The sequence below is a fragment of the Parabacteroides hominis genome (genome assembly GCF_014287585.1).
GTDB classification, from domain to species: domain Bacteria; phylum Bacteroidota; class Bacteroidia; order Bacteroidales; family Tannerellaceae; genus Parabacteroides; species Parabacteroides hominis.
Map to the genome: position 1 here is coordinate 1 of NZ_JACOOJ010000015.1, position 104334 is coordinate 104334.

The window sequence follows — 104334 nt, forward strand, 5'->3', positions numbered from 1 at the left end:
CGGGATGATTGGGAGCTATCTTTTCCGATAAACTAACCGGAAAAAGTACATTTTGGTTGGATGTTAACTCTTTAAATACTATCTTAGCCATTGCTATAATGTTTGTTTTTTTGCAACGGTAAGATACTACTTTTTACCGAAATAAACAATAGCAAAAGGGGCTGTCACACTTTTTGGACAGCCCCTTTTGGCGTTTTATACCCGCCCTTTCCTATACTTATTATCCATTTTAAGTGATAAACTCTTTTCTATTTTTCATTATCAACCCACTCTGCTTTAAGCTTCGCATAAATTACATCATCCACCCATTCCCCGCGCAGATAATAACTTTCTTTGAAATGAGCCTCCTTTCTAAACCCCAACCGTTCTATTAATCGGATAGAACCTGTATTTCTCGGATCTACCGAGGCTATAATCCGATGTTTATTTAACGTTCCAAACAGAAAGCGAACCATTCCCTTCAATGCTTCTGTAGCATAGCCTTGCCCTTGGTAATCTTTGTTTAGTGTACATCCGATTTCAGCCTGCATATTGTCATGATTAGTAAAAATGATTCCCATATCGCCAATCAACCTTTTCTCACATACAAGGAAAATAGCAAACTGAAAACATATATCGTTAATATCCAATACTTTTGGCATATTAGTAATATAATCACGAACTTCTTCGACAGAATCAGGGAACCATCCTTGATACTTATTTTCAACAAAATCAGAACGATAAGAGAAAATGCTTTCCGCATCTTTTGGTTCAGCAAGGCGTATGACAAGCCTTTCGGTTTCAATGAGGTGTTCCATATTGTACTGTTTTACAAGAGACAAATTTAGCATATATCTGTATGCCAGCAAAGCTGTCGCTTAATTCCTTTGTGTTTAATCTTGTTACAGGGCTTATGATTGCCCTTTTGTTTACAGGAACACCGGAATATTTTCTTTTTATTGCCGGCAAGCCGGAAGGGTACAGATCCAGACATCCCCAAGAGCAAGCAAAGGAAACATATTTGTCCCCATAAATGCAGGATGAGCCTTGATTCTGGCAGTTCCAGAATCAAAAAAAGCCTTTGATTCGCAATGAACCAAAGGCTTTTTTGTTTCTGGCGGTCCGGACGGGACTCGAACCCGCGACCCCATGCGTGACAGGCATGTATTCTAACCAACTGAACTACCGAACCAGAACTTTTGTCTTACAATCTCTTTCGATTGCGGTGCAAAGGTAGATATTATTTTGAATCTTGCAATAGTTTCGTGGCAAAAATTTACGTCGGATGGATTATTTTTCTACTTTTGCCCTTCATATAAACAATAACAATCATGAAGAATACTCCGGTAGATTATCAGACAGCCAGAAAAATTATAGATGGCTACGGACTTCCCGATTTCGGGAAAGCGACGATCCGCGAGGTCGTTGCCATATCCACACAACTCGAACAAGAGACTAAAACAGAATTTATCCACATGGAAATGGGCGTTCCCGGACTGAAAGCGGCCCAAGTCGGTGTCGATGCCGAAATCAAAGCCCTTCAGGATGGCGTTGCTTCCATCTATCCGAATATCAATGGCACACCCGATGTAAAAGCGGAAGCATCCCGTTTCATCAAGGCATTTATCGATATCGATGTAGCGCCGGAAGGCTGCGTCCCCGTAACAGGCTCCATGCAGGGAACATACGCTTCATTCCTCGTCTGCGGACAATGTACGCCGGGAAAGGACACGATTCTCTTTATCGATCCGGGCTTCCCTGTCCAGAAGCAGCAGATCACGGTCATGGGCTATAAATACGAATCGTTCGACGTGTACGAATACCGGGGTGAAAAGCTTCGGGACGTGTTGGAAAAGTATCTTTCCCAAGGCAACATTGCCGCCATGATCTACTCCAACCCCAACAATCCGGCCTGGTTCTGCCTGACGGAAGAAGAGTTGAGAATCATTGGAGAGACGGCAAACAAATACGATACGATCGTGATCGAAGACCTGGCATATTTCGCTATGGACTTCCGCAAACCGTTGGGAAAACCGTTTGAAGCGCCTTTCCAGGCAACCGTTGCCCGCTATACGGATAATTACATCTTACAGATTTCAGGTTCAAAAGCATTCAGCTATGCCGGACAGCGCATCGGCGTCACGGCAATCTCCGACAAACTATATCACCGGGCCTATCCCGGACTGACACAACGTTACGGAGGCGGAACGTTCGGAACCGTGTACATTCACCGCGTACTGTATGCCCTGTCGTCCGGCACAAGCCATTCGGCACAGTTCGCATTGGCAGCCATGTTCAAAGCTGCGGCAGACGGGACGTTCGATTTTATTTCGGAAGTAAAAGAGTACGGACGCCGGGCGGAAAAACTGAAAAAGATCTTTACCGATTATGGCTTCCGGATCGTCTACGACCATGACCTGGACGAACCGATCGCGGACGGATTTTATTTCACGATCACTTATCCGGGAATGACAGGAGGAGAGCTGATGGAAGAACTCATTTATTACGGCGTAAGCGCCATTTCATTGAGTACGACAGGCAGCAACCAGGAAGGCCTACGCGCTTGTACTTCTTTTATCAAACCGCATCAATATGCCCTTCTCGAAGAACGCCTGAAGCTGTTCAAAGAGAATCACACTGCATAATTAACATAGGCCGGACTTTTATTTATGGTTCATTAACATGAAAGTCCGGCTTTTCGTTTGTTTCTTTAAACCAAAAGCTATATATTGTCGCAGTTTTATTAACCAGCAAGTATTACTCTGTCATGGCAATGTATAACAATATATTCAAAATAACTCATAATGACGTACTTCCGGCTCAGGGAAGCATCCTGATATCAGAACCTTTTTTACAAGATGCCTACTTCCAACGTTCCGTCGTACTATTGGTAGAACACACGCAAGAAGGCTCGATGGGCTTTGTATTAAACAAGAAAACAGAGCTATCGGTCAACACTTTCTTTGCCGATTTGCAAGGATTTCCGAAAATGCCGATCTACATAGGCGGTCCGGTCAGTGCAAACCGTTTGTTTTTTATCCATTCCTTGGGAGACCTGATTATTCCGAACTCCCTTAAGATAAACGATCATCTTTATTTCGACGGTGATTTCAGCGCATTGATACGTTATATCCAAAACGGGCATCCTATCGACGGGAAAGTAAAATTCTTCTTAGGTTACTCCGGGTGGCAGAAAGGGCAACTGCACAATGAAATAGACAAAAACTCATGGGTCGTAAGCCATGCCTCCAACCGGAACGTGTTGCTTGCCGAAGGTGAAGACTTCTGGAAAAAATCGCTCGAATCGCTCGGCAGCCAATATGAGGCATGGACTAAATATCCGAAAGAGCCATCGCTTAATTGAGAATTAATAATTAAAAATTAAAAAATGAGAGTCGAGTATTATTTTTTAATTCTTAATTCTTAATTTAACCATTAATTCTCTGCATCGTCAAGACATCCGAATAACCGTCTTTAGTCGTTATCCAGTCTGTCAGTATGCCTGTCACGGTAAAACCGCAACGGGTAAAGAGGGCTTTACTGGGTTCGTTCCCTATCGGGATATGCACGAAGAGTTGATGCAACTTCAAGAAAGAAAAAGCATATCCGACCAATAGAGTCAACGCTTCTGTCGCCAGTCCGTTCTTCTGGTAAAGCGGATCGACCAGTATGCCGACTCCTGCCCTGCGATGATGCGGGTCGAAATCGTACAAATCCAGCATGCCGACCGTTGCGCCCGTGGAGCAAAGGTCGATCATCAGGCGCAATTGCTTCAAATCGAATATATCCCGGTGGGATTCTGCAATATATTCTTTCAACAGATAACGGGAATAAGGCGCCAGCGTATTCCCAAGCTCCCACCATCCGGGATTATTTTCCCAGGCATAGAGCAGTTCCAAATCTTCCGGTTCAGGGGCGCGAAGGCGGACGGTTTCGTTTTGAAGTAATTCCATTTTCATCAGATCAGTTGTTTGCTTCCTTTATTATATATATGATAGCTGATCTTTTTATCGACCATCTTGTCCATCAATAGGAGCATCTGCTCGAAACGGGCGTCCGGGTAGCAGAATGCCAAATCGGTAAAGCGTTTCATCTGGTTACGGCGGCAGATAGCATCCATCACACGTTCTTCACTCAGATTCCAAAGATTGACATATTCCAGATCAGGCATCCGTTTCACACAGGCTGCTTTCACCTCCTCAAACTCTTCTTCCCGGCAAAGCACCAGCAGGCGGCGATGTTTCGTCCGGGGTTTCCGTTTCAGCCCCAACATACCGGCGACAGCGGAAAGGGACGCTTTCAGCAGAACGGCCAACCGGATCAGCATGCTCATCAGCCAACCGGAATGCGGATAATATTTCCGGTAGAATATCAGCATGGCTCCATAAAAGGCTTTTACATATTTAATATCACCATGCTTCGTGCTTTCTCCTTTATAATGAAGGATACGTTCTGGGATATAATAATTCGCATAGCCTCCCTTCACAATCCGGTAGGACAAATCGATGTCTTCGCCATACATAAAGAAAGACTCGTCCAACAGTCCCACTTTATCCAGCGCTTCACGGCGGAGAAACATGAAAGCGCCAGCCAACACCTCGACCTTATGCTGCTTCTCCTTATTCAAATACGGCAGGCTGTAACGGGCAAACAGGCGGGAAGAAGGGAACAGCTTCGACAGCCCGAATATCTTACAGAAAGACACCCAGGGAGATGGGAAACTCCGCTTGCTCTCCGCCAGGAAAGCGCCGTGCCCGTCCAGCATCTTCACCCCGATTCCGCCCGCCTCCGGGTGTTCGTCCATGAAGAAACAAAGGGAGCGCATGCTTTCCTCGCCTATCACGGTGTCGGGGTTCAGCAGGAGGACATATTCTCCGCTACTGATCCGGATCGCCTGATTATTCGCTTTTGCAAATCCCGGATTATCTTTATTCTCGATAAAAGTGACTTCCGGGAAACGCGGGCGGAGATATTCGACCGAACCGTCGGCCGAATGATTATCGACAACCAGCACTTCCGCCTCCATCCCCGCAATGGCAGCACGGACGGAACAGAGGCATTGTTCGAGAAAATACTTTACATTATAATTAACTATGATAATAGAGAGCTTCATGGGAATTGAAAGTTAAATCAGATCTTAATAGAGTCGTTGAAGCTGGTGCGGTTCACGATGGAACGTCCCAACGTTATTTCATCGGCATATTCGATTTCGTCGCCAATGGAGACACCACGGGCGATGACCGATATTTTCACATCGTATGAGGAGAGCTTGCGGTAGATGAAAAAGTTTGTCGTGTCGCCCTCCATCGTCGTACTGAGCGCTAAGACCACTTCCTTCACTTCCCCTTCGGCAATCCGTTGTACCAGGCTGTCGATCTGCAAGTCGCCCGGACCGATCCCGTCCATCGGCGAAATAATGCCGCCCAAGACATGATAAACGCCGCGGAACTGCCCCGTGTTTTCGATCGCCATTACTTCCTTGATATTCTCGACCACGCAGACCGTCGAATGGTCACGCTGCCGGTCGGCGCAAATAGAGCACACGTCATCGTCGCATATATTATGGCAGACCTTACAATATTTGACATCCCGGCGAAGCGCCAACAGCGCGGACGCAAACCCTTCCGTGTAGCCGGCATCCCGGCGAAGCATATAGAGCGCCAGCCTGAGCGCCGTCTTACGCCCCACTCCCGGCAATGACGACAATTCGTTCACCGCATTTTCCAATAAGACTGATGGATATTTTTGATTCATTCGCAATCTGATCTTCTTTAAGTACAAAGGTAATATAAAAATGAAATTCAGGAGCGATCAGGGACAACTAAATCATAAAAGCCGGAAAGGGGCGAAGAATTCTCCTGTCCTTAGGCAGACAAAGTTTGCTAATTGCCGATATATATTGTAATCGCAACCGGCGATTATGTAATCAGCGGCAGCAATTATATAATCACCGCCGCCGATTTTATAATCAGCGCCGCCGATTACAAAATAATAAGGCATACAGCCAAGAATAGATGCTACGATCAGGTTCATTTGTTTCTTAAAGAGAAATAATGTAGCTTTGCGATGCTTAGCCAACATACGATAAGCAGATTCTAATTAAATCTAACTAAATAAATAAACACCGTGAAGAAAGAAGATGAAGAAAAGGTGAGCGGGCTACCGGAAAACGCCTACAGAGAACTGAAAGAAGGTGAGGTATATAAACCCATCCTGTCGCCCGGCAAACAGTATCGGGAAGTAACTCCCTGGTCTGTATTCTGGGGACTTGTCATGGCCGTCCTGTTCAGTGCGGCGGCTGCTTTCCTCGGACTGAAAGTCGGACAGGTATTCGAGGCCGCCATCCCGATTGCGATCATAGCTGTAGGATTGTCCAGCGGGTTCAAACGTAAAAACGCGTTAGGCGAAAACGTCATTATCCAGTCTATCGGGGCGAACAGCGGCGTTATCGTGGCAGGCGCCATATTTACGCTACCCGCCCTTTACATCTTGCAGGATAAGTATCCGGAGATCACGATCAACTTCTTCGAAGTATTCATGAGTTCGCTTTTGGGCGGTATCCTCGGCATCCTGCTCCTGATCCCGTTCCGGAAGTATTTCGTATCGACCATGCATGGTAAATATCCGTTCCCGGAAGCGACTGCCACCACGCAGGTATTGGTGTCCGGCGAAAAGGGAGGCAACCAGGCGAAGCCGCTTATCTATGCGGGGCTGATCGGAGGTCTGTACGACTTCATCATCGCGACCTTCGGCTGGTGGAGCGAGACAGTCAGCACGCGCATCGTCGGTGTCGGCGAGATGCTGGCCGACAAGGCGAAAGTCGTATTCAAAGTGAATACCGGCGCCGCCGTGTTAGGTTTGGGATATATCATCGGATTGAAATATTCGGCCATCATCTGTGCCGGGTCATTCTTAGTATGGTTGGTAATCATACCATTGATGTCTGTCGTTTTCGGCGCCGATGTCCTGACATTCGGCAACGATGCCATTACGCAGACGGTAGGAAGCATGAGTGCGGAACAGATCTTCACCACCTACGCCCGCCACATCGGTATCGGAGGCATTGCGACTGCCGGCGTGATCGGTATCATCAAGTCGTGGGGAATCATCAAAGGAGCCGTAGGGTTGGCCGCCAAAGAGCTGAAAGGAAAAACGGGAGCCGTGCAAACGGAAGAGATCCGTACGCAGAAAGACCTTTCGATGAAAGTGATCGCCATCGGCATCTTTGCAACGCTGATCGTGACGTACCTGTTCTTCCATTTCGGCGTGCTGGATAACTGGTATTACGCGTTAATCGGATTGTTGATCGTCGGGATAATCGCTTTCCTCTTCACAACCGTTGCCGCCAATGCGATTGCCATCGTCGGGACCAACCCCGTGTCCGGCATGACGTTGATGACCTTGATCCTGGCTTCCATCATTTTGGTTGCCGCCGGGTTGAAAGGGACAGCCGGCATGGTATCGGCGCTGATTATCGGCGGCGTGGTCTGCACGGCGCTTTCTATGGCAGGCGGTTTTATCACAGACTTGAAGATCGGATATTGGATCGGCAGCACACCTGCCAAGCAAGAAAGCTGGAAGTTCCTCGGAACCTTAGTATCGGCAGCAACCGTAGGCGGTGTAATCCTGATCCTGAACCAGACATACGGTTTCACGAGCGGACAACTGGCCGCTCCGCAAGCCAATGCGATGGCTGCGGTCATCGAGCCGTTGATGAGCGGTTCGGGTGCTCCCTGGGCGCTGTATGCCATCGGAGCCTTACTGGCCATCATCCTGAACTTCTGTAAGATTCCGGCGCTGGCATTTGCATTGGGCATGTTCATTCCGCTGGAGCTGAACACGCCGTTGCTGATCGGAGGCGCCATCAGCTGGTATGTAGGCAGCCGCAGCAAAGACCAGGCCCTGAACAGTGCACGTCTGGAAAAAGGGACTTTGTTAGCATCCGGTTTCATCGCAGGCGGAGCCTTGATGGGAGTCGTCAGCGCAGCCATGCGTTTCGCCGGTATCAACCTGGTCGATACCGAATGGATGGAAAGCAACTTAGCCGGAGCACTGGCTATTGTGATGTATGCAATCCTGATCACATACTTGGCGATAAGTTCATTGAAAGCCAAGAAAGAGTGAAAAGGATCATCACTCCTTATTTTTTAATTTTTAATTTTTAATTTAAAAACATGGAAGCACCTGTAGTGAATGTCGGCATTATGACGGAAAAGGCCGTTTCGTTTGTATTTCATGGAGAGTATGTACATACGGAAACCGGACAGTTCCTGACGGGAGAACAGCGCGCGTTATTTGTAAACAGCAATATCGTTTTCAACGGGAAGTTGTATAAAGAGATATTCTTTGAACCGGCCTCCCCTTCCTCATCTTTCGAATTGAAGGCAGTCACCATAGGCCGTAACTTCCACTGGCAACGGCAGGAAGACCAATGCTTCAAAGGGGCTTTCAACCTGGTGACGGGCAAGGACGGCATTGTCGTCATCAACCAGGTGGACGTCGAAGAATACCTGACCAGCGTCATCTCTTCGGAAATGAGCGCACAGGCTTCGATGGAGCTGCTGAAGGCACATGCCGTCATCTCCCGCAGCTGGCTGCTCGCACAGATCGAAAAGGACTTCCGCCTGGCGGGAAAAGAGGACAAACAACAAAGCATTTACCGGGATAATGAGCAACTGGTCCGCTGGTATGACCGCGAAGACCATGATATCTTCGATGTCTGTGCCGACGACCATTGCCAGCGTTACCAGGGAATCACCCGCGCCTCCAACCCGGTCGTCCAAAAGGTGATCCACGAGACAAGAGGCGAGATACTGACGGATGGCGAAACGATCTGCGATGCCCGCTTTTCCAAATGCTGCGGAGGCGTAACGGAACAGTTCGAACATTGCTGGGAACCGGTCCCCCACTCCTACCTGACAGCATTGAGGGACAGCCGGGAGGCAACTTTTCCGGACCTTACTCAGGAAGAAGAGGCTCGGAAATGGATTCGCTCCGCTCCCGACGCTTTTTGCAATACATCCGACAAAGAGGTCCTCAGCCAGGTTCTAAACAACTACGACCAGGAGACAACAGACTTTTACCGCTGGAAAGTATCCTACAAGCAGGAAGAATTAGCCGAATTGATCCATCGCAAAAGCGGCATCGATTTCGGCCAGATACTGGACCTGGTTCCGGTTAGCCGCGGCACTTCCGGCCGCATCGAAATGCTGAAGATTGTCGGGACGCACCGGACCTTTACCATCGGCAAGGAGCTGGAGATACGCCGGACCTTGTCCGAAACACATCTGTACAGTTCGGCTTTTGTCGTGGACAAAGAAGATATGCGATTCGACATCCCCGGACGGTTCGTCCTGACCGGCGCCGGTTGGGGACATGGCGTAGGGTTGTGCCAGATCGGAGCCGCCATGATGGCGGGCGAGGGATTTGATTACCGGCAGATTCTCTCCCACTACTTCCCCGGAGCTTCTATTGAAAAAAGGTATTGAGGGATTTATGATTTATGCGTCGACAATAAATCATAAGGCTGAAATCAAAAAGGCTGCGTATCCGAAGATCGCAGCCTTTTCTTTATTGTGTTTACCTATTTGTCTCCGGTCTTGTAAAACCGGTTGCCTTGACTCTCCCGAGCTCCAGCTGATACAAAGGAACAAGAAATTAATAACATAAGCAAAACAAAATAGACAAAAAGCCAAAATTTCCCTGCGAAAACAAATATTTTACCGATGAATCAGGCCATACTCTTCATCCGTAACCGGTTCAAGCCACTCGTTGGAGGTGTTCTCGCCGGAAATCTCGAACGCAAGATGTGCGAACCAACTGTCGGCGGCAGCACCATGCCAATGCTTGACATTTGCCGGGATATGGATGACTGTTCCAGGCAGAATCGCTACCGCCGGCTTGCCCTCTTCCTGATACCAGCCGCGACCGGCTACGCCGATGAGCATTTGTCCGCCGCCACTCGTTGCACGATGGATATGCCAGTTGTTGCGGCAACGCGGCTCGAAAGTGACATTGGAGATATTTACCTGCTCGCGCGAAACCGGCGCGAGGTAACTGTTACCGGTGAAATACTGCGCATAGGCCGTATTAGGCTCGCCAATGGAGAAGATCATCTCGCGCTGGAAAGCGGCTTTAGCATCTTCTCCGGCCGTATCTTCGGCCCACACGCCTTTTGCGAGGTTGAATGCAGCCCACGCCTTAGGCCAACCGGCATAGAAAGCGATATGGGTAATGATCTCGGCAATCTCCGTACGGGTGATGCCGTTCTTCTTGGCAGACTGAAGATGGTAAACGAGCGAATTGTCCGTTATACCTTGACTGATAAGAGAGGTGATCGTCACTAAACTGCGGTCACGCAGACCGAGCTTGTCGGTGCGGCTCCATACCTCGCCGAAGAGGACGTCGTCGTTGAGTTCCGCAAATTTAGGGGCGAACGCTCCCAACTGGTCGCGTCCTGCCGTCTGTACTATTTTTTCCTGTGCCATAACGTTGAATGTTAAAATACTGAACATTAATAATAAAAAGAATCTATTCATAATCGTTGCGTTTATTGAATAAAATTATTGATTCGGCTTGCAGGGTTGAGTGGAACCTGGTCGGATAAGACAAGCGTCTTGACCATATGCAGCGTCCCCTGTTTGTACTTTTGAAAATGTTCCGATGCGATATGAGATTTATAAGCCTCCTGGTTTGCATACGTTTCGAGGATGGTAACCATGCAGGGATTCTCCTTTTCACTGACGGCATACATGGTCAGCACTCCTGGCTCGGTACGCAGGGAGACCTCGCCAACTTCGGTCGCATAGTTTATATATTCTTCAAGATACTCCGGATAAACCTCTATTTTCGATAGCCGCACAATGCCGTCGGCTGCCATAGGCAGTTTGGCACACATACCGGGTTGCTTATCCAGATTCAGGCAAGCTGACATTGACAATACAGCCAGCAACATCAAGGGAATCAATGATAACATTTTCATAAATCAGCTTATTTATCTATTTGACTTTCGGTGAACGGGTCGGCCCGATGGCCCACCAGGTCGATTTTTGATTTCATGTATGACTGCAATAAGTCAATCCCCGCAATATTTCTATCTCGTTGTTTTCCAAATGAAAGGCAATGGCTTCCTCTTCCGTATCGGGAACCAAGCCGGCTTGCACAAGAAAACATCGCATTACTTTCTGAGGGGTGGTATGATAGCGGTCTGCAATGAAGCATACGGCTTCATCGTTATACAATGCTGTAGGAATGTCTATTAGTTCGTTCATCTTTTTCTATTTTTTCAGTATTGCAAAGTTACCATGCCACGCAAAAAACGGATGTAACGATAAGTGGGGAGTTTGTACCGTTTTTACTGATTTTAATGGATCAATATTATTTTATTCATTTGATATAATATATATTTGTACATATCTATCGAATCCCGCATGATGCTATGAGCAAGATTTTGAAAATAAGAAACGTGAGCGATTACAGCCACTATCTCGGACACGCAGACCGGCATCCGCTGGTCAGTGTCATCGACTATGCAAAGGTGTCACCCATCCGCCATAGCCTGAACAATTATGGTGTCTATGGCATTTTCTTCCATGATGAAGCGGATATAGATCTGGCATACGGGTGCGGCAAATACGATTACAAGAAAGGAACCGTCATCTGCGTGGCTCCCGGTCAGATTGGAGGAAAGGAAGATAACGGCGAACAGGTAATGCTGACGGGATGGGCATTGCTTTTCCATCCTGATATACTGCACGGCGCCCCTTTGGAAAAGACCATAAAGAACTATTCCTTTTTCGATTATCGCGTCAATGAAGCCCTACACATGACCGACGAAGAACACGACATATTCGTTTCGTTGATGCAACAGATAAGGGATGAACTTCAGAAAAGGCACGATGAACTACAAGACACTATCATAGTAGGATATATCGAATTGGTTCTGAACTTCTGCCAACGCTTCTATAACCGGCAATTCATTACCCGAAAGCTGGAAAACTCGGATATACTCATGAAGTTCGACTCCTTGCTGCGAAATTATTTCGAAGAAAAGAAGCAGTTGTCACTTGGCATACCGACTGTACAATACTGTGCCGACAAATTATGCATGTCGTCCAACTATTTCGGAGATATGATCAAAAAGGCGACAGGTGATACCGCAAGCAATTATATCCGCCAATATGTCATCCAACGGGTGAAAAACGAACTCGCATCCGGGGCCAGTATCACGCAGGTTGCCGACGAACTCGGATTCGAATATCCCCAACACCTCAGCCGTATGTTCAAGAAACTGGAAGGGCTTACTCCCTCCGAATATTGCGATCGTTTGTCCAAATCATAAATCACCCTTATCTTTACGGCAAATTAACGACAAGTCATGAATAGCTATATCATCCTCTTTATCATAGCCGCCTATTTCGGAATCCTTCTGTTGATCGCCTGGATTACGGGGCGGAAAAGTTCGAGCAATGAAGCGTTTTTCCTCGGTAACCGTAAATCTCCCTGGTATATCGTATCGATCGGAATGGTCGGGACATCGCTTTCAGGTGTCACATTCGTTTCTGTTCCGGGGATGGTACGCAGTATAGACATGACCTATATGCAGACGGTCTTAGGGTTCTTTTTCGGATATATCCTGATCGCCAAAGTGTTGTTGCCGCTTTATTATAAACTACAGCTAACCACCATCTATTCGTACTTAGACGACCGGATCGGGCGGCATAGTTATAAAACAGGGGCCTCCTTTTTCCTTCTGTCCAAGATCGTAGGGGCGGCGGCGCGGCTCTATTTGGTCGTGCTGATCCTGCAACATTATGTATTCAGCACCTGGGACATACCGTTCGCCGTAACGGTCGTTATCAGTATTTTCCTGGTCTGGCTCTACACCTATCGGAGCGGCATCAAAACGATCATCTGGACAGACACGTTGCAAGCATTATGCCTGGTCGCCATGCTGATCGTGATCATCTGGCAGGTGAAAGACAAGATGCAACTGGATTTCGCTGGCATGGTGCAGACCTTGCAAGCCAGCCCGCATTTCCGCATCTTCGAGTTCGGCGACTGGCACAGCACACAACATTTCGCGAAACAGTTTTTTAGCGGAATCTTTATCACCATCGTAATGACCGGCCTCGATCAGGACATGATGCAGAAAAACCTTTCCTGCAAGAGTTTGAAAGACGCCCAAAAGAATATGTACACCTATGGTTTTGCCTTCACACCGGTCAATTTCCTGTTCCTTTCGCTTGGTGTCCTGCTGCTGACGCTCGCATCGCAGCAACATATCGAATTGCCCGCATTGAGCGACGATATTCTCCCGATGTTCTGTACCTCCGGCATCTTGGGGCATTCGATCCTGATCTTTTTCACGATCGGTATCATCGCGGCGGCATTCAGCAGTGCCGATTCCGCCTTGACAGCCCTTACGACCTCTTTCTGCATCGACATTTTAGGCGTCGAAAAGGAAAAGGCACAAACCGCCAAACGCACCCGCCTGGCGGTCCATTTAATGATCTCCGTCCTGTTTGCCATTATCATACTCGCGTTCAAGGCGATCAATAGCCGGAGTGTGATCGATGCCATTTATATGATTGCATCCTATACATACGGACCGCTGCTCGGCCTCTTTATGTTCGGGTTATTTACGAAAAAACATCCACGTGACAGATTTGTTCCTTACATATGTATCCTGTCTCCCTTGATCTGTTTCCTGACCGATTATTTAGTGAAACGGCATACGGGATATGTTTTCGGCTACGAGATGTTGATGCTGAACGGGGCTATCACTTTCTGGGGATTATGGCTTTGTTCGATTAAAAATGGGAAATTTCAATTATCTTTAGGCCCGGATTCAGTTTGAATAGTATAAATCAATAAACAACAGATAGAATGGAAATCAAAAGCGCAGAATTTGTTATCAGTAACACAAACGTAAAGAAATGTCCCGCAGGTGATCTGCCGGAATACGCTTTTATCGGGCGAAGCAATGTTGGCAAATCCTCTCTTATCAATATGCTGACCGGGAAAAAGGGACTTGCCATGACCTCCCAGAAACCGGGAAAGACAATGCTTATCAATCATTTCCTTATCAACGGGCAATGGTATCTGGTCGATCTCCCCGGCTATGGTTTCGCCCAGCGAGGAAAAGAGGGACGCGAAAATATCCAGCGGATCATCGAAGATTATATCTTGGAACGTGAACAACTCACGAATCTGTTTGTCCTGATCGACTGCCGCCACGAGCCGCAAAAGATCGACTTGGAATTTATGGAATGGCTTGGAGAAAACGGTATTCCCTTTTCCCTCATCTTCACAAAGACTGATAAAATCAGCAAAAGCCGCTTGCAGGAGAACCTGAAAGCCTACCAGACGAAGTTATTGGAATCATGGGAAGAACTTCCTCCCATCCTCCTCTCCTCTTCCGAGAAAAAAGAAGGAAGAGATGAAATTCTTAATTACATTGACGAGATCAATAAAAGTTTATAAAAGTTAGAACGCTCGATCGCAACTTGGGGTGATAAGAGGTACGGGTGGTATGGGAATCGCCAACAACTTTACCGAAGCCGGTATAACTGCACCGGCTTCGAGGGGGCTACACTCCGCCGAGTACAGTTGACCAGCCACCGTACTGCTATCTTCACGCTTTAACGATCCCACCGGCTAATTTGCCATGAAATAATTTCTTTCCTGCCGGAAAAGAACTACATTTGCGAATATTACAAAACCAAAATAAGTAAAAGTATGAATACATTGAATTTGCAAGGAGAACGGCTCGAACTGTTCAACCAGATTGCCAGCCTTGACAATGAAAGCTTTGCCAAGGTAAAGAAGTATGTCAAAAGGGTTATCCACGATCATCATCAAGTTAAAATCGAGAAAAAGAATCTTAAAGATGTCGATCTCATCAGTGATGAAGAAATTGAGGATGCAATGCGCCCTTATACGCATGAAGAGAAAGTGGAAAGATTAAAAGTTTCCGAAGCTGATCCAGTTTATTATAAGCATGAAGATGTAAAAAAAATGTCATTAGAATGGCTCAAATGAAAACACACTGGAAACGCAAAGCCTTAGCAAAATATAAAAGCATTACACTCTGGTACAAAAAGAAAATGGGATTTTCTGCCGCAAGTAAATTTGTGCAAGGCATTAATGATGTAGTTGCTTTATTGGAACAGAATCCTTATATGGGAAAAGAGGAACCAGAACTTAAGGCAAACAAGAAAAACTATCGTTCCTTCGTTGAACACCGCAATCATAAGATTATCTATTATGTAGAGAAAGACACAATCTACATTGCCGATATCTGGCCAAACAGCCAAAACCCGGAAGACATCGACAAACGATTGAAATAAAAAAGCCCGGTAAAGACTCCAAACCTTTACCGGACTTTTCCTTTTCCACGGTTTAATAACTGATTTTACACCCCACAAAATAACTGCGCGGAGTTCCGGGACCGTAGATATATTTGGAGTCGCGGTCTTTGCCTTGATCGAAATCGCTCTGATAAGCCTCGAATATGTTTTGCACGCCGGCATTCAACTGCAAAGTCACCGATTTATACAAAGGGAAGTCGTAAGCGACCTTCATATTCAGATCAAAGAAATCAGGAGTTTTCTCTTCCCGGTCCTCCGGAATATAACCGGCAAGATGTTGTACCAGCATAGTTCCCGTATAGGTTCCGGTCAACGAAAGCGACAGACGTTTGACCGGTGTGAAAGTAGAAGTAAAATAACCATAAACATCCGGCGTACGGAACATCTTTTTCTGTGCCGGCAGATCCGGGTTCGTTTCGCTCCAGGTCACAGCCTCCTTGTAACGGCTGCGCTGGATGGTCGCACCCGCCTGAAGTTGAAGCCAGGCATACGCCATCTTTCCTTCCAAATTGAGCCCCATCACGCGGGCTCCGTCCTTATTGCGGCGTTCCATAATCAGGTTGCCCTGATCGTCGTGCCCTTTCTCTTGCAGGAAGAACACATTGCTCAGATCCGTATAAAAACCTTCCACCAAAAGGTTCACCTGGACCGGACCGAAACGATGATAGAAATCCGCCGAAGCGCTGATACTTTTCGATTTTTCCTCCTCCAGATCATCGGCAAGCTGGATGATCGCCACCTCGCCACCAACGGCAGCCACATGCAGGTCCTCGTCAAATGCCTGCGGAGCACGGAAACCGCTCGAATAAGACAAACGCAGATTGATATCCTGCGTCGGATTGAAACGGACATTCGCACGCGGGCTGAAGATCAGATGATCGATCAGATTATGCTTGTCGAAACGACCGCCGACCAGGAAACTCCATTTCTCATTCTTCCACTCGTTCTGCAGGAACAAACTACCGATATGGACCGTCTGGTCCACGATACGGTTATACCCCAACATCTCGTCCTTCAACTCGTCGAAGTTATATTCCAGGCCGCCGGTAAACTCCGCCGGCATGAACAAGCATTTATCAGCCGAATAAGAATACTGCGAACCGGCGACAACCGTCATATCCGTGGTATGCCCGTACGCATCCGGATTCCGGTTCGTCCCGTAATAACTCTTCCGGTTCGTATGCTGCGCGGAAGTATATACGTTCAGGCGATGTTTATAATCTTTGGAGAACAGGTCGAATTTCAGGCCGCCGCCATTGATACTGTGATCCGTCTGTTCGGCCACCCATGCTTCATGGGGAGGCCGGTTGATCTGGTCGCCACCACGACGGTACTCGCTTATATTATGGTATTCGAAACCTAATTTGGAATAGGTACTCGTCTTCAGATAGGAACGGAAACCGACCGTCCGGGCTTCCAACTGTCCAAGTTCGGAAAAGCCGTCCCCGTCATGATCGTAAGCCGAACGATGGCGGCTCTGCCCGAAAATGTAGATGCCGGCCTTGTGGTCGTCCGTCACCAAAGAAGCGTTCAAGGTCGTATTATTGTCCGGGCGGCTTCCTCCGATCATCGTCAGCGAATGAGCGATCTGGGCCGAGTTGCGCAAAGGCTCTTTCGTAATGATATTGATCGTGCCCGCAATTGCCGAAGAGCCGAAAAGAGCGGAACCGCCGCCGCGCATGATCTCGACACGCTCGATCATATTGGCCGGAATCTGTTCAAGGCCGTACACACCCGTCAGCGCACTGAATATCGGACGGCTATCCACCAGTATCTGCGTGTACGGACCTTCCAGCCCATTGATACGCACCTGCTGGAAACCGCAGTTCTGGCAATTGTTTTCCACCCGCACGCCCGGCTGGAAGTTCAGCCCGTCGGCAAGCGAAGTGGCATGCGTCGTCTCGAACATTTTCGAATCTAACACGTTTACAAGCGACGGAGCCATACGCCGGGTCGTCTCGTTCCGGTTCGCCGAAACCACGACTCCATCCAAAGACAAGGCTTCTTCTTCCGCCTCAAAGTTGATTTCTAATGTCTTTCCCTTTTTCAGCGCAACCGGTTTCTCGATGGTTTTATATCCCATCGTCTTCATAACGACCGTGAACTCTCCTTCCGGCAGGTTCTTCAGATAATAATGCCCCGTTGCGTCGGTCGAAGTCCCGATAGTCGTCCCTTTCAAAAAGATCGTAATAAAAGACAAGTGTTCGCCGGTTTTCCGGTCCACCACATGACCGACAATATTCGCGTCCGATGGATTCAAGGCAGGATCGTCCTCCGCCCGCGCAACCGTAAAGGCGCAGCACAGGCATAGTATAAGTGTAATAATCTTATTCATTTCGTTTGTTCTGATAAAATAAAGACTTGTAAAAAAATCATACAGCTATGCATCCGCCGCAAGAAAGACTTGCACGCAATAACAGTTTCCCTTGCATGAAAATTTTGTTTCACACGGGAGAAACTTTATTTTCCCGCAAGTGAAAACAAAGTTTCATCTACACGAAACAGGCTGAAACTTTATTTTCACCATTCTTTAGAAGGTGAAAATTTCCGTACTCTACCAACAGACAGATGCTATTTTATCAAACAAAGGGAGGAGCGCGAAGAGATAGTTTCCCTAAGACAGGGATCAGGTGATCCGGATAGACCGGATTCTCGATTATTTTATAATTAGGTGTAGCATAGAATTGCAGAAGCAGCGGATGGACAGCCCCGTCCTCCACATGCACGGTCGTCAGCAAATGGAACAACTGGATTTCCGAAAGAGACGAGTGATGATGGCAAGTGCCGTCTGCCGTCTTCTTGAACGGGTGCGAATGGACAATCGTCGTGCCATACTCGACATGGACGTGCATAAACAAGGAAATGCTGCTGTAGTACACTATAAAAAGTGCAGGCAGTAGCCATTTCATATATTTTGCCATTGTCTGTTTCACATTACGCCCTGTTAAATTAAGAGCGCAAAGGTAAAACAAATAGCCGAAACCTGCAAATACACAAAATTCGAGCAACTAAATGTAAGCGTTTGACACCATATTCATAATAATTTGTTACTTTTGTGCGCAATTTTCGAAAGACAAACAATAAATTAAAAACTATAAAGTCTATGGCTAAGATCACGAAAGAAGAAGCACTCCGCTATCATGCGGAAGGCAAGCCGGGAAAGATAGAAGTCGTTCCCACCAAGCCCTATAGTACCCAGATGGATTTGTCGCTGGCTTATTCGCCCGGCGTTGCCGAACCCTGCCTGGAAATCGAAAAGAATCCGTTGGACGCTTACAAATATACTTCTAAAGGAAACCTGGTAGCTGTCATTTCAAACGGTACAGCCGTATTGGGATTAGGAGATATCGGCCCGTTGGCCGGCAAGCCGGTGATGGAAGGAAAAGGATTGTTGTTCAAGATATTTGCCGGTATCGACGTGTTCGACATCGAAGTGAATGAGAAAGACCCTGACAAGTTTATCGAAACGGTAAAGGCCATCGCCCCTACTTTCGGCGGCATCAACCTCGAAGATATCAAAGCTCCCGAATGTTTCAAGATCGAAACACGCCTGAAAGAAGAGCTGGATATTCCGGTCATGCATGACGACCAGCACGGGACAGCCATTATCTCCGGTGCAGGCTTGATCAATGCGCTGGAAATAGCCGGGAAGAAGATCGAGGATGTGAAGATCGTGGTAAACGGCGCCGGAGCCGCTTCCATCTCTTGCACGAAACTATACATAATGTTGGGGGCAAAGAAGGAAAACATCATCATGTGCGACAGCAAGGGCGTTATCTCCACACATCGTACGGATTTGAACGAATCCAAGAAATTCTTCGCTACCGACCGCGACATCAAGACATTGGCGGAAGCCGTCGTCGGAGCCGACGTGTTCTTAGGATTATCGGTTGCCAATGTGCTGACAAAAGAGATGGTTCGTTCCATGAACACGAACCCGATCGTGTTCGCTTTGGCTAACCCGAATCCGGAAATCTCGTATGCCGACGCAATGGCTTCACGCGACGATATCATTTTCGCAACAGGCCGCTCCGACTATCCGAACCAGATCAATAATGTATTGGGATTCCCCTATATCTTCCGCGGCGCACTGGACACGCATGCCAAAGCGATCAACGAAGAGATGAAATTAGCCGCCGTTTACGCCATCGCCGAATTGGCCAAAGAGCCGGTTCCCGATGTGGTGAACGCTGCCTACAAACTGAAACGGACGACTTTCGGACGTGATTATATCCTGCCGAAAGCGCTCGACCCGCGACTCCTGACCCGTGTTTCCTGTGCCGTTGCCAAAGCAGCGATCGAATCGGGCGTATCCCGCCGGACGATCACCGACTGGGAAGGATATGCAAACCACTTGCGCGAGATGATGGGATATGACAACAAGCTGCTCCGCTCGTTCACCGATATGGCTAAAGCCAATCCGAAACGGGTGGTATTTGCTGAAGCCAACCATGTCAATATGCTGAAAGCCGCTGCCGAAGCGAAAGCCGAAGGTATCTGCATCCCTATCCTCTTAGGCAACGAAGAACGTCTGGAAAAGATCGCAGCAGAAGAAAACATCAGCCTCGAAGGTATCGAAATCGTCAACCTCCGCCACGACCGCGAAACGGAACGCCGCCATCGGTATGCCAAGATCCTGTCTGACAAGAAAGCCCGCGAAGGCGTAACGTATGCAGAGGCTTGCGAAAAGATGGTAGACCGTAACGCATTCGGTATGATGATGGTTGCGACAGGCGATGCCGACGCTTTCGTGACGGGCGTTTACAGCCGCTACTCCGAAGTGACCAAGATGGCAGAACAGATCATCGGTATCCGTCCGTCTTATACGCATTTCGGCGCCCTGAATATCCTGACTTGCAAGAAAGGTACGTTCTTTATCGCCGACACGCTGATCAACCGCCATCCGTCGACAGAAGTATTGATCGATATCGCCCGCCTGACCCAGGATGCCGTGAAGTTCTTCGCGCATGAACCGGTTATGGCGATGTTGTCATACTCCAACTTCGGTTCCGACAAGCAGGGCAGCCCGCTGAAAGTCCACGATGCGATCGACTACTTGCACAAGAACTATCCGGATATGATGGTAGACGGCGAAATGCAGGTCAACTTCGCTCTGGACAAGAAACTGCGCGACGAAATGTATCCGTTCAACAAGCTCAAAGGCAAAGATGTCAACACGCTGATCTTCCCGAACCTGAGTTCCGCCAACAGTGCCTACAAGTTGCTCGACACTCTCGGCATCAGCGAAACGATCGGCCCGATCCAGATGGGTTTGAACAAGCCGATCCACTTCACCGACGTAGAAAGCTCTACACGCGACATCCTGAACCTGACCACCGTTGCTGTTGTCGACGCAATTGTGCAGGAGCAGATTGATAAAGGGGAATAAGTAACTACATAAAAAAGGCGATGGGATTTAGGTTCCATCGCCTTTTTCTTTTATAACTTCCGGATCAGACTCCGGCATCGTGCTTCTTCTCTTGCGGAAAGGGTTGGGTTCTTTTTTGTGCCTCCCTTTTGAATTACGCCTTTCACTTTAAAACCGCTCCATTTAAGGATTTCTTTTAAGGCTCTGACAACACCGCGGGTCTGATTAAAGAAGATATTCCAAGGATAAGGAGTCGTACAGGTACTCACAATCACCGCTTTTTTCCCTTTATGCAACCCGATCGGAATACCGTATTCCGTTTCTCCCATCATTCCGTACACCATCCGGTCAAACAACATCTTCAAATGTCCGTTCAGGTTTCCCCAATAGCAGGGCGAACCAATGACGATGGCATCGGCGGCCTTTATCTGATCGAGTGTCCGCACCGCATCATCCTCCGGCAAACAACATTTCTCATGGGTACGGCAATGCATACATCCAATGCAAGGGCGAAACGCCAGATCGCTCACCCGTATCTGCTCCACATGATGTCCACAAGCTACGGCCTCTTCTCCCATTATATCCATCATTCCGGATATCAATCCGCGACGGCGGGGACTGGCGTTGATAATTAGTATATTCATATTGAAATCAATACATGTTTATTTTTAAAGTACAAAGTTACGATGAATAAATTAAACCATGCCGGCTTCATCCGGAAATAAATAACATGCAACAGTCCACAAAAAGATAAATCACCTTTTGCCCGGCATACTCATGGTGGCGCGTATGATCGCTATTGCCTACTTTTATGCTAAAGTATTCGAACGGTGATAAGTAAATTTTAAGCGTTAGCCGAACAACTATTACACCTTTTATCTATCTTTACGCCCAAATTGTTTAGGTATCACGTATGGCAACTACTACTAAAGAGATGACGACAGGGGCTCCCCTACCGCTTATCTTCAATTTTACGATCCCGCTGTTGCTTGGGAATATATTGCAGCAAACCTACTCGCTTATAGATGCGGCTATTGTCGGAAAGTTTTTGGGAATTAACGATTTGGCCGCAATTGGGGCAAGTACATCGGTCGTATTCCTGATTCTGGGATTCTGCAACGGATGTTGTTGCGGGTTCGGGATTCCGGTCGCACAAAAATTCGGGGCGAGAGAATATGAGACAATGCGCCGGTATGTGAGCGTCAGTCTGCAGCTGGCAACCCTGATGTCGGTGGTTATTGCAATCCTGACCTGTATCTATTGTGCAGATATCCTGCGAAGTATGCGGACACCGGATACCATCTTTCAGGGAGCTTATTATTATCTGTTGGTTACGTTTATCGGAGTACCTTGCACATTCTTCTACAACCTGCTATCCAGCATCATACGTGCACTTGGAGATAGTAAGACACCGTTCTGGTTCCTGCTTTTCTCGACAATACTGAATATCGTGCTCGATCTTTTCTGCATCCTCGTATTAGGCTGGGGCGTCTTGGGAGCCGGTATTGCTACCGTTGTTTCGCAAGGCATATCGGCGTTGTTATGCTATTTCTATATGTACCGGCATTTCCCGATTCTGAAAGGCACTGCCGACGACCGGAAATTCCGTATGCCATTGGCTAAGAACCTGCTATATATCGGAGTACCGATGGGGCTTCAATTCTCCATTACTGCAATCGGCAGTATCATGCTGCAAAGTGCCAATAATGCGTTGGGAACCGCCTGCGTTGCGGCCTTTACTGCTGCTATGCGAATCAAAATGTTCTTTATTTGTGCCTTCGAAAGCCTGGGTATCGCGATGGCTACTTATACGGGACAGAATTACGGAGCCGGCAAACCCGAACGTATCTGGCAAGGTATCAAAGCCAGCACTCTGATGATGATGGTGTATGCCGTCTGTACTTTCACGATATTGATGTTTACATCAGACAAGATCTCCCTGTTATTCGTTGACGCTTCCGAAACGGAAATACTAAGAGACACCGTATTATTCCTGCACGTATCCTGCTACTTCTTCCCGATTCTGGGGCTGCTCTGCATCTTGCGCTACACCATACAGGGAGCGGGATATACCAATCTGGCCATGCTTTCCGGCGTGTCCGAGATGATTGCCCGTACGTTGGTCAGCATCTATGCCGTACCGGTATTCGGATTCCTCGCCGTATGTTATGGTGATCCGGTAGCCTGGGTAGCAGCAGACTTATTCCTCGTTCCGGCATTTATCTATGTCTATCGCAGATTGAAAAGGAGAAAAGGAGCATCCTCCTTACTCTCCGCTTAGGCTATACCCAACAATTCCACCTCAAATATTAAGGTGGAAAAACCGGGAATCGGGCCCGATGTACGTGTACCATATCCCAACATATAAGGGATATAAATCATCCAACGATCGCCGACATGCATCCGTCGAAGCGCTTCCTGCCATCCCTCGATCACCTGGTTCAGGCGGAAAGCCTCCGGGCAGCCGCGCTTCCAGGAGCTATCGAATTCGCGTCCGTTAATCAGCATCCCCCGGTAATGGACGGAAACTACACTGTTCAATTCCGGCGAAACTGTACCTGTACCCTTTTCTATCTCCTTATACAATACGCCACAAGGAAGTTCTGACACACCGTCTTGTCCGGCCATTTCGCTCATGAATTGTAGATTTTTCTCCTTATATTCTTCTTTCTTTGCCATCGCTATTTTTAATTGATTCCGGTACAAAGATAGGGGCATTCTCTTTATAAAATAAACAGAAAGAAATAAAAAGAGGCAAACAATTATACGGCAAGTCTGTTCTTTAATGGCTAAATCTAAACAAAAAAGTTATGCACATACGTACATGGTGTTATGCTGTGCTCTGCCTGTTCCTGCCGATAACGCTGCCGGCACAGAAAGAGCACAAATACCTGGATCACGCATTACCGGATGCGTGGCAGGAAAACGACAGTGATTTTCAACAGACATTACCGGTAGACGACCAGTGGTGGAAAAATTTCAACGATCCCACACTGGACTCGCTGATTGAAGTAGCCGTGAAGCAAAACTACTCCGTACTGATGGCGGCAGACCGTATTGCTATGGCAAAAGCCAATCTGCGCATACAACAGGGCAGTTACTCGCCAACCCTGGGACTCGCTGCCGGCTGGACCCGGCAACAAAGCAGCGGCCATACAAGCAGCCTGCCGCAGACAACAACCCAATACAGCGATGCCGCCCTCTCCATGAACTGGGAGATCGATGTATTCGGAAGCATCCGCAACCGCGTAAAGGCCCAAAAGGAGAACTTTGCAGCCTCCAAAGAGGACTATAACGCCGTGATGGTTTCCCTCTGCGCACAAGTGGCATCCGCCTACATCAATCTACGGGAGCTGCAACAGGAAATGGAAGTTGTCAAAAAGAACTGTCAATCGCAACTGGCAGTCGTCAAGATCACAGAAAAAAGATACGAGACAGGGCTTGTCTCGAAATTGGATGTCGCACAGGCCTTATCCGTTTACTACGACACAAAAGCCTCCCTCCCCATGCTGGAAGCCGGAATTATCCAGTACACAAACGCTTTGGGCGTACTGATGGGACTCTATCCCTGGGACGTCCGGAAAATTATGGAAACGCGGAAACCGCTACCGGAATATATCGAGACGGTCGGTATCGGCATTCCCGCCAACCTGCTGTTACGCCGGCCGGATATCCGGGCTGCCGAACGCCTGGTGAATGCACAGGCCGCATCGCTCGGAGCCTCCAAATCAGACTGGTGGCCGAAGGTTTTCGTCAAAGGATCGGTGGGCTTCGCTTCCCATGATTTGGACAAACTGGTAAACCATAACAGTTTCACCTACGAGATCGCCCCGGCTATCTCCTGGAATTTCTTCCAGGGGACGAAGTTGGCACAGGCGACACGGCTGGCAAAAGCCCAGCTCGACGAGTCGATCCGGCAATTCAACCAGGATGTACTGACAGCTGTCCAGGAAGTGAACAATGCCATGAATTCCTATAAGAACTCGATCAAGCAGATCGTCGCGCTCCGGGAAGTCGTCAATCAGGGGAAACAAACGTTGGAACTTTCACTCGACCTCTATAAACAGGGGCTTACTCCTTTCCAGAATGTACTGGACGCACAACGCTCCCTCCTCTCCTACGAAAACGAACTGACACAAGCCAGAGGATCGTCCCTCTTGAGCCTGATCCAGCTTTATCAGGCGTTAGGCGGCGGTTGGGAGATTGAAAATTAAAAATCAAGAATTAAGAATTAAAAAATAAGAGAGATGAAGACTGCTATTAAAATAGGGATTATGGGATTGTCCATCGTCCTGCTTGCCGGGTGTAAAGAGAAAAGTCACCAGACGGAGATGCCGGCCCCTTCCATCAGTGTAGCGACGCCGGTCGTGCGAGACATCACGCTCACAAAAGACTATCCGGGCTATTTGAGTTCCGACCGCATGGTCAACCTGGTAGCGCGCGTGAACGGATATCTGCAATCCTCGCAACTCGTGCCGGGCGCAAAAGTAAAGAAAGGCGACCTGATATTCGTGATCGAACCGGAAGTGTACCAAAATAATGTCACCCAGGCGGAAGCCGCGCTAAACACGGCAAAGGCCCAGGTCGAATATGCCCGCAGCAACTACGAACGCATGAAAGAAGCAGCCAAAAGCGGGGCTGTCAGCCAAATACAGGTCTTGCAGGCCGAATCGACCGCAGCGGAAATGGAGGCATCCGTGCATAATGCCGAAGCTGCTTTGAAAACAGCCCGGACCAACCTGGGCTATTGCTACATCCGGGCTCCCTACGACGGGCGTGTCACCCGTGCAAGCTATGATGTGGGCAACTATATCAACGGCGCTGTCCAACCCGTCACATTGGCTACATTATACAAAGACGACATCATGTACGCCAACTTCAATATCGAAGACAACCAGTTCATGCGGATGAAAATGATTGCCGCCCAGAACGATCCGAACGTCAAGATGCCTACCCATGTTTCCATACGCCTCGGACAGGACGGACGGCAAAGTTATACCGGGACACTCGACTACCTCTCTCCCAACGTCGACCTGTCGACCGGTACGCTGAACGTCCGCGCCAATCTCGAAAATAAAGACGGCGAATTGAAAAGCGGGCTGTATGTTACAATCACCTTGCCCTACAGCGAACAGAAAGACGCTGTCCTCGTGCGCGACGCCTCTATCGGGACCGACCAGTTGGGAAAATTCCTGTATATAGTGAACGACTCGAATATCGTACGATACCGCCATATCGAACCCGGACAGTTGGTGGACGATACGCTCCGGCAGGTCATCAGCGGTATCCGCCCCGACGAACGGTATGTGACAACCGCCCTGCTGAAAGTCAGAGACGGTATGAGTATTAAGCCTATAAAATAAAAAGCTATGGTAAAATTCTTCATAAACAGACCGATATTCGCTACCGTCCTCGCCCTGATCCTGGTGGTAGCCGGATTGGTCACGCTACACATACTTCCCATCGCGCAATATCCGGAAATCACGCCGCCGACCGTACAGGTATCGGCTTTCTACCCAGGTGCGGATGCGGAAACAGTAGCGCAGACCGTAGGATTGCCCATCGAACAACAGGTAAACGGTGTAGATGGAATGCTTTATATGAGTTCCAATTCATCCAGTTCCGGAGCCTATTCACTAACCATCACGTTCGCTGTCGGTACGGATATCGACATGGCGACCGTCATGGTGCAGAACCGTGTCAGCATTGCACAAAGCAGTCTGCCGGAAGCCGTGATCGTACAAGGCATCACCACCAAGAAGCAATCGTCCAACATCGTTATGATGCTGACGCTAAGCTCCCGTGACTCCACTTACAGCGGGCTGTACCTGAGCAACTACGCCAGCCTCAACATGACGGACGAACTGACGCGTCTGCCGGGTGTCGGCTCCGTCAGTGTCATGGGAGCCGGAAGCTACAGCATGCGTATATGGCTCGATCCGAACGCCATGCGCATCCGCAACCTCACGCCGGATATGATCTTCCAGGCGATCTCGACACAGAACACACAGGTTTCGGCCGGTTACGTCGGGCAACCGATAGCCAAAGCCGACAATCCGTTCCAATACACACTGACGGTAAAAGGCCGTTTGACGACTCCGGAAGAATTCGGGAACATCATCCTCCGTACGGAAGAGGGCGGCAAGATACTCCGCTTGAAAGATGTCGCCCGTATCGAATTAGGCAGTTCTTCCTACAATGTCACCTCCAAACTGAAAGGACAGCCGAGTGCCGCCATAGCCATTTACCAACTCCCCGGTTCCAATTCGCTGGAAGTGGCCAAAGGGGTACGGGCCAAAATGGAACAGTTGGCAGACAACCTCCCGGAAGGCGTCGTCTATGATGTGACACTGGACACGACACAGGTAATCAATGCCTCCATCGACGAAGTGCTCGTCACTTTCCTGGAGACGACAGCCCTCGTCATACTGGTTATCTTCCTGTTCCTCCAGAATTTCCGTGCCGTTATCATCCCCTGCATCACCATCCCCGTCTCCCTGATCGGAACACTGGCGGTCATGTCGGCCTTAGGATTCTCGATCAATACGTTGACCTTGTTCGGGTTGATCCTGGCCATCGCGATCGTGGTGGATGATGCGATCGTGGTGGTGGAAAACTCGTCGCGGCTGATGGATACGGGGAAATATACCGCCCGTGAAGCCGTGACCGAAGCTATGGGTGAAATTGTCGGCCCGATCGTAGGCGTCGTGCTGGTATTGCTGGCGGTCTTTATCCCGACGACCTTCATCAGCGGTATCTCCGGCCAATTATACAAACAATTTGCCCTGACAATCGCTGCCGCCACCGTCTTAAGCGGGTTCAACTCGCTGACGCTTACGCCGGCCCTGTGCGCCCTGTTCCTGCAAGCGAACAAAGAACCGAAATTCTTTGTATTCAAAGCCTTCAACAAGGTGTTCGGCAAAACCCAGAAAATATATGACGACATCGTCGGCCGCATGCTGAAGAACCCGTTTGTCACGATGGTGATATTCGGGATCATAACGGCCATTGCCATCGTCATGTTTATGCGCTGGCCGACCACTTTCATCCCGGAAGAGGATGACGGTTATTTCCTGATATCCACCCAGCTCCCGCCGGCAGCCAGCCTGAACCGTACGGAAGCAGTCGGAAAGCAGATCGACAAGATCCTCGACAGCTATCCTGAAATCAAGACCTATATCGGAGTAAACGGTTTCTCTATCATGGGTGGCGGCGAACTCTCGAACGCAGGGACCTATTTCGTGATCCTGAAAAACTGGAACGAACGAAAAGGCAAAGAACATACCGCCTCGGCTGTCGTAAACCGTTTCAACCGCGAAGCCTACGGCATCCAGGAAGCACAGATATTCGCAATGGTCCCCCCTGCAATCCCCGGATTGGGAGCTTCGGGAGGCCTGCAACTCCAATTGGAAGACCGTAATAATCTGGGTCCGACGGAGATGCAGCATGCTATCGAAACACTGCAAGCCACGTACCGGAGCAAGCCGCAATTGCTCAGCCTTTCGAGCATGTACCAAGCCAACGTCCCCCAGTATAACCTGGCTATCGACCGCGACAAGGTGCAATTGCTCGGCCTGCAGCTCAACCAGGTTTTCGCGACTCTAAGCTACTATATGGGAGCCGCCTATGTAAACGACTTCGTCGAATTCGGGCGTATCTACCAGGTCAAGATCGAAGCCAACGACCAGGCTCAAAAGGTTATAGACGACGTGTTGCACCTGAGCCTCGAAAACAATTCCGGCAAAATGGTTCCTTTCTCCGCCTTTACGGAGGTGAAGGAGCAGTTGGGACTGGATCAGATCAACCTGTATAATATGTATAAGTCGGCATCCATTACCTGCATAACCAATCCGAAATATAGTTCCGGTGAAGCGATCCAGGCTATGGAAGAGCTCGTCCAGGAGCAGTTAGGCAATAATTTCGGATATGAATGGACATCCGTCGCTTACCAGGAAACGAAAGCCGGCTCGACCACCATGCTCGTCTTTGCAATGGCCCTTTTGGTTGCCTTCCTGGTTCTCTCCGCCCAGTATGAAAGCTGGACAAGCCCGATCGCCGCCATCATGGGACTTCCGATCGCCTTGTTAGGAGCCATTTTGGGATGTTTCGTCATGGGTGTCCCGGTCAGCATTTATACGCAAATCGGTATCATCCTGCTGATCGCCCTCTCTGCGAAGAACGGCATCCTGATTGTCGAATTTGCCCGTGACTACCATAAAGCCGGCAATCCGATACGCGAATCCGCGCTCGAAGCCGGCCATGTCCGTCTGCGCCCGATCCTGATGACTTCATTCGCATTCGTCTTAGGGGTCATGCCTCTGCTGTTTGCAACAGGAGCCGGAGCCGGCAGCCGTCTATCCTTAGGAGCGGCAGTCGTTTTCGGTATGGCGGTAAACACCATTTTTGCAACGATGTTTATCCCCAGCTTCTACGAGTTGATGCAATTATTCCAGGAAAAGGTATTGGACAAATTCAGCCGGAAACAGAAATAAACCGGACACCGACAAGACCAAATACACGGGGAGGTATGTCAAAACTCCATATTGACTTTACCTCCCCCCCGTATTCGTTTATATAGCCGCACCCGGCCAATATAGAACAAGTTTATACAGGCATTGAAATTACCTATTTGACAAGTGTTTAAGAACATCTTACTTTTACGGCATAGTCAAAAACAATATCTGTATGAAAGTAGTTTTATATAAAAAGACAAGATATAATCTGACCGAATTACAGGCTAAAAAAACATCCGTATGAATGACAAAAAACTAACGGCTGCCAACGGCCGCCCCGTTGCAGACAATCAGAACACACAGACAGTAGGTCCGCGTGGACAGGTCTTATTGCAAGACCCGTGGTTAATTGAAAAGCTTGCCCACTTCGACAGGGAGGTTATCCCTGAAAGACGAATGCACGCTAAAGGTTCCGGTGCTTACGGCACATTTACCGTTACGCACGACATCTCCCGGTACACAAAAGCCGCTATATTCAGCGAAGTAGGCAAAAAGACAGACTGTTTTGTCCGCTTCTCCACCGTAGCCGGCGAACGGGGGGCTGCCGATGCCGAACGCGATATTCGTGGCTTTGCCATGAAATTTTATACAGAAGAAGGCAACTGGGATTTAGTAGGAAACAATACCCCTGTATTCTTCCTCCGCGATCCGTTAAAGTTCCCCGACCTTAATCACGCCATCAAACGCGATCCGAAGACAAACATGCGCAGCGCCAACAACAACTGGGATTTCTGGACACTTCTTCCCGAAGCCTTGCACCAGATCACCATCACCATGAGCCCGCGCGGTATTCCCTATTCCTATCGTCACATGCACGGATTCGGGAGCCATACCTACAGCTTCATCAATGCCGATAACGAGCGTATCTGGGTGAAATTCCATCTGAGAACGATGCAGGGAATCAAAAACCTGACCGACCAGGAAGCCGAAGCGATCATTGCCAAAGACCGCGAATCGCACCAGCGCGACCTTTTCGAAAGCATCGAAAAAGGCGACTTCCCGAAATGGAAGTTCCAAATCCAATTGATGACAGTCGAAGAGGCAAACAGCTATCGCATCAATCCATTCGATTTGACAAAGGTATGGCCGCACGGCGATTTCCCGTTGATGGACGTGGGGGTTCTGGAGCTGAACCGCAATCCGGAAAACTATTTTGCCGAAGTCGAACAAGCCGCCTTCAACCCGATGAATATCGTAGACGGCATAGGGTTCTCTCCTGACAAGATGCTGCAAGGCCGACTCTTCTCATACGGAGATGCACAACGTTACCGCTTGGGAGTCAACCTGGAGCAGATCCCGGTAAACAAACCGCGTTGCCCGTTCCATGCTTATCATCGCGACGGAGCCATGCGTGTAGACGGAAACTACGGTGCAACCAAAGGATACGAACCTAACAGTTACGGCGAATGGAAAGACACGCCCGAAAACAAGGAGCCGCCCTATCCCGCCAACGGTCCTATCTACAACTATAACGAGCGCGAATATGACGATGATTACTACAGCCAGCCCGGTGCCCTGTTCCGCCTGATGCCTGCCGACGAACAACAATTGCTGTTCGAAAACACCGCCCGCCAGATCGGAGGAGCCGAGTTGTTCATCCAGCAACGTCACGTACGCAATTGCTATAAGGCAGATCCGGCTTATGGCAAAGGTATCGCCGATGCATTGGGAATCAGCCTCGAAGATGCGTTGAAGGAAACCAGATAAATAAAAATATCTACCAAGTAAAAAGGATTGCCTCATCGGGGACAATCCTTTTTTTATTAATCTACTTTATATTCTCCTATCTGCTTGAAACCGTTCAGGAAGTCCGTAACCGGTAAACGTTTCTTACCTGCCAACTGAACCGACAGCAGGCGCAGATAGCCGTCTTCTACCGCTACATCCATATAGTTCTTCGTGTCTGTCATAATCGTTCCGACAGGGTGATTATGTGCGGCAGGATGTTTTTCTGCCTGGTAGACCTTCAATACGGTGCGCACGCCCTCCGGAGAAACGATTTCGGTCCAGGCTGCCGGATAGGGAGACAGGCCGCGGATGAAGTCATAAATCTTTTTCACCGGCTGATGCCAGTCGATACGGCAAGTTTCTTTGAAAATCTTCGGGGCGGGACGGAGTTCGGAAGGATCTTTATAGAATTCTTCCTGAGGGACGGCATCTGTTTTTCCTTCCAACAGCAAATCGACGGTTTCCAACACCAACCCGGCTCCCATTGTCATCAGGGAGTCATGGACAACGCCCACATCATCCGTATCGGCAATAGGCAGATGCTTCTGGCGGATGATCTTGCCTGTGTCGATCTCGTGGGCCAGGAAGAAGGTAGTCGCACCGGTTTCCGTATCTCCGTTGATCACCGCCCAGTTGATAGGCGCAGCTCCCCTGTATTGGGGAAGCAAAGAGGCATGGAGGTTAAACGTTCCTAAGCGAGGCATATTCCAGACAATCTCCGGCAGCATGCGGAAAGCGACGACGATCTGCAAATCCGCCTTCAAAGCACGCAGATCGGAAAGAAAAGCCTCATCTTTCAATTTTTCGGGCTGGAGCACCGGCAATCCTTTCGACAGGGCATATTGCTTGACGGGGCTTGCCTGCAAGACACTGCCATGACGACCGACCGGCTTGTCCGGCATCGTTATCACCCCTACTATATTATATCCGCCCTCAACCAGGGCGCGCAGGCTCTCCACTGCAAAATCGGGAGTACCCATATAAACGATTCGTAAATCTTCTTTCTTCATTTTTTAATCTCCTGAAAAGTTTTCAACCAGCACTTCGCGGTATGAATTAAATATCTTCGATTTGGACATAAAGCCGATATATCGTCCTTCCTCGTCTACGACCGGCAGGTTCCAGGCTTTCGTATCGTCAAAGATACGCATGATCTGCTCCATCGGCGTCCCTACCTGAATCTTGGCAGGCGCCGAGACCATAAACTTGGATACATGGAACCGGTTGTATAACTCTGGGCGGAACATGATGTTCCGGATATTGTCCAACTGAACAAGCCCTAACAGGATTCCCCGTTCGTCGATAACCGGGAACGTGTTCCGTCCGCTCTTGGCAATCACCTTCACCATATCTCCCAAGGACATTTCGGGAGAGACGGTCAGGAAATCACGCTCGATCACACTGTCGGTATTCAGCAACGTCAGCACGGCACGGTCCTTATGATGGGTGAGCAACTCGCCTTTCTGGGCCAGGCGCATCGAATAGATGCTGTGCGGAAGAAACATCTTGATCGTGATATAGGAGCTCACAGATACGATCATCAGCGGAAGGAAAAGGGCGTATCCGCCGGTCAGCTCGGCAATCAGGAAGACACCCGTCAGCGGCGCATGCATGACGCCGGACATGATTCCCGCCATTCCTAATAAGGCGAAGTTCTTCTCCGACAGATACATCGTAAAGGGGAAATAGTTGGACGCATGAGCAAACACGAACCCGGCGATACATCCTAAATACAAACTGGGAGCAAATATACCGCCGCAACCGCCGCCTGCATTCGTCGCGCTCGAAGCAAAGACCTTAAACAGGAGGATCAGCGTAAGGAATATCTGCAATCCCCAATAGGTTTCGTTCAGGCCGTAGAACATGCTCTTATCCATTATATGGGAGAACTGCCCGTTCAACAAAGACGAAATCGTGTCGTAACCTTCACCGTAGAGCGGCGGGAATATGAAGATCAGCACACTCAACATGATCCCCCCGACCACGAATTTCTTCCAGTAATTATTCAAATTCCGGTACATCCCTTCGATCCGGTTCATAACCTTAGTAAAGTAAAGAGACACCAAGCCGCAAAAGACACCTAACAGCAGCACATAGGGAATACGCTCGATCACAAACACTTCGGTCTGAGAAAAGGGGAACATCGCTTCCGTACCTGTAAAGATATAGGAAACAGTAGCCGCCGTCACCGAAGTGATAAGCAAAGGCAAAACCGATGTCATTGTCAAGTCCAGCAACAAGACTTCCACCACAAACACCACCCCGGCAATCGGAGCTTTGAAAATACCGGAAATCGCGCCGGCCGCCCCACAGCCGACCAACAGCATCAGGGTCTTTTGCTCCATGCGGAACAGGCGGCCTAAGTTGGAACCGATCGCCGCCCCCGTCAACACGATAGGAGCCTCCGCCCCGACCGATCCGCCGAAGCCGATGGTGACGGAACTGGCTACAATGGAAGTCCAGGTATTATGAGGCTTGATACGGCTCTTCCGTTGGGAAATGGCATAGAGTATCTTCGTTACCCCGTGGCTGATATCATCCCGTACGATATATTTTACAAACAAACCGGCAAGCAAAATACCGATCACCGGATAGAGCAGATACAGGTAATTCGCCCCATCCTGATTGAAATTGCCTGTCAGAAGATGTTGTATAAAGTGGATGATCGACTTCAGGATAATAGCTGCCGCTGCCGTACAGATACCCACCAGAAAGCTAACGATCAATATGAAATGCTTCTCTTTTATATGCCTGTCCCGCCATAGCAGGAGCCGATAGAAAAATTGAAAATTATCCTTCATAATCAACAACCCCTATTTTTTAATTCTTAATTCTTAATTTTTAATTCCTCAAATGCCTTTACCAGTAATTACTGTTTTAACTGTATAGATCAGAATTGTCAGATCCAGTGTCAGCGACATATTTTCGTAATATAATATATCATATTCCATACGCTCCACCATTTTGTCCACACTTGCCGCATAGCCGTACTTCACCATCCCCAACGAGGTAATGCCCGGACGGACATTGTGCAACAGATAGTAGTAGGGAGCCGTTTTCACGATCTCGTCGATAAAATATTTCCGTTCGGGGCGCGGTCCGACCAGCGACATATCCCCTTTCAGCACGTTCCAGAACTGCGGCAATTCGTCCAACCGGTATTTCCGCATGATACGTCCGAACGGCGTTACACGCAGGTCGTCTTCCGACGAAAGCGACGGGCCGTTCTCTTCGGCATTGACATACATGGTGCGGAACTTGTACATCCAAAACGGCTGTCCGAGATAACCGATCCGCTCCTGGCGGAAAAACACGGGTCCCGGAGAATCCTTCTTCACCCGCCATGCGATATAGGCGAATAAGGGAGAGAGCAACAGCAGTGCAACGACAGAACAGACCTTGTCCAGAAAAAGCTTTATGTTCTGTTCGGCCGGTGAAAAGTTGTTATCCGTCACATCGACCAACGGGATTCCCCGTATCGTCCGAAGCTGTATTTTCGAAAGCATATTGAACCGGTCCGCCAACACCTTTATCGGACGTTTATACCGGTAGAGCGAATAGAGGATTCCTAAAAGCGCCTTATTATTCTTCGACTCGACAGCTAAAACGATTTCATCCACATTCTCTTTTTCCATCAAGACCGGAATATCTTCCACCGTCCCCAGCACCTGATTCCGGTCGGCCTTGACCGGCGTCCTCTCGTCTTCCGAGACAAAGCCGCAAATATCATAGCCCAGGCGATACAAATCGTGGGCGATGCGGACAGCCTTCCCTCCCGCACCGATAATCAGCACCTTCATCGCCCACTCCCGGTTCTTTATCTTCCTCATCCCGCTTTGCGTAATCAGCAGACGCGGGATATAGGTTATGAAAAACTGCAATCCGAACATTCCGAAGAACAGTTTATAATAGATATCGATCGAACGGGGAATATCGTCGAGCAGCAATGCAAAAAAGACGAAAACCGTCCCGATCAGCACGGTAATGAATGTCGAGAAAAGTTCGGTGAGGCGGGACTTCCCGAACGGCTTGTTATAATATCCCGAAAAATAATAAAGCACCAGCCAGAAAAGAGGAATGACTACCTGGCCGCCAAGCACACCCGGATATTGCAAATAATCAAGCAGACTATCTGCCCCCTCATCGATGGCGAACACCTCATAGCGAAGGATATTGAATAGCAACCACGCTACCGAAGCCGATATAAAATCCGATAATATGTATTTTCCAGCCTGCTTGCTCTTCTTCATTTTTATCTGATTACCTGGATAACGCCACCGTCTCCTAATTTGATGATATTGGAAGGCTTGGCCTTGCTCATATCATCCTGGCGATATTTCACAATATAATCGACCCCGTTCTTAATACTGTCCGACACCTCGCTGAAATTACCCGGAGAAGGCTCGCCGCTCACGTTCGCAGAGGTGGAAACCAACGGCCTGCGGAAACGTTCGCACAGTTTACGGGAAAACTCTTCGTTCGTCACCCGGATGCCGACACTTCCGTCTTCACCTAAGAGATTGCTCGCCAGATTCTTTGCATGAGGATAGATAATCGTAAGCGGTTTATCGGCCACTTCGATCAGGTCCCAGGCTATATCGGGCATATCCGACACGTACATGCTCAGTTTTGCCGAACTGTCGGTCAATACCAGCATAGCCTTATTGTCCGTTCTCTTCTTCAACTCGTACACTTTTTGTACGGCTTTCTCGTTGGTTGCATCGCAACCAATTCCCCAGATCGTATCTGTAGGATAGAGTATTATGCCTCCCGCCTGCATAATTTCGCAGGCTTTTTGAATATCTTCCGTCATTGTTTTTTAAATAATGTCACAAATGTACAAATCATTCGCGGACTTGGAAAGCGGTTTGGACTTTTTTCAAACAGTTTCCAAGAATCGCCACTCCCGGAATCTGCCATTTTGCTTCCTCCAAACAGGCAAAACGCTTCTTTTTATTATGTTAAAAAATATTACCCGCTATATTAATTCATAGAACATGGGGTACTAATCCGATTTACACGGGGGGGTAGTGACATTTTGATATATCCGGAAAACAGCCGGAGAGCGGTTTGAAAAAATTAAAACAGCTTCTAATTAATAAAAAAGCAAGCCGCCGAACAGAAATATCCATTTATATTATCTAACTTTACGGATTCAAATATATTGGAGGTTTTATCACTATAAACACGCATATCCGATATATCAGAGACGAAAAAAAAGAAAAAAACAATATATAATGATTACAAAATGGAACTTTCAAACCCCAACAGAAGAAGAGTTACATAAGAGAGACAAGCTGGCGAGCGAACTGGGACTTAGCCCGGTCGTGTGTCTTTTGCTCGTTCAGCGAGGACTTACCACTGTTGAAGAGGTGAAGAAATTCTTTAAACCCAGCTTGAACGATTTGCATGATCCATTCCTTATGCCGGATATGGAAAAGGCGGTCAAGCGCTTGAATAAAGCATTGGGAAACAAAGAAAAGATTTTGATTTACGGAGACTACGATGTAGACGGTACGACTGCCGTTTCATTGGTCTACAAGTATTTGCGCCCTTATTCATCGACGCTGGATTTTTATATTCCGGACCGGTATGACGAGGGGTACGGGATTTCGTATAAAGGAATCAATTACGCCCAGGAAAACGGGATCACGCTGGTGATCTCGCTCGACTGCGGCATCAAGGCCATCGAAAAGATCGAATACGCCAAGCAATTGGGGATCGATTTTATTATCTGCGACCATCATATGCCGGACGACACATTGCCGGATGCAGTCGCCGTCTTAGATGCCAAGCGGGTGGATTCGGTCTATCCGTACGAACATCTGTCGGGGTGCGGTGTCGGCTTCAAGTTCATGCAGGCATTCGCCAAAAGCAACAACTTCCCGTTTGCCGACCTGGAGAAGCTGCTGGAACTGACGGCGGTCAGCATCGCTTCGGACATCGTCCCCATTACCGGCGAAAACCGCATACTGGCCTATTACGGTTTAAAGCAGCTTAACAGCAATCCGAGCCTCGGCCTGAAAGGGATTATCGATATCTGCGGGCTGTCGGGCAAAGAGATCACGATCAGCGACATCGTCTTCAAGATCGGACCGCGCATCAACGCTTCCGGCCGCATGATGAACGGAAAGGAAGCGGTCGAACTGCTCCTGGCGAAGGATGTGGACGTGGCCCGCGAAAAGAGCGAAAGCATCAACCAATATAACGAAGAACGCCGCGAACTGGACAAGAAGATCACGGACGAGGCGAACGCCATCATCGACGAATTTCAGAATATGGAAGACCGTAAGGCGATCATCGTCTACAATCCGGGATGGCATAAAGGGGTTATCGGCATCGTCGCTTCCCGCCTGACGGAGAAATACTACCGCCCGGCAGTCGTGCTGACGAAATCGTCCGAACTGATAACGGGTTCCGCCCGTTCGGTCACGGGATTCGACATATACAAAGCGATCGAAAGCTGCCGCGACCTGTTGGAGAACTTCGGTGGCCACACGTATGCCGCCGGCCTCTCCCTGAAAGAGGAGAACCTGGAGGCTTTCACCCAGCGGTTCCTCAAACTGGCTGCCGACGAGATCATTCCAGAACAAATGACGCCGCAGATCGACATAGATGCCGTACTGGACCTGCAAGATATCAATTCCAAGTTCATGAGCGAACTGAAAAAAATGAATCCGTTCGGCCCGGACAACCAGAAGCCCGTATTCTGCTCGCTCGGAGTCAAAGATTACGGAACCAGCAAGTTGGTAGGGAAAGACCTGGAACATATCAAACTGGAACTGATCGACGACAAGTCGAACACACCGATACATGGCATTGCTTTCGGTATGCGCCAGCACAACACGCATATCAAGAACATGAAACCTTTCAATATCTGCTACACCATCGAGGAGAACACCTACAACGGCAACACGTCGTTGCAACTGATGGTGAAGGACATCAAGGAGAACGATATATGAAGGGATGCGGTGGATGTCTACCATAAGATTTTAGGGAAGTATTGGGGATACCCTGCTTTCCGCCCTTTACAGGAGGATATTATCCATTCCGTCTGTAGCGGGAAAGACACGCTCGGACTCATGCCGACGGGAGGTGGCAAATCGATCACCTTCCAGGTTCCGGCATTGGCAATGGAAGGGATTTGCCTTGTCATTACCCCGCTTATCGCTTTGATGCGCGACCAGGTCGACAATCTGCGCCGGGCCGGGATTAAAGCTACGGCTGTATATTCGGGCATGGGCCGCCAGGAGATCGCTGCGGAATTGGACGCTTGCATTTCCGGGCAATACAAGTTCCTGTATGTTTCACCCGAACGGCTTGCCTCCGGATTATTCAGGGAAAAGTTGCAAGCCATGAACGTCTGCCTGTTAGTGGTTGACGAAAGTCATTGCATCTCGCAATGGGGCTATGACTTCCGTCCTTCCTATCTCCATATCGCCGATATACGGGAACAACTGCCCGGCGTGCCGGTACTGGCGCTGACGGCGACGGCCACGCCCGAAGTCGTGGACGACATACAGGAACGACTGCTTTTCAAAGAGAAAAATGTTTTCCTGAAAAGTTTCACCCGCCCGAATCTCGCCTACATCGTACGCCGGACGGAAGATAAGCTGAATACATTGCTTTACATACTCGGAAAAGTTCCGGGGACGGCTATCGTCTATACCCGGAGCCGGAAACAGACAAAAGAGGCGGCTCTCTTCCTGCAACAAGCCGGAATATCTGCCGATTTCTTTCATGCCGGGCTGAACCGGGAAGAAAAGGCGATCCGGCAGCACCGCTGGAAAAATAACGAATGCCGGGTTATAGTTGCGACAAACGCTTTCGGGATGGGGATCGACAAGCCGGACGTGCGGTTGGTTGTCCATCTGGATATGCCGGGATCATTGGAAGAATATTTCCAGGAGGCAGGCCGTGCCGGACGGGACAGCCGGAAAGCCTTTGCGGTGTCTCTCTGCACGGATATGGACAGCTTCCAGCTAAAAAAACGGATAGATGACGAGTTTCCGGAAAAAAGACTGATCGGGCAAGTGTACGAGGCATTGGGAGATTACTACCAAATACAGGAAGGGCACGGGAAGGACATCATACACGGATTTGCATTGGCTGATTTCTGTTCCGCCTGCCAGCTTCCCCCGTTACAGGTGCATCATGCGCTGAAACTGCTGGAACTGTCCGGTTACATCGAATATTCCGAAGCGGTGGATGAATCATCTTCTCCAACAGCCTCCCGAATTACCTATACGCATCCACGGATGGAAAAGGAGACTCTTATTCTCCCTCCCTCCGCTTATGAGGAACGTCGCGAAAGGATGAAAAAGCGCATCTCAAAAGTGGTGGAATATATGGACGGGGAACATATCTGCCGGAGCCGCCTGCTACTCTCCTATTTCGGAGAAAAGGATGCAGAAGATTGCGGGTGTTGCGACATCTGCCTCTCCAAGAATGATTCCGGCCTGAACAACCGGGATTTCAATGCCATACGCGGCCAATTGCTCGGACTGCTTTCAGACCGGCAACCGCTTCCTGTCACCACCTTGATCCCTTCTTTGCCTTTCCCCGAAGAAAAAATCGTCACCACCATCCGCTTCTTGGTCGAACATGACAGGCGGTTTTATTTGAAGGAGGGAAAGGTGGGGATTTCCGGCTGAAAGAGAATATTATGAATGAGCAGACACATTTCTATTACCAAAGCCCGAAATATGTTTTTGCTTTTTTAGAAGAAGAACTGACAAAAGGTAAATTTGAATAACGGCAAACAAGTCGGAAACTGTTCCAAAAACAAATGCCTGCCCTTGCAAAAAGAAGCGGCAGGCATCCATTATGACTTATCCGTGACACATAAATCATGAATCATAATATCCGGCCACCCCTTCCGCACACCGCTCGCCGTCGATAGCGGCGGAGACGATTCCGCCTGCATAGCCGGCTCCTTCGCCGCAAGGGAAAAGGCCTTTCAGGGTTATATGCTGGTAGCTTTCCTTGTCGCGCAGGATACGGACGGGCGAAGAGGTTCGGGTTTCCACTCCGATCATTACCGCATCGTTGGTCAGGAAGCCTCTGGAGACTTTACCGAAATAGCGGAATCCTTCACGAAGGCGACCGGTGACGAACTCCGGCATCCAGAAATGCAGCGGGGAAGCCAGCAAGCCGGGCGTATAAGAGGATTCGGGGAGATCGAAAGAGTTTTTCTTATTCACGAAATCAACCATCCGCTGTGCAGGGGCGGTTTGCTTCATCCCGCCGTTCAGCCAGCAGAGTTCTTCCAGCCGTTCCTGGAAAGCCATCAATGCGAGTGGCGAATCCTTGCTGACCGTCATCTCTTCGTGTTTCATCAATTCGGGATAGTCTTCCGGGCGTACCTCCACCACCATGCCGGAGTTCGACCAGCGGGAACCACGGTTGGAAGGAGACATTCCGTTGACCACCACCTGACGGGGACCGCTTGCCGCCGGGACGACAAATCCACCGGGGCACATGCAGAAAGAATAGACTCCCCGTCCGCCGGCCTGCGTCACAAAGCTATATTCGGCTGCCGGCAGATATTTGCCCCTGCCCTCCTTGCGATGATATTGTATCTGGTCGATCAGCATCTGCGGATGTTCCAGGCGGACACCGACAGCAATGCCTTTGGCTTCGATCGGGATTTGCCGGTCGTGGAGGTAGCGATACACGTCGCGGGCGGAATGGCCCGTTGCCAAGATGACCGGCCCCAGAAAACTTTCGCCTGTATTCGTTTCGACACCTACGACTTCCCCACTCCGGATGAGCAGGGCATCCATACGCGTCTCGAAACGGACTTCCCCGCCACAGCGGATAATCTGTTCGCGGATATTCTCGATCACGCGCGGCAGTTTGTCCGTACCGATATGCGGATGGGCGTCAGCCAAGATCGAGGTGCTCGCCCCGAACTGGCAAAAGACATTCAGAATCTTATCGACCGACCCCCGTTTCTTGCTGCGGGTGTAAAGTTTGCCGTCGGAATAGGCGCCGGCTCCCCCTTCGCCGAAGCTGTAGTTGGACTCTTCGTCCACCTTATGCTCGCGGCTGATCAGGGCGATATCCTTTTTACGTTCGCGCACGTTCTTTCCGCGTTCGATCACGATCGGACGCAGGCCGAGCTCTATCAGGCGGAGGGCGGCAAACAAACCACCCGGCCCCGCTCCTACCACCACGACAGGCTTCCCTGCCGACACGTCTTTATATTCCACCGACTGGAATTCCGGTTTGTCCGGTTCCTCATCGATAAAAGCACGCAACTTGACATTCACATAGATAGTCCGCTGACGCGCATCAATGGAACGTTTCAACACCCGGACGGTGTGAATATGCGGAACAGATGTTCCCGTCTCGCGGGCTACCACCTGCTTCAACGACTGTTCGCTGGCTGCCTCTTCGGGCAATATACGGAGTTGTAATTCTTGTATCATCGTTATTTCTTTAAATTCAAATAAAAAACCAAACCGGCTTGCGCCCTGTACCCGCTCCAATCCACTTTAAAATCCGAATTCCGGCTCTGATGCTTCTGCTTCACGGCATCCCATTCATAGGCGACGCTCACGTTCAGGGCGAAATGGCGGCACAGGCCGAACTTGATGCCGAAAGCAGGCTCCACAAAGAAATTCTTACCGGAAAAACGGTCTTCCTGCTGATATCCAACTGCGGGGTCGGACTCGACAAACAGGCGGCTCGCCTCGTCCACCTTGTTCAGCACGACGCCCGTCGAAAACTGCACATACGGTTCGAACGTAAAGATACTGATTTCTTCCTTAACCAAACGGAAACGGTAAAAAGCTCCGAGCTTATATCCTTTGTTACGCAGCTCGTAGTTGCAAGAGCCGGAATAATCCGTTACCCCCTTCTTGCCCGCCGTATTCATATAGTTGAAAAGAGCTCCCACGTGATGTCGCCTCCATTCGATGCCGATACGGGTGTCCTGTGTCACATAACCGGGAAAATTATCCGTAACCTGCGCATTGGTCACGGGAAGTATCATCCCTTTCAAAAGATCTTCCATATCGGACATCTGATACGAGCCGTGACCGATATTATATTCGACTGTCAACGACTGGGCCTGCCCAGTCCGGACGAATGCAAGCAGAAGGCATATCAATAAGATGGTTCGTTTCATTTCTTCAGGTTGTTTTCCGGGTTAAACGTATCGGATGCTTCCAAGACAGCCTTACCGAGAGAGTAAGGGCGGATGGTTTCATCTTTGAAATAGATATAGACCTCGTATGTTCCACCGGCTCCGTCATACCTTTCGTCGACAAAAGAACGCTGGTCGAAACGAGTGCTTCTTCGAATATAAGTCATATTATCATAACTATATTCAATCGTAAAATGATCAAATCCGTCACGAAGAGATTCATCCACATCCCAGAAGATTTCGGGATGTCCGCTTTCGTCCATCTGATAGCGGAGGATCTTGTCGCTCCCGGTACGCGCACAGACCTTAAGGGGCCAACTTCGCTTTTCCGCATATTGCTCGATCCCGACCTGCCCGGCAACCGTCCCACTGTTCGTCCGGGAGAAAATCTCGCACGACAGTTCGTATGAACCATTCGGAATCCGATCCACGTCGAGCATAAAATCACACCGGGCTTCATCGCTTTCCCATTCCATCTCACCTAAACGGACGACCAGCTTCTCCACCTTAAATCCGGGCAACGGATAGACTTCGCATGCAGCACTCCCGCTATGTTCAATAACATAGGCATTTTCCGCCTGATAGTAGGCAAGCCCATAAAAATCCACACTCAGCGTAACCGAATCGGACGGGAGCTTTTCCATCTCCACAAAATTCTCCCCTAACTGGTACTCGCAGCTTGTAAACAGGAAGAAAACACTTACAAATAGATAAACAACACTTTTATTCATATACATATAAACTTATCCGAACAATTGCCGGAAAGCCTCTTCCACCTTGCGCACTTGCACGATTTGCATCTTGCACTTGGATGTGTCGAAGCCTTTCAGGTTATTGTGCGGGATGATAATGCGCGAGAAACCTAATTTTTCCGCTTCCAGGATGCGCTGCTCGATGCGGTTCACCGGACGGATCTCGCCCGAAAGCCCCACCTCGCCGCACATGCAGATACCCGGCTCGATCGAAATGTCGAGGCTGGAAGAAAGAACCGCACTGATCACCGCCAGGTCGATCGCCGGATCGTTCACCTTCAGTCCGCCGGCAATATTCAAAAAGACGTCTTTCTGGACCAGCTTGAACCCGGCACGCTTTTCGAGCACCGCGAGCAGCATGTTCATACGCCTGAGATCGAACCCCGTCGCGCTGCGCTGGGGCGTCCCGTAAACGGCTGAGCTTACCAATGCCTGCGTCTCGATCAGGAAAGGGCGGATGCCTTCGATCGCCGCCGCAATGGCCACTCCGCTCAGCCCCTCATGGTTCTGCGTCAACAGCAGTTCGGAAGGGTTGCTGACTTCGCGGAGGCCGTCTTGGCGCATCTCGTAGATACCTAATTCTGCCGTACTTCCGAAACGGTTCTTGATGCTCCTGAGGATGCGGTACATATAATGTTGGTCGCCCTCGAACTGAAGGACGGTGTCGACAATATGTTCGAGCACCTTCGGCCCGGCAATGCTTCCTTCCTTATTGATATGGCCGATCAGGAGGACGGGCGTACCGCTCTCCTTCGCATATTTCAGGATAGCCGCACTGCACTCGCGCACCTGCGAAACGCTTCCGGGAGAGGATTCGACCACCTCCGTATAAATGGTTTGTATCGAGTCGACAATCAGTAGATCGGGCTGTACGTTCTTGGCCTGGACAAATATCTGTTCGAGATTGGTTTCGCAGAGGATGAAGCAATCCGGGTTCTCATGCGCGATGCGGTCGGCACGGAGTTTCAACTGGCGGCTGCTCTCTTCGCCGGAAACGTAGAGTGTCCGGAGTCCGTTCAACCCCAAGACGGTTTGCAGGACAAGGGTAGACTTCCCGATTCCCGGTTCGCCGCCGATCAGGACCAGCGATCCTTTCACCAGGCCGCCACCGAGGACACGGTTCAACTCCTGATCGCCGAGGTCGATGCGCGTCTCCTCTTCGGAAGTAATATCGCGAAGCAGGACGGGACGCACTTTGCCGCCATCCGAAACGCCATAAAGCGCCCGCTTTCCGGTCGGTTCCTTTGCCACGACCTCCTCGACATACGTGTTCCACTCCCCGCAGGAAGGGCATTTTCCGATCCATTTCGGAGAATCAGCCCCACAGTTGGAGCAAACATATACGGTTTTTGCTTTTGCCATAGCCTATTTATTTAATTATCTTAACACAACAAAGCAAGAAAGCACCCATTTGTTAATTTGAGAAAACACAATACAAGATTCAATGCCATGACTGTTACATTGTGTTAACACAATTCCTCTTTTATATGCCTTAATACCAAATTGTAAAAAAACGACGGACTCAACAGGGCGAAATAGCCCTGTTGTGCGTTGACAACGATCCTCAAAGAGCCTTTTCCGACTCGTTGTGCGTTGACAACGACGTTTTATCACCCGAAAAGGTCGAGCGTCAATTGCTTTTTCTCTGCTTCTAACTTACGCAGATGGCGTTTCCCTTGCGGCGTGATGATTTCCATCTTGTCGAAACGGGTACGGATCACCGTTTCGACCGTATAGCTGATGTTGACCACTTCGCCCAGTTCGCTCATCTTCCGCTGTATCTCCAGCACGCAATCGATACACATGCCGCTCTTGAAGACGATCTTTTCATCGAACATATCTTTCTTGAAGTCTTCGTCGCACATATAGAAATCGATCGTCTCGCCCCCTTTGTTGTAGATGCCTTTCCAACGGTAACGGGCGTCTTTCAGTACAGGCGAGATGATTTCTATCGTCGCTTTGTTGTCCTTGACCGGGGGCAACTCGTCGGAACGGAGGATGTAATAGTCAAACTGTTCACGTTTGACCTCCAACGATCCTGAACGGCTGCGGTTGTTTTCGTTCAGTTCGCGCAAGGTGAACTTCGTCACCTTCGGATAGCCGCGCACAGCTTCGTAAAAGTTCGATTTACACTTGCAGACGCGGGGCGATGCGCTTAGCAATTCCACCAATTCGCGCGTGACCGTTATGCCGGGCGATTTCTTCCTGAGATTCGTACGCAACAAGGCTATTTCACGCTGCATCTTTTCCTCGTCGGCCACCGAGCGGTCCACGACCGGCTGCCCGCCGACCAAAAGGGTCGGACGTGTCCACACTTGCATAAACAAGTTGAGAAGGACGGAGATCAGGCGGCTGTTCTCACCTGCCACCGACCAGATTTCGCGGAACCCCTCCTGCTGGGCAAAAGACTCGCAATAAACAGTCATTTTGATATCCAGCATGTCTGCCAGCGTCCGGATAAGCGAGAGCACCTCCTTTTCCGAACGGTGTTTGATCATGGCATCCATGTAGTTGGACTTATCATTGAAGTAGTATCGCAGTTCGAGTTTGTTATCAAACTTTATCATGACTTACTCTGTTTTGGGTTTTCGATCGAAGAACGGGTTTTTCGAGGACGCGCTCACCGGGATCGCCATCACGCATTTGCAGTCGCCCAGCATCCCCAAACGCTGAGCAGCCAGACCGGCGCTGAACATCACACGCGTGTCCAGGCGCCAATCCGATGCCGTGGCACAAGCCGAACCGATCGCAATACCCAAGTCCACCGAATTGATCGCACAGGGAACGGCTTCCGGCTTCTCCACACAGGTCGGGAATCCGCAGTGCGCACAATTCAAACCCTGCACCTGCTGCCGTGTACCGGCAATCATGATGGCTTCGGCCTGAAGGATATTGTCGGCATCGCGCAGAAAGAATTTCAAACCGGTTTCGCCGGACATGATGACAAGCTCTTCGGAAAGGCGTTTGATATCTTCGTCCGTCACCATCGCCACTTCGATAATATCGATACCTTTCCCTTTCGGCGCTGTCCGGGCGGCTGTCATCATCTGACGAACAGCCTGTAACACATGCTCGTGTCGTATTTCTCTTTCGTTCTGTATCATTTTAATATTGGTTTAGCACGAACAAAGATAATAATTACTCGTTTTATAACTCAAGATTTGTCATCTTTTCTGTAACATCAAAAGGATAACCGGGGTATTCGTAAATACTGAAACGGGGTTCGGTCACACCTTCGGAATAGTTCCAGATGCTGATATACTCCCGCACATCCTCGCCCATATCCTGCAACTGGCGCAGGTAGGCGGCGACGGATTTGTTTTCGACGATGTAGACTTCTCCCATCCGATCAATAATCGGGCTGTGGCGGCGTCCGGTGTCGTGGTCGAATTTCAGGATGCGCTTTCCCTCAGCTGTCAAGCCGATTGTCCGGAACGTCATGCTTTTGCCGATGGCCGGAAGGTTCAACACGCTGCGGTCGGTGGCGGCAAAAAGGAGACGGTTCTCTTTCAGGAACCCGGACAATTTCTTTCCTAAAGGACGTTCATAGCGGATCAGCCGGTACAGTTCCTTCTGCTTCTCTTTGGGGATAAGGCCGAAGACTTTCTCCTCCTGCTGTTCCTGCAAGGAACGGCTGTTGGGGGTGAACACGGCATAGTTCTCGTGGAACCCCTTGACCGAGAAAGTATAATAGCACACCACCCCCATCGCATTCAACGTCTGGCGAAGCTTTGCCGTATGCCCGCGCCGGGAAGCGGCAACGGTGTAGACCAACTGGTTGGTGATAATCCAACCGGCGGAGAGGATCGCCTCGATCGCCTTTTTGGCTTCCGGCGTGACCTCCAGCGGGGACTGGAAATGCGTCTGGATGATAAACTGCGTGACACCGATACGCGAGGCTTTGTCTTTGAAATCCCTCAAGATGCCGACCAGTTCGTCCGTGATCCTCAGAGGCAGGTAGGCAAGCAGGCGCGAACCCAGGCGGACCCGTTGCAGTTCGGCGTACTTCTCCCCTTCGGGCCGGCCCTCGTTGGCTTTCCGCTTCCGTACCGCCATCTTGTAGACGGCATCGAGTATGTTGCGGAGCGTCGCGTTCTGGCTCATCAACGCGTCGCCTCCGGTGATCAGGATATCCCTGAGCTGTGCGTCTTCTTCGAAATAGCGCATCAACCGGCGCAGTTTCTTATCCCATGTCTCCTTCGGTTTCAAGGACTCGAAATCAAAATTCAGGCGTTCGCTCTGGAAATCGTACATCCGCTGGCACGAAGCGCACAGCCCGCCACAGGCACGCCCCATCGAATCGGGAATCAGGATCGCCACCTCCGGATAACGGCGGTGTATGTTGTGCCCTTCCGGCAGCAACCATCCGGCGGCATTCGGCTGCCCGGCCACGACGATGTCTTCCTTTTCCCACGCCTTGATCTGTCCGTACGTCTCGACCAGTTCCTCCGAATAGAGGATATACGAACGGATGGCAGCATCGTCATACCCGCTTGTATTCGTGTTCAGCAGGGAAAGATAATAAGGGGTGACAAAGAACGGCATGCCCTTCTTACGGGCTTTGGCCAGCAATTGCAAAGTCTCGGCCGAAAGGGAACCGCCGAGGAAATAGTTCAGTTCCGTCGGGCTTTTGAAAGCCATCGCGAGATGGAAACGGCCGGTATTCCACCATTCCTGCACCTTGATGTATTTCTCCGCATAGCTCATCCCCTCCGTAAACTGGAACCGGGAGGTCGGGGCATGGCGCCGTTCGATCTTGCGTATCAGCCCGGCAATGATCCGCTCCTTGTTGGAGCGGCGGATCGCCATCACCTCTTCGTCCAATCCGGTCGGCCAGCGGTTCATCTGCCGTTTGACGAGCGAGCGGTCCGGTACGATCTCCTCCGGATGCTCCAACAATTCGAACTGCCGGAACAGGTCGATAAAGAAGTCCGGCGAAACATCCTCCTTCAGCTTTCCGGCCAGGAATTGCCACAGCCAGGTAATCGTCCGTACCGGTATCTCCCCACCTGTCGAAAGTTCGGAGACTGTCGTATCGTCATGTTCGATCAAGAGAAGAATACGCTTCGCCACGGCATTTCCCATATTGCTCCCGCCAACCGTCCTGTCGATGCGGGAAGAAACGAAAGAACGCAGGGCTTCTTTAAAAAGCACCGAGCTCTCACTCTCTTCCGCCATCGTTACCAGTTGGGGAAAATCTTTTTTAAATACTTTTGCCAATTGCGGAATGTCGTACGATAGTAATCTTCTTTTAATCATAAGCAAATACTTTTTAGGAGGGATTTATAGAATGTTATTTTGAAATCATTTATCTACAAATATAACATTTTTCTCCTGCCGTCAAAAGTATGCTACTTATAAAACATCTTAAATGCTTCGCAAATCACAACAAAATGACAAAAGCAATACATATTTGTCACTTTTCTGTTACTTCCGCTTCCTCTTCACGATAGCAAAAAAAACATTGGTCCAAATCGAAACTACTTCTGCATCTAATTCGATTTTCTACCCCATGTAGCGCAAATTAGTAGCAAGGGTAATATTTTTTAATAATCTATTACTTTTATTTAGCACTAAAAAAAGACGGATGCAAATCTGTTACATCCGTCCTTTCGTTCAAGTATCTTAACAACCGCCGCCCAACGCCCGGTAGAGAAGGATCTTCTTCCGGCAAAGGTCGGTGATGATGTCGATACGTTCAAGCTCGCTGTCCAGATAACGTTCGTTGGCGGAGAGCACTTCGAGGAACCCGACGTAGTTCAACTTAAAAAGTTCATTGGCATTGGTGACCGAACGTCGGTGGGCTACGGTTTCCACCTCTTTCAAACGGACACGCTCCACCTGATTCAGACCTGCACAATACAAATCCAATACTTCCGTATAGGCTTTCAAGGCTGTTTCGTGATATTGCGACAAGGCGATCCGTTGCGAAGCACGCGCCTCGTTCCATATCGAACGGATCTGGTTTCGCTGGAAGACAGGCGCAGTAATCCCCGCTGCCAGGTCGTAGACCAGCGAAGCAGGCGCACTGAACCATTTACCGACATCAAAGCTGTTGAAGCCGCCTCCCGCACCCAGCACCAACGAAGGGTAGAAAGCTGCCTTGGCCGCCATTACATCCGCCTTTGAGGCCAGCAATTCCATTTCGGCAGCCCGCACGTCGGGACGCAAGGTCAGCATATTTGCCGGAACGCCATCTGAAAGCGGAAAAGGGATCCGTCTTAATTCTTCAAAACTCATACGCCTGATTTCAAACGGGAAAACACCTAACAGGCAGGCTATCGCACGCTCTTTCTCCCCGATCAGCTGGTCATTTTTCAACAGCTTGCTTTCTATCAGTAGCATGCGGGCATGGAACTGGTCGACAGCCAACTGCGTCTCGGCCCCCTCCTTCTTCAACTGACGGGTCAGTTCGTACGAACGTTTGGAACTGATATGGGCCTCTTCCAATACCTCCCGGCGCTTATCCAACCCGATCAGTTCATAATAGTGGACGGCCAGTTCGGAGATCAGGACGGATTGCGCTAAGCGGGTCGCCTCGACCGAAGCCATCCAGCGGGCTGCAGCCGCTTGCTTCTTCCGAGTCAGCTTCCCCCATATATCCGCTTCCCACTGGAAATTCAGGGAAAGTCCGAAATCGCGGTAAGGGTCCGGGATATGTTTGTCTTTCGGCAGGGAAGGGACATTGGTCTCGCTGTTCCCCACGCCGTCCATCGTATATTCGCCGAAGCGGTTGACCGAAGCCCCGATATCGAGGCCGACCTCCGGCAACAGCAAGCCTTTTGCCCGTTGCAGGTTAGCCCGGCTCATCGTCACCCGTTCCATGCTTTGCTTGAACGAATGGTTATTCCGCAAAGCGACCTCCACATATCCCTGCAAGATGGAATCCTGTAAAAACACATTCCATTCCAACGGCTTTACAAATGCAGTGTCATAGGTATGCCCGTCTCCCTCCGGCAATGCGGCACGTTCCCCGTCCGGAGAGAGCTGCGGCGCCTTGCAAGCGGTAAGGCCGATCGCAGCCCACAGGCAAACCGCACCGATTATCTTAATACTCATATTCTTCTTCATTTGCTTTTTGTTTCTTTTCCTTTAAGTAAGTTGCTAACGATTCAAATATCACATAAAGCCCCGGTATCAGGAAGATCCCCACGAAAGTACCGATCAGCATACCTCCGGCCGCCGCCGTTCCGATGGAGCGATTGCCCAAAGCACCCGCGCCACTGGCCATCGCCAACGGGATCAAGCCGCTGATAAAGGCAAAGGAAGTCATCAGGATCGGACGCAAGCGGCTGGTCGCCCCCTGGATGGCCGCTCCCATAATGCTGACACCTTCCTTGCGGCACTGGTTCGCCACCTCGATAATCAGGATCGCATTCTTGCCCAAGAGGCCGATCAGCATCACGAGCGCCACCTGGGCATAAATGTTGTTCTCCAGTCCCACCGCATACAGTAAAAGGAACGATCCGAACACACCCGCCGGAAGCGAGAGGATAACCGGAAGCGGCAGCAAAAGGCTTTCATACTGGGCCGCCAGCAGAAGATAGACGAAGACCAGACAAATGGCGAAAATAACCAGGGATTGTCCGCCGGATTCTTTCTCCTCACGGGCAACGCCGGACCATTCTATGTCGTAGCCTCGCGGCAACACTTCGGCGGCAATCTCCTCTACGGCTTCCAAAGCCTCACCCGAACTGACTCCCGGTGCTTGTTCACCGGTAATCATGGCCGAAGTAAACAGGTTGTAACGGGTGATCTGGCTCGGACCATACACACGCTCCATTGTCATGAAGTTGGAATACGGAACCATATTCCCCTCTTTATTTTTAGCATACAAGCCGAACAGATCCTCCGGATTCATACGATATTCGGGAGCTGCCTGCAACATCACCTTGTACATTTGTCCGAAACGGACGAAATTGGAAGAATAGAAACTTCCGACATAGGATTGCAGGGTTTCCATCGACTCGTTCACATCGATACCCAATTTTGCCGCTTTAGCCAGATCGACCCGCAGCAGATATTGCGGGAAGTTCGGGTTGAAACCGGATGTGACACCCGACAGACGAGGATCGGCATTCAGTTTGGCCACAAACGATTTGGCCACCTCGTCCAACTCGGCAAATGTCCCGGCAGTCTTATCCTGCAAACGGAGTTCGAAACCGCTGGCATTACCGAAACCGGGAACTGTCGGCGGGAGGAAGAACTGGATATCCGCATCCTTGATATGCGACACGCGGTCGGCATAGACGCGCATCAGTTCCTCGGCTGTCTGTTCACGTTCGTTCCAGGGCTTCAGGTTGACCATTCCCATGCCGAAGCTGGCTCCTTCCGTCTCCGTCATCAAGCTGTAGCCTGCCAATGTGGAGACCGTTTCCACTTCTTCCAACGGCAACAGGGCGGCCTGCACTTTGCTCAAAGCAGCCTCCGAACGTTCGAGGGTCGCTCCGGGAGGCGCATCGACGTTCACGTAGATCATTCCCTGGTCCTCATTGGGGATAAAGCCCGAAGGCAGCACAAACGTCATGCCCCATGTTGCCAGACAGAAAATTATCAGCGTCACATAGGTCAGGAAACGCCTGTTCAGGAACAAACGCAGATTGATCTTATAACGGCGTTCCAGATAATCGTAACGCCTGTTGAACCCGTCGAAGAAACGCGCCAGCAAACTTTTCTTCACCTTCCTGTTATGCGAGACAGGCTTCAGCATCAAGGCACAGAGCGCAGGAGACAGCGTCAAGGCATTCACACCCGAAATAACAATCGCCACCGCCAGCGTCAACGAGAACTGCCGGTAGAAAATACCGACCGTACCAGACATAAAGCCTACCGGTACAAACACGGCAGACATCACCAGGGTAATAGCAATAATCGCCCCGCCGATCTCACGGATGGCGGCTTCGGTGGCTTTTGCCGGTGGAAGTTTCTCGTTGTGCATCTTCACATGCACCGCCTCCACCACGACAATGGCATTATCGACCACGATACCGATTGCCAGCACCAGCGCGAACAGCGTCAGCATATTGATGGAGAAACCCAACATCTGCATAAAGAAGAAAGTCCCGACAAGCGAAACAGGAACGGCTATCGCCGGAATCAACGTCGAACGGAAATCCTGCAGGAACAAATATACCACGATAAACACCAGCAAAAAGGCTTCCAACAGTGTCCGGAGCACAACCGAAATCGAAGCATCCAGAAATCGCGAAACATCGTACGATATATTATAATCCATTCCGGGGGCAAAACTGCTTTCCTTGATTTCCTCCATCTTGGCTTTGATATTCTGAATCACCTCACGGGCATTCGAACCCGGACGCTGCTTGATCATGATGGAGGCGGAAGGCTTGCCGTCGGTCATGGAAATCATATTATAGTCTTCCGAGTCGAACTCGATCGTCGCCACATCCTTCAACCGGAGAACCGAACCGTCCGGCAACGCCTTCAACACGATCTCGCCATATTCTTCGGGAGTGCTGAATTTCCCGCTATATTGCAATACATACTGCAACTGCTGCGGAATCTTATCCGAACTGATACCGGTCTTACCCGGAGCCGCTTCGATGTTTTGCGAACGGATTGCGGCGGTCACCTCCTGCGGTGACATATTATAGGCTGCCAGCCGGTTCGGGTTCAACCACACGCGCATCGCATAATCGCGGCTTCCCATGATCTCGACAAAACCGACACCGTCGATTCGCTTCAGTTCACGCAGGATATTGATATCGGCAAAGTTGTACACAAATTTCTCGGTATGTGAACTGTCCGTACTCATGATGTTCAGATACATCAACATACTGTTCACCTCTTTCTCAGTAATCACACCGGCACGGATCACTTCTTCGGGAAGTTCGTCGAGGACTGTCGTCACACGGTTCTGCACATTCACGGAAGCGACATCCGGGTCGGTTCCTACTTTGAAATAGATCGTCGTCAGCGACATACCGTCGTTCGTACAAACTGTAGTCATATAGGTCATTCCGGGCACACCGTTGATAGCACGCTCCAAGGGAGTCGCCACGGTTTTAGCCATCACATCGGCATTGGCTCCCGTATAACGGGCCGTCACCGTAACGGAAGGCGGGACAATATCGGGAAACTGGGTAATCGGCAAAGAGGTAATGGCCAACAAGCCCAGAAAAACAATCACAACGGAAATGACACCGGACAGAATCGGGCGTCTGATGAATATTTCAAACATACGGCTTACTTATTATTTTCGATTTCATCAGACAACTCCAATTGTTTACGGACCGTTTCGGCATCCACTATCTCAGGCGTAATAACCATTCCGTCACTCACTTGCTGGACTCCTTCATAAACGATCAGCGTGTTGTCAGGCAGGTCTTTCGTTACATAATAGGCTCCGTGACGGGAGAGCGGTTCGAAGCTGCGAACACTCACTTTGCCCTCTTCATCAACGGTATACACATAGGTAAAATCCTGAATCTCGAAGGTCGAACGTTGCGGGACCAGTATCACATCTTCCATTTCGGTCAGCATACGGATTTTACCCGAAACACCATGACGCAACAGGCGGTCCGGATTGGCAAAACGCGCACGGAAAGCAATGGAGCCCGTACCGCGTTCAAAATCACCTTCTACGGTTTCGACCGTTCCTTTGTACGGATAGGTTGTCTGATCCGACAAAATCAGCTCCAGGTTGTTATATTCAGGCTGTTCCACTCCGCTCAACTGCGTACGTTTATATTCGAGATATTCTTTCTCGTTGATCTTGAAATAGGCAAACATTTCCGAGACATCCGTCAGGGAGGTCAACAAGCTGGACGGCGTGACCAAGCTACCGACCTTAAACGGTATACGGTCCACATATCCTTCGAAAGGAGATGTGATGGTCGTATAGGAATAATTTGTCTCCGCACGAAGCAAACGCGATTTAGCCTGCTGTACCCGCAAACGGGCGACATCGGCCTCCGCCAATGCCTGTTCCAGGCGGATCGACGAAATAATATCCTTTTCCACCAGGCGTTTTACACGATCCGCCTCGACTTCCGCCATTTTCAACTCGGCCTGCACCTGCTTATAGTTGGCCTGCGCCTCTTTGACCTCTTCATACAGTTCGGCAGAGGAAAGCTTGAACAAGACCTGTCCTTTCTTCACGTGCTCGCCTTCGTCAACCAGGACATCTTCGACGAATCCTTCCACTTTCGGTTTGATCTCCACAAACTGGACAGCCTGCACATCGGCTACATACGACTGGGCCACTTCAATACTCGTAGCCGCCAGTTTCACCACCAGCGTATTATTTTTACTTCCGGATTTTTTTTCATGACTCCGGTTACAAGAGGTAAAAAAGCTGGCTATTAAAAACAAAAAAGGTAAATAGTTAAAAAACAATCTTCTCGTCATAAATCGTTTTTGATTAGTTTATTTTTAGGTTATAATTATAGACATGATAAAGCGTGCAATATCAGGAACACGACAAAGCATTCCGCGTACCGGCACAACATACCCATACACGCTCTGAAAAACAAAAGAATCGGATAAGACCTAAATCAGATAGGAACAAAACCAGACGAAACTCTGGGTCTTATGAAGTTGATAAAATATAGGCAAGAATGCACATTGCTGCAATTCAAGAGAATGAATCAGCTCATGCACATTTATTATAGTCAGCCAGTCGGCTATAAAGTCTGCAACAAACTGTTGGATTTGAATCTGTTCCTGCCGGACAGTACGCAACGAGGCGTTATCGTCGAAATCAAGTACATCATGCACTCCATTCTCTACCACCTCGATGGAAGAACTTGGGAAACCTTCCAGAAAGAAATCGCTGCCAACTGAATAAAACGGCATAAAGACCAACATGATCATCAAAATCACACGCTGGTAAAACTTTATCTTTTTATCTACGACAGTTATTAACATCCTTCCCTGAAAAACTTTTTGCAAAGATAAAAAATCCATATCTTATTTCAAAATACCGTTAATCAATAGCTCACCCGATAATCATTTGGGATAAATAAATTCATTATTTAGCGCGGTTGCTCTATTTTATTTTACTATTTTATTTGTTTATCCGCAGAAAGAGTTATATTTGCAACACTCAACATGTTATCCAAGATGCGGTGAACCTGCATCTGATTCGTTGCGGGCATTTTTATGTCCGTAACGTTCCTCATAGGCGGTTCCGTACCCCCGTGGGGAGCATTAATGTGCCTCCAGCATCTTGGATGTGTTGAGTAACGGGAAAGGCGGAACCGTTCTATTTTCGCCCCACTTTTAATACCTTATTTATTATGGAAGCAGCAAACACCTTGACACTTCCGAAAGAAGCAGTCCAAGAAATCTTCTTCAGGGAAGAAGCTACTCGCATCCGGAAAGCGTTTGCCAACAAATGAATCGGTCCGATCGGTTTTGATAATATAAGAAATTGACAATAACCCCTTTTTCGCCCTTTTTCTATTTCACTTTAAATTCCGGTTTATACAGATCTTACACTTTGTCCGGCAGGGCGTTTTTATCTGACACGGGGAGAGATGGGGTCGGCAACTTGTCCGGTTATCGACCCTGTTTTGTCAGCCTGACCGGGAAAAATAGGAAAATGTGATAATCCTCAACTCCCGGAGAATTGAATATTTGCGGACGAAACCGTGTCGCATTCCGTTTATGCCAAAAGCATTTTTCCGCATTTCCTCCGTGAGTTGCGCAGAACTTTTCCATGACGACCGTCTTCGTTGCCATGAACATTGACTTCATAGGCAATGATGACCGTCTTCATGGCGATAAAGTCAATCTTCACGGCGGCGAAGACGGTCGTCATCGTAGAAAACCGGCAAATAGATGAAAAAAGCTCCGTTTTGTCTCCCAAAAAGAGAAATCCGAACTCTTTCATCATGAAGCCTGCCAATCGTTAAATAACCTGTTTTTTACAATAAGGGTGTGCAAAAGAAAGAAACAATAAGCCACCTTATGTTTATCCCCAACAATTATCGGGTAAGTCTGATTAATCCCATAAAAAAAATCCCGACGATAGTAAATCGTCGGGGTTTCTGCGGAGAGATAGGTAAATGAACCTTACCTTGCAATCCACTCAATATCAGCGTTATATTTTCAATGAACTATCTTAGGCTACGACTTGGTTACGATTTCAAAAGACTTGTATTTGTCTTTATCTGTCTGCTCCTTGTCTGCATTAATCTTGGATTTAAAAGTACAGGTTATTTTTGAATTATACAAGTCTTTGATTATTAATATTTCGACTTACTTGTCCTAAAACAACTTCGTTACGATTTACTTAGGCGTCCGCTGATTTATTTTTGTTAATCTATTACCTGTAATGTGTCTTGTATGGGAATAAAATGTTATTTTCGGGATTGGAAAATATAAAAGACTACCATACAATGAAAATTACCCGTGATGAATTGCTGATAGCTGCGTTCAAGCTGTTTATGTCCGTGAACTATGAGAAAGCCAGTTTTGCGGAACTTGGAAAGATGCTCGGAATGTCGAAAGCCGGAATATTCAAATACTACAAGAACAAACAGGAACTATTCATTGCCGTAGTGGATAGGTTTTGGTTCAGCACGCAAAACCCACAAAACAAATTCACTGAAACGAACGGCAGGTTTGCCGAATTTATAGACGAATATGTGCGTGGCGTACAACGGACGATGGATATGCTGGGCAATCTGATAGGTGTGGATAAAGACAAGTTGGCGCAAGGAAAATTCACATACCACGCCCAATATTTTCATTTTCTGTTTCAATTGCTGCAATACGACCCTGACGCAAAAGAGAAGCTCCGTAATCTTGCAAATGACGATTACGCTTATTGGCGTACCGCCATACAGCGTGCGATAGATAGCGGAGAGTTGAGAAAGGATGTGGATGTAGAGGATGCGGTAGTCATGTTCCGGCAGGTTTACATGGGGCTGTCCTTTGAAATGTCTTTTCTCGGCGGATTGGACACCGCGCGACTTGCCAGACATCTGTATGCCATTTACTCTCTGTTGAAACGTTAGGCAGTGCCTCCCCCGGCACATATTCCTTGTAAATCTGCCTTTCAGTGCAAAAAAAAGATAAAAAGAAAACACTCGTTCACTTTATTCGGGATAGTTTTATAACTTTGGCAATATCATTTAATTAGTGATAGCTGTAACGTTATAAACCAGTCCTATATGGAAGCAGACAAACAACGGGGAAGTATCGTACTGACAAAGCAAAATATAGACGGTCAGGACTATATACGGATTGATTATGGAAATAATCAGGGTATTGCCTTACTGCTTTCCGGAGATAGTGGAATTAAGATAGCCGGAAACGGAAGTGCCTATATACAGGCATCCGCTTTCCGGCTTCCTGCGTTTTATGACCGCTATTCCCCCTACGCCTACATAAATGCAATCAAGTTCTACTATGAGAAAGTCCGAAAAGGCAAACGGCAATACTATGGCGGGATAGTCCGTGCCAAAGAATACAAGGCTTTGCCCGAAGTGCTAAGCCGGGAAGAAATGAAGAACATCTTTGCACAGATACCTAACCGGAACCATCGGTGCATGATTTCATTGATACATTCTGCCGGATTGCGGCGAAGTGAACTTCTGAACCTGACCCCTAAAGACATTATCAGTGAACGGATGCTGATAAGGGTAGCTGGCAAAGGAAAGAAATGCAGATATTCCCTGCTGTCAGAAAAGGCACTCAACGAACTAAGGGTTTATTACAAAGAATACCGAACGCAAAAGTGGCTTTTTGAGGGAGAACAGGCAGGTGAACAATATTCACCCAGTGCATTGGTGAAAATACTGAAAGAAGCAGCCCAAAAAGCCGGAATAAAGCACCGGGTACACCTGCACATGCTCCGTCACACTTTCGCTACTCACCTGCTGGAACAAGGGACTGACCTTAGAACTATTCAGGAACTTATGGGGCATAATGATATAAAAACGACTGCTATTTATTTGCACGTATCAAATGCTCACAAAGCCAAAATACCTAATCCACTGGACTATTTAGATGATGATTAGGTATAATTTATTAGTAAATAGGAACTACACCATAGGTGTGGTTATTGAATACATTACCAACAGTAGCATTATGGATAAGGAAACAGAAAAACTTATAGCAGCAATAACAAAAGCCACACGAATGGCTTTCCAAAAGTTGTTTAGCAATAAAGAACATTTCTATTATTGTGTGCTTTTGACAACTGGAGAAGGTCTTGCTCCCATTATTTCCGCATGGTCTTGGGAAGCATTAAACAGAGTATCACAAAAATATTCCAAAACATACGCACAAGATATAAAGTGGTCTTATGCAGACACTCCCTATTATGCTTTTGGGTATGACGAATATTTTGGTGACGTAAAACAACTTTTTGAAAATAGGGTAACTATTGATAATCTGAACAATGAAGCATGGAAAAAAGAGTTGGATTTCAGGATAATGGCAATGGTAGAAACAATGTCAATTCTTGATAGCGAGGGATTGTTTGCGCAAAACCAATCACGCAAGAATATTCTGATAAATGTAGAATTGATGCCACCTGATGCTTCGAATACACAAAGGGCTTTAGAGTTAAACAACCCAGAAGATATTGAAGATTACCTTCAAGAAGCTGCTGAAAGTGAATAATTAAGTTGGTAACAAGTAGATAAACTTCCCTAACGGTCAGTTATCTACATCCCATTACCGATAAAAGTACGATATGCAAGAAAATAGAACTGATATTAGCCCCACTCTGAAAGACTATTTGGAATATAAAATGTCGGATGATTTCTTTCCGCTTGTTCTGAGAGTTCGTATGGAATGGAATGATTCCAATTATCGAAAAATGATTGGTCTTATCAACCGTGTTTTAGAAGAACACAAAAATGAGTATTTCTATCCTTTAGACGTAATTCTCTTTTTTACAAAAGAAATTAATACGATGTTGAGTATCATATCACATCCGCTATTTGGTAAAACGAGAGAAGATGAGTATAAACTTCTCGTTTCGAAACGTAAAAAGGAATTGCAAGACTTTCAGAGAGATTTCTTTGTGGGAAATTATTTTGAATATGATTTCTTGCAGTATCTCAATAAAAAAATAATCGGTAACGAAGCGTGATAACGCTTAACAGCGTTCCCCGCTAACCCATTAGTGGCAATATGCGAATGAATCGAAAGTCGGTAAAATTTAAAAATAAAAGAAATAAAATTATGGGATATTTTGCAGGATTAGGAGCAGGTAAAGGTTGGAGTACATTTAATTTCATATTGACACCTAAAGAGTTTCAAGAAATATTTGATGGACTGACATATGCTTTTATAAAAACAGGTACTCGCGTAGAAAATGATTACATAGAATCCAATAAAAAAGATATATTTGAAGGCTATGAAATTTTCTTTAACCAAATACTTATCGGGCAAACAGCATTAACAAAAGAAAAGGCTTGGAGTATTGAACGAGTAATTCGAGTATCAGTTACAGACAATATTGACAAAGTTTCCTTTAGAGTATGTGAAAATGAGAAGAAGGAAATTCTTCCGTTTAAAGTTCTTGAACCAACAGAACCTGTAATTAACATAGCCCCCTTTTATCTTTCTTGGTCAGTTGAACAAGAAAAAATGAGCGTTGCCTATTTTGACACAAAAGGAGTTATTGGACTACAATTATCTTTTCCGAAATATGTGTCATTTAATTATAGTGATTATGTTGAGACTTCTGTATATAAAACCGCTGAATTATATGACATATTAATAAGCAGAATAAAAGAAATTTCAAAAAAAGCAAAGGTTGAAACACCAATAAAATTGTATAAGCCAAATTTTTGGATAAGTACAAACGCAATTCAGCCAATCAATCAAAATAGATATTTAAAAGAAAATAAATTAAAGATACAATAAAGATATACTGCCACTAACAAGCGGCTAAATTGCCCTTAAAGGTCGATTAGCCACCAGACATTATCCGCAATAAAAATAACATCATGGTAAGATTTATAAGTGCAACGTATGAATTACATTTCGTTGCTGTAGAATTACAAAGACAAATAATAAAAAGAGTCGCAAACTACATTCTTGATAATTTCAATGATTGGACTTGGCAAAATTCAATATATGATAATCTGCGTAAAGCCGAAAATCATAACACTGCGGTATTAGTTGTTTTAAGGTTATTTCATCAAAGCGAAATAGAGAAAGGCAAACTAAAGTCGTATGGTCGGTATATAAAGGCTAAAGAAAGGCTTGTTATTGACCAAATGTTTGCTTTGGATGATTACTTGAATTTGACAGAAGATGAAATTAGGCAAAAACTCTGCAATGATATTTGTAATTACGTTTGCGAAATGTTGAAAAAATACAAAGACCGCTTTCAAGATTTTGATGCAATGGCTTTTATTCCATTGTTCAAAATGCAAATGGATAAAATTAAAAATAATGAACTTCCATATTTATGATTATGGAAATAAATTAAGCGGATAACATGCACCTGTTCCGCCTAACGGCAGCAAGCTGCAACCCATTACCGATATACGAGTGAAAACTAATAAAACAGATAAAGAATGGACTTAAAGAATGTAATAGATAAAGGTAGCTGCCCGATAATAAATTCCATTATTTTCGCTAATGGAGATTTATATGTATTGGATGTTTTTGCCATGAATATAAGTGTATTATGCAAATCTTATATTGACAGTTATTTTGATTTTAATTCGATAGATGACGTAAGTCACTTTGATGTATGCTGTTCATGTGAAACGGATCTATATGAAGTGTGCGGTGGAGATGGAAGTTTTGGGAGCGATGGAACAATCTATGTAATTGACAAGAAAACAAATTCACCTGTATGGTTCTTGTTTTTAGACTGCATAAATCCGATTGAAAAAATCAAAATTATAGACGGGGTTATTTATGCGTATAATAATAACGGCTGTTTGCTTATATCTATAGCAAGTCCCCTAAACAATATAAAATTCATTGAAGAAGATAACAATATCGGTAACAATCACCTTAACTGCTAAACGCAGTTAGCTGAAACACATTAATAGTAATAAGAAAGACATACAATATGAATTACTTTTTACAAATTACATCACGACCTAATTATCCATTAATATTGGATGAAAGTCAAAATCCCCATATTTCCTCAAAATTAGGTTCTGACCTAAATTTGGGTAACTATATTCATGAATATATATCTTCTCCGTTAGTCTATCGGGATGCAGAAAATAGTACTGTTTCTTTTGACCGCTTAATCACTTATGATGTTCTCAATACTGTTTATGGGGGACAAGTCGTATCAGAACGTATCAGGCGGGTAATAGAGGAACATTTCCCAAATGAGGTACAATTCTTTGATGCCATATTCTATTATAAAGGAAATATGTGTAATAGCTATTCCGCTATGAATATCCATAACCATATAGAATGTTACAATATGGAGAAAAGTATCTATTCTATTTCTCCTGTGGATAAAAGTTATGAATTTGAGAAACGCACATTAATAGCATCACCATTAGAGGAATATGGCATTAATTATAATATAGTCCGATGCTCGTTTGATAATCAAATAGTGGTATCGGAAATATTCAGAAAAGTGATTAAGGCTAACAAATTTAATTGTATGTCTTTTGCTAAGGAACTGGAAATATACTATTAACAAGCCAAGATAGCTGCTAAACGCAGCTCCTTGTCAACCCATTATCAATAAAAAAGTTGAGTATGCGAATACATGATTCTGAAACAAATAAATGCAAGAAAAAATTAATGCTCGAACCAAAAGAGTTTGAACAAGGTATAGAATATGCCCTTGCGAATGGTTGTGACGGTTTACAAATAGATACGTGGAATATTGCTGACGCAACAATGGATTTTAGGCTTTTTGAGAAAGTCGCCAATCAAATCGTATTCTTATCTTTTATGAATATTAGTACCACGAATGTAATCAATCTTGAACATATATATTCTCTTGAAAGATTAGAAACATTCTATTGTCAGAAAGTAGATTTGCATATAGATTTCGCTCGTTTTTCATCACTTCGGAATATTGGTATTTTTTATAATAAGAGCTTTCTAAATTTGGATAAACTGGAGCGATTGGAGAGTGCAGTTATTAGTAAATTTGCGGGAAAAGATATGTTATTATTTTCCGGTTGGAAATCCATAAAAATATTGCATATCTATCAATCCCAAATAGAATGTTTGCGAGGCATAGAAAATTTGATTCGGATTGATACCCTGCTTTTTGCACATAACAGAAAGCTAACCGATATTAGCAACATCAACCTTTTGGATTATGTCGGAGAGGTTTCATTCGAGAAAAATAGCAGGCTGCGTGATTATTCTGTACTGGCGAACAATCGAAATATTCATAATCTTTTCATTTCGGATTTGGACGGTTTGGAATTTATCAAAAGCATGAAATCCTTGTCATCATTCAGTTTTTGGAATTGCAAAAACGGAGATTTATCTCCCTTACTGGCAAACCCTATATTGAAAGAAGTATATTTCACACCAAACAAAAAACATTATTCGCATACATTAGAACAAATTAAAATATTGATAACAAGCGAATGAACTGCCCTAACGGTCAGGCTATTCACCAAACATTAGAAACAATTAGTGCGCATGAAATATAGTGAAACCATAAATTCATTGATAAGAAAGGGGTTGAATGAAGTAAATCATTCAATCAATGGACATTTGCCTTTATCTATAAGACGTGAGATACTGCAAACAATCAATGAGCCATGCGTCATTGGGAAAATAAGCATTTCATGCGCATTGAAAGTATATCCGATATGGAATGATTTTTTCAAGAATGATACTGAAATAATCGGATTGATAAAACAGTCGGAGAAATTTCTATTAGGGCAGATAAATGAAAAAGAGTTGTTAGGTAATGCCGAACATTTAGAAGTGTTCGTTCAAGATTATAACAAAGAGGACAATATTATGGCAATGTTTGCGGGTATGACTGCCGTTCATGCCGCATACGATGTTCTTACAAGTGGGGGTATGGAAGAATGTGTTTCGGATGAAGAAGCGTTACAGAACCCTGACACATGGGACACTGCTTTTATTGCAAGTTTAGCCTATAACGGTGGGGCTGTCGCTTTAGACGCAATCAATCACGACCGTAATAAAGAATTTTGGAATTGGTATCTGACTGATTGTATCAGAATAGCTTTTTTCAACGATAAATTGCCATATCCTCCCACCACTTCAATAGTATCTGCCAAATACTTTTCGGGGAATAATATTAAGGAGTATCGTACTCAACCAAATATTTGGAAAGAAAATGCAGAATGTCGTTCCCGCATGAATGACATCAAAGGAATTTTAGTCAAAATAATGGATATTACCCATTGGACTAAAAGTGATTTCTATTTTTATCATGTTGGAACTGCTTCTTATACCCAAGTTTTCTATTATAAAGGAAATGAACTTGTCAAATTTAACCTTGACATAAATATTTCAATGTATCTTTCCCGAAAAGTGGGAGAATTGAAAGATTTGATGTATTCCTTATGTTCGCAAGAGGGAGCTTTTTATCTATGTAAAATAACGATAGGTAGAGAAATTACAATGGATATAAAGTTTGCTTATAACACGAGGGATAAAGTTCTGCAAAAGTCCTTCTTCGATAGTGATTTCAGTGAGGATTTTGAGAAATATCCACGAGCTAAGAAATTCATTCCTGAATGGTTATCGGATATACTTAAAAGGAAAAAAAGAATTTAGTTTCTAACAGCGCAGGATAACGGCAAACCGTTCCCTGCTATACATTAACATCAAAACAATGCACCATATATGGAAGTACGAGATAAATACGGAACAATAGAAAGTTTCTCAAATTTGATTGAAGAAGAAAGCGGTTTTATCGTAGAAGTTGAAAAAACAATCGAGAGGCTCAAAGACAGTGAGATCAAAGGTATTCAACTGTATCCCCGTCCGAATTTGGATGTATTAGAAGATTATAAGGCAGAAAAACTGTATTACAAATATGACATACTGCTCGCTTCTTATTCCGTTGGTAAAGACATTCGGGAAATAGAAAAGCAATATAAGGACATCGTACCATTGGTAAAAAGGTCTTGGAAGTTAAGACAAGACTACGTTATGTTATTGCATATTCTTTCTATGGGCATCCTGCTTCAAGCAGATACCAACATTTTCCGGAATTTGGCAAATGTTGTGACAGAAAGTAAACTGAACGATTTTCTGATAGATTATCTGATAGGCTATAAACTCACTGATTATTTACCGATGAGTGAGCATCAGTTTAAATGGAAACGACCTTATCCATTTCTGGATACTATTATTTCTGTTGCCCAAACCAATAAGGAAGAGGCTGTGAAACAATTGAAACTGTATTTGACAAAGAAATGGTACAGAGGTCATTCGGATACAGGCTGGTATAATATCCATGTAATCAATTCAGGCTCACATTCCGGCTATTGGAGTTTTGAAAGCGGAGCATTAGTCAAGGTCTTAGGATTGGACGACAGTAGTCTGAAAGGCTTGCCCTACTATCCTTACGATATGGTACACTGGAACGACACTAAATAAAGCGAAGGTATGAGTTACTTTGTTTATGCTTATTTGACGGAAGCCGATAAGGTCAAGTCCATTTATGGGGCTTGCGACGATTTGCTGATGAACCAACTAAAGGCTTCATTAAAGCAAGAACTTGACAGGCTGAACGAATATTTCAGCGACAGCCTGAATACGGATAAAGATGCTTATGCGGCATTAGCTGACATAGTGAACGGAGAAATCCGTTATCCAGAAATCGCTTTCATGTACGGGTATGTATATGAAAAGATTTGCAGCCATTACGGGAAGCAAATCTATGATGCGGAAAACCTATGGCAGTTGGATAGTCAAAGCACATTTATCCCAATTCCGCTTAGCGATGATTTTCCCTACATTATCAGCATACCCGTTTCCGAACTGGAAAGCAAACGGACGGAATATACTTCGTTGCAAGAGGGTGACGGTATCGGGGATTATGACTACGAGCAAGAAATGGACGACTTGAATTTCATTTTCGATGAAGCCATTGAAGCGCAAAAAGACCTTGTGATTATGGTGTATTGATATAAATGTGCGTATGAAGAAAGTTATATTACTTATTGTATTGCTAAGCCTTTACGGTTGCGGATTTGTTTACGAGCGTCAAATCACAGGTAACTATTACCTGATAGCCACAGACGTGATGGAAGATTTGGCGGTATGCTACCGTGATAGCCCCGATACCTATGCGACTATTGGGGGAAGCGGTGTGTATGAAGTGGGCAACGATGAGCATTTCATCCTCACGAAGAAATACAAGGAAGTGCCAAAACCGGGACGGGACAGCCTTTTCACTACCTACGATAAAAGCATAACGGAATATTGCATCATCCCGATAGACAATACACAGAAGTGGAATGCGACGGAAAACTACTTCATACTGCCCACGAAAAAGGAATTTGAAGCCAAAAGGAAAGAACTCGGCGTGTCGGATGATATAACTTTCAGGAAACTACAATAGAATAAGATGAAAAATATAAACGAAACCAGCAGCCGTTTTGAACAAATGCGCTCAAATAGTAACGGCAAGAAATACAGCTATTGTTTCTTCGACTATCTGTATTACAGGCTTTATGTCACCTACAAGAAGCACAACGACCCGCCACGTTTTAGTGCTTGCTGCGTGTTTGCCGCCACTTTCATGATTGCCCTGTTCTTTTTGAGCATAGCTGCAAACTGTATTTTTACGGATTTCTTCTTTTCCCGGAAGAATTTCACGGAACTGCAAGGCGGACTAATCTTTATCAGCGTGGCAATATTGTTTTGCATCATCCCCTTTTACCTGCGGTACACCCGGAAGCGGACTGCCGCCATACTGCTGAAATACAAAGGCAACAAATGGAACAGGATTATCCCGTCTTGGGTAATATATACTTTCCCGATATGGGGGATCTTGGCAGGGGATAGGAATATGTATGTTGATATTCAACTAAGTAACAGACGATAGAAATGAAAAGAGGTATAAATAAAACGGATAACTATTTTGAGCGTAACCGCCAAAAGTCAAGCCAAAAGAATTACAGGTTTTATTTCTTTGATTATTTGTATTTCAAGGGTGAACAATGGTACAAGAAAGCTCCGTGTACCGGTGACTTTGTTTTGTGTGAATATTGGTATTTGATTGTGGCTATTCCTGCATTTGTATTTACAGATGAAGTGAGCCGCTTGGGAGATTATGCAGTTATCGCTTATTATGCTTTGCTTATCTTGTTCCCGTTCATTTTTCCCACTATCCGCTATCGCAAAGACCGGAAATCGGCTCTCGTCAGACACTACCGCCACTCGAAAAGCAACGGGGTGACAATGGCTTTTATCATAATCCTCCCGTTTGTACTGTTGTTTTTTGAACTTTGGCTGTTCGACAGGTGGATGGGTTGATTGCAGATTATGGTAATCCGGAGTACACATGAAAATAGTTATATAACCATTATAAAGATGAAAGCAACATTGAAATACCCGATATTCAAGTTCCGACCGCGCGGAAATTTGATTTACATCTTTTGGAAAGAGAGCAAAACAACGCAGCTTGCCATACTAAATAAGTGTAAGGGGTGGAAAGGCGAGATAGTGATAGATTCCACCGGGACAAAGTACATTGTCAAACGCTCTTACATGACCGGTTGGAAAGGCATACACGGCTTTACGGGCATGAGTACGGGGATGATTAGCTACGAAACGGAATATGAAGATAACCCCGAACCTTTCTCCCTGCGCCAATTGCAAGAAAGGATAGCGGAGAGACATCCCAAGACACGATGGTTCCGGGAAGAATGCTGGGATAGCGTGGAAGATTTCCGGCAAACGATTTTCGCCTGTAAGTCCTTTGAGGAACTTGCCGAAACGATGGAGCCGAAGCACGAATTTACTGTTTGGGAACGTATTCAGGATTATTTCTTCCGTGGATCCTTCTTGATGCTCGGCGGCATGCTCCTTTATATAATATGGCTGTTCACAAAAAAGGCATGGTTATGGATTGTTGGATAATATGTTTTAAAAATGCAGTTATTGAATATGGAAAAACAGATTACATCACTGCTGTTGGCAAACAATCTTCCTATTTTTGACCCTTTTTGTCTTTGGGTTTCTGCGGAGAGGGCGGGATTCGAACCCGCGAAACCCTTTAGGGGTTTACACGCTTTCCAGGCGTGCCTCTTCAACCACTCGAGCACCTCTCCTTTTCGGTTGAATTAAGTAAATCAGGAAGCGACCAGCCTCCATAAAACGTAAAAAGCAGCTTTTGCTGCTTTCAGCGGAGAAAGAGGGATTCGAACCCCCGGAACCTCTCAGTTCAACGGTTTTCAAGACCGCCGCAATCGACCACTCTGCCATCTCTCCTTGTCTCTAAGACGGGTGCAAAAGTAGATGGTTTATTTGAATTATGCAAGCATTTCGTTTCATTTCTTTTCACTTTTTCTGCATTTCATTTCTCTTTTTCTGATTTTCAGACACATAAAAATATGTTCCGGATTGATCCGGCTGCAAGAATCATAGTTATGACCAAACCGATACAGGCCACTATAGCAATTACTTCCGTACTTTTGCGGGACAGATACTCCCCGATGTTCTTTTTCATGCGTATTACTTTTTTAATGAATAATCTGCTGATTTGAAATGTGTGATTCAAAATTAAGAAGAAAGGGAAGTCAAAAAGAGATGGTGAATAAATAAGTGGACACACAAAACACATAAAAGCCTATTTAACAACAAGATACAAACAGTCCATATTGCTAAAAAAGTGGATCGAATATAAAAGGATTAATGAATTTCGCGGACCAGCTTCTCGAAATCATCCCTGGAAACACATGCCTTGTTCTTTACTTTTGCCCGGTAGTTATAGATGGTGTTCACCGAATAGCGAAGGAATTCGGCAATCTGGGAACTGTCGTTTATACCCAAACGGATCAAAGCAAAAATACGAAGTTCCGTATTCAGCAACTCATCCCTTTTCAATACCACCTGTTCGTCTTCAAGCAAAAGCGAATTAAATTGTGACACGAAATTCGGGAACAGATGGAGAAATGCAGTATCAAAATTCTTGTAAAGCGCATCCAGCTCCGCCTCCAAGCCTTTCGACGAACGGGTAACTTTAACCAGTTCCTCGATCTGTCCGGAAGAGACCTTCTTATGGACCATACGGCGGTAACCGTCGAGTTTGTCGATATAAGAAGAACACAAACTCATGAATCGGCCGATATATTCCTCCTTGATCCGGTTGGATTCGGATAGTTCCAGGTTGGCAGTCTGCAAACGGTCATTCATCTGATGCAATTCGCCGTTCAGCACCTTCAACTGTTCGTTTGTCTCCTGCAAATGGTTGCGGGCCTCCGCCAAGCGCTTCATCTGCCGGTATATATAGACGATGGCAGAGATCAATAACAAGGTAAGCACACTGATCAACGTCAGATATGTGACCAGCATCCGGTTCTTTCCTTCTATCGTCGCCTGATAGTTCTTGTCGATCAGCGAAAGGATATCCGCACTCTGCCAACTTCTTGAGCGGGCACGAAAACGATTCGTTTCATCCCACGAAAAACGGATATAATGGTAGGCACGCTCGATATCGCCATCTTTAAGCAGCAGATCGGCTAACATCCACAGGGAAGCATGGTCGGTGATAGCCGACTGAATATCCGACAAGGAAGACAAGGCCAAATAATACTTTTCTTTTTCCCGGTCCTTTTTCTGGCGGTAGATCATCGCCCGCTGATAAGAAGCAAGTGCATATTCGGGAGTTCCGAACGGGATTTTTGCCAAACGTGCATCATTGATCCGAAGGGCCTCGTCGGCATGTCCGTCTGCCCGCAGAGCCAGTTCCTGCAACTCGATCCGCTTGCCGGCATCTTCCGGCAACATCATCGCTAAGGAATCCCGGTAGACGAGAGATTTATCTTCATAGCGGCGTATGCTTTGCGGATCACGGGAATTACCGGAAATCTCCCTGTATACCTGTTCTTTGCAGGCGTAGTAATCACGGGTAAGAGAAGCGGGCAGGTCTTCACGGCGGGCTTCTCCCAATACATCGACCGCTTCCTGGTACATGCCGGTTGCAGCATGCAGGGAGGCTAACAGCAATTTACTTTTATACTCACGTTCCTGATCATGCAAATTACGGGCGATCCTGATATTTTTGGTCAGATAGAGGACTGCCGAATCGCACATATAAGACTTATATTCCCGGTAAATGCTGTCGTTGAGTCGGTAAGCGGCAATAGAGTTCGGAACTGCCTTGGCAGCCTTTTCTTTCAGGTCACGGATCCGGTCTTCTCTCCTGTTTTTATAAATTTCATGCCGGAGGATCGTTTGATCCAAATTGATTAATAAAGAGTCGAGGTTGCCTTCCGCAAAAGCCATATTTGCGGTAAAAAACAAAAGCAGAATTATCCTGTACCTCTTTCCCATTCTTATTCCGGCTTATTTCCGGCAGACAAATGTAAAACAAAAAAGCTTTTCCCCGGTCATCCGTCCGGAGGAAAAGCTCTTAAATACATAAAAACAATCTAATATTATGTGGTAGTATGTGCCTGTTTCTGCTTCTTCTTCGAAAGGAAATTATGCGCCATCATCGGGAAAAGTTCCAGAAGCAAGACCTCTTTTTCATTTTCAGCCAATTGGACACCTATTTCTTCTATGGCGGGATTCTCCTGCATTTCATAATCGGAAGGATCATACGGGACTTCATCTCGCGACCCCGTGATCTTCAAGCGAAATTCCGGATCGATCGGAACCGGCGTCTTTCCATATTCTCCTTTTACCAGGGCGATGAACTGGTTGGACGGGTTGCTGTACATCGGACGCCCTTTCAACTGATCCAACGCGCATGACACTGCTTGGGCCCCGATAATCTGGCTCGTCGGCGTTACCAAAGGGGGCAAGCCTGCATCCATACGCACCTGAGGGATCAGCGACATCGCTTTTTCCAATAAGTCCATCTGTCCCAATTGCTTCAACTGGGCTACCATATTCGTGTACATGCCTCCCGGTATCTGGGCCTTCTTCACCAATTCATTCGGTTCGGGGAAACCAAAATATTCTTCTATGGCATGGCAGAAGATAAGCAAATCGTCCTCTTTATCTTTCCGGGCCGCGTCAATCGCATCGTTGAAGAAGCGGTCGATCTCGGTCGGTATTCTGTCCGTCAACGGGTTAAACGGCTTAGGCAGTTGTTTCGACATATCGAAAGCAGACAACTCCTTGCGGATATCCAGCAAATGAGCATTGATTTTCGCGATTGCCTCCATATTGATATCCAACTCGATACCCATTTTCTTACAGAACACATACACCAGTTCGATTGCCGGAGCAGCCGTTCCGCCGGCGAAATACCAGATATTGGTATCGACAATATCCACTCCATTGACAATAGCGGCCAAAACCGAGGCCAGACCATATCCGGGCGTACAATGTGTATGAAAATCTACCGGAACTTTGAGATGCTTTTTAAACAAACGAACCATTTCGGCGCTTCTTCCCGGCGGAATCAGGCCGCTCATATCTTTAATCGTGATCATATCGGCCCCCAAAGCCTCCATTTGAAGCGCTTTATCCAGGAAATATTCATTTGTAAAAACAGGCTTATGCAACGGATGTCCATGCAAAGCTGCAACAATCCTCTCAACAGCCGAGTGGTACGGGTCGATCGTGTAACAGACGGCACAATCAGCCGTCCCTCCGAAACGTTTTACATATTTGACTGTCGATTTTATATTCTCCACATCATTCAGCGCATCGAATATGCGCATGATATCCAATCCGGATTCTATTGAGTTGCGGCAAAAGCCTTTAATAATCTTATCGGGATAAGGATTATAACCAAACAGGTTACGCCCGCGTGAAAGGGCCGCCAACTTGGAAGCATTCCCCACAGCGGCTTTTATTATCTCCAACCGTTCCCAAGGATCTTCTCCCAAATATCGCATGATAGAATCGGGCACGGCGCCACCCCATACTTCCATCGCATAAAAACCGGCTGCCTTATAAAAAGGAAGCACTCTGTCTATCTGTTCTTGTGACATTCGCGTTGCAAAAGCAGATTGCTGACCATCCCGGAGAGTCAGATCCCGAATCAAAAGTTTTCGTATCATACCTAATAAATTGTTTAGACCGTTTCAGACTTAAATTTATCTTTATAACAAAAATTAAACTGTTTTGATTGGAAATACCTGGTTAAGAATAGCAAATGTTTATAAAAACGGGCTTTCCAACTTATCATTTTGACATTCCATACTTTATTTTGGAATCACTAAAGAGTCCGGTCCTTCATCCCTTATTGTCATTCCCGGCTTATTGTATAGATTTCTCAAATACCCGTTGGTCTAAATCGAAACAGTAGCGCATGAAATTTGGTTTTCTACCCCATATTTCTCAAATTTCCCTTGCGGGTAATATTTTTTAAGAAACTCATAATTGCATAAATCATTGAACAGCAGATCGGTATGAATATTTCTGTTTTTAGGGGTAGTTATTGTATTTTTTTTAAGTTTCGCACCTTCCGGTAACAGTCTCAAAAGTCAGTAAAAAAACAAGTGAACAGAAAAAAGGTAACTTAGCAGTACAAACCAACTGATTACCAAAAATTCAAATCCACTTGTTATGAAAGCAAAAAAATCAATTATTTTCAGACTTATTTTTCTCCAACCATTGTACTCTGCGCAAATCCGGCAAATGCTTGATTGAAAAATTTTCAAATTTGGCATTGAAGCCATTACCGTCAGGACAGGCTCCCATTACCCCAACCATGACGGGATGATTGTCTTGCAACCAAGCGTTGCGCATCATCGTGTATTCTTTATCATCGAAAGAATAGAAAATTTCAACGGCATCCAGTCGGCGCACCGCCTTGATCCATACAAATGGCACGGGTTTGTCTAATGGTATAATACTCCAGTCGCTTGTACGATGGGTTACAACGGTACTAAGATTGTACTTCCCATCCACGAACTCAATTCCGGTTTTGATGTAGTTCTCGTGGTCGATACGCAGCATTAGTCCCGACTGGTCGAAACGGGTTTTGTAATCGCCCGATATTTTTACCTTTACTTCAAATTCCCCGCCACGCAATGTGTACAGAAACGGGGCATCATCTACGGTAAATCCATAGTGGGATATGCGCCAATAATCAGTTTGGGGAGTAACATCCATTGAAAGCGAATTGTTCTCAATTTTCCATTGCTCAGGTTCATTGAACCACTGCATTTTCTCTAACGATTGCGCCATGCAGGTAAATGAAGCGGCAACCATCATTCCACTCAATAATAACTTTTTCATTTCATCTTTTATTAGAATTAAACAACAATGAATCGACAGAATATTTGCCTCCTCCCAAAAAACTCAACACACCAGCCTTGCATGTCTGCCTTTCGGCTATCAATTCGGCATTATTATTGGCATCATACAGTTTTCCTTGTTGGCACTCTTCTTTTTCACTTATCAAAGATAACCATTCATTTTATTTACCTTTGCAAAGGTAAGGCATTGCCATATACTGAACAATGATTATAAATAACCATTTTTATTACTGACTAATGGACACAATAGATATATTGAACAAAGAATTTTTCACACAGGATTTTGTGGAAGAACAGCCATCTGCTGAAATGCTGAACAGATATAAGGATATAGCTCGTAACTATGCACGGATGGAAAATGCGGTCGCCGTATTGAGTGACTTGCGTACTAATGTGAGTTACATTTATTATGGCAGTTTCTCCCGGATGCTGGGAATAGATAAATGCGGAGACGAGGGTAAGGTGTCTTCTATTTGGGAAAAAGAAATCTTCAAGCTCATTCATCCTGATGATTTGGCTGGGAAGCATTTACAAGAATTGTATTTTTTCCATTTTATCAAACGCCAGCCCAAGAGGAAACGCACCGATTATTATTTGACAAGCAAACTCCGTATGAAGAGCGGTACGAATAATTATATACCTGTATTACATCGAATGTTTTATGTTTCTGTCCCTTTTAATGACGCGTTGTGGCTGGCTTTATGCCTTTACAGTCCTTTACTGTTTGATACTTCTGCCAAATGCCTAATAATCAATTCTGCCAACGGTCAAATGACAGAACTTGACAAACAAAATAGCACAAGCATACTGTCCGTCAGAGAAAAACAGGTATTGAATCTCATAGACAAAGGTCTGACAAGCAAAAAAATTGCCGAAACACTTTCTATCAGCATAAATACGGTTAGTCGGCACAGGCAAGAAATTTTAGGCAAGCTCCAAGTGAAAAATTCCATTGAAGCCTGCCGGGTAGCAAAAGATTTAAAGTTAATATAAGAGATAAATAACTGAAATTCACACGGTTGCCAAATCGCCACCTATATTTCTCTAATAATTCGCTAAAAGTTTATTCCTCAATCGGTTAAGTCAAACCGATAAAAATCTAAAATAAACACATAGCGAAAAAGTAAATTTGGGTAAAACGTAGCGAATTAGCTGATACAGCGTTCGTTACGCTTTGTTTTTCTATGGGACAGAGCCAACGAAATACCACCTCGAAGCCAAACAGCGCAGAAGTTCAGTTACCACCTCATTACCCCCGTAACGGGTGTGAATTTCTTGCTAAATGGTTCTGTTTCTGCGATTTGCGTAATTTTGCATAGCAGTCGGTAACTCACTAATAACTAATTTTGTAACCAAAAAAAGGAGTGAGTTATGCGTAGTACATTCAAGGTATTATTTTACGTGAAGAAAGGCAGCGAGAAGCCGAACGGCAACCTGCCTTTAATGTGCCGTATCACGGTGGACGGCGAGATTAAACAGTTCAGTTGCAAGATGGACGTTCCCCCACGGCTGTGGGACGTGAAGAACAACCGTGCTTCGGGCAAGAGCGTCGAAGCGCAGAGAATCAACCTTGCGGTAGATAAAATCCGTGTGGAAGTAAACCGCCGCTATCAAGAGTTAATGCAGACGGACGGTTATGTTACCGCCGCCAAACTCAAAGACGCCTATCTCGGTATCGGCGTCAAGCAGGAAACTTTGCTGAAGCTGTTCGAGCAGCACAACGCCGAGTTCGAGAAGAAAGTCGGGCACAGCAGGGCGCAGGGTACATTTACCCGTTATCGGACGGTCTGCAACCATATTCGGGAGTTCCTGCCCCATACCTACAAGCGTGAGGATATTCCATTAAAGGAACTCAACCTCACGTTCATCAACGACTTCGAGTATTTTCTGCGCACGGAGAAGAAATGCCGCACCAATACCGTGTGGGGCTACATGATTGTGTTGAAACACATCGTTTCCATAGCGAGGAACGACGGGCGTTTGCCCTTTAATCCCTTTGCGGGATATATCAACTCTCCCGAAAGCGTGGACAGGGGCTACCTCACCCAAACGGAGATACAGACGCTCATGAACGCACCGATGAAGAACGCCACCCACGAGCTTGTACGGGACTTGTTCGTCTTTTCTGTTTTCACGGGTTTGGCGTATTCGGACGTGAAGAACCTCACCGCCGACCGCCTGCAAACATTCTTCGACGGCAACCTGTGGATAATCACCCGAAGAAAGAAGACCAACACCGAATCGAACATCCGCCTTTTGGACGTTCCCAAGCGTATCATCGAGAAGTACAAGGGGCTGGCAAGGGACGGTCATGTTTTCCCCGTTCCGAACAACGGCAGTTGTAACAAGATACTCAAAGATATAGGCAGACAATGCGGCTTCAAGGTACGCTTGACCTACCATGTCGCACGCCACACGAACGCCACGACCGTACTTCTGTCGCACGGCGTACCCATCGAAACGGTGAGCCGCCTTTTGGGGCACACGAACATAAAGACCACCCAAATTTACGCCAAAATCACCGCCCAGAAGATAAGCCAAGACATGGAAACCTTGTCGCACAAGTTGGAAGATATGGAGAAGAATATCTGCCGAGCCATCTAATTAAGAACAGAATACCGATGAAAGAAGAAAGGAACATTATCACGATGGACGGGCAGGGCAATATCTCCCTGCCGAGCGATATAGGCGCAACCGCCATGACCGAGCGGGAAATCTGCGAACTGTTCGGGGTTATCGCCCCGACGGTTAGGGCAGGGATAAAGGCACTCTGCAAAAGCGGAGTTTTATCTATATATGACATAAAGCACATTATCCGCCTATCGGACAAATACAGCGCGGAGGTTTACAACCTCGAAACGATAGCCGCCCTCGCTTTCCGTGTCGAATCGTTCGGGGCGGCGAAAGTCCGCAGGGCATTATTAGAGAGGATTATACACGGGCGAAAAGAGAAAACGACGGTATTCGTGTCGGTTGTTTCGGACGGCAAGCCCAACAGCCGTTGGAAAGCATGATGATATACCAACATACCAACATGCAAACGTACCAGCATACCAGCATGCAAACATGCAAACCTATCACTATGGTGATATATATTGCAGGGTCTATTTCTCTTTTCAGAGGAAAGCGGAGCAATCGTTTTCGTTTACAAAGGCAAAGCAAGCACGGGGCTTTACGTCGGCTAAAAGGTCAGGCGGCTGCGCCGTTTCCCAATAAATCTTCCTCTCGCTTCGCTGCGAGCGTATTTATCGGGAAAACCTTGTATCCGACCGCCCCGTGCAAAAGAGCCTTTGAAAACGGAAACGACCGCCCCGCCACCCACCGACCGAAAGGAAAAAAATAAGGTGGGGTTACGGGCAAGCAGGCGGCAGGGACAGCCATAGCCGAAAGGCAGACGGGCAGGCAGACGGCACGCCGCAGGGTATTTACGGAGAAAATACCGTAGCTTATTAGGGAATTTTCCGAGCCGCAATACTACGTATCGCTGAAAATTCCCCAATAAGGCAAGGGGTAAGCCCCTCTGCACACCCCATCGGGGACGGCATTTGCCGCCCCGAAGATACGAAAAATCATTGTTTCACAAGTCAAGGAAGAAAGGAAAAATATATGGGTTTCGTAGTTTTACACATGGAAAAGGCGCACGGCAGCGACAGCGGAACGACCGCACATATCGAGCGTTTCATCATACCGAAGAACGCCGACCCCACACGCACGCACCTAAACCGCAGGCTTATCGAATACCCCGACGGGATAAAAGACCGTTCGGCGGCTATACAGCAGAGATTAGAAGAAGCGGGGCTGACACGCAAAATCGGAAGCAACCAAGTACGGGCAATCCGCATCAACGTATCGGGAACGCACGAGGACATGAAGCGGATAGAGGAAGAGGGGCGTTTGGACGAGTGGTGCGCCGACAATCTGAAATACTTCGCCGACACGTTCGGAAAGGAGAACATCGTGGCGGCTCACCTGCACAGGGACGAGGAAACGCCGCACATACACGTTACACTCGTCCCCATCGTCAAGGGAGAGCGCAAGCGCAGGAAAAGGGAGGAACAGACGAAGAAGCGATACCGCAAGAAGCCGACCGACACCGTGAGGCTGTGCGCAGACGATATTATGACACGGCTGAAATTGAAGTCCTACCAAGATACCTATGCCGTGGCGATGGCGAAATACGGGCTGCAAAGGGGCATAGACGGCTCGAAAGCTCGCCACAAGTCCACGCAGCAGTATTATCGGGATATACAGAAACTCTCCGACGACCTCAAAGCGGAAGTGGTGGATTTGCAGCAGCAGAAAGAAACGGCACAGGAGGAACTAAGACGGGCGAAAAAAGAAATACAGACCGAGAAGCTGAAAGGGGCGGCAACCACCGCAGCCGCCAACATCGCCGAGAGCGTCGGTTCTCTTTTCGGCAGTAACAAGGTCAAGACGCTGGAAAGGGAGAACACCGCCCTGCATAAGGAGGTAGCCGACCACGAGGAAACCATCGAAGCCCTGCAAGATAGGATACAGACCATGCAGGCAGACCACAGCAGGGAGATACGGGAAATGCAGCAAAAGCACGGCAGGGAGATAGCCGACAAGGACACAAGGCACAAGCAGGAAATATCGTTTCTGAAAACGGTAATCGCAAGGGCGGCAGCATGGTTTCCCTATTTCCGTGAAATGCTCCGTATCGAAAACCTCTGCCGCCTTGTCGGGTTCGATGAAAGGCAGACCGCAACGCTCGTCAAGGGAAAGCCGTTGGAGTATGCAGGGGAACTCTACTCGGAGGAACACGGACGGAAATTCACGACCGAAAGGGCAGGTTTCCAAGTGCTGAAAGACCCCACGGACGGGACTAAATTGGTTCTTGCCATCGACCGAAAGCCCATTGCCGAGTGGTTCAAGGAACAGTTCGAGAAGTTAAGGCAGAACATACGCCGACCTATACAACCGCAAAGGAAAGGCAAGGGATTCAAGCTATAAATGTTAAATCCTGCCCGATTTGCCGAAAAAAGTGCGGTACGCTGTTCGTGGTGTACTGCACTTTTTTTATATTTGTTCGCAAGGTGATATACTTGAAGAAAATAACAGCCGATTTCGCTGTTAGCACAATGTTATGCGGCAGCTTAAAAGACGACACCAAACCAGAAAAATCATCTTGACAACCACCCGACTTTGAACTACGAAGGATGAAATTTTTCAGGGACAACTTCCAGCATTTCCAAAAAACAGTTTACCCATTGACTTGGAGACAAACAAACAATTTGAGCATTAAGGTTTAAACCGAATTTTTCCGAAATTGACCTGACCTGACTTTTCCTGAAAATCGACTTTAAAGCTGTTTTTACAGATAAATCAGGTTTCTCTAACAGACAGGAAATAAATGCTAAGTATTTGGCTTTAAACTTAAAATCAAAAAATAACTGTTTTCTTTTAATGTTTAACAGGGCTGATTTGACAGTTGGCGGTGGAAAGAAACTTTCAGGACCTACCTCATAGACAAGTTTCAAATCAAAAAAAGTATGATAGAAAACGGTATATGGATTGTAAAGCTTCCTCGAAAATAACTTTTGTGTAGGTTCTAACTGAAGGACAATGGAACCTCCCAGAAAATTTCCAAGACTCTCAAACATCAGGATTTTGAAAATATCGGAAGTAATGCCATAAGGAATATTTGACACCACTTTGAAAGGAAATTTCGGAACTGCAAAATTCCTAAAATCACAACCGACAACTTGAACATTTCGGGCATCAGAAAATAATTTTCGTAAATGTTCAACCAAAGCTGTGTCGTTTTCAATAGCAACAACATTGTTGGCGATTTTTAATAAATGAACAGTAAGAAACCCCTTGCCTGCCCCAATATCTAAAACCGTATCCTGATTACTTATATTTGCTTGTCTTATTGCATCTTTTATTAGCACTTTATCAATAGTAAAGTGCTGACCCGTAAAACGAACGGGCAATTTCTTTTTTGTCATTAGTAACTTCTTACAGGTGAATACTTGACTGCAAATTTAGTAACTTTGCAGCAGAAATTAACGAGAAAGAAGAGAAAATGAAAACCGACCGCATAACATCACCTATACGCAAGCAGGGGTTTCGTGCTTCGTAGGACAGTTAAGTGGTAAATTTAAAGTTCAGTTCTTCGTAGGAAGTTCAGTGGTTAAAATCCCTGCCTGCGTATAGCTGAGAACCGTTATCAACCTCGAAAAGCAAAAATACAATGAATAGAATATTAACACTATACCTCTTTTTGCTATTGTGTGGCACGGCTTCCGCACAACAAATAGTAAAATGGGACGATTTACAGACTATAACGGATAACGCACGGCGCACGGTCTATTATGAAAAAGGCAGTAAACAGCCGTTGCAGGGAGAATATCGCATTATACGAGGGCTTGACGAGGAGCGTGTTAAACTTTCCGACGGCATAATAAACGGTGATTATCTCCGCTATCGTGATGGGGTACTGCGTGAATCGGGCATATATGCCAAAGGAAAGCGCAACGGCATATTCACGGAGTATTACCAAGATGGCGTTACTCCCCGAAAAGAAACACCCATGCAGCAAGGCAAGATAGACGGAACTGTAAAGACCTATTTTCGTAACGGCAAAATAGAAATCGAAAAGGAGTATAGGCAGAGTGTGGAGAGCGGACGGGAACGCCGCTTTGACAGCAAGACGGGTGAGCAGATTTTTGAATCTCATTATATAGACGGCAAAAAAGAGGGTGAGGAATGGGAAATATTCGAGGATGGGCGCACGCTTCGCAGCAGGACTACACGACACTACCGTAACGGAAAACTTGACGGCTTTTATCGTGTGGAATCGACACGGGACGGAAAACCCTATATAACCATCGAGGGGCAATACACCGACGGCGAGAAATCGGGACGTTGGAAACAGTACAACGCCACCGATGACACAACCCATGAATGGGATGAATGATTTTCTTTTTTCGCAAGTTGATTTTATAAAATTGCCACCGAAAGTTCGTACTTTCGGAAAAAGATGTTATATTTGCAAATGAAAGAGTTATTTGACAGCATAGCAACGCAAAACGCTGAAATTCGCACAGTTGCTAAATCGTTACTTCTATTTCTCAAATAATTCGCTAAAAGTTTATTTCTCAATCGGTTAAGTCAAACCGAGAAAAATCTAAAATAAAAACTATCTTTGGGGATTCATTACAATAAATTCAAAAGACAAATGGCAACCTCTGGAACATCCGACATATTCCGAAAAGCAGAAGAGACAGATATAGAACGAATCTGGCAAATTATCGGACAAGCAAAAGCCCAAATGCAACGTCTTGGAAGTCAGCAATGGGACGAGAACTATCCGGCTATCGAACATATCCGTCAAGACATACAGGACGGAAACGGATACGTCATTTGCCGGGAAGACCGGGTTGTTGCATACGGAGTCATTTCGTTCGACGGCGAACCTGTCTATAAAGAGATAGAGGGCAAATGGTCGAACGACCTGCCTTATGTCATTGTCCACCGCCTGGCCATTGCCGACGAGATGAAACGGCAGGGCATGGCAAAACAGTTTATGTTGCAAGCTGAGGAGGTGAGCCGCAAGAAAGGCGTCTACGATTTCCGCGTGGACACAAAATATGACAATGCTTATATGCTTCGCCTGATCGACACGCTGGGATTCAAATACTGTGGCGAAGTATATTACCGGAATAACAGTGCAAGGAAAGCATTCGAAAAGACAATTCGTCCTCACTCCCATTCCATCGGCATTTCCGGTTATACAATCCGGGAAGCGACTTTAGAGGATGCGGCTCCGATCTTTGAAGCGATCGATAAGAACCGGGAAGACCTGCGTATTTGGCTGCCTTTTGTCGACGGGCTTAAAAGTGCTGCGGACGAAGAGAAATTCCTGCAATCCGTATTGTCCGTTCCTTACGAGCAACGCGATCCGGTTTGCATTTTGGAACAAGGGGAAACTATTTGCGGGCTTGCCGGTTTTCATTTCTCCGATGCTCCCAACCGGCGAACGGAAATAGGTTACTGGCTGCTTCCCGCCTACCGGGGAAAAGGGATCGTCACGCACGCAGTCCGTTATCTCTGCCAATGGGCTGTCCGTGAACGGAACATAAACCGCATCCAAATCCGGTGCGCCGTCGGCAACTTTCCGAGCAATGCCATCCCGAAACGTTTGGGATTCACATTGGAGGGAACAGAACGGGATGGTGAATTGTTGGTATCAGGCGAATATGTAGATATTAATGTATATAGTATATTAAAGAAAGAAATAGAACAATGGAACAAGAAATCCAATTAAACGGGCACAACAAAGCCGAATATCCTCCTATGCATACGGCGGAACATATTTTGAACCAGACGATGGTTCGTATGTTCGGTTGCCCTCGTTCAAAGAATGCGCATATAGAACGGAAAAAGAGTAAATGCGACTACGAGTTACCGGAAGAACCGTCAGCCGAAATAATGGCAGAGGTGGAACGCCGGATAAATGAGGTGATCGACCGGCATCTGCCGGTTACAATCGAATTTGTACCGAAAACGGAAGCCGGAGAGATCGTCGATCTCAGCAAGTTGCCGGAAGACGCAAGCGAAACACTGCGTATTGTCCGCATCGGTGATTATGACGCCTGCGCGTGTATCGGGACACATGTCAATAACACGTCTGAAATCGGACATTTCAAAATGCTCACATACGATTATGCCGACGGGCGGCTGCGGCTGCGTTTCAAATTAACAGAATGATAGAAAACAATGACCAATATGCCAATTAGTAAATATGCCAATCAACAGGAGTCTCCCATTCATTGGCACATTTACTAATTGGCACATTGGCATATATTATTCACCTTGACCGTACTTCTTTCCTCATAAACGAGACATACGACAAAGCAAAACATACAACTGTCGCAGCAATCAACCCGGTCAGTTGCGGCCAAACAACCAAAAGGCTCTGGCCTAAAGGCAGCGGGCTTGGAATCGCGCCATGCACCTGCTCCATTGTCAGCGGTCCCAGACTCCGCACGGAAGGCATTAACAATGTCATCGTCGCTTCATTAAACAACTCACTCGGTGCAAAACGCAGTAAATTCAGCATAAACCGTTGGTAAGCGATCACCTGATAGTCAGAAGCCCAAGCGGAAGGGCTCAACGCCTTTCCTACGAGGTTGATGATCATATTATAGAACACGCTGAAAAACAACCAAATCGCCACGCAAGCCAATGCAGAAGTCGCCGCCTGTTTAAAGCGGATCGAAAAGAATATCGACAGGTTCAACCAGAATGCCACATAAAAGAGGCTTACGAGCAGGAAGAAAATGACACGCATAAACTCTTCTGCCGTAGGCGGAATCCCGATCGCAATCAACCCGAATCCCATGACCAGGAATCCCAGCATGAACAACATGATGCCGATTACAGTCAGAGCTGCCACAAACTTCGCATTAATCAGATAATCCCGGTGAATCGGCTGAGACAAGATACGGCTCAACGTTCCTTTATTCTGTTCCGAATTAATTGCATCGAATCCCAGTGAAATCCCTAACAATGGCCCTAAGAAACTAATAAATACGGCAAAAGAAGGCAACGTTCCGTCCGAAACCGTAAACAGTTTCAGGAAAAGAAATGCTCCATCGGGATCATTCGGCTTTATCGCTTCACGGATATTTGTGAGGGCCGTATATAACGAACCCATACAAGTCAGTGCAATGATAACGATCAGGATAATAAAACGCCAGCTTCTCACATAATCGGAGATTTCCTTATTGACAATAACCCAGAAAGGATGATTCGTATTACTCATGGCTGCGTCCTCCCCCGAAATATTGATTATAGATATCGTCAAGCCCATGCTCGGTCTTATGCAAATCTGTCAGTTCGATCTCCGCCAACAGCTTTCCTCCGCCAAACAATCCTACCCGGTCGCAAACTTGCCGGACCTGGTTCAGATGATGGGAAGAAAACAAGACGGTCAATCCCTCCTCCCGGCTCAGTTGCCGGATCAGATCCATAAATTCCTGCACACCGGCCGGATCTATCCCGGAAGTCGGCTCATCCAAAATGATTACTTCAGGGCTTTTGATCAGCACATCGGCCAATCCGAGACGTTGACGCATTCCTTTGGAATATTTACCGGCTTTCTTATCCGCTTCCTTCAATAATCCAACACGGTCAAGCAACTGCTCCGCTTTCGCACGCGCTTCTTTCTTCCGAATGCCATTGAGGGCGGCTGTATAAATAAGGTTCTCGATCCCCGTCATATCCTCATAGAAGCCTACATCCTCCGGCAGATACCCGACTTTACGCTTTACATCTATCGGATGAGTGGTGGAGTCGATATTACATACTTTTACGGAACCGGTCGTCGGTTCGGTCAGGCCCAGCATCATCAGTATGGTCGTAGATTTTCCCGCCCCGTTCGGCCCCAGCAACCCGAATATTTCACCTTTGCGAATCTGCAAGTTCAAATCGTTCACGGCAGTAAAGTTTCCATACTTTTTCGTCAAACCGGTAAGTTCGATCACATACTGGCACATGACTTACCTCCTTCCATATTTACGGAACAGATAATACACGCCACCCAACACGAGCACAATAATCAAGATCCCTAACCAACCGTAAACCATGGGAGTATGAACGGATATGCGGAACTCCGCAGTCGTATTGACTTCAGGCGTCTTAGCCGTCATCTTCGTCACATAATCGCCCGGAAGAGCCTTTCCGGATGCTTTTATCGTCGCAGTAACATTCGTCGTGCTGCCAGCCGGCAGTTTCTCTATTTTAGAAGGTTCGAAGGTTACTTCCCAGTCAACCGGCTTAGTGGCTGTTAGCTGGACATCCTTCAGTTCGGCAGACCCATTGTTGCGTACGACCAAATCAATACGTTTCATATCTCCTGCCGTAATCTCCGCGCTCAACAATCCTCTCGGGGTCGTCAGTTCGATATCATAAGAGCCGGTGATAACCACCTCCAACTCGATATCGGCAGAGGTCGAACTGGTTGCCGCATGAACCGGGATCTTATAAGTGCCCGCCTGCACGTTAGCCGCCGGGTTGATATCGATGCTGATATTTTCTGTTGCATTGGCTTCCACCTGTGCGGAAGTAGCCTGCTTGCCGGCAACCCGGAAAGTGACGTTCCAGCCTCTCGGAGCGTCTGCCATCAACGCATAAAGTTGCTGGTCGGCTGTCTGGTTCTTCAACGTCGCGTTGAAATTGAAGGTCGATTTCGAATTGCCCTGCATATTGGGCTGCTTTGTCATAAACTCAGTTTGATAGGTCCCCTGTTCGGAGACAGTCACAGTCAACGGCAATTCCGCCACGCCAGGGGCAGTCAGTGTAAAATGGTACGTTCCCTTATTCACCTTAAACGGGACATCCACTTTAAAAGAAAAATTCTTCTTTTCACCCGGCAGAACGGATATCTGGTCGACCGTCCAACCTCCGGCTTTCATCTCATACTTCCATCCTCGTGGCATTCCTGATACGGAAATAGAAGCATTCTTCACTTCGTCACAATTATTAATGACATCAACACTGTAATTGATAGACTCTCCCGGCGGAACCGCAATCTTAGTGTAGGGAGTGTACAACATCACACATTCACCGGCGCCATATGCGCGCGTACTCATCGGAAATAATACAAGTACGAGTACAAGTAGTAGATTAAGATGATTTGTTCGCATTACTATAAAAATTTTAGTACAAAATTGTTTATCAATAGCTGGCGGCAAATATAAAAGTCTTCTTTATTACTGTCTATTAAAAGTATTAAAAAAAAATTACTACAATAACCTCCGCTTTCCGGTTTCCCCACATGTTTTGATCGCAGCGTGAGGAAGTTTTTCATTTAAGCCAATAATTATAGAATATGAAACAACGAAATAAAATATTTTTGTGTAAGTTTGCGTCCGCTAAGCATGATATTTTAATACAGAACTTAAATATAAGAGTTATGCAATCAATTGACAATTTCAATTTTGCCGGCAAAAAGGCATTTGTAAGAGTTGACTTCAACGTTCCTTTGGACGAAAACTTCAACATCACAGACGACACTCGTATCCGTGCCGCCCTTCCTACTCTGAAAAAGATTTTGGCAGACGGTGGCAGTGTAATCATCGGTTCTCACCTGGGACGTCCGAAAGGCGTTACTGACAAATATTCACTGAAACACATCCTGAAACACGTTTCCGAACTGCTGGGTGTCGATGTTCAGTTTGCTAACGACTGTATCGGTGAAGAAGCCGGCGCTAAGGCTGCCGCTCTGCAACCGGGCGAAGCATTGTTGCTTGAAAACCTTCGTTTCTATGCTGAAGAAGAAGGCAAGCCGAGAGGTTTGGCAGAAGATGCTACAGACGAAGAAAAGAAAGCTGCCAAGAAAGCCGTTAAAGAAAGCCAGAAAGAATTTACAAAGAGATTGGCATCTTATGCCGACTGCTATGTAAATGACGCATTCGGTACGGCTCACCGCGCTCACGCTTCTACGGCATTGATCGCCGATTACTTCGACGCTGACCACAAAATGTTCGGCTACCTGATGGAAAAAGAAGTAAAAGCTGTTGAAAAGGTATTGAACGACATCGCTCGTCCGTTTACTGCAATCATGGGTGGTTCCAAGGTTTCTTCCAAGATCGAAATCATCGAAAACCTGTTGAACAAGGTAGACAACCTGATCATCACCGGCGGTATGACTTATACTTTCACAAAGGCTATGGGTGGCAAGATCGGTAAATCAATCTGCGAAGATGACAAGCTCGATCTGGCTCTCGACCTGATGAAGAAAGCAAAAGAAAAAGGCGTAAACCTGGTATTGGCTGTCGACGCTAAGATCGCTGACGATTTCAGCAACGATGCAAAAACGGCTTATGCGAACGTAAACGAAATTCCTGACGGATGGGAAGGCCTTGACATCGGCCCGAAGACTATCGCCATCTATGCTGACGTGATCAAGAACTCCAAGACTATCCTGTGGAACGGTCCTACAGGCGTATTCGAATTCGAAAACTTCACAGACGGCTCCCGCGCAGTTGGCGAAGCTATCGTTGAAGCGACCAAGAACGGCGCCTTCTCATTAGTAGGTGGTGGCGACTCTGTAGCTTGTGTTAACAAGTTCGGTCTGGCAAGCGGCGTTTCTTACGTTTCTACAGGTGGCGGTGCTCTGCTGGAAGCTATCGAAGGCAAAGTCCTTCCGGGTATCGCTGCCGTTAAGGGCGAAGCATACAAATAAGAATAATTCTTATCCATAAATAAAAGGCTGCTTCTTTCGGGGAGTGGCCTTTTTTGTTCCATACAATTTTATGCTTATCTGTACGTTCTAAGAAAGAATAAACATCCGGAAATGTCTTAATCAGATAAACGGAACAAATTACCTATTTTTATGAAAACATTATTTTTCGTGTTATGCCTCTTCCTTTCTGTAGAAGGAGCACTGAGCCAAGAAACCGGCAAATTGTATACAACTCTTTCCGACCTGCTAAACGAAACAAGCAGTAGTACATTGAACGTTATTAAGGAAAAACGAAACAAAAACCAACTGTTCATGTCCGGAGGAGGAGACTTCAAAATATACAATGGGGACAAAGAGCTCGATAAGGAGATCAAGAAAAAGACCTTCGCCATCGAGATTGATGACACGCTGTACATCAATTGCATCGGATTAAAATTCAAAAAGCGTCCAATCGGAGCCTGGTTTGCACCAGGTCTTATTTGTAAAGGGAAAGTTTATTTCACAGCAATTCCCACAGGTTCAAATGCTGCTATGGCATTCGGAGTCGTTGGAGCAGCAGTACAATCAGCTAATGCAGCTTCATCACGTGTTTTCTACGAAGTAGACGATTCCGAAAAAAAGCTGAAATTAGACAGGGTGGATTCGAAAAAAATGGAAGAATTATTACAAAGATATCCGGAATTGCTGGAACGATACCAAAAAGAAGCTTTTAAGGAACATATTGAAATTGTAGGCAAATATTTGCAAGCGATCAAGCAGCAGGAATAATAAGTACAAATATTTTTGTACCTTTGCGCGTCATATTTGGAATCAATAGAAAAAACATATAGAATTATAAGGAAATGGCAAAAGAGCTGAAAGAACTGACTCCGAGAAGTGTGAACTACTCGCAGTGGTACCAGGATCTGGTAATCAAAGCGGATCTGGCGGAAAACTCCGCTGTACGCGGCTGTATGGTGATCAAGCCTTACGGATATGCGATTTGGGAAAAGATGCAACGTATCCTCGACGATATGTTCAAGGAAACAGGTCACGTAAACGCTTACTTCCCCTTGCTGATCCCGAAATCATTCCTGAGCAAGGAAGCTGAACATGTGGAAGGCTTCGCCAAAGAATGTGCCGTTGTCACGCATTATCGTCTGAAAACAAACCACGACGGTACAGGTGTCGTGGTCGACCCGGCCGCCAAGCTGGAAGAAGAGCTGATTATCCGTCCGACTTCCGAGACAATTATCTGGAACACCTATCGCAACTGGATCCAGTCTTACCGCGACCTGCCTATTCTTTGTAACCAGTGGGCAAACGTGATGCGTTGGGAAATGCGTACCCGCCTCTTCCTCCGTACCGCAGAATTCCTGTGGCAGGAAGGACATACCGCCCACGCGACACGCGAAGAAGCAGAAGTCGAAGCAAAGAAGATGCAGGGAGTATATGCTGACTTTGCCGAAAACTATATGGCGATGCCGGTCGTCAAAGGTGTCAAGTCTGCAAGCGAACGTTTCGCCGGTGCATTGGATACCTATACGATCGAAGCGATGATGCAGGATGGAAAAGCGCTGCAAGCCGGTACTTCCCACTTCTTAGGACAGAATTTCGGCAAGGCATTCGACGTTACCTTTATCGACAAGAACGGAAAGAGCGACTACGCCTGGGCTACTTCATGGGGTGTTTCAACCCGTCTGATCGGCGCCCTGATCATGTCCCACTCCGACGATAACGGTCTGGTATTGCCGCCTCACCTCGCTCCTATCCAGGTGGTAATCATCCCGATCTACCGCAGCGAAGAGCAGTTGGCGCAGATCAGCGAAAAGGTAAACGGCATCGTTGCCAAGCTGAAAGCGTTAGGCATCTCCGTCAAATTCGACGATGCCGACAACAAGAAGCCGGGATGGAAGTTCGCCGAATACGAACTGAAAGGCGTTCCCGTACGTCTGGCTATGGGCGGACGCGACCTGGAAAACAATACGATCGAAGTGATGCGCCGCGATACGCTGGAAAAAGAAACCGTGACTTGCGACAACATCGAAACATACGTTCAGAACCTGCTGGAAGAAATCCAGAAGAACATCTTCCAGAAAGCATTCGACCACCGCACGGAAAAGACTATTACAGTCGACACCTACGAAGAGTTTAAGGAAAAGATCGAAGAAGGCTACTTCATCATGGCTCACTGGGACGGAACTCCCGAAACGGAAGAGCAGGTGAAGAACGAAACGAAAGCCACGATCCGCTGCATTCCGCTGGATGGAGACAAGACTCCGGGCAAGTGCATGGTGACCGGCAAACCTTCCGCACAGCGCGTATTGTTTGCACGAGCTTACTAAACCGTCCGTACATACGGAAGAAAATAAAGTTCCATAGGCATGAAACTCTTGTTCCATGCCTATGGAATTTTTGTTTCATGCCTATGGAACTTTTGTTTCCCGCCTATGATTTTTTTATTTACCTTTGGGGAAACTAATCGGAGACCCGTTATGGATTTAATTCTTCCTACCAATCAAAATACTTCAGCTCCCGTTACCCTTGACACGAAAGTGTTGGTAGTAATCGGAGCTAACGGAGCCGGTAAAAGCTCCTTCGGCAGAAACTTGCACCAACGCTACGCCGGGCAAAGCGTATGGATATCAGGAATGCATTCCCTCTTCCTTAGCAGCGAAGAAAACAAGGCGCCTGCGGACGGCAACGAGCTGGCTCGGCTCCAGTCCATGATTGCGGAACGGCTTTTCATGCCGCGTATGTCAGAATATGAAAAACTGATCCTGCACCTGCAAACCGAAGAATTCGAAGCTGCCGTCCAGTATAAAGAAGAAAGCAAGCTGACGCCCGACCTATTGCCGCCGGTCACCAAGATAGACCGCATCCAGACGACTTGGGAGAAGATGTTCCCGCATAACCGCCTGGTACGCAAATCAGGCTTTATAGAACTGGCCTCCACCAGCATTGACGGAGATTCTTATACGGCCGGCAGGATGAGCGACGGCGAAAAGCTGGTATTTTATCTGATAGGAGCCGTGCTCTGTGCTCCTGAAAATGCGTTATTAATCATTGAAGAGCCGGAAGTCCTGCTCCACGACTCCATCAAAAATCCTTTGTGGGACGAGATAGAAGCCATGCGGCCGGATTGCACGTATGTGTATCTGACGCACGACATCGACTTCGCCGCCTCACGCGACAACAGCAAGCGTCTCTGGATACGTTCTTACAATGGGGACGCCCGGATATGGGACTACGAACTGATCGAAAACAACGACAGCTTCCCGGAAGAGGTCTATATGGACATCTTAGGCAGCCGCAAGCCGATCCTGTTTATCGAAGGGACCGACTCCAACAGCATAGACAGCCGCCTCTACCCGCTTATCTTTCCCGACTACAAAGTAAAACCGATGGGAGGTTGCCAGAAGGTAATCGAAACAACAAAGGCATTCGCCCAGTTGAAAGATTTCCATACGCTCGATTCTAAAGGGATCGTCGACCGTGACCGTCGCACGGAAGGAGAAATTGCTTACCTGCGCGAACAGCATATCTACGTTCCCAACGTTGCCGAAGTGGAAAACCTGCTGATGCTGGAACCGGTTATCAAGACCGTTGCCGGCCGCCTGATGAAAGATCCCGAACAGGTCTTCAACCAGGTCAAAGAAAACGTTATCAAACTTTTCCTGAAAGACCTCGAAAGCCAGGTTTTGCTTCATGCCCGCCACCGCGTACAGAAGAAGTTGGAAACGGCTCTGAACCGGAAGATGAGTACGGTGGACGAACTGACCGAACATGTGGAAAGCATCCGCGAAACCGTACACGTAGACGAAATATATACGGGGATCAAGGAGAAATTCATTCAGTTTGCCGAAACCGGAGATTACAAAAATATCCTTCGCGTCTACAATCAGAAAGGGATGCTGCCTCAATCCCAGCTCTGCAAATACTGTGGCATCAGCAATAAAGAGAGTTATTTAAACCTCATCCTCTCCATTCTGAAAGAAAATAAAGAAGATGCGGATATCATCCGGAATTCCATCAAAGAATGTTTAGGAACATAAAAAAATCTCACGAAATGAACAAAAAGTCCGTAAAAAGTCGTTCTTTTGTAGTTCAGAAAAATTTATTCAATGGGGCGAAAGCTCCTTACCGATTTAAACTATGCGCACACCTACTCTTCAATATCTTTATCTGCAAAAGCCGGTAACGATGGTTATCGTCATTTGCATAATCTCTGTCCTTCCCTGGATCGGGCTGGGAGACTTTTCGACTAAGGGAGAACCCCGCGAAGCGGCGGTTGCCGTTTCCATGCTCGAAACCGGCAACTGGGTTTTGCCACAGGTCTATGCAAACGAATTTGCATATAAGCCGCCGTTGGCACATTGGCTGATGGCAGTCGCTTCCTTGCCGCAGGGATATGTTTCCGAGTTCACTTCCCGGTTACCGTCTGCGCTGGCCTTTATTACACTGATCGGTTTCACGCTGGTTTTCTTTGGTAAACGATTGCGGTTTCAGCAGGCATTCATCGCCACGTTATTGCTCATCACCTGTATCGAGATACACCGGGCGGCCATGACCACGCGCGTGGATATGCTGCTAACAACCTTTATAGTGATCGGACTTTATCAACTATACCGGTGGGAAGACAAACTGGAGCTAAAAGGAGTGCCGATCGCCATCCCTGCCCTATTGGGATGTGCCGTACTGACAAAAGGGCCTGTGGGTATTATCCTGCCGCTGTTTGTCTTCGGCGTCTATTTGCTGATGCTTCGTAAATACTCCTATTTGGTGATATTCAAAGCGCTTCTTTATGCTGGCATTTCTTCTATGTTCCTGCCTCTATTGTGGTATGTTGCTGCCTGGAAACAGGGTGGCGATGCATTCCTGAACGTGGTGCTGGCAGAGAATCTCGGACGTTTCTTCCACCTCAGCACGCCTGATATCCATTACAATTTAGGGCATGAAAACGGAGTCTGGTACAACTTTATGACATTGGCTGCGGGATTTGTTCCCTGGACGATTTTCTTCTTTTTCTCTTTATTCGGATTAAAACTGCACAAGCCGGAAAAGTCGGTGAAAGAGATACTGGCCGATACCTGGAATAATATCCGGTCGATGGAAAAAGAGAAACTGTTCAGCTTGGTAGCATTGGTTTGTATAATTTTCTTCTATTCGATACCTTCCAGCAAACGAAGCGTATATCTGATGCCGGCTTATCCGTTTATTGCTATTTTCCTGGCTCAGTATACTTTATATATTACGGAATACAGGACGAAAGTAACCCGCGTATTTGCCGCTTTCATGGCATCCATCACGGCCGTTGTCGTGATCGCCGTCGGCCTGACGATGGCCGGAGCAATCGATCCTGTCAAGATCGCAAGCCAGTACACAAGCCGCCAATCGACACTGGAAACGGTCGAGTTGGTATCGAATATGTTCGCGCATCCCTGCGGGCTGACAATTTGTATCCTGATAGTCCTTTTGGCTATTCTGGCGACTGTCTATTATCAGATGTTCAAGAAGATCAACATTAAGATCCTGTATGCGACGATAGCATTGGCCTTTGCCATTAACTTGCTGATCGACGGGGTTGTCATGCGCGGTATACGCCAGGGAAGTTCCGCCCGTCCGTTTGCCGAGCAGGTTCAGAAAGAATATCCGTTGGATGATATGAATATGTATGTGATGAATGATCTGAAGACATACGCTAATCTTTACGGGCTGAACTTCTATTTAGGAAACAAGTTCCATAACTTCGGACAGGAACAGCCGGTAAGCGGCTTTTTCTTCTGTACGGTGAAGGATCTGGAAACTGTCCAAAAAAATTATGGAGATAAGTACACATTCAGTCTACTTACCTCCACAAAGAATGTTATAGCTGACGTACGTCAAAGAATCGTATTGTGCAGCTTTCTACAGAACGAATAATCAATATTTAAAGACTTTGCCGCCGGCAAGCACTTCCTGCCTTGCTTCATCGAATGTAGCTTTTTCCCCCGTACGAAGGGAAGCAGTACACATGATGTTGGCAATGGAGTGATTATAGCCGGCATCTACGGGAGCATTCGGCTGCTTGCGGCTCTTCACGCATTCCATCCAGTTACGCATATGCAGGTTTGTCATCGGATCGGCTCCTGTATTGGAACCCGTTTCCACCTTGATAGAAGGCAATTCGAATTCTTCCAACAGATTCGGCTGCATTCCCATTTCATCTGCGAAACGCTTGGTCAATCCACCTTCCGATGTCACTTTATTCGTGTCCAGATTCAACGTACCGCCATTGGAGAAGTACAATTCCTTTGTTCCGCCTGCCGAGTTATGCATACGGGAAGAATATACCACCTGGAAATTTTCTCCGGCTTTCCCATAATCGAACACCGCCGTCATCGTGTCATAACTGCGGCGTCCGTCATTCCATTGATATATTCCGCCATTGGCAGCAACACTATTCGGGTGGTTGCAACCCGTAAACCAATGTACCGTATCGATCTGATGTGACATCCACTGGCCGGGAATACCGGAAGAATACGGCCAGAACAGGCGGTATTCCAAATATTTGCGCGGGTCCCATTCTTCGTACGGACGATTCAGCAGGAAACGCTTCCAGTCAGTATCCTTCTCAAAACATTGTGCAACCAAAGCCGGACGGCGCCAGCGTCCGGGCTGGTTAACGTTCCAGCACATTTCCACCATCGTGATCTTACCGAACTTACCGGAACGGATAAAGTCGTTGGCGGCATGGTAGTTTGGAGCCGAACGGCGTTGGGAACCAATCTGCACGATCTTTCCACTTTCCAACACAGCTTTGCGGGCGGCACGGGCATCCTCCATCGTTTCAGCAAAAGGTTTCTCTACATAAGCATCGCATCCGGCTTTAACCGCTTCGATGCAGTGCAAGGCGTGCTGGAAGTCGGAAGTGGCAACGATCACCGCATCACACATTTTAGCGTCATACAGTTCTTCATTGTTACGGAACGCTTTCACTTTCTTTCCATATTTCTCTTGGAAGAAAGCGACGCCTTCATCTCTACGCCGTTTCCAGATGTCGGAAATAGCGACGATTTCAAATCCTAACTCATCGGCACAAGCCATAAAAGCAGGAATAAGAGAATGGCGGGCACGGTCTGAAAAACCGACAATACCCACACGAATCTTCTCGTTTGCGCCCATTATGTTAGCGTAACTCTCTGTACTGAACCCCAGTCCGCCGATAGTCAGACCGGCTGCGCCTAAGGCACTGTGTTTAAGGAAATCTCTACGTGTTGTCATGGTTCCTATTTTTTAGTTAACTATTTAAGTTCTCTAATCTTGATGTTCCGGAAGGAAACTTCGTCCCAGTGATCCTGCAACAGGATATGACCTTTATCAGCAGTACCGAAACCACCGAATTCATTATATTCTTTCTTAGCAAACTTGCTGCCCTTCACTAATTCAAGGAACGCATCCGAAGCCCAATCATACTCAACGGTCTTAAAGCCGTTCATCCAATGTTCGACATGTTTGTTAGGGAATACTTTGATAACGCCCTTGTTCCACTGTCCGACACCATTGAAGCGTTTGTTTTTCGCAGGGATGATATCGTACAAGCTGGAAACCGTACGGCTACCGGGATAAGTCGTGTACAGTTTGGCATCCGGATGAAGCTGGTCGTCCAGGACCTGGTATTCCGGACCGATCACAAAACCTTTATTCTTCTTGCTTTCCTGAATCAGATATTTCATACCGCTATTTGCGCCTTCCGTCAATTTAAACTCAAAGCTCAGTTCAAATGCGCCAAACTCATCGACAGTCAGGATATCACCCCCTCTTTTGCCTTCCGGACCGCCATTCTTCATAACAGTCAGTTCGCCATTTTCGATCTTCCATCCGTTTTCGGGGAATGTTTCTTTTCCGGCGCCACGCCATCCGTTAGAAGTCTTGCCATCAAACAGCAGTTTCCAACCGGCAGCTTTTTCTGTTTCTGTCAGCGTATTCGGAATGCAGTTTATTTCCGGTGCCAGTTGGCCCTGCATACGCTCGGCTTCCAGGTTTTCCGTCTTAATGCGGATATTACGCCACCAGATCTCCTTGCCTATATTCTCCTTTTTCCCGAAAATGCCATGCACCTGGAAAGCGATAAAACCTTCCGGTGTCATATCATCCACTACATTAGAAGTGTTCACGCCATTCAGCCAAATACGGATACTGTTACCGATAGCTTCAATCCGATACTTGTTCCAATCATCTTTCTTATAGGCGGCTCGTCCGGCTTCGTTATTCGTCAAAGGCGCCAACCAACCACGTCGCGCTTCATCATAAAGCCCGCCACTCCAAGCACGGTCGGACGGGTCAATCTCGCACTGATAGCCATGCACACGTCCATTGTTGTAATCCGGCTTACTTTCGCTTCGAAACTGCACCCCGGAATTCAAGTCTGGATGACATTTCACTTCAAACTCCAAAATAAAATCACCATACGTTTGTTCCGTCGCCATAAAGCTGTTCGGTTCTTTGTCCACGGTCTGGCCGACCATACATCCGTTCTCTACGCGATAAGGAGCCTTACCGTTCAACTGTTTGAAGCCGGTAAAATCCTTACCATTAAACAACTGCTGCCATCCGTCGTTAGGTTGGCAGGCACCACACAGCAAAGTCAGAGACAAAGCCGCTAATTTCAAATACGCTTTCATTTGCTTTTTCTGATACTATAATTAGTTAGACAATCAATTTTCTTTAGCCTACAAACATGTGTACGTGCACAAAGATATAAGTTTTTACACTTCCACAGCATTAAATCTCAAAAAAGTCAATTAAAATTATGCATTTTTCCATATAACAAAATGTCACTGCCTCCCCGTCTAAATAGGATTAGTAGTGCATGAATTTGGAATTACACTTAGGGATAATATTTTTTAACATTTCTTTCTGCAAGTAAAACCGCCTTTTCAGCGACCGAATGACAATGACAAAAAACAGACCGGTTAGGATTATAGCACGATTAAAAGTATATTTGCAGGCAAATTACTATAAATGAATTGATTTTTATGGAACAACAGTTTATGAAGACTGCCTTTTTTGACTTCGACGGTGTGGTTGTAGATACAGAACCTATTTACGATATTTACTGGAACGAAGCGGGAGAACGCTACCAGACAGGAATTCCCAATTTCGCATCCCATATCAAAGGAACGACATTACCTTATATATTGGATAAGTATTTTTCCGACCGGTCTGAAGAATTTAAAGAAATGGTAACCCGCGAATCAATGGATTTCGAACAGGAAATGCCATTTCCACCGGTTCCGGGTGCAATGGAGTTTATCCATCTTCTGAAAAGCAAGGGTGTAAAAGTAGGTTTGGTCACCAGTTCCGATGATGTCAAGCTAAAACGGGCTTTCCGTCTTCTGAAGCTCGACAACCTGTTCGATACGGTTGTGAGCGCCGACCGGATCACGAAAGGGAAGCCCGATCCGATGTGTTATTTGCTTGCCGCTTCCGATCTGCATGTATCACCTGCCGACTGTCTTGTATTTGAAGATTCTTTTGCCGGAATACAGTCCGGAACAAATGCAGGCATGCGGGTTATCGGGCTTAGCACGACCAATTCCGAAGAATCTTTAAAGGACAAGGTATATCAAGTCATACCCGATTTCCAAAACATTACGTTCGAAGACTACAAACAATGGCAGAACGGAAATAGAGAACATATTACACATTAAAAAATAAAAAGGGGATGTGTCACCACTCCCCTTTTATTCATCTGTATAAAGATTCGATTACTTAGAAATTATATCCGACACGGACAGCCAATGCTGCGGCATCCAAATCTTTTATGATATTATACTTAGCTTCCAATCCGACAGAAACCCGGTCTGTCGCATACACTTCACCGCCCAAACCGATGTTGGCTCCAAAACGAGTTGCATCCCAGGGACCTGCTTTCCAGAAAGAAAGACTTAAACCTGCCAACGGATAAAAGCCAAACATCTCACTCAATTTAAACACATAGTGAGCATTCATATCGATCGCCCATGCACTTACCCCATCATTCTTTACCAAATGAGTAATAGACGGAGTCAAACGAAACGCATCCGTTACACAATAACGATAATCGATGCCAATAGTAGCATTGCCGACATCATTAAAATTGTAACCTAAGTTGAAACCGAATGAGGATTGACCTTGCTGCGTCTGTGCATATGCACCTATACTGAACAGCGTCAGCATCAACATAACAATTAATTTTTTCATACTTTTCTTATTTAGTTCTACAATATCTACCGCCAAATATAGCATTTTTTCCTATAAAGGCATATTATTTTACTTTTAATTTATCACCTGCGCTCTTTACAATACTACGATAATAGTCTTCGTCATAGCCAGGGAAATCCGGATATTCGGATAATCCGTAACCATTCTGTTTGAATTGTCCGTTTTCCTCCTTCTTCACATTACCGTCCATATATTTGACTAACAGGTATTCTCCTAATTTTTTCCAACGGGCCGTTGCCTGGTCGGCAGTCGTGGTACTGAACCAAGTCAGAAACTTGACCGCTTCCGCCGGATTCTTGGCATACAACTCCATTGCCGCCTTATCGATAGCCGGAACTGTCTGTTGATAGCCATTCTCCAACTCCTGCTGGACAGGACGGATATCCTGAATCATATAGCTATATTTGCCATACGCCATATTAGCCACCCAGTTGTGAATCCAAAAAGCGGAAGTCCAGGAGAAATTCATCATATCACCGTTTCCGACGCGATAACATTCGGGAGAAGCTGTCACCGAACAATAGATCGGCGTAAAGACTGCCATATCCGCATCGTCCACCCCGAACCAAAGAATGCCACCGACAGCATCCGGCAACCAGTTACGCATCTGCGGAACAATCACAAAACCCGTTTGCTGCGTAGCAATCGCACGCTCGTTCGTATATTCCTGGCCGTCCACTTCGAAAGTCATCGGACGCCAACGGTACGGCACTTTGTAAGAACCCGCACCGGCATCTTTCGTCATATCCAGGTCCGTACCTTCAAAATGGTCGCGCATGCCGTTCTGCACATCCTGAACAGACAACAGGCGATCGGGTTTGACATACAAAGGCATCGGCTTCTTCGTCACATCGCCTTTGATCAGGTCCGTGTATCGATCCATCGATTTATCGTATTTGCGGAAGAAAGACCATACACGGGCTTCACAACCACGCAAGGAACCGAAATCATACGGACAATAGGCTTTCTGGAAACTGAAATCCTTGTCCTTCCCACTGAAATAACCTTTTTCACGGGCAAAAGAAACGACGTCCGGTGAATAGAGACAGTTCTCCTTATCATCAAACGGGATCTGCTGGATGCGGGATTGGTTGGCATGAGCCGAGATACAATCGTCAGGAATGCGGATAGCCACCCAGACAGCCCCTTTATTACCCGGACCTTTACCGATCATTTCCATCACCCAGGCTTCGTTCTTATCGGCAATAGAGAATGTTTCCCCACTGCTATAGTAGCCGTAATCCTTAACCAGGCCGGTCATGACCTGGATAGCCTCCCGTGCCGTCTTGGAACGTTGCAAAGCGACATAAATCAAGCTGCCGTAATCCATGATGCCGGTCGTGTCGACCAATTCGGAACGGCCTCCGAAAGTGCTTTCAGTAATCGCAACCTGATGTTCATTCATATTGCCGACCACAGAATAGGTCTGTTCAACCTGCGGGATCTGTCCCAACGGTTTATGGGTATCCCACTCGATGATATCCAGCATCGCCCCTTTCGGCCAGGTCGCTGCCGGCCAGCGATACAGTTCCCCATATAACGTATGCGAGTCCGCCGCATAGCTGATCATTACAGAGCCGTCGACCGAGGCTTTCTTTCCCACCAGCAGTCCTGTGCATGCAAGGGCTTCCATTCCGGAAAACATAACGGCACAGGCTGCCATCAAAATCCATGTTTTTCTCATATAAATAAAGTTTATGCAAATAATAACATATATACGCCGGCACCGCAGCAATAGCCGATCAATGCCAGAATTGAAAATCGTTTGGTATAATACATGAAATCGATCTTTTCCAATCCCATTACCGTTACGCCGGTTGCAGAACCGATAATCAGGATACTACCGCCCGTCACGGCACAGTAGGCAAGGAATGTCCAGAAACCTCCGTCCGATACGAAGAACTGGGCATAAGGAGCCAGATTGGCTGCATCCGGTACGATCGGATACATTCCCATTGTTGCCGCCACCAAAGCCACGTTGTCCACACAGGAAGACAAAACGCCGATCACGAAACTGATCAGATAAGGTTCATGTACATGCTTATCCAGAAAAGCGGACATCAAGCCCAACTGGCCGGAAGTTTCCAAAGCCCCTACCGACATCAGAATACCCAGGAAGAAAAAGATAGTCGCCAAGTCGATGTTCGGAAGCAACTGGGAGATACGCAACTTATTGGATTCGTGCATATGCAGTTTGCTATACATAATATCCGTATAAAACCACAGGATCACCAAGCCCAGCAAAACACCTAAGAAAGGCGGAAGGTTCGTCAACATCTGAAAGACCGGAACCAATGCCAGCGAAAGGACACCGATCACAAAAATCACCCGCCGCGAATGATTCGGAATCTCCGGGGTATATTCGTCCGCCATTTCCTCCTCGCTCATCACACGCAATGTTGCATCTTTCTTAAACAACCAGAAATTAGCAATCGTCAGAGGCACAAGCAAGTTTATCAATGCCGGGAAGAACACATGCGAAATCTGGTGCATAGCCGTGACATTTTTACCCACCCAGAGCAAAATGGTCGTCACATCACCGATCGGAGACCATGAACCACCCGCATTCGCCGCAATAATCACCATACAGGCATACTTCAAACGATCCGTCCGGTCCGGAACCAGTTTCCGCAACACGGCCATAATCACGATAGCAGCAGCTAAGTTATCCAATAAAGCAGAGAAGAAAAAAGCGGCAAAACTTATATACCACAATAATTTCCTTTTATTGGCAGTGCGGATATATCCGGTAACAGCCCGGAAACCACCATGCTTATCCACGATATCGACAATCAGCATGGAACACATGACAAAGAAAAGCGTTTCGGCTACATTCCCTAAATGATAAACAATCGAACGGTTTGTAATAAATGTAATAAACTGATCTTTCAGAGGAGCATTCGCCATTTCCGGATTTTGAGTCAAAAACTCCTGGAATAAAGGGCTGGAGCGTTCGACAAAAATGTCATAGGCGTCAAACATCAATATCATCCACAGTGATATTGCCATAAACAGAGCTATCGCAGCTTTATTTATCTTTATCTTATCTTCCAATGCGATTGCAAGAATCCCTAAGACAAAGATGACAGGCATTAAAATAAACATAATATAATGTATTTAATTTGTTATTTATTCGCAAAAGTAGAACTTTATCACTCCCAACTCTTGCACGTTTAGAAAATTCATTGTACATTTGGGCTTTCATAGTTAAGGTTTTGGTTAAATGGAAAGGAGTGACTTGTGAAAGCCGCTCCTTTCGCTTTTATATAGAATACAGATATTCAATCTCTTCCGCCCAAATAGACTCGTCCGGCGTTTCCAGAATTAAAGGAATGTTATCAAACCGGGGATCATCCATCAGCATCTTAAATGTAGTCAACCCCATCACTCCTTTCCCAATACTGTCATGGCGGTCCACACGGGTAGCCAGATCTTTCTTGGAATCATTTATATGCATGCCGCGCAAATAAGAAAAACCGATTACTTCGTCAAAGCGGCGGAACGTTTCCGTAAAACCTTCGACAGTCTTGATATCATAGCCTGCTGCCAACGTATGGGCAGTATCTATACAAACTCCGACACGGGATTTATCCTCTACCTTATTAATAATGTAAGCAAGTTGCTCGAAGGTATATCCTAAATTGGTTCCCTGACCGGCTGTATTTTCCAATACGGCACATACACCCGAAGTCTGGTCCAACGCCCAGTTGACCGAATCGGCTATACGCGTCAGACATTCCTCCACATCCATCTGGTTCAGATGGCTTCCGGGATGGAAATTCAAACGGTCCAGCCCCAGTTGTTCACAACGCTGCATCTCATCCAGGAAAGCATCCCGTGACTTCTGCAAACCTTCTGCTTCCGGATGTCCCAGATTGATCAGGTAACTGTCATGCGGAAGAATATGCTCTGCCGTATAACCGAATTCTTCACAACGTTCTTTGAAAAGGGAAATACTCTTTTTTGTCAACGGAGAAGATTTCCATTGACGCTGGTTACGGGTAAACAAGGCAAAAGCCTTCGCCCCGATCGCATTCGCATTCACCGGAGCATTCTCAACTCCACCTGATGCCGACACATGTGCTCCAATATACTTCATTTGTTATTTATGTTTTATTGTTCATTCACCTTCTGCTTTGCATCCCGCAAAATGAAATTTTTCCGTCGCCTGTTCTTGTGTGACTATAAAATAAACCAAGTCAGCACGCGTACATAACTCATCTTGTGAATTATAGATTTCCGTTTCGATAAAGATTGCATTTCGTTTACGGTCTTTGATACGTCCCCGGATTGTCAGCCTGGGTTCGCGGGTAGAAAGACTTTTCAGAAAGCGTGCATCCAAGCGTGAAGTCATTCCTGAAGTCTGTAACTTCCTAAGCACCACCCAACCGGCCAATTCGTCCATCAATGTTGTCAGGATTCCGCCATGCAACGTGTTCAACCAACCCTGATAATGAGCTTCCGGCTCCCAGTAAGCCACTACATCGTCGCCATCCTCATAAAACTCCATGTGAAGCCCCATCGGATTACTCGGAGCACAGCCAAAACACATATATCCATCTAACCCCTCCCAGGGATTAATAATCTTTTTCATATTCGATAATTATTTTCCACAGCCCTATTAATCTACAAAGATAACAAAAAATGGAGAAATAAAGTTTATTAAAATAGCGCCGCAACAAAGCAGTAGATAAAATAGCCGCAAACCGACACTTTCACCACCACACTGAACAGAAAGCCGATAAAAGCCCCTAACCCGGCTTTAAAAGCTTCGGCAGACTTCTTTCCCCCAAGCAACTCGCCGATTACGGCCCCTGCAAACGGACCGATCAACACACCCCAGGGTGGAAAGACGAAAAGACCGGCAATCGTCCCGATCATACATCCCCGATTCCCCCATTTACCGCCTCCACTGTATTTTGTGCCCAACATGGGCGTCACATAATCCATCACCTGGACAATAATGACCAGCAAAGCCCATAAAATCAAATGTGTAGTACTGAAATGGATTTTGTCCGTAAAGTGCAAAAGCAACAAGCCTACATAAGAAACAGGCGGACCGGGCAATACAGGCAAGAAACAACCTGCCAGCCCGGCCAGCAAACAAAGTATCCCTAAAATAATAAGAAGGATATCCATATAGTTATATTTTAGCTGTATGAGTATTCGTATGCAATAATACGAAAAAACACGAAAACAGTAAAATACAAATCCCAAGAAATTGGAACAAGCGGTCTATTTTCCTGTCATCTCGATCGTTTCCACATACCGATTCCCTTTCCGGTACACTTTTCCTTCTTTGGTATAAATATAATCGCCTTTATCTGTCCGTAATGTATAACGAATTGTTTTCCGAATCAATCTTTCAAGTTCATATAGTGTCCGAAGACAGAAGATTTTCTTTTGCACTGGGAGCATGCTGGAAAACGGCACCAACTATTTGACAGCTATTCAATTCTTTACAGTCGCCACAAGTATCAAATCCTTTTTTATTTACACATTTGCGGATTTCGCAATAATCGCTGCAATACGCAAATTTAGCACCATCTGCACGACACCCCATGCAATTTATGGTTGCTGCCGTAATCTCAGGCGCGTTGTTCATCACACTCCACTGCTGGGCTGTCTTTTCTCTTAATTCATTGTCATTTCCGACAGTGGCTATGCGAGCATCGCAACCTTCACAATCCAACCCGCAACATGCAATTAATTGTTTCATCGTCTGTTATATTCCTTTAACCATTCCAAAAACACCACTACAATAAAGGAGGTGTGACAAAATTCATAATATGTCACACCTCCTTTTCAATATTTCTTTTATCAGAGCAAATCGGAAGCTAATTCGGACAATTGGCTACGTTCGCCTTTGATCAGATTGATGTGGGCAAACAGTTCCTGCCCTTTCATTTTATCAACCATATAAGCGAGGCCATTGCTCTGTGCATCCAGATAAGGAGAGTCGATCTGCTGGATATCCCCGGTAAATACCATTTTCGTTCCTTCGCCTGCACGGGTGATAATCGTTTTAATTTCATGCGGAGTCAGGTTCTGAGCCTCATCGATGATACAGAACGTTTCCGAAAGGCTTCGACCGCGGATGAAGGCCAATGCTTCAATCACAAGTTGCCCGTTCTTTTGCAAATCATCTATCTTACGGGCATCCGAACCACCGGGTGCAAACTGCCCCTTAATCACATTCAGGTTATCAAACAAAGGCTGCATATAAGGAGCCACCTTCTGCTTCTCATCACCAGGCAGGAATCCTAAGTCCTTATTCGCCAAAGCGACGATAGGACGTGCCAGCAGAATCTGCTTATAAACATTCGCCTGCCTCAAAGCAGAAGCCAAAGCCAGCAAAGTTTTGCCGGTTCCGGCCTTTCCTGTCAGCCCGATAAGTTTCACATCCGGATCATTCAGCACTTCAAAAGCAAAACTCTGTTCCGCATTGCGAGGCTGAATACCATAATTACTGCCTTTGTCTACTTTCTTAAATTTATTGGTAAATGGATTATAACGAGCCAAGACAGAATTACGCACGCTCTTTAAGATAAAACATTCGTTCGGGTCCAGTTTCGACTTTATATCGAACAGATCGGCATCGATGCCGTCAGCCGAAGCATACATTTTATCAATCAGATCCGGATCTATATTTTCGTATGTATCTTGTGCACGTTCGAAAATATCTACATTAATAACCTTATCGGTTATATAATCTTCCACTTCGATACCCAATGAACGCGCCTTCATACGCAGGTTCACATCCTTCGTTACCAGAATAGTTTTTACTTTCCGGTCTTTTTCCGCCTCGGCAACCGACAACGTACATGACAAAATACGATGGTCCGCTGTCTTTTCCGGGAACGACTGGTAAATCTTTTCCTGATATTTGTCACCGGTCACCACATGCAAAGTACCTTTGCCCGGTCCAAGTGAGGCCCCTTTTAAAAAGAGATCGTTGCTGGTCAACGTATCCAACTCGCGTACAAACTCGCGGGCGTTGTAGTTAATCTGGTCGCTCCCCTTTTTAAACTTATCCAACTCTTCCAACACGACGATCGGAAGATAAATATCATTCTCCTGAAAGTTCTCAATACACTTGTAATCGTGCAATATGACATTCGTGTCAAGCACAAAATTCTTCTTTGCTCCCATGATCTTTCGATTTAATGATTATGCCTCTAAGATAGAAATATTTCCGAGATATTATCCTTCTACAGTCAAGAATATATCAAATAGACCAATTAATTCAACTTTTTTACAAAAGCGAACGATGAAAAGAGCTTTTATATATACAAATAAATTAATCATGAGACATGCAACTTTCAGGAAACCTCAATCATCATATATTATATAAATACATAAAAACATTCATTTATGAAAACAACACAAGGACTTTGTTTTTTACTTCTTTCGGCTATGATCGGATGCAATGATATAGATTACGAGCATTCCGCAATGGATTCTTTCAGTGCTTATCCGATTATAGGAGATCAATCTATCCGGATAGACTTGAGCAAAACCCCTAAATTTGTATGCGGAACAGTTGACGGGCTACCAACTGAATACTACGCTCCGGATCAATGTGAACTTTATGTCTCCGACAGTCCGGACGGACCTTTTGAGAAAATCTATACAGCCGTCCAATTGAACAACGACGGCGATACCTATACACTCAAGGCTATAAACGGTAAGCCGTATTACATTTATACCTTGTCCCATAAAAAAGGATTCCCTGCAATCCAAACTCCGACAATCATGGTTGTACCCAATCCTCAACCGGTACAACATACCATAACTTCAGTGGCACAACAAGATTATACCTATGGGCAGCATATCTCATATAATCCTGTTAAAGACAAAATCGTTTACTACAATCCCAATTACGAAGATTCCTCTTCAATTTTGTTAACCGATCTCAACGGATCATCTACGGAACAGATTGTAACGAACGGAACTAACCCAAGCTGGGACAGGACAGGAGAGAAAATATTCTTCAAGAACAAAGAAGGGCTGCTTCACCTATACGATTGCAAAACAAAAGAGATAATACCTTTTCCAACAGACAATCCTTTAAAATGTGGCAAAGAGGTACTCATATCCCCGAATAATGACCGGCTTCTATATCAGGATGCCTCATTAAAGAACATACATATATTCAACCTCTTATCTAAGGAAGATACGGTTATCCTGAATCTTAATAAGAATTATGCTCCCTCAAGCTTTTGTTGGATAAACGAGAATGAATACCTTTTTAGTGGAGGACAACAAGGAGGACAACAACACGATAATATCAATAAAGCTTCCATATCAGGCAAAAGCATCATATCGACTATGACTTCCGGTTGGAACGATTACGCACCTTCACTATCTCCGGATAAACAGAAACTTGCTTTTATTTCAGACCGATCAGGGAGTCTTCAAGTATGGATTTACGACTATGTTTCTCAATCCTACAGGCAAATAACCGGATACCAGAAAAAGGTCTTCACGTATCCCATTACAATACAAAGCAACATCGAATGGATAGACAACACGACTATATGCTTTATATTTGACAGTCAAATCATCCGGATAAACCTATAATTTATGTATTTTTGCGGATGGAAGTTACGAAAAGAGTGTAATTTATTGGAAATGAGCGTAGGTTAATTGCTCTTGATAGTAATAGGTTACGATTTAGTTAGTTATCTACTGCATTATCCTTCTGCGCGTTGCGTAACCT

The 104334-nt window shown here is 46.6% G+C and carries 91 protein-coding genes, 3 tRNA genes and 1 pseudogene; 48 read left to right on the plus strand and 47 right to left on the minus strand.

What is annotated here, in order from left to right:
* Positions 1-248: 248 nt before the first annotated feature.
* Positions 249-797 carry a GNAT family N-acetyltransferase gene (locus H8S65_RS09845; RefSeq protein WP_186929822.1) on the minus strand — a complete coding sequence of 183 codons (549 nt, stop codon included), beginning with the start codon at positions 795-797 and terminating at the stop codon, positions 249-251.
* Between the two features lie 297 nt (positions 798-1094).
* Positions 1095-1171 (minus strand) — tRNA-Asp (locus H8S65_RS09850).
* A gap of 139 nt (positions 1172-1310) precedes the next feature.
* Between H8S65_RS09850 and H8S65_RS09855 the strand changes: the two genes are divergently transcribed.
* Positions 1311-2624: an aminotransferase class I/II-fold pyridoxal phosphate-dependent enzyme gene (locus tag H8S65_RS09855; protein WP_186929823.1), complete on the plus strand. Its 1314-nt coding sequence runs from the start codon at positions 1311-1313 to the stop codon at positions 2622-2624.
* A 122-nt stretch (positions 2625-2746) separates the two neighbouring features.
* Positions 2747-3343: a YqgE/AlgH family protein gene (locus H8S65_RS09860; RefSeq protein WP_186929824.1), complete on the plus strand. Its 597-nt coding sequence runs from the start codon at positions 2747-2749 to the stop codon at positions 3341-3343.
* Positions 3344-3407: 64 nt separating this feature from the next.
* Here the strand turns inward: H8S65_RS09860 and H8S65_RS09865 are convergent, their stop codons facing one another.
* Genes H8S65_RS09865 through recR form a run of 3 tightly spaced genes read right to left on the minus strand, consistent with a single transcriptional unit; the run spans position 3408 to position 5733 of the window.
* Positions 3408-3932 carry a GNAT family N-acetyltransferase gene (locus tag H8S65_RS09865; protein ID WP_186929901.1) on the minus strand — a complete coding sequence of 175 codons (525 nt, stop codon included), beginning with the start codon at positions 3930-3932 and terminating at the stop codon, positions 3408-3410.
* Positions 3933-3937: 5 nt separating this feature from the next.
* Positions 3938-5092 carry a glycosyltransferase family 2 protein gene (locus tag H8S65_RS09870; protein ID WP_186929825.1) on the minus strand — a complete coding sequence of 385 codons (1155 nt, stop codon included), beginning with the start codon at positions 5090-5092 and terminating at the stop codon, positions 3938-3940.
* A gap of 17 nt (positions 5093-5109) precedes the next feature.
* Positions 5110-5733 carry a recombination mediator RecR gene (gene recR / locus H8S65_RS09875; protein WP_186929826.1) on the minus strand — a complete coding sequence of 208 codons (624 nt, stop codon included), beginning with the start codon at positions 5731-5733 and terminating at the stop codon, positions 5110-5112.
* A gap of 372 nt (positions 5734-6105) precedes the next feature.
* On the opposite strand from recR, the gene H8S65_RS09880 reads away from it, so the two are divergent.
* Both H8S65_RS09880 and H8S65_RS09885 read left to right on the plus strand, forming a co-directional pair.
* Positions 6106-8103 carry an OPT family oligopeptide transporter gene (locus H8S65_RS09880; protein WP_186929827.1) on the plus strand — a complete coding sequence of 666 codons (1998 nt, stop codon included), beginning with the start codon at positions 6106-6108 and terminating at the stop codon, positions 8101-8103.
* Positions 8104-8153: 50 nt separating this feature from the next.
* Positions 8154-9467, plus strand: a complete 1314-nt coding sequence (locus H8S65_RS09885; protein WP_186929828.1) for a SpoIID/LytB domain-containing protein — start codon at positions 8154-8156, stop codon at positions 9465-9467.
* Between the two features lie 231 nt (positions 9468-9698).
* Here H8S65_RS09885 and H8S65_RS09890 read toward each other — a convergent pair whose 3' ends face one another.
* From H8S65_RS09890 to H8S65_RS09900, 3 genes and pseudogenes are all read right to left on the minus strand, one after another.
* The gene (locus tag H8S65_RS09890) at positions 9699-10517 is read right to left on the minus strand and encodes a carboxymuconolactone decarboxylase family protein (protein ID WP_186929829.1); all 819 of its coding nucleotides are present in this window, start codon (positions 10515-10517) and stop codon (positions 9699-9701) included.
* Between the two features lie 11 nt (positions 10518-10528).
* Positions 10529-10903, minus strand: a pseudogene (locus tag H8S65_RS09895) (putative quinol monooxygenase); the annotation flags it as partial.
* Positions 10904-11033: 130 nt separating this feature from the next.
* A complete protein-coding gene (locus H8S65_RS09900; RefSeq protein ID WP_186929831.1) occupies positions 11034-11249 on the minus strand; it encodes a hypothetical protein in 216 nt (71 codons plus the stop codon).
* 179 nt (positions 11250-11428) lie between these two features.
* Here H8S65_RS09900 and H8S65_RS09905 point away from each other — a divergent pair, with 179 nt between their 5' ends.
* From H8S65_RS09905 to H8S65_RS09925, 5 genes are all read left to right on the plus strand, one after another.
* A complete protein-coding gene (locus H8S65_RS09905; RefSeq protein ID WP_255489157.1) occupies positions 11429-12319 on the plus strand; it encodes a helix-turn-helix domain-containing protein in 891 nt (296 codons plus the stop codon).
* A 36-nt stretch (positions 12320-12355) separates the two neighbouring features.
* Positions 12356-13837 carry a sodium:solute symporter gene (locus H8S65_RS09910; protein WP_186929833.1) on the plus strand — a complete coding sequence of 494 codons (1482 nt, stop codon included), beginning with the start codon at positions 12356-12358 and terminating at the stop codon, positions 13835-13837.
* A gap of 29 nt (positions 13838-13866) precedes the next feature.
* Positions 13867-14463: a ribosome biogenesis GTP-binding protein YihA/YsxC gene (gene yihA, locus H8S65_RS09915; RefSeq protein ID WP_186929834.1), complete on the plus strand. Its 597-nt coding sequence runs from the start codon at positions 13867-13869 to the stop codon at positions 14461-14463.
* 255 nt (positions 14464-14718) lie between these two features.
* Positions 14719-15021, plus strand: coding sequence for a hypothetical protein (locus tag H8S65_RS09920; protein ID WP_186929835.1), 303 nt, complete (start codon positions 14719-14721; stop codon positions 15019-15021).
* Entirely contained in the window at positions 15009-15329 is a 321-nt protein-coding gene (locus H8S65_RS09925; protein ID WP_186929836.1) for a type II toxin-antitoxin system RelE/ParE family toxin, read from the plus strand. Before H8S65_RS09920 ends, H8S65_RS09925 begins: the two co-directional genes overlap by 13 nt.
* Positions 15330-15381: 52 nt before the next feature.
* Here H8S65_RS09925 and H8S65_RS09930 read toward each other — a convergent pair whose 3' ends face one another.
* Positions 15382-17685 (minus strand): TonB-dependent receptor, encoded by a 2304-nt coding sequence (locus H8S65_RS09930; RefSeq protein WP_186929837.1) that lies wholly within the window; start codon positions 17683-17685, stop codon positions 15382-15384.
* A gap of 244 nt (positions 17686-17929) precedes the next feature.
* Positions 17930-18283: a DUF8478 family putative metalloprotein gene (locus H8S65_RS09935; protein ID WP_186929838.1), complete on the minus strand. Its 354-nt coding sequence runs from the start codon at positions 18281-18283 to the stop codon at positions 17930-17932.
* Between the two features lie 170 nt (positions 18284-18453).
* Between H8S65_RS09935 and H8S65_RS09940 the strand changes: the two genes are divergently transcribed.
* Positions 18454-20739 carry an NADP-dependent malic enzyme gene (locus H8S65_RS09940; protein ID WP_186929839.1) on the plus strand — a complete coding sequence of 762 codons (2286 nt, stop codon included), beginning with the start codon at positions 18454-18456 and terminating at the stop codon, positions 20737-20739.
* A 50-nt stretch (positions 20740-20789) separates the two neighbouring features.
* On the opposite strand, the gene H8S65_RS09945 is transcribed toward H8S65_RS09940, so the two are convergent.
* The gene (locus H8S65_RS09945; RefSeq protein WP_186929840.1) at positions 20790-21362 is read right to left on the minus strand and encodes a flavodoxin family protein; all 573 of its coding nucleotides are present in this window, start codon (positions 21360-21362) and stop codon (positions 20790-20792) included.
* Positions 21363-21631: 269 nt separating this feature from the next.
* On the opposite strand from H8S65_RS09945, the gene H8S65_RS09950 reads away from it, so the two are divergent.
* The gene (locus H8S65_RS09950; RefSeq protein WP_186929841.1) at positions 21632-22999 is read left to right on the plus strand and encodes an MATE family efflux transporter; all 1368 of its coding nucleotides are present in this window, start codon (positions 21632-21634) and stop codon (positions 22997-22999) included.
* Here H8S65_RS09950 and bamJ read toward each other — a convergent pair.
* Positions 22996-23436 carry a BamJ family beta-barrel-assembly machinery protein gene (gene bamJ, locus H8S65_RS09955; RefSeq protein ID WP_494546181.1) on the minus strand — a complete coding sequence of 147 codons (441 nt, stop codon included), beginning with the start codon at positions 23434-23436 and terminating at the stop codon, positions 22996-22998. The two genes, H8S65_RS09950 and bamJ, sit on opposite strands and share 4 nt — an antisense overlap.
* Before the next feature lie 92 nt (positions 23437-23528).
* Here bamJ and H8S65_RS09960 point away from each other — a divergent pair, with 92 nt between their 5' ends.
* From H8S65_RS09960 to H8S65_RS09975, 4 genes are all read left to right on the plus strand, one after another.
* Positions 23529-24932: an efflux transporter outer membrane subunit gene (locus tag H8S65_RS09960; RefSeq protein WP_186929843.1), complete on the plus strand. Its 1404-nt coding sequence runs from the start codon at positions 23529-23531 to the stop codon at positions 24930-24932.
* Between the two features lie 33 nt (positions 24933-24965).
* Positions 24966-26081 carry an efflux RND transporter periplasmic adaptor subunit gene (locus H8S65_RS09965; protein WP_186929844.1) on the plus strand — a complete coding sequence of 372 codons (1116 nt, stop codon included), beginning with the start codon at positions 24966-24968 and terminating at the stop codon, positions 26079-26081.
* A gap of 6 nt (positions 26082-26087) precedes the next feature.
* Positions 26088-29210, plus strand: a complete 3123-nt coding sequence (locus tag H8S65_RS09970) for an efflux RND transporter permease subunit (RefSeq protein ID WP_186929845.1) — start codon at positions 26088-26090, stop codon at positions 29208-29210.
* A gap of 261 nt (positions 29211-29471) precedes the next feature.
* Positions 29472-30938 (plus strand): catalase, encoded by a 1467-nt coding sequence (locus H8S65_RS09975; RefSeq protein WP_186929846.1) that lies wholly within the window; start codon positions 29472-29474, stop codon positions 30936-30938.
* Between the two features lie 56 nt (positions 30939-30994).
* Here H8S65_RS09975 and fmt read toward each other — a convergent pair whose 3' ends face one another.
* Genes fmt through H8S65_RS09995 form a run of 4 tightly spaced genes read right to left on the minus strand, consistent with a single transcriptional unit; the run spans position 30995 to position 35772 of the window.
* Positions 30995-31969, minus strand: a complete 975-nt coding sequence (fmt, locus tag H8S65_RS09980; protein ID WP_186929847.1) for a methionyl-tRNA formyltransferase — start codon at positions 31967-31969, stop codon at positions 30995-30997.
* Between the two features lie 3 nt (positions 31970-31972).
* Positions 31973-33760, minus strand: coding sequence for a chloride channel protein (locus H8S65_RS09985; protein WP_186929848.1), 1788 nt, complete (start codon positions 33758-33760; stop codon positions 31973-31975).
* 48 nt (positions 33761-33808) lie between these two features.
* Positions 33809-35209 carry a sugar transferase gene (locus tag H8S65_RS09990; RefSeq protein WP_186929849.1) on the minus strand — a complete coding sequence of 467 codons (1401 nt, stop codon included), beginning with the start codon at positions 35207-35209 and terminating at the stop codon, positions 33809-33811.
* Between the two features lie 2 nt (positions 35210-35211).
* Positions 35212-35772 (minus strand): L-threonylcarbamoyladenylate synthase, encoded by a 561-nt coding sequence (locus H8S65_RS09995; protein WP_005639316.1) that lies wholly within the window; start codon positions 35770-35772, stop codon positions 35212-35214.
* 424 nt (positions 35773-36196) lie between these two features.
* Between H8S65_RS09995 and recJ the strand changes: the two genes are divergently transcribed.
* Positions 36197-37921 (plus strand): single-stranded-DNA-specific exonuclease RecJ, encoded by a 1725-nt coding sequence (gene recJ / locus H8S65_RS10000; protein WP_186929850.1) that lies wholly within the window; start codon positions 36197-36199, stop codon positions 37919-37921.
* 9 nt (positions 37922-37930) lie between these two features.
* Positions 37931-39613 carry a RecQ family ATP-dependent DNA helicase gene (locus tag H8S65_RS10005; RefSeq protein ID WP_186929851.1) on the plus strand — a complete coding sequence of 561 codons (1683 nt, stop codon included), beginning with the start codon at positions 37931-37933 and terminating at the stop codon, positions 39611-39613.
* Between the two features lie 195 nt (positions 39614-39808).
* Here H8S65_RS10005 and H8S65_RS10010 read toward each other — a convergent pair whose 3' ends face one another.
* The 10 genes from H8S65_RS10010 to H8S65_RS10055 all read right to left on the minus strand — a co-directional run bounded on the left by H8S65_RS10010 (position 39809) and on the right by H8S65_RS10055 (position 54233).
* A complete protein-coding gene (locus H8S65_RS10010; RefSeq protein ID WP_186929852.1) occupies positions 39809-41392 on the minus strand; it encodes an NAD(P)/FAD-dependent oxidoreductase in 1584 nt (527 codons plus the stop codon).
* Between the two features lie 2 nt (positions 41393-41394).
* On the minus strand, positions 41395-42093 hold the full coding sequence (locus tag H8S65_RS10015) for a hypothetical protein (RefSeq protein WP_186929853.1): 699 nt from the start codon (positions 42091-42093) through the stop codon (positions 41395-41397).
* Positions 42090-42842, minus strand: a complete 753-nt coding sequence (locus H8S65_RS10020; RefSeq protein WP_186929854.1) for a hypothetical protein — start codon at positions 42840-42842, stop codon at positions 42090-42092. Before H8S65_RS10020 ends, H8S65_RS10015 begins: the two co-directional genes overlap by 4 nt.
* A gap of 12 nt (positions 42843-42854) precedes the next feature.
* Positions 42855-44225: a DNA repair protein RadA gene (radA, locus tag H8S65_RS10025; protein WP_186929855.1), complete on the minus strand. Its 1371-nt coding sequence runs from the start codon at positions 44223-44225 to the stop codon at positions 42855-42857.
* Positions 44226-44473: 248 nt separating this feature from the next.
* Positions 44474-45430, minus strand: coding sequence for a hypothetical protein (locus H8S65_RS10030; protein ID WP_186929856.1), 957 nt, complete (start codon positions 45428-45430; stop codon positions 44474-44476).
* A 3-nt stretch (positions 45431-45433) separates the two neighbouring features.
* Positions 45434-45967, minus strand: a complete 534-nt coding sequence (locus H8S65_RS10035) for a ferredoxin domain-containing protein (RefSeq protein WP_186929857.1) — start codon at positions 45965-45967, stop codon at positions 45434-45436.
* Positions 45968-46010: 43 nt separating this feature from the next.
* Positions 46011-48122, minus strand: coding sequence for a KamA family radical SAM protein (locus H8S65_RS10040; RefSeq protein ID WP_186929858.1), 2112 nt, complete (start codon positions 48120-48122; stop codon positions 46011-46013).
* 366 nt (positions 48123-48488) lie between these two features.
* Positions 48489-49934, minus strand: a complete 1446-nt coding sequence (locus H8S65_RS10045) for a TolC family protein (protein ID WP_186929859.1) — start codon at positions 49932-49934, stop codon at positions 48489-48491.
* Positions 49912-53064 (minus strand): efflux RND transporter permease subunit, encoded by a 3153-nt coding sequence (locus H8S65_RS10050; RefSeq protein ID WP_186929860.1) that lies wholly within the window; start codon positions 53062-53064, stop codon positions 49912-49914. Before H8S65_RS10050 ends, H8S65_RS10045 begins: the two co-directional genes overlap by 23 nt.
* Before the next feature lie 5 nt (positions 53065-53069).
* Positions 53070-54233, minus strand: a complete 1164-nt coding sequence (locus H8S65_RS10055) for an efflux RND transporter periplasmic adaptor subunit (protein ID WP_186929861.1) — start codon at positions 54231-54233, stop codon at positions 53070-53072.
* Between the two features lie 183 nt (positions 54234-54416).
* Between H8S65_RS10055 and H8S65_RS10060 the strand changes: the two genes are divergently transcribed.
* Positions 54417-54668: a hypothetical protein gene (locus tag H8S65_RS10060; RefSeq protein ID WP_186929862.1), complete on the plus strand. Its 252-nt coding sequence runs from the start codon at positions 54417-54419 to the stop codon at positions 54666-54668.
* An 823-nt stretch (positions 54669-55491) separates the two neighbouring features.
* Here H8S65_RS10060 and H8S65_RS10065 read toward each other — a convergent pair.
* Entirely contained in the window at positions 55492-55722 is a 231-nt protein-coding gene (locus H8S65_RS10065) for a hypothetical protein (RefSeq protein WP_186929863.1), read from the minus strand.
* A 505-nt stretch (positions 55723-56227) separates the two neighbouring features.
* Between H8S65_RS10065 and H8S65_RS10070 the strand changes: the two genes are divergently transcribed.
* The 16 genes from H8S65_RS10070 to H8S65_RS10145 all read left to right on the plus strand — a co-directional run bounded on the left by H8S65_RS10070 (position 56228) and on the right by H8S65_RS10145 (position 66872).
* Positions 56228-56848, plus strand: coding sequence for a TetR/AcrR family transcriptional regulator (locus H8S65_RS10070; protein WP_186929864.1), 621 nt, complete (start codon positions 56228-56230; stop codon positions 56846-56848).
* A 156-nt stretch (positions 56849-57004) separates the two neighbouring features.
* Positions 57005-57853 carry a tyrosine-type recombinase/integrase gene (locus H8S65_RS10075; RefSeq protein ID WP_186929865.1) on the plus strand — a complete coding sequence of 283 codons (849 nt, stop codon included), beginning with the start codon at positions 57005-57007 and terminating at the stop codon, positions 57851-57853.
* A 70-nt stretch (positions 57854-57923) separates the two neighbouring features.
* A complete protein-coding gene (locus H8S65_RS10080) occupies positions 57924-58460 on the plus strand; it encodes a DUF4303 domain-containing protein (protein WP_186929866.1) in 537 nt (178 codons plus the stop codon).
* Between the two features lie 73 nt (positions 58461-58533).
* Complete coding sequence (locus tag H8S65_RS10085; RefSeq protein WP_186929867.1) at positions 58534-58935, plus strand: hypothetical protein; 402 nt, start codon at positions 58534-58536, stop codon at positions 58933-58935.
* 92 nt (positions 58936-59027) lie between these two features.
* Positions 59028-59714, plus strand: a complete 687-nt coding sequence (locus H8S65_RS10090) for a hypothetical protein (RefSeq protein ID WP_186929868.1) — start codon at positions 59028-59030, stop codon at positions 59712-59714.
* Positions 59715-59797: 83 nt separating this feature from the next.
* Complete coding sequence (locus tag H8S65_RS10095; RefSeq protein ID WP_186929869.1) at positions 59798-60268, plus strand: Imm44 family immunity protein; 471 nt, start codon at positions 59798-59800, stop codon at positions 60266-60268.
* A gap of 105 nt (positions 60269-60373) precedes the next feature.
* The gene (locus H8S65_RS10100; protein WP_186929870.1) at positions 60374-60832 is read left to right on the plus strand and encodes a hypothetical protein; all 459 of its coding nucleotides are present in this window, start codon (positions 60374-60376) and stop codon (positions 60830-60832) included.
* A 47-nt stretch (positions 60833-60879) separates the two neighbouring features.
* On the plus strand, positions 60880-61470 hold the full coding sequence (locus tag H8S65_RS10105; protein WP_186929871.1) for an imm11 family protein: 591 nt from the start codon (positions 60880-60882) through the stop codon (positions 61468-61470).
* A 62-nt stretch (positions 61471-61532) separates the two neighbouring features.
* Entirely contained in the window at positions 61533-62387 is an 855-nt protein-coding gene (locus tag H8S65_RS10110; protein WP_186929872.1) for a hypothetical protein, read from the plus strand.
* Between the two features lie 51 nt (positions 62388-62438).
* The gene (locus H8S65_RS10115; RefSeq protein ID WP_118477368.1) at positions 62439-63554 is read left to right on the plus strand and encodes an Imm5 family immunity protein; all 1116 of its coding nucleotides are present in this window, start codon (positions 62439-62441) and stop codon (positions 63552-63554) included.
* Between the two features lie 69 nt (positions 63555-63623).
* Complete coding sequence (locus H8S65_RS10120; RefSeq protein ID WP_186929873.1) at positions 63624-64382, plus strand: PoNe immunity protein domain-containing protein; 759 nt, start codon at positions 63624-63626, stop codon at positions 64380-64382.
* Between the two features lie 9 nt (positions 64383-64391).
* The gene (locus H8S65_RS10125) at positions 64392-64913 is read left to right on the plus strand and encodes a DUF7691 family protein (RefSeq protein WP_186929874.1); all 522 of its coding nucleotides are present in this window, start codon (positions 64392-64394) and stop codon (positions 64911-64913) included.
* 13 nt (positions 64914-64926) lie between these two features.
* Positions 64927-65349 carry a DUF3997 domain-containing protein gene (locus tag H8S65_RS10130; protein ID WP_118477382.1) on the plus strand — a complete coding sequence of 141 codons (423 nt, stop codon included), beginning with the start codon at positions 64927-64929 and terminating at the stop codon, positions 65347-65349.
* Between the two features lie 6 nt (positions 65350-65355).
* Positions 65356-65835 carry a hypothetical protein gene (locus H8S65_RS10135; protein ID WP_255489161.1) on the plus strand — a complete coding sequence of 160 codons (480 nt, stop codon included), beginning with the start codon at positions 65356-65358 and terminating at the stop codon, positions 65833-65835.
* Between the two features lie 2 nt (positions 65836-65837).
* On the plus strand, positions 65838-66266 hold the full coding sequence (locus H8S65_RS10140; RefSeq protein WP_255489162.1) for a hypothetical protein: 429 nt from the start codon (positions 65838-65840) through the stop codon (positions 66264-66266).
* Between the two features lie 57 nt (positions 66267-66323).
* On the plus strand, positions 66324-66872 hold the full coding sequence (locus tag H8S65_RS10145) for a hypothetical protein (RefSeq protein WP_186929875.1): 549 nt from the start codon (positions 66324-66326) through the stop codon (positions 66870-66872).
* A 103-nt stretch (positions 66873-66975) separates the two neighbouring features.
* Here the strand turns inward: H8S65_RS10145 and H8S65_RS10150 are convergent.
* From H8S65_RS10150 to H8S65_RS10170, 6 genes are all read right to left on the minus strand, one after another.
* Positions 66976-67063: transfer RNA gene (locus H8S65_RS10150), tRNA-Ser, on the minus strand.
* Between the two features lie 75 nt (positions 67064-67138).
* Positions 67139-67223 (minus strand) — tRNA-Ser (locus H8S65_RS10155).
* A 106-nt stretch (positions 67224-67329) separates the two neighbouring features.
* Positions 67330-67461, minus strand: a complete 132-nt coding sequence (locus H8S65_RS21035) for a hypothetical protein (protein ID WP_255489163.1) — start codon at positions 67459-67461, stop codon at positions 67330-67332.
* A gap of 182 nt (positions 67462-67643) precedes the next feature.
* A complete protein-coding gene (gene susR, locus H8S65_RS10160) occupies positions 67644-69287 on the minus strand; it encodes a SusR family glycan utilization regulator (RefSeq protein ID WP_186929876.1) in 1644 nt (547 codons plus the stop codon).
* A gap of 104 nt (positions 69288-69391) precedes the next feature.
* Positions 69392-70969, minus strand: a complete 1578-nt coding sequence (locus tag H8S65_RS10165; RefSeq protein ID WP_186929877.1) for a hydroxymethylglutaryl-CoA lyase-like TIM-barrel protein — start codon at positions 70967-70969, stop codon at positions 69392-69394.
* A 523-nt stretch (positions 70970-71492) separates the two neighbouring features.
* A complete protein-coding gene (locus H8S65_RS10170) occupies positions 71493-72152 on the minus strand; it encodes a DUF1349 domain-containing protein (protein ID WP_186929878.1) in 660 nt (219 codons plus the stop codon).
* 257 nt (positions 72153-72409) lie between these two features.
* Between H8S65_RS10170 and H8S65_RS10175 the strand changes: the two genes are divergently transcribed.
* The 4 genes from H8S65_RS10175 to mobV all read left to right on the plus strand — a co-directional run bounded on the left by H8S65_RS10175 (position 72410) and on the right by mobV (position 77146).
* Positions 72410-73165 carry a response regulator transcription factor gene (locus H8S65_RS10175; protein WP_186929879.1) on the plus strand — a complete coding sequence of 252 codons (756 nt, stop codon included), beginning with the start codon at positions 72410-72412 and terminating at the stop codon, positions 73163-73165.
* A 378-nt stretch (positions 73166-73543) separates the two neighbouring features.
* The gene (locus H8S65_RS10180; protein WP_004293706.1) at positions 73544-74776 is read left to right on the plus strand and encodes a site-specific integrase; all 1233 of its coding nucleotides are present in this window, start codon (positions 73544-73546) and stop codon (positions 74774-74776) included.
* Between the two features lie 17 nt (positions 74777-74793).
* A complete protein-coding gene (locus H8S65_RS10185; RefSeq protein ID WP_004293707.1) occupies positions 74794-75186 on the plus strand; it encodes a hypothetical protein in 393 nt (130 codons plus the stop codon).
* Positions 75187-75778: 592 nt separating this feature from the next.
* Positions 75779-77146 carry a MobV family relaxase gene (gene mobV, locus H8S65_RS10190; protein WP_008999098.1) on the plus strand — a complete coding sequence of 456 codons (1368 nt, stop codon included), beginning with the start codon at positions 75779-75781 and terminating at the stop codon, positions 77144-77146.
* A gap of 197 nt (positions 77147-77343) precedes the next feature.
* Here the strand turns inward: mobV and erm(F) are convergent, their stop codons facing one another.
* A complete protein-coding gene (gene erm(F), locus H8S65_RS10195) occupies positions 77344-78144 on the minus strand; it encodes a 23S rRNA (adenine(2058)-N(6))-methyltransferase Erm(F) (RefSeq protein WP_004295323.1) in 801 nt (266 codons plus the stop codon).
* Between the two features lie 245 nt (positions 78145-78389).
* Between erm(F) and H8S65_RS10200 the strand changes: the two genes are divergently transcribed.
* The 3 genes from H8S65_RS10200 to H8S65_RS10210 all read left to right on the plus strand — a co-directional run bounded on the left by H8S65_RS10200 (position 78390) and on the right by H8S65_RS10210 (position 80908).
* Positions 78390-79115: a toxin-antitoxin system YwqK family antitoxin gene (locus tag H8S65_RS10200; protein WP_004293712.1), complete on the plus strand. Its 726-nt coding sequence runs from the start codon at positions 78390-78392 to the stop codon at positions 79113-79115.
* A gap of 261 nt (positions 79116-79376) precedes the next feature.
* Positions 79377-80465 (plus strand): GNAT family N-acetyltransferase, encoded by a 1089-nt coding sequence (locus H8S65_RS10205; protein ID WP_186929880.1) that lies wholly within the window; start codon positions 79377-79379, stop codon positions 80463-80465.
* A complete protein-coding gene (locus H8S65_RS10210) occupies positions 80444-80908 on the plus strand; it encodes an alanyl-tRNA editing protein (RefSeq protein ID WP_186929881.1) in 465 nt (154 codons plus the stop codon). Before H8S65_RS10205 ends, H8S65_RS10210 begins: the two co-directional genes overlap by 22 nt.
* Before the next feature lie 100 nt (positions 80909-81008).
* On the opposite strand, the gene H8S65_RS10215 is transcribed toward H8S65_RS10210, so the two are convergent.
* From H8S65_RS10215 to H8S65_RS10225, 3 genes are read right to left on the minus strand one after another with little or no spacing between them, the layout of a single operon-like run.
* Complete coding sequence (locus tag H8S65_RS10215) at positions 81009-81965, minus strand: ABC transporter permease (protein ID WP_186929902.1); 957 nt, start codon at positions 81963-81965, stop codon at positions 81009-81011.
* Positions 81958-82698 (minus strand): ABC transporter ATP-binding protein, encoded by a 741-nt coding sequence (locus H8S65_RS10220; protein ID WP_186929882.1) that lies wholly within the window; start codon positions 82696-82698, stop codon positions 81958-81960. The genes H8S65_RS10215 and H8S65_RS10220 overlap by 8 nt, the downstream gene beginning before the upstream one ends.
* A 3-nt stretch (positions 82699-82701) precedes the next feature.
* Positions 82702-83847: a COG1470 family protein gene (locus H8S65_RS10225; RefSeq protein ID WP_186929883.1), complete on the minus strand. Its 1146-nt coding sequence runs from the start codon at positions 83845-83847 to the stop codon at positions 82702-82704.
* 269 nt (positions 83848-84116) lie between these two features.
* On the opposite strand from H8S65_RS10225, the gene H8S65_RS10230 reads away from it, so the two are divergent.
* The 5 genes from H8S65_RS10230 (at position 84117) to H8S65_RS10250 (ending at position 91289) form a co-directional block, all read left to right on the plus strand.
* On the plus strand, positions 84117-85388 hold the full coding sequence (locus tag H8S65_RS10230; protein ID WP_186929884.1) for a phosphoglycerate kinase: 1272 nt from the start codon (positions 84117-84119) through the stop codon (positions 85386-85388).
* 150 nt (positions 85389-85538) lie between these two features.
* The gene (locus H8S65_RS10235) at positions 85539-86156 is read left to right on the plus strand and encodes a DUF6563 family protein (RefSeq protein ID WP_186929885.1); all 618 of its coding nucleotides are present in this window, start codon (positions 85539-85541) and stop codon (positions 86154-86156) included.
* Between the two features lie 74 nt (positions 86157-86230).
* The gene (gene proS / locus H8S65_RS10240) at positions 86231-87712 is read left to right on the plus strand and encodes a proline--tRNA ligase (protein ID WP_186929886.1); all 1482 of its coding nucleotides are present in this window, start codon (positions 86231-86233) and stop codon (positions 87710-87712) included.
* Between the two features lie 150 nt (positions 87713-87862).
* A complete protein-coding gene (locus H8S65_RS10245; protein ID WP_186929887.1) occupies positions 87863-89422 on the plus strand; it encodes a DUF4435 domain-containing protein in 1560 nt (519 codons plus the stop codon).
* A gap of 100 nt (positions 89423-89522) precedes the next feature.
* On the plus strand, positions 89523-91289 hold the full coding sequence (locus tag H8S65_RS10250) for an ArnT family glycosyltransferase (protein WP_186929888.1): 1767 nt from the start codon (positions 89523-89525) through the stop codon (positions 91287-91289).
* Here H8S65_RS10250 and H8S65_RS10255 read toward each other — a convergent pair whose 3' ends face one another.
* Both H8S65_RS10255 and H8S65_RS10260 read right to left on the minus strand, forming a co-directional pair.
* A complete protein-coding gene (locus H8S65_RS10255) occupies positions 91290-92630 on the minus strand; it encodes a Gfo/Idh/MocA family oxidoreductase (RefSeq protein ID WP_186929889.1) in 1341 nt (446 codons plus the stop codon). It abuts the gene before it with no gap.
* 20 nt (positions 92631-92650) lie between these two features.
* A complete protein-coding gene (locus H8S65_RS10260) occupies positions 92651-94030 on the minus strand; it encodes a 3-keto-disaccharide hydrolase (RefSeq protein ID WP_186929890.1) in 1380 nt (459 codons plus the stop codon).
* A gap of 354 nt (positions 94031-94384) precedes the next feature.
* Between H8S65_RS10260 and H8S65_RS10265 the strand changes: the two genes are divergently transcribed.
* A complete protein-coding gene (locus H8S65_RS10265; RefSeq protein ID WP_186929891.1) occupies positions 94385-95059 on the plus strand; it encodes an HAD family hydrolase in 675 nt (224 codons plus the stop codon).
* Positions 95060-95120: 61 nt separating this feature from the next.
* Here H8S65_RS10265 and H8S65_RS10270 read toward each other — a convergent pair whose 3' ends face one another.
* From H8S65_RS10270 to H8S65_RS10305, 8 genes are all read right to left on the minus strand, one after another.
* Entirely contained in the window at positions 95121-95591 is a 471-nt protein-coding gene (locus H8S65_RS10270; protein ID WP_186929892.1) for an outer membrane beta-barrel protein, read from the minus strand.
* 64 nt (positions 95592-95655) lie between these two features.
* A complete protein-coding gene (locus tag H8S65_RS10275) occupies positions 95656-97296 on the minus strand; it encodes a dipeptidase (RefSeq protein ID WP_186929893.1) in 1641 nt (546 codons plus the stop codon).
* Positions 97297-97307: 11 nt separating this feature from the next.
* Complete coding sequence (gene nhaD, locus H8S65_RS10280; protein ID WP_186929894.1) at positions 97308-98717, minus strand: sodium:proton antiporter NhaD; 1410 nt, start codon at positions 98715-98717, stop codon at positions 97308-97310.
* A gap of 157 nt (positions 98718-98874) precedes the next feature.
* Positions 98875-99711, minus strand: coding sequence for a deoxyribonuclease IV (gene nfo, locus H8S65_RS10285; protein ID WP_186929895.1), 837 nt, complete (start codon positions 99709-99711; stop codon positions 98875-98877).
* Positions 99712-99732: 21 nt separating this feature from the next.
* Entirely contained in the window at positions 99733-100206 is a 474-nt protein-coding gene (locus tag H8S65_RS10290) for a PaaI family thioesterase (protein ID WP_186929896.1), read from the minus strand.
* 68 nt (positions 100207-100274) lie between these two features.
* Positions 100275-100751 (minus strand): DUF456 domain-containing protein, encoded by a 477-nt coding sequence (locus H8S65_RS10295; protein WP_186929897.1) that lies wholly within the window; start codon positions 100749-100751, stop codon positions 100275-100277.
* Between the two features lie 232 nt (positions 100752-100983).
* Positions 100984-101331 (minus strand): DUF3795 domain-containing protein, encoded by a 348-nt coding sequence (locus H8S65_RS10300; RefSeq protein ID WP_186929898.1) that lies wholly within the window; start codon positions 101329-101331, stop codon positions 100984-100986.
* A 101-nt stretch (positions 101332-101432) separates the two neighbouring features.
* Positions 101433-102764, minus strand: a complete 1332-nt coding sequence (locus tag H8S65_RS10305; RefSeq protein WP_186929899.1) for a PhoH family protein — start codon at positions 102762-102764, stop codon at positions 101433-101435.
* Positions 102765-102986: 222 nt separating this feature from the next.
* Here H8S65_RS10305 and H8S65_RS10310 point away from each other — a divergent pair, with 222 nt between their 5' ends.
* Entirely contained in the window at positions 102987-104195 is a 1209-nt protein-coding gene (locus H8S65_RS10310) for a PD40 domain-containing protein (RefSeq protein ID WP_186929900.1), read from the plus strand.
* Positions 104196-104334: the final 139 nt, after the last annotated feature.

Bases quoted from the DNA above. Each gene is read 5' to 3' on its own strand.
- H8S65_RS09845 (WP_186929822.1), bottom strand. From the start codon at position 797: ATGGAACACCTCATTGAAACCGAAAGGCTTGTCATACGCCTTGCTGAA.
- H8S65_RS09855 (WP_186929823.1), top strand. From the start codon at position 1,311: ATGAAGAATACTCCGGTAGATTATCAGACAGCCAGAAAAATTATAGAT.
- H8S65_RS09860 (WP_186929824.1), top strand. From the start codon at position 2,747: ATGGCAATGTATAACAATATATTCAAAATAACTCATAATGACGTACTT.
- H8S65_RS09865 (WP_186929901.1), bottom strand. From the start codon at position 3,932: ATGGAATTACTTCAAAACGAAACCGTCCGCCTTCGCGCCCCTGAACCG.
- H8S65_RS09870 (WP_186929825.1), bottom strand. From the start codon at position 5,092: ATGAAGCTCTCTATTATCATAGTTAATTATAATGTAAAGTATTTTCTC.
- recR (WP_186929826.1), bottom strand. From the start codon at position 5,733: ATGAATCAAAAATATCCATCAGTCTTATTGGAAAATGCGGTGAACGAA.
- H8S65_RS09885 (WP_186929828.1), top strand. From the start codon at position 8,154: ATGGAAGCACCTGTAGTGAATGTCGGCATTATGACGGAAAAGGCCGTT.
- H8S65_RS09890 (WP_186929829.1), bottom strand. From the start codon at position 10,517: ATGAATAGATTCTTTTTATTATTAATGTTCAGTATTTTAACATTCAAC.
- H8S65_RS09900 (WP_186929831.1), bottom strand. From the start codon at position 11,249: ATGAACGAACTAATAGACATTCCTACAGCATTGTATAACGATGAAGCC.
- H8S65_RS09910 (WP_186929833.1), top strand. From the start codon at position 12,356: ATGAATAGCTATATCATCCTCTTTATCATAGCCGCCTATTTCGGAATC.
- yihA (WP_186929834.1), top strand. From the start codon at position 13,867: ATGGAAATCAAAAGCGCAGAATTTGTTATCAGTAACACAAACGTAAAG.
- H8S65_RS09920 (WP_186929835.1), top strand. From the start codon at position 14,719: ATGAATACATTGAATTTGCAAGGAGAACGGCTCGAACTGTTCAACCAG.
- H8S65_RS09925 (WP_186929836.1), top strand. From the start codon at position 15,009: ATGGCTCAAATGAAAACACACTGGAAACGCAAAGCCTTAGCAAAATAT.
- H8S65_RS09930 (WP_186929837.1), bottom strand. From the start codon at position 17,685: ATGAATAAGATTATTACACTTATACTATGCCTGTGCTGCGCCTTTACG.
- H8S65_RS09940 (WP_186929839.1), top strand. From the start codon at position 18,454: ATGGCTAAGATCACGAAAGAAGAAGCACTCCGCTATCATGCGGAAGGC.
- H8S65_RS09945 (WP_186929840.1), bottom strand. From the start codon at position 21,362: ATGAATATACTAATTATCAACGCCAGTCCCCGCCGTCGCGGATTGATA.
- H8S65_RS09950 (WP_186929841.1), top strand. From the start codon at position 21,632: ATGGCAACTACTACTAAAGAGATGACGACAGGGGCTCCCCTACCGCTT.
- bamJ (WP_494546181.1), bottom strand. From the start codon at position 23,436: ATGCCCCTATCTTTGTACCGGAATCAATTAAAAATAGCGATGGCAAAG.
- H8S65_RS09960 (WP_186929843.1), top strand. From the start codon at position 23,529: ATGCACATACGTACATGGTGTTATGCTGTGCTCTGCCTGTTCCTGCCG.
- H8S65_RS09965 (WP_186929844.1), top strand. From the start codon at position 24,966: ATGAAGACTGCTATTAAAATAGGGATTATGGGATTGTCCATCGTCCTG.
- H8S65_RS09970 (WP_186929845.1), top strand. From the start codon at position 26,088: ATGGTAAAATTCTTCATAAACAGACCGATATTCGCTACCGTCCTCGCC.
- H8S65_RS09975 (WP_186929846.1), top strand. From the start codon at position 29,472: ATGAATGACAAAAAACTAACGGCTGCCAACGGCCGCCCCGTTGCAGAC.
- fmt (WP_186929847.1), bottom strand. From the start codon at position 31,969: ATGAAGAAAGAAGATTTACGAATCGTTTATATGGGTACTCCCGATTTT.
- H8S65_RS09985 (WP_186929848.1), bottom strand. From the start codon at position 33,760: ATGAAGGATAATTTTCAATTTTTCTATCGGCTCCTGCTATGGCGGGAC.
- H8S65_RS09990 (WP_186929849.1), bottom strand. From the start codon at position 35,209: ATGAAGAAGAGCAAGCAGGCTGGAAAATACATATTATCGGATTTTATA.
- H8S65_RS09995 (WP_005639316.1), bottom strand. From the start codon at position 35,772: ATGACGGAAGATATTCAAAAAGCCTGCGAAATTATGCAGGCGGGAGGC.
- recJ (WP_186929850.1), top strand. From the start codon at position 36,197: ATGATTACAAAATGGAACTTTCAAACCCCAACAGAAGAAGAGTTACAT.
- H8S65_RS10010 (WP_186929852.1), bottom strand. From the start codon at position 41,392: ATGATACAAGAATTACAACTCCGTATATTGCCCGAAGAGGCAGCCAGC.
- H8S65_RS10015 (WP_186929853.1), bottom strand. From the start codon at position 42,093: ATGAAACGAACCATCTTATTGATATGCCTTCTGCTTGCATTCGTCCGG.
- H8S65_RS10020 (WP_186929854.1), bottom strand. From the start codon at position 42,842: ATGAATAAAAGTGTTGTTTATCTATTTGTAAGTGTTTTCTTCCTGTTT.
- radA (WP_186929855.1), bottom strand. From the start codon at position 44,225: ATGGCAAAAGCAAAAACCGTATATGTTTGCTCCAACTGTGGGGCTGAT.
- H8S65_RS10030 (WP_186929856.1), bottom strand. From the start codon at position 45,430: ATGATAAAGTTTGATAACAAACTCGAACTGCGATACTACTTCAATGAT.
- H8S65_RS10035 (WP_186929857.1), bottom strand. From the start codon at position 45,967: ATGATACAGAACGAAAGAGAAATACGACACGAGCATGTGTTACAGGCT.
- H8S65_RS10040 (WP_186929858.1), bottom strand. From the start codon at position 48,122: ATGATTAAAAGAAGATTACTATCGTACGACATTCCGCAATTGGCAAAA.
- H8S65_RS10045 (WP_186929859.1), bottom strand. From the start codon at position 49,934: ATGAAGAAGAATATGAGTATTAAGATAATCGGTGCGGTTTGCCTGTGG.
- H8S65_RS10050 (WP_186929860.1), bottom strand. From the start codon at position 53,064: ATGTTTGAAATATTCATCAGACGCCCGATTCTGTCCGGTGTCATTTCC.
- H8S65_RS10055 (WP_186929861.1), bottom strand. From the start codon at position 54,233: ATGACGAGAAGATTGTTTTTTAACTATTTACCTTTTTTGTTTTTAATA.
- H8S65_RS10060 (WP_186929862.1), top strand. From the start codon at position 54,417: ATGAAGTTGATAAAATATAGGCAAGAATGCACATTGCTGCAATTCAAG.
- H8S65_RS10065 (WP_186929863.1), bottom strand. From the start codon at position 55,722: ATGATGAAAGAGTTCGGATTTCTCTTTTTGGGAGACAAAACGGAGCTT.
- H8S65_RS10070 (WP_186929864.1), top strand. From the start codon at position 56,228: ATGAAAATTACCCGTGATGAATTGCTGATAGCTGCGTTCAAGCTGTTT.
- H8S65_RS10075 (WP_186929865.1), top strand. From the start codon at position 57,005: ATGGAAGCAGACAAACAACGGGGAAGTATCGTACTGACAAAGCAAAAT.
- H8S65_RS10080 (WP_186929866.1), top strand. From the start codon at position 57,924: ATGGATAAGGAAACAGAAAAACTTATAGCAGCAATAACAAAAGCCACA.
- H8S65_RS10085 (WP_186929867.1), top strand. From the start codon at position 58,534: ATGCAAGAAAATAGAACTGATATTAGCCCCACTCTGAAAGACTATTTG.
- H8S65_RS10090 (WP_186929868.1), top strand. From the start codon at position 59,028: ATGGGATATTTTGCAGGATTAGGAGCAGGTAAAGGTTGGAGTACATTT.
- H8S65_RS10095 (WP_186929869.1), top strand. From the start codon at position 59,798: ATGGTAAGATTTATAAGTGCAACGTATGAATTACATTTCGTTGCTGTA.
- H8S65_RS10100 (WP_186929870.1), top strand. From the start codon at position 60,374: ATGGACTTAAAGAATGTAATAGATAAAGGTAGCTGCCCGATAATAAAT.
- H8S65_RS10105 (WP_186929871.1), top strand. From the start codon at position 60,880: ATGAATTACTTTTTACAAATTACATCACGACCTAATTATCCATTAATA.
- H8S65_RS10110 (WP_186929872.1), top strand. From the start codon at position 61,533: ATGCGAATACATGATTCTGAAACAAATAAATGCAAGAAAAAATTAATG.
- H8S65_RS10115 (WP_118477368.1), top strand. From the start codon at position 62,439: ATGAAATATAGTGAAACCATAAATTCATTGATAAGAAAGGGGTTGAAT.
- H8S65_RS10120 (WP_186929873.1), top strand. From the start codon at position 63,624: ATGGAAGTACGAGATAAATACGGAACAATAGAAAGTTTCTCAAATTTG.
- H8S65_RS10125 (WP_186929874.1), top strand. From the start codon at position 64,392: ATGAGTTACTTTGTTTATGCTTATTTGACGGAAGCCGATAAGGTCAAG.
- H8S65_RS10130 (WP_118477382.1), top strand. From the start codon at position 64,927: ATGAAGAAAGTTATATTACTTATTGTATTGCTAAGCCTTTACGGTTGC.
- H8S65_RS10135 (WP_255489161.1), top strand. From the start codon at position 65,356: ATGAAAAATATAAACGAAACCAGCAGCCGTTTTGAACAAATGCGCTCA.
- H8S65_RS10140 (WP_255489162.1), top strand. From the start codon at position 65,838: ATGAAAAGAGGTATAAATAAAACGGATAACTATTTTGAGCGTAACCGC.
- H8S65_RS10145 (WP_186929875.1), top strand. From the start codon at position 66,324: ATGAAAGCAACATTGAAATACCCGATATTCAAGTTCCGACCGCGCGGA.
- H8S65_RS21035 (WP_255489163.1), bottom strand. From the start codon at position 67,461: ATGAAAAAGAACATCGGGGAGTATCTGTCCCGCAAAAGTACGGAAGTA.
- susR (WP_186929876.1), bottom strand. From the start codon at position 69,287: ATGGGAAAGAGGTACAGGATAATTCTGCTTTTGTTTTTTACCGCAAAT.
- H8S65_RS10165 (WP_186929877.1), bottom strand. From the start codon at position 70,969: ATGATACGAAAACTTTTGATTCGGGATCTGACTCTCCGGGATGGTCAG.
- H8S65_RS10170 (WP_186929878.1), bottom strand. From the start codon at position 72,152: ATGAAAAAGTTATTATTGAGTGGAATGATGGTTGCCGCTTCATTTACC.
- H8S65_RS10175 (WP_186929879.1), top strand. From the start codon at position 72,410: ATGGACACAATAGATATATTGAACAAAGAATTTTTCACACAGGATTTT.
- H8S65_RS10180 (WP_004293706.1), top strand. From the start codon at position 73,544: ATGCGTAGTACATTCAAGGTATTATTTTACGTGAAGAAAGGCAGCGAG.
- H8S65_RS10185 (WP_004293707.1), top strand. From the start codon at position 74,794: ATGAAAGAAGAAAGGAACATTATCACGATGGACGGGCAGGGCAATATC.
- mobV (WP_008999098.1), top strand. From the start codon at position 75,779: ATGGGTTTCGTAGTTTTACACATGGAAAAGGCGCACGGCAGCGACAGC.
- H8S65_RS10200 (WP_004293712.1), top strand. From the start codon at position 78,390: ATGAATAGAATATTAACACTATACCTCTTTTTGCTATTGTGTGGCACG.
- H8S65_RS10205 (WP_186929880.1), top strand. From the start codon at position 79,377: ATGGCAACCTCTGGAACATCCGACATATTCCGAAAAGCAGAAGAGACA.
- H8S65_RS10210 (WP_186929881.1), top strand. From the start codon at position 80,444: ATGGAACAAGAAATCCAATTAAACGGGCACAACAAAGCCGAATATCCT.
- H8S65_RS10215 (WP_186929902.1), bottom strand. From the start codon at position 81,965: ATGAGTAATACGAATCATCCTTTCTGGGTTATTGTCAATAAGGAAATC.
- H8S65_RS10220 (WP_186929882.1), bottom strand. From the start codon at position 82,698: ATGTGCCAGTATGTGATCGAACTTACCGGTTTGACGAAAAAGTATGGA.
- H8S65_RS10225 (WP_186929883.1), bottom strand. From the start codon at position 83,847: ATGCGAACAAATCATCTTAATCTACTACTTGTACTCGTACTTGTATTA.
- H8S65_RS10230 (WP_186929884.1), top strand. From the start codon at position 84,117: ATGCAATCAATTGACAATTTCAATTTTGCCGGCAAAAAGGCATTTGTA.
- H8S65_RS10235 (WP_186929885.1), top strand. From the start codon at position 85,539: ATGAAAACATTATTTTTCGTGTTATGCCTCTTCCTTTCTGTAGAAGGA.
- proS (WP_186929886.1), top strand. From the start codon at position 86,231: ATGGCAAAAGAGCTGAAAGAACTGACTCCGAGAAGTGTGAACTACTCG.
- H8S65_RS10245 (WP_186929887.1), top strand. From the start codon at position 87,863: ATGGATTTAATTCTTCCTACCAATCAAAATACTTCAGCTCCCGTTACC.
- H8S65_RS10250 (WP_186929888.1), top strand. From the start codon at position 89,523: ATGCGCACACCTACTCTTCAATATCTTTATCTGCAAAAGCCGGTAACG.
- H8S65_RS10255 (WP_186929889.1), bottom strand. From the start codon at position 92,630: ATGACAACACGTAGAGATTTCCTTAAACACAGTGCCTTAGGCGCAGCC.
- H8S65_RS10260 (WP_186929890.1), bottom strand. From the start codon at position 94,030: ATGAAAGCGTATTTGAAATTAGCGGCTTTGTCTCTGACTTTGCTGTGT.
- H8S65_RS10265 (WP_186929891.1), top strand. From the start codon at position 94,385: ATGGAACAACAGTTTATGAAGACTGCCTTTTTTGACTTCGACGGTGTG.
- H8S65_RS10270 (WP_186929892.1), bottom strand. From the start codon at position 95,591: ATGAAAAAATTAATTGTTATGTTGATGCTGACGCTGTTCAGTATAGGT.
- H8S65_RS10275 (WP_186929893.1), bottom strand. From the start codon at position 97,296: ATGAGAAAAACATGGATTTTGATGGCAGCCTGTGCCGTTATGTTTTCC.
- nhaD (WP_186929894.1), bottom strand. From the start codon at position 98,717: ATGTTTATTTTAATGCCTGTCATCTTTGTCTTAGGGATTCTTGCAATC.
- nfo (WP_186929895.1), bottom strand. From the start codon at position 99,711: ATGAAGTATATTGGAGCACATGTGTCGGCATCAGGTGGAGTTGAGAAT.
- H8S65_RS10290 (WP_186929896.1), bottom strand. From the start codon at position 100,206: ATGAAAAAGATTATTAATCCCTGGGAGGGGTTAGATGGATATATGTGT.
- H8S65_RS10295 (WP_186929897.1), bottom strand. From the start codon at position 100,751: ATGGATATCCTTCTTATTATTTTAGGGATACTTTGTTTGCTGGCCGGG.
- H8S65_RS10300 (WP_186929898.1), bottom strand. From the start codon at position 101,331: ATGAAACAATTAATTGCATGTTGCGGGTTGGATTGTGAAGGTTGCGAT.
- H8S65_RS10305 (WP_186929899.1), bottom strand. From the start codon at position 102,764: ATGGGAGCAAAGAAGAATTTTGTGCTTGACACGAATGTCATATTGCAC.
- H8S65_RS10310 (WP_186929900.1), top strand. From the start codon at position 102,987: ATGAAAACAACACAAGGACTTTGTTTTTTACTTCTTTCGGCTATGATC.